105 protein-coding genes and 2 pseudogenes (1 of these 107 running past the window's edge) are annotated in these 115,343 nt (G+C 62.8%); 53 read left to right on the plus strand and 54 right to left on the minus strand.

Going from position 1 to position 115,343, the window contains the following annotated elements; genetic code table 11:
- Positions 1-874 carry the 5' portion of an ABC transporter substrate-binding protein gene (locus tag V1273_RS25755; protein ID WP_334411325.1) on the minus strand. Its footprint begins 491 nt before the window's first position, so only the first 874 of its 1,365 coding nucleotides appear in the window; the start codon lies at positions 872-874; its stop codon lies off the left edge, out of view.
- 155 nt (positions 875-1,029) lie between these two features.
- On the opposite strand from V1273_RS25755, the gene V1273_RS25760 reads away from it, so the two are divergent.
- The 11 genes from V1273_RS25760 (at position 1,030) to V1273_RS25810 (ending at position 12,469) form a co-directional block, all read left to right on the plus strand.
- Complete coding sequence (locus V1273_RS25760) at positions 1,030-1,788, plus strand: FadR/GntR family transcriptional regulator (protein ID WP_334411326.1); 759 nt, start codon at positions 1,030-1,032, stop codon at positions 1,786-1,788.
- Between the two features lie 80 nt (positions 1,789-1,868).
- Entirely contained in the window at positions 1,869-2,942 is a 1,074-nt protein-coding gene (locus tag V1273_RS25765; protein WP_334411327.1) for an LLM class flavin-dependent oxidoreductase, read from the plus strand.
- A gap of 84 nt (positions 2,943-3,026) precedes the next feature.
- Positions 3,027-4,004 (plus strand): NADPH:quinone oxidoreductase family protein, encoded by a 978-nt coding sequence (locus V1273_RS25770; protein WP_334411328.1) that lies wholly within the window; start codon positions 3,027-3,029, stop codon positions 4,002-4,004.
- 26 nt (positions 4,005-4,030) lie between these two features.
- Positions 4,031-4,615, plus strand: coding sequence for a DUF2889 domain-containing protein (locus tag V1273_RS25775; protein ID WP_334364055.1), 585 nt, complete (start codon positions 4,031-4,033; stop codon positions 4,613-4,615).
- 291 nt (positions 4,616-4,906) lie between these two features.
- The gene (locus tag V1273_RS25780; protein WP_334411329.1) at positions 4,907-5,215 is read left to right on the plus strand and encodes a helix-turn-helix domain-containing protein; all 309 of its coding nucleotides are present in this window, start codon (positions 4,907-4,909) and stop codon (positions 5,213-5,215) included.
- Positions 5,215-7,230, plus strand: a complete 2,016-nt coding sequence (gene hyfB, locus V1273_RS25785) for a hydrogenase 4 subunit B (protein ID WP_334364057.1) — start codon at positions 5,215-5,217, stop codon at positions 7,228-7,230. Before V1273_RS25780 ends, hyfB begins: the two co-directional genes overlap by 1 nt.
- Complete coding sequence (locus tag V1273_RS25790) at positions 7,221-8,177, plus strand: respiratory chain complex I subunit 1 family protein (RefSeq protein WP_334364058.1); 957 nt, start codon at positions 7,221-7,223, stop codon at positions 8,175-8,177. Before hyfB ends, V1273_RS25790 begins: the two co-directional genes overlap by 10 nt.
- A gap of 5 nt (positions 8,178-8,182) precedes the next feature.
- The gene (locus V1273_RS25795; RefSeq protein WP_334368975.1) at positions 8,183-8,845 is read left to right on the plus strand and encodes a hydrogenase-4 component E; all 663 of its coding nucleotides are present in this window, start codon (positions 8,183-8,185) and stop codon (positions 8,843-8,845) included.
- The gene (locus V1273_RS25800; RefSeq protein WP_334364059.1) at positions 8,842-10,293 is read left to right on the plus strand and encodes a hydrogenase 4 subunit F; all 1,452 of its coding nucleotides are present in this window, start codon (positions 8,842-8,844) and stop codon (positions 10,291-10,293) included. Before V1273_RS25795 ends, V1273_RS25800 begins: the two co-directional genes overlap by 4 nt.
- Before the next feature lie 14 nt (positions 10,294-10,307).
- Entirely contained in the window at positions 10,308-11,819 is a 1,512-nt protein-coding gene (locus tag V1273_RS25805) for a hydrogenase large subunit (RefSeq protein WP_334364060.1), read from the plus strand.
- A 116-nt stretch (positions 11,820-11,935) separates the two neighbouring features.
- Entirely contained in the window at positions 11,936-12,469 is a 534-nt protein-coding gene (locus tag V1273_RS25810) for an NADH-quinone oxidoreductase subunit B family protein (protein WP_334364061.1), read from the plus strand.
- Positions 12,470-12,475: 6 nt separating this feature from the next.
- On the opposite strand, the gene V1273_RS25815 is transcribed toward V1273_RS25810, so the two are convergent.
- A complete protein-coding gene (locus V1273_RS25815; protein ID WP_334411330.1) occupies positions 12,476-12,790 on the minus strand; it encodes a helix-turn-helix domain-containing protein in 315 nt (104 codons plus the stop codon).
- Positions 12,791-12,972: 182 nt separating this feature from the next.
- Between V1273_RS25815 and V1273_RS25820 the strand changes: the two genes are divergently transcribed.
- From V1273_RS25820 to V1273_RS25855, 8 genes are all read left to right on the plus strand, one after another.
- Complete coding sequence (locus V1273_RS25820) at positions 12,973-13,719, plus strand: class I SAM-dependent methyltransferase (protein ID WP_334411331.1); 747 nt, start codon at positions 12,973-12,975, stop codon at positions 13,717-13,719.
- Positions 13,720-13,975: 256 nt separating this feature from the next.
- The gene (locus tag V1273_RS25825) at positions 13,976-14,230 is read left to right on the plus strand and encodes a hypothetical protein (RefSeq protein WP_334364064.1); all 255 of its coding nucleotides are present in this window, start codon (positions 13,976-13,978) and stop codon (positions 14,228-14,230) included.
- A 349-nt stretch (positions 14,231-14,579) separates the two neighbouring features.
- Positions 14,580-15,518 carry an ABC transporter permease gene (locus V1273_RS25830; protein WP_334411332.1) on the plus strand — a complete coding sequence of 313 codons (939 nt, stop codon included), beginning with the start codon at positions 14,580-14,582 and terminating at the stop codon, positions 15,516-15,518.
- A complete protein-coding gene (locus V1273_RS25835; protein ID WP_334411333.1) occupies positions 15,515-16,402 on the plus strand; it encodes an ABC transporter permease in 888 nt (295 codons plus the stop codon). The genes V1273_RS25830 and V1273_RS25835 overlap by 4 nt, the downstream gene beginning before the upstream one ends.
- Positions 16,399-17,967, plus strand: a complete 1,569-nt coding sequence (locus V1273_RS25840) for an ABC transporter substrate-binding protein (RefSeq protein ID WP_334411334.1) — start codon at positions 16,399-16,401, stop codon at positions 17,965-17,967. Before V1273_RS25835 ends, V1273_RS25840 begins: the two co-directional genes overlap by 4 nt.
- Positions 17,968-17,982: 15 nt before the next feature.
- Entirely contained in the window at positions 17,983-19,554 is a 1,572-nt protein-coding gene (locus V1273_RS25845) for an ABC transporter substrate-binding protein (protein ID WP_334411335.1), read from the plus strand.
- Positions 19,554-20,534, plus strand: coding sequence for an ABC transporter ATP-binding protein (locus V1273_RS25850; RefSeq protein WP_334381149.1), 981 nt, complete (start codon positions 19,554-19,556; stop codon positions 20,532-20,534). Before V1273_RS25845 ends, V1273_RS25850 begins: the two co-directional genes overlap by 1 nt.
- On the plus strand, positions 20,531-21,610 hold the full coding sequence (locus V1273_RS25855) for an ABC transporter ATP-binding protein (protein WP_334381148.1): 1,080 nt from the start codon (positions 20,531-20,533) through the stop codon (positions 21,608-21,610). The genes V1273_RS25850 and V1273_RS25855 overlap by 4 nt, the downstream gene beginning before the upstream one ends.
- A gap of 88 nt (positions 21,611-21,698) precedes the next feature.
- Here the strand turns inward: V1273_RS25855 and uxuA are convergent, their stop codons facing one another.
- The 6 genes and pseudogenes from uxuA to V1273_RS25885 form a co-directional block, all read right to left on the minus strand.
- Complete coding sequence (gene uxuA, locus V1273_RS25860; protein WP_334384171.1) at positions 21,699-22,889, minus strand: mannonate dehydratase; 1,191 nt, start codon at positions 22,887-22,889, stop codon at positions 21,699-21,701.
- Positions 22,890-22,920: 31 nt separating this feature from the next.
- Positions 22,921-23,967: an L-idonate 5-dehydrogenase gene (locus V1273_RS25865; RefSeq protein ID WP_334411336.1), complete on the minus strand. Its 1,047-nt coding sequence runs from the start codon at positions 23,965-23,967 to the stop codon at positions 22,921-22,923.
- On the minus strand, positions 23,964-25,370 hold the full coding sequence (locus V1273_RS25870) for a TRAP transporter large permease (protein WP_334411338.1): 1,407 nt from the start codon (positions 25,368-25,370) through the stop codon (positions 23,964-23,966). Before V1273_RS25870 ends, V1273_RS25865 begins: the two co-directional genes overlap by 4 nt.
- A 4-nt stretch (positions 25,371-25,374) precedes the next feature.
- Positions 25,375-25,953 (minus strand): TRAP transporter small permease, encoded by a 579-nt coding sequence (locus tag V1273_RS25875; RefSeq protein ID WP_334411339.1) that lies wholly within the window; start codon positions 25,951-25,953, stop codon positions 25,375-25,377.
- Between the two features lie 86 nt (positions 25,954-26,039).
- A complete protein-coding gene (locus V1273_RS25880; RefSeq protein WP_442894168.1) occupies positions 26,040-26,948 on the minus strand; it encodes a sialic acid TRAP transporter substrate-binding protein SiaP in 909 nt (302 codons plus the stop codon).
- Between the two features lie 151 nt (positions 26,949-27,099).
- A pseudogene (locus tag V1273_RS25885) lies at positions 27,100-27,838 on the minus strand (FadR/GntR family transcriptional regulator).
- A 122-nt stretch (positions 27,839-27,960) separates the two neighbouring features.
- On the opposite strand from V1273_RS25885, the gene V1273_RS25890 reads away from it, so the two are divergent.
- Positions 27,961-29,481 (plus strand): mannitol dehydrogenase family protein, encoded by a 1,521-nt coding sequence (locus V1273_RS25890; RefSeq protein WP_334411341.1) that lies wholly within the window; start codon positions 27,961-27,963, stop codon positions 29,479-29,481.
- A gap of 48 nt (positions 29,482-29,529) precedes the next feature.
- On the opposite strand, the gene V1273_RS25895 is transcribed toward V1273_RS25890, so the two are convergent.
- Positions 29,530-30,381 carry an alpha/beta hydrolase gene (locus tag V1273_RS25895; protein ID WP_334381145.1) on the minus strand — a complete coding sequence of 284 codons (852 nt, stop codon included), beginning with the start codon at positions 30,379-30,381 and terminating at the stop codon, positions 29,530-29,532.
- A 164-nt stretch (positions 30,382-30,545) separates the two neighbouring features.
- On the opposite strand from V1273_RS25895, the gene kynU reads away from it, so the two are divergent.
- On the plus strand, positions 30,546-31,739 hold the full coding sequence (gene kynU / locus V1273_RS25900; RefSeq protein ID WP_334381144.1) for a kynureninase: 1,194 nt from the start codon (positions 30,546-30,548) through the stop codon (positions 31,737-31,739).
- On the plus strand, positions 31,736-32,575 hold the full coding sequence (gene kynA, locus V1273_RS25905) for a tryptophan 2,3-dioxygenase (RefSeq protein ID WP_334364077.1): 840 nt from the start codon (positions 31,736-31,738) through the stop codon (positions 32,573-32,575). The genes kynU and kynA overlap by 4 nt, the downstream gene beginning before the upstream one ends.
- Positions 32,576-32,597: 22 nt before the next feature.
- Here kynA and V1273_RS25910 read toward each other — a convergent pair whose 3' ends face one another.
- The 4 genes from V1273_RS25910 to V1273_RS25925 all read right to left on the minus strand — a co-directional run bounded on the left by V1273_RS25910 (position 32,598) and on the right by V1273_RS25925 (position 36,924).
- Positions 32,598-33,056, minus strand: coding sequence for a RidA family protein (locus V1273_RS25910; RefSeq protein ID WP_442893659.1), 459 nt, complete (start codon positions 33,054-33,056; stop codon positions 32,598-32,600).
- Between the two features lie 25 nt (positions 33,057-33,081).
- On the minus strand, positions 33,082-34,779 hold the full coding sequence (locus tag V1273_RS25915) for a benzoate-CoA ligase family protein (protein ID WP_334364078.1): 1,698 nt from the start codon (positions 34,777-34,779) through the stop codon (positions 33,082-33,084).
- Positions 34,780-34,950: 171 nt separating this feature from the next.
- Entirely contained in the window at positions 34,951-36,441 is a 1,491-nt protein-coding gene (locus V1273_RS25920) for a flavin-containing monooxygenase (RefSeq protein ID WP_334364079.1), read from the minus strand.
- A gap of 33 nt (positions 36,442-36,474) precedes the next feature.
- Entirely contained in the window at positions 36,475-36,924 is a 450-nt protein-coding gene (locus V1273_RS25925; RefSeq protein WP_334364080.1) for a cupin domain-containing protein, read from the minus strand.
- A 258-nt stretch (positions 36,925-37,182) separates the two neighbouring features.
- Between V1273_RS25925 and V1273_RS25930 the strand changes: the two genes are divergently transcribed.
- Positions 37,183-38,199, plus strand: a complete 1,017-nt coding sequence (locus V1273_RS25930) for an AraC family transcriptional regulator (protein WP_334411342.1) — start codon at positions 37,183-37,185, stop codon at positions 38,197-38,199.
- Between the two features lie 42 nt (positions 38,200-38,241).
- Here the strand turns inward: V1273_RS25930 and V1273_RS25935 are convergent, their stop codons facing one another.
- Positions 38,242-38,736, minus strand: coding sequence for a MarR family winged helix-turn-helix transcriptional regulator (locus V1273_RS25935; protein WP_028347469.1), 495 nt, complete (start codon positions 38,734-38,736; stop codon positions 38,242-38,244).
- Between the two features lie 214 nt (positions 38,737-38,950).
- Between V1273_RS25935 and V1273_RS25940 the strand changes: the two genes are divergently transcribed.
- Together V1273_RS25940 and V1273_RS25945 are read left to right on the plus strand one after the other, a co-directional pair.
- Positions 38,951-40,126 (plus strand): ABC transporter substrate-binding protein, encoded by a 1,176-nt coding sequence (locus V1273_RS25940; protein ID WP_334411343.1) that lies wholly within the window; start codon positions 38,951-38,953, stop codon positions 40,124-40,126.
- 21 nt (positions 40,127-40,147) lie between these two features.
- Positions 40,148-40,603: a cupin domain-containing protein gene (locus tag V1273_RS25945; RefSeq protein ID WP_334364083.1), complete on the plus strand. Its 456-nt coding sequence runs from the start codon at positions 40,148-40,150 to the stop codon at positions 40,601-40,603.
- A 1-nt stretch (position 40,604) separates the two neighbouring features.
- Here V1273_RS25945 and V1273_RS25950 read toward each other — a convergent pair whose 3' ends face one another.
- The 5 genes from V1273_RS25950 to V1273_RS25970 form a co-directional block, all read right to left on the minus strand.
- On the minus strand, positions 40,605-41,858 hold the full coding sequence (locus V1273_RS25950) for a flavin-dependent oxidoreductase (protein ID WP_334381137.1): 1,254 nt from the start codon (positions 41,856-41,858) through the stop codon (positions 40,605-40,607).
- A gap of 76 nt (positions 41,859-41,934) precedes the next feature.
- Entirely contained in the window at positions 41,935-44,283 is a 2,349-nt protein-coding gene (locus tag V1273_RS25955) for a bifunctional salicylyl-CoA 5-hydroxylase/oxidoreductase (protein WP_334411345.1), read from the minus strand.
- 201 nt (positions 44,284-44,484) lie between these two features.
- Positions 44,485-45,321 (minus strand): enoyl-CoA hydratase family protein, encoded by an 837-nt coding sequence (locus V1273_RS25960; RefSeq protein WP_334364086.1) that lies wholly within the window; start codon positions 45,319-45,321, stop codon positions 44,485-44,487.
- A gap of 33 nt (positions 45,322-45,354) precedes the next feature.
- Positions 45,355-46,116 carry an SDR family NAD(P)-dependent oxidoreductase gene (locus tag V1273_RS25965; RefSeq protein ID WP_334411346.1) on the minus strand — a complete coding sequence of 254 codons (762 nt, stop codon included), beginning with the start codon at positions 46,114-46,116 and terminating at the stop codon, positions 45,355-45,357.
- Between the two features lie 265 nt (positions 46,117-46,381).
- Positions 46,382-47,566 carry a CaiB/BaiF CoA transferase family protein gene (locus tag V1273_RS25970; protein ID WP_334411347.1) on the minus strand — a complete coding sequence of 395 codons (1,185 nt, stop codon included), beginning with the start codon at positions 47,564-47,566 and terminating at the stop codon, positions 46,382-46,384.
- 110 nt (positions 47,567-47,676) lie between these two features.
- Here V1273_RS25970 and V1273_RS25975 point away from each other — a divergent pair, with 110 nt between their 5' ends.
- From V1273_RS25975 to V1273_RS25990, 4 genes are all read left to right on the plus strand, one after another.
- Positions 47,677-48,606, plus strand: a complete 930-nt coding sequence (locus tag V1273_RS25975) for a dihydrodipicolinate synthase family protein (RefSeq protein WP_334411349.1) — start codon at positions 47,677-47,679, stop codon at positions 48,604-48,606.
- Positions 48,607-48,726: 120 nt separating this feature from the next.
- Positions 48,727-49,752 (plus strand): YihY/virulence factor BrkB family protein, encoded by a 1,026-nt coding sequence (locus V1273_RS25980; RefSeq protein ID WP_334411350.1) that lies wholly within the window; start codon positions 48,727-48,729, stop codon positions 49,750-49,752.
- Positions 49,753-49,988: 236 nt separating this feature from the next.
- Positions 49,989-50,684, plus strand: a complete 696-nt coding sequence (locus V1273_RS25985; RefSeq protein WP_334364091.1) for a DUF3750 domain-containing protein — start codon at positions 49,989-49,991, stop codon at positions 50,682-50,684.
- A 90-nt stretch (positions 50,685-50,774) separates the two neighbouring features.
- Entirely contained in the window at positions 50,775-50,966 is a 192-nt protein-coding gene (locus V1273_RS25990; RefSeq protein WP_334364092.1) for a hypothetical protein, read from the plus strand.
- 24 nt (positions 50,967-50,990) lie between these two features.
- Here V1273_RS25990 and V1273_RS25995 read toward each other — a convergent pair whose 3' ends face one another.
- The 3 genes from V1273_RS25995 to V1273_RS26005 are packed head-to-tail and all read right to left on the minus strand — an operon-like array spanning position 50,991 to position 54,160.
- On the minus strand, positions 50,991-51,671 hold the full coding sequence (locus tag V1273_RS25995; protein ID WP_334364093.1) for an endonuclease/exonuclease/phosphatase family protein: 681 nt from the start codon (positions 51,669-51,671) through the stop codon (positions 50,991-50,993).
- Positions 51,671-53,920 carry a VTT domain-containing protein gene (locus V1273_RS26000; protein ID WP_334411351.1) on the minus strand — a complete coding sequence of 750 codons (2,250 nt, stop codon included), beginning with the start codon at positions 53,918-53,920 and terminating at the stop codon, positions 51,671-51,673. The genes V1273_RS25995 and V1273_RS26000 overlap by 1 nt, the downstream gene beginning before the upstream one ends.
- Positions 53,921-53,932: 12 nt before the next feature.
- Positions 53,933-54,160 carry a hypothetical protein gene (locus tag V1273_RS26005; RefSeq protein ID WP_334364095.1) on the minus strand — a complete coding sequence of 76 codons (228 nt, stop codon included), beginning with the start codon at positions 54,158-54,160 and terminating at the stop codon, positions 53,933-53,935.
- A gap of 770 nt (positions 54,161-54,930) precedes the next feature.
- On the opposite strand from V1273_RS26005, the gene V1273_RS26010 reads away from it, so the two are divergent.
- A complete protein-coding gene (locus V1273_RS26010) occupies positions 54,931-55,713 on the plus strand; it encodes a response regulator transcription factor (RefSeq protein ID WP_334364096.1) in 783 nt (260 codons plus the stop codon).
- A gap of 175 nt (positions 55,714-55,888) precedes the next feature.
- On the plus strand, positions 55,889-57,085 hold the full coding sequence (locus tag V1273_RS26015) for an acetyl-CoA C-acyltransferase (protein ID WP_334364097.1): 1,197 nt from the start codon (positions 55,889-55,891) through the stop codon (positions 57,083-57,085).
- 63 nt (positions 57,086-57,148) lie between these two features.
- On the opposite strand, the gene V1273_RS26020 is transcribed toward V1273_RS26015, so the two are convergent.
- Positions 57,149-58,054 carry an RNA polymerase factor sigma-32 gene (locus tag V1273_RS26020; protein ID WP_334364098.1) on the minus strand — a complete coding sequence of 302 codons (906 nt, stop codon included), beginning with the start codon at positions 58,052-58,054 and terminating at the stop codon, positions 57,149-57,151.
- Positions 58,055-58,484: 430 nt separating this feature from the next.
- On the opposite strand from V1273_RS26020, the gene V1273_RS26025 reads away from it, so the two are divergent.
- Positions 58,485-58,778: a hypothetical protein gene (locus V1273_RS26025; RefSeq protein ID WP_057843297.1), complete on the plus strand. Its 294-nt coding sequence runs from the start codon at positions 58,485-58,487 to the stop codon at positions 58,776-58,778.
- A gap of 11 nt (positions 58,779-58,789) precedes the next feature.
- Here the strand turns inward: V1273_RS26025 and V1273_RS26030 are convergent, their stop codons facing one another.
- Both V1273_RS26030 and V1273_RS26035 read right to left on the minus strand, forming a co-directional pair.
- Positions 58,790-60,154: a sensor histidine kinase gene (locus V1273_RS26030; protein ID WP_334411352.1), complete on the minus strand. Its 1,365-nt coding sequence runs from the start codon at positions 60,152-60,154 to the stop codon at positions 58,790-58,792.
- A 78-nt stretch (positions 60,155-60,232) separates the two neighbouring features.
- On the minus strand, positions 60,233-60,910 hold the full coding sequence (locus tag V1273_RS26035) for a response regulator transcription factor (protein ID WP_334364100.1): 678 nt from the start codon (positions 60,908-60,910) through the stop codon (positions 60,233-60,235).
- Between the two features lie 427 nt (positions 60,911-61,337).
- Between V1273_RS26035 and V1273_RS26040 the strand changes: the two genes are divergently transcribed.
- Together V1273_RS26040 and V1273_RS26045 are read left to right on the plus strand one after the other, a co-directional pair.
- Entirely contained in the window at positions 61,338-61,562 is a 225-nt protein-coding gene (locus tag V1273_RS26040; protein ID WP_334364101.1) for a hypothetical protein, read from the plus strand.
- 269 nt (positions 61,563-61,831) lie between these two features.
- Positions 61,832-62,266, plus strand: coding sequence for a hypothetical protein (locus tag V1273_RS26045; RefSeq protein WP_334364102.1), 435 nt, complete (start codon positions 61,832-61,834; stop codon positions 62,264-62,266).
- Between the two features lie 57 nt (positions 62,267-62,323).
- Here V1273_RS26045 and V1273_RS26050 read toward each other — a convergent pair whose 3' ends face one another.
- On the minus strand, positions 62,324-63,127 hold the full coding sequence (locus V1273_RS26050) for a hypothetical protein (RefSeq protein WP_334411354.1): 804 nt from the start codon (positions 63,125-63,127) through the stop codon (positions 62,324-62,326).
- A gap of 85 nt (positions 63,128-63,212) precedes the next feature.
- On the opposite strand from V1273_RS26050, the gene V1273_RS26055 reads away from it, so the two are divergent.
- A complete protein-coding gene (locus V1273_RS26055) occupies positions 63,213-64,391 on the plus strand; it encodes an efflux RND transporter periplasmic adaptor subunit (RefSeq protein ID WP_334411355.1) in 1,179 nt (392 codons plus the stop codon).
- The gene (locus V1273_RS26060; RefSeq protein WP_334411356.1) at positions 64,388-67,498 is read left to right on the plus strand and encodes an efflux RND transporter permease subunit; all 3,111 of its coding nucleotides are present in this window, start codon (positions 64,388-64,390) and stop codon (positions 67,496-67,498) included. The genes V1273_RS26055 and V1273_RS26060 overlap by 4 nt, the downstream gene beginning before the upstream one ends.
- A gap of 46 nt (positions 67,499-67,544) precedes the next feature.
- On the opposite strand, the gene V1273_RS26065 is transcribed toward V1273_RS26060, so the two are convergent.
- Positions 67,545-69,845, minus strand: coding sequence for an MHYT domain-containing protein (locus tag V1273_RS26065; RefSeq protein WP_334411357.1), 2,301 nt, complete (start codon positions 69,843-69,845; stop codon positions 67,545-67,547).
- 429 nt (positions 69,846-70,274) lie between these two features.
- Complete coding sequence (locus V1273_RS26070) at positions 70,275-71,474, minus strand: adenylate/guanylate cyclase domain-containing protein (RefSeq protein WP_334381115.1); 1,200 nt, start codon at positions 71,472-71,474, stop codon at positions 70,275-70,277.
- 672 nt (positions 71,475-72,146) lie between these two features.
- On the opposite strand from V1273_RS26070, the gene V1273_RS26075 reads away from it, so the two are divergent.
- Entirely contained in the window at positions 72,147-73,607 is a 1,461-nt protein-coding gene (locus V1273_RS26075) for a DUF294 nucleotidyltransferase-like domain-containing protein (protein WP_334411358.1), read from the plus strand.
- Between the two features lie 26 nt (positions 73,608-73,633).
- Here the strand turns inward: V1273_RS26075 and V1273_RS26080 are convergent, their stop codons facing one another.
- The 5 genes from V1273_RS26080 to V1273_RS26100 form a co-directional block, all read right to left on the minus strand.
- The gene (locus tag V1273_RS26080; protein ID WP_334411359.1) at positions 73,634-76,054 is read right to left on the minus strand and encodes an ATP-binding protein; all 2,421 of its coding nucleotides are present in this window, start codon (positions 76,052-76,054) and stop codon (positions 73,634-73,636) included.
- A 361-nt stretch (positions 76,055-76,415) separates the two neighbouring features.
- Complete coding sequence (locus tag V1273_RS26085) at positions 76,416-76,670, minus strand: hypothetical protein (RefSeq protein ID WP_334364110.1); 255 nt, start codon at positions 76,668-76,670, stop codon at positions 76,416-76,418.
- A gap of 66 nt (positions 76,671-76,736) precedes the next feature.
- Complete coding sequence (locus tag V1273_RS26090) at positions 76,737-78,842, minus strand: 3'-5' exonuclease (protein WP_334381112.1); 2,106 nt, start codon at positions 78,840-78,842, stop codon at positions 76,737-76,739.
- A 20-nt stretch (positions 78,843-78,862) separates the two neighbouring features.
- Entirely contained in the window at positions 78,863-79,237 is a 375-nt protein-coding gene (locus tag V1273_RS26095; RefSeq protein ID WP_334364112.1) for a response regulator transcription factor, read from the minus strand.
- 208 nt (positions 79,238-79,445) lie between these two features.
- A complete protein-coding gene (locus tag V1273_RS26100; RefSeq protein ID WP_334364113.1) occupies positions 79,446-79,580 on the minus strand; it encodes a hypothetical protein in 135 nt (44 codons plus the stop codon).
- A gap of 510 nt (positions 79,581-80,090) precedes the next feature.
- On the opposite strand from V1273_RS26100, the gene V1273_RS26105 reads away from it, so the two are divergent.
- A complete protein-coding gene (locus V1273_RS26105) occupies positions 80,091-80,225 on the plus strand; it encodes a hypothetical protein (RefSeq protein ID WP_334381111.1) in 135 nt (44 codons plus the stop codon).
- A 31-nt stretch (positions 80,226-80,256) separates the two neighbouring features.
- On the opposite strand, the gene V1273_RS26110 is transcribed toward V1273_RS26105, so the two are convergent.
- The 5 genes from V1273_RS26110 to V1273_RS26130 form a co-directional block, all read right to left on the minus strand.
- Entirely contained in the window at positions 80,257-80,484 is a 228-nt protein-coding gene (locus V1273_RS26110; protein WP_334411360.1) for a hypothetical protein, read from the minus strand.
- Between the two features lie 11 nt (positions 80,485-80,495).
- Complete coding sequence (locus tag V1273_RS26115) at positions 80,496-81,350, minus strand: carbohydrate ABC transporter permease (RefSeq protein ID WP_334411361.1); 855 nt, start codon at positions 81,348-81,350, stop codon at positions 80,496-80,498.
- The gene (locus tag V1273_RS26120) at positions 81,350-82,285 is read right to left on the minus strand and encodes a carbohydrate ABC transporter permease (protein WP_334411362.1); all 936 of its coding nucleotides are present in this window, start codon (positions 82,283-82,285) and stop codon (positions 81,350-81,352) included. Before V1273_RS26120 ends, V1273_RS26115 begins: the two co-directional genes overlap by 1 nt.
- Positions 82,282-83,310 (minus strand): ABC transporter ATP-binding protein, encoded by a 1,029-nt coding sequence (locus V1273_RS26125; RefSeq protein WP_334381107.1) that lies wholly within the window; start codon positions 83,308-83,310, stop codon positions 82,282-82,284. Before V1273_RS26125 ends, V1273_RS26120 begins: the two co-directional genes overlap by 4 nt.
- A gap of 81 nt (positions 83,311-83,391) precedes the next feature.
- Positions 83,392-84,735: an extracellular solute-binding protein gene (locus tag V1273_RS26130; RefSeq protein ID WP_334411363.1), complete on the minus strand. Its 1,344-nt coding sequence runs from the start codon at positions 84,733-84,735 to the stop codon at positions 83,392-83,394.
- An 854-nt stretch (positions 84,736-85,589) separates the two neighbouring features.
- Between V1273_RS26130 and V1273_RS26135 the strand changes: the two genes are divergently transcribed.
- From V1273_RS26135 to V1273_RS26155, 5 genes are all read left to right on the plus strand, one after another.
- Positions 85,590-86,591, plus strand: coding sequence for an ABC transporter ATP-binding protein (locus V1273_RS26135; protein ID WP_334411364.1), 1,002 nt, complete (start codon positions 85,590-85,592; stop codon positions 86,589-86,591).
- A 152-nt stretch (positions 86,592-86,743) separates the two neighbouring features.
- Positions 86,744-87,685 (plus strand): ABC transporter ATP-binding protein, encoded by a 942-nt coding sequence (locus V1273_RS26140; RefSeq protein ID WP_442894169.1) that lies wholly within the window; start codon positions 86,744-86,746, stop codon positions 87,683-87,685.
- An 88-nt stretch (positions 87,686-87,773) separates the two neighbouring features.
- Entirely contained in the window at positions 87,774-89,387 is a 1,614-nt protein-coding gene (locus V1273_RS26145; protein ID WP_334411365.1) for an ABC transporter substrate-binding protein, read from the plus strand.
- 83 nt (positions 89,388-89,470) lie between these two features.
- Complete coding sequence (locus tag V1273_RS26150) at positions 89,471-90,442, plus strand: ABC transporter permease (RefSeq protein ID WP_334364122.1); 972 nt, start codon at positions 89,471-89,473, stop codon at positions 90,440-90,442.
- Between the two features lie 22 nt (positions 90,443-90,464).
- Positions 90,465-91,367 (plus strand): ABC transporter permease, encoded by a 903-nt coding sequence (locus V1273_RS26155; RefSeq protein ID WP_334364123.1) that lies wholly within the window; start codon positions 90,465-90,467, stop codon positions 91,365-91,367.
- Positions 91,368-91,542: 175 nt separating this feature from the next.
- On the opposite strand, the gene V1273_RS26160 is transcribed toward V1273_RS26155, so the two are convergent.
- From V1273_RS26160 to V1273_RS26205, 10 genes are all read right to left on the minus strand, one after another.
- On the minus strand, positions 91,543-91,968 hold the full coding sequence (locus V1273_RS26160) for a FixH family protein (RefSeq protein ID WP_334364124.1): 426 nt from the start codon (positions 91,966-91,968) through the stop codon (positions 91,543-91,545).
- On the minus strand, positions 91,965-92,894 hold the full coding sequence (locus V1273_RS26165; protein WP_334364125.1) for a branched-chain amino acid ABC transporter permease: 930 nt from the start codon (positions 92,892-92,894) through the stop codon (positions 91,965-91,967). Before V1273_RS26165 ends, V1273_RS26160 begins: the two co-directional genes overlap by 4 nt.
- Positions 92,895-92,897: 3 nt before the next feature.
- Positions 92,898-93,788 (minus strand): branched-chain amino acid ABC transporter permease, encoded by an 891-nt coding sequence (locus tag V1273_RS26170; RefSeq protein ID WP_334364126.1) that lies wholly within the window; start codon positions 93,786-93,788, stop codon positions 92,898-92,900.
- 19 nt (positions 93,789-93,807) lie between these two features.
- Positions 93,808-94,527: an ABC transporter ATP-binding protein gene (locus V1273_RS26175; RefSeq protein WP_334411366.1), complete on the minus strand. Its 720-nt coding sequence runs from the start codon at positions 94,525-94,527 to the stop codon at positions 93,808-93,810.
- Positions 94,528-94,536: 9 nt separating this feature from the next.
- Positions 94,537-95,277, minus strand: coding sequence for an ABC transporter ATP-binding protein (locus V1273_RS26180; protein ID WP_334364128.1), 741 nt, complete (start codon positions 95,275-95,277; stop codon positions 94,537-94,539).
- Positions 95,270-96,181 carry a branched-chain amino acid ABC transporter permease gene (locus V1273_RS26185; protein WP_334381098.1) on the minus strand — a complete coding sequence of 304 codons (912 nt, stop codon included), beginning with the start codon at positions 96,179-96,181 and terminating at the stop codon, positions 95,270-95,272. The genes V1273_RS26180 and V1273_RS26185 overlap by 8 nt, the downstream gene beginning before the upstream one ends.
- Before the next feature lie 11 nt (positions 96,182-96,192).
- Positions 96,193-97,086, minus strand: a complete 894-nt coding sequence (locus tag V1273_RS26190; RefSeq protein ID WP_334381097.1) for a branched-chain amino acid ABC transporter permease — start codon at positions 97,084-97,086, stop codon at positions 96,193-96,195.
- 77 nt (positions 97,087-97,163) lie between these two features.
- Entirely contained in the window at positions 97,164-98,360 is a 1,197-nt protein-coding gene (locus V1273_RS26195) for an ABC transporter substrate-binding protein (RefSeq protein ID WP_334381096.1), read from the minus strand.
- A gap of 305 nt (positions 98,361-98,665) precedes the next feature.
- A complete protein-coding gene (locus V1273_RS26200; protein WP_334411368.1) occupies positions 98,666-99,400 on the minus strand; it encodes a nitroreductase in 735 nt (244 codons plus the stop codon).
- A gap of 9 nt (positions 99,401-99,409) precedes the next feature.
- Complete coding sequence (locus V1273_RS26205) at positions 99,410-101,080, minus strand: AMP-binding protein (protein WP_334411369.1); 1,671 nt, start codon at positions 101,078-101,080, stop codon at positions 99,410-99,412.
- 210 nt (positions 101,081-101,290) lie between these two features.
- On the opposite strand from V1273_RS26205, the gene V1273_RS26210 reads away from it, so the two are divergent.
- The 7 genes from V1273_RS26210 (at position 101,291) to V1273_RS26240 (ending at position 108,659) form a co-directional block, all read left to right on the plus strand.
- The gene (locus tag V1273_RS26210; RefSeq protein ID WP_334381094.1) at positions 101,291-102,061 is read left to right on the plus strand and encodes a TetR/AcrR family transcriptional regulator; all 771 of its coding nucleotides are present in this window, start codon (positions 101,291-101,293) and stop codon (positions 102,059-102,061) included.
- Between the two features lie 211 nt (positions 102,062-102,272).
- Positions 102,273-104,006, plus strand: coding sequence for an acyl-CoA synthetase (locus V1273_RS26215; RefSeq protein WP_334411370.1), 1,734 nt, complete (start codon positions 102,273-102,275; stop codon positions 104,004-104,006).
- A 148-nt stretch (positions 104,007-104,154) separates the two neighbouring features.
- Positions 104,155-105,429 carry an ABC transporter substrate-binding protein gene (locus tag V1273_RS26220; protein WP_334364136.1) on the plus strand — a complete coding sequence of 425 codons (1,275 nt, stop codon included), beginning with the start codon at positions 104,155-104,157 and terminating at the stop codon, positions 105,427-105,429.
- Positions 105,430-105,474: 45 nt separating this feature from the next.
- On the plus strand, positions 105,475-106,371 hold the full coding sequence (locus V1273_RS26225) for a branched-chain amino acid ABC transporter permease (RefSeq protein ID WP_334411371.1): 897 nt from the start codon (positions 105,475-105,477) through the stop codon (positions 106,369-106,371).
- Positions 106,368-107,297, plus strand: a complete 930-nt coding sequence (locus V1273_RS26230; RefSeq protein ID WP_334381089.1) for a branched-chain amino acid ABC transporter permease — start codon at positions 106,368-106,370, stop codon at positions 107,295-107,297. Before V1273_RS26225 ends, V1273_RS26230 begins: the two co-directional genes overlap by 4 nt.
- Complete coding sequence (locus V1273_RS26235; RefSeq protein ID WP_334411372.1) at positions 107,294-108,025, plus strand: ABC transporter ATP-binding protein; 732 nt, start codon at positions 107,294-107,296, stop codon at positions 108,023-108,025. The genes V1273_RS26230 and V1273_RS26235 overlap by 4 nt, the downstream gene beginning before the upstream one ends.
- Positions 108,012-108,659, plus strand: a complete 648-nt coding sequence (locus V1273_RS26240) for an ABC transporter ATP-binding protein (protein ID WP_334411373.1) — start codon at positions 108,012-108,014, stop codon at positions 108,657-108,659. The genes V1273_RS26235 and V1273_RS26240 overlap by 14 nt, the downstream gene beginning before the upstream one ends.
- A gap of 217 nt (positions 108,660-108,876) precedes the next feature.
- Here V1273_RS26240 and V1273_RS26245 read toward each other — a convergent pair whose 3' ends face one another.
- On the minus strand, positions 108,877-109,344 hold the full coding sequence (locus V1273_RS26245) for a metallophosphoesterase family protein (RefSeq protein WP_334411374.1): 468 nt from the start codon (positions 109,342-109,344) through the stop codon (positions 108,877-108,879).
- 346 nt (positions 109,345-109,690) lie between these two features.
- Here V1273_RS26245 and V1273_RS26250 point away from each other — a divergent pair, with 346 nt between their 5' ends.
- The gene (locus tag V1273_RS26250) at positions 109,691-110,551 is read left to right on the plus strand and encodes an alpha/beta hydrolase (RefSeq protein WP_334411375.1); all 861 of its coding nucleotides are present in this window, start codon (positions 109,691-109,693) and stop codon (positions 110,549-110,551) included.
- A gap of 7 nt (positions 110,552-110,558) precedes the next feature.
- Here the strand turns inward: V1273_RS26250 and V1273_RS26255 are convergent, their stop codons facing one another.
- The 5 genes and pseudogenes from V1273_RS26255 to V1273_RS26275 form a co-directional block, all read right to left on the minus strand.
- Positions 110,559-110,930, minus strand: a complete 372-nt coding sequence (locus tag V1273_RS26255; protein WP_334411376.1) for a Rieske (2Fe-2S) protein — start codon at positions 110,928-110,930, stop codon at positions 110,559-110,561.
- Complete coding sequence (locus V1273_RS26260; protein ID WP_334411377.1) at positions 110,920-111,624, minus strand: ABC transporter ATP-binding protein; 705 nt, start codon at positions 111,622-111,624, stop codon at positions 110,920-110,922. Before V1273_RS26260 ends, V1273_RS26255 begins: the two co-directional genes overlap by 11 nt.
- Entirely contained in the window at positions 111,617-112,201 is a 585-nt protein-coding gene (locus V1273_RS34120) for an AAA family ATPase (RefSeq protein ID WP_442894170.1), read from the minus strand. The genes V1273_RS26260 and V1273_RS34120 overlap by 8 nt, the downstream gene beginning before the upstream one ends.
- Positions 112,202-112,235: 34 nt before the next feature.
- A pseudogene (locus V1273_RS34125) lies at positions 112,236-112,610 on the minus strand (transporter substrate-binding domain-containing protein); the annotation flags it as partial.
- A complete protein-coding gene (locus V1273_RS26275) occupies positions 112,607-113,590 on the minus strand; it encodes an N-carbamoyl-D-amino-acid hydrolase (protein WP_334381082.1) in 984 nt (327 codons plus the stop codon). The pseudogene V1273_RS34125 and the gene V1273_RS26275, both read right to left, overlap by 4 nt.
- 150 nt (positions 113,591-113,740) lie before the next feature.
- Between V1273_RS26275 and V1273_RS26280 the strand changes: the two genes are divergently transcribed.
- The gene (locus V1273_RS26280; RefSeq protein WP_334364147.1) at positions 113,741-114,640 is read left to right on the plus strand and encodes a LysR family transcriptional regulator; all 900 of its coding nucleotides are present in this window, start codon (positions 113,741-113,743) and stop codon (positions 114,638-114,640) included.
- An 82-nt stretch (positions 114,641-114,722) separates the two neighbouring features.
- A complete protein-coding gene (locus V1273_RS26285) occupies positions 114,723-115,223 on the plus strand; it encodes a nucleoside deaminase (protein WP_334364148.1) in 501 nt (166 codons plus the stop codon).
- Positions 115,224-115,343: the final 120 nt, after the last annotated feature.

Below are 115,343 nucleotides of genomic sequence, written 5' to 3' on the forward strand. Positions count from 1 at the left end.
GCGTAATCCAGGCGCTGGAATGAATGAAGATGTTGGAGCGGCCGGTCATGTGGGATTGCCGCGCCTGATCCTCGGTATAGGTGAGTACGCCCTTCGGCGCATAGTTCTTCAGAAGGTTCGCGTAATATTCAATGGCCTTGATCGCCTCCGGCGAGTTCAGCGTCGGCATGATGTCGGCAGGCGGCTTGCGGAAGATGTTGCCGCCAAAACCTTGGATATAGGGCGGCAGGCACCAGTGATGGAGCTGGAAGCTGACGATGCCGTTGACGTTCTCGGTGCCGTTGATCTCGGCGCAGACCTGCTGCAATTCGGCAAAGGTCTTCGGAACCTTGAGGCCCTTTTTCTCCATCAGGTCCATGCGCGACAGGCCCATCACCATGGCCCCGCCTTCCCAGGAATAGCCGTAGGTGGCGCCCTTGGCGTCGCGGTACGGCACCTGCGCGCCCTCGACGAAATCCTTCGGATTCCATTCCGCCGGCGTCAGATTTGGATCAATGGTGAATTCGTCGAGATTGGCGAGCAAGCCGGCCGCCACCCAGCGCGCGGCCAGGATGAAGGTGACGTTGACGAAATCGAACGCCGAGCCGCCCGATGACAATTCGAGATTGGCCTGCTGGTTGTAGACTGGAAACGCCGAGAGTTGCAGATCAACCTTCATGCCGGTCTGCGCCTCGAACTCCGGGATGTAGTTCTGCAGCAGCGTGAAAAAGCGGTGCTGAAAGGACGCGCCGCGCAGCGTGACGCCGGCAAACGGTTTTGTTTGTGCAATGGCCGGCAGCGGAAATGCGGCCGCGCCGAGGGTGGCGGCGCCGGCCTGAAGCAGCGCTCGGCGGTTGAAGCCCGCGGATTTATGGCTCGAATTCTTCTTGGTCATGGCACCCTCCCTGACAGTCTTTTGGGATAATATGACCGACATAAAATTTTCTGTCAAAAGGAGGCTTCTCTCACATACACTATTTTTACGACATGAATTGACATCGCATCGCAATAAAGCAGACAATATTATTTCAAGGCTTGAGGGTCCACGATTTGCCCAGGGACGTCGAACTCCGTCAGTCCAACACCCACGTCGCGCGGGAAATCGCCAAGCTCATCGTCTCCGGCGCGTGGCAGGAGGGAAGCACGCTGCCGCGCGAGATCGAGCTCGCGTCGCAATTCAGCGTCAGCCGCACCTCGATCCGGGAATCGCTGTCCATCCTCAAGGCAAAGGGCTTGATTGCAGCGCGGCAGAAGGCCGGCACCCATGTCCGCGAGCGGATCAACTGGAACATGCTGGATGCAGAGCTTCTGGAATGGACATGGGCGCTGCGTCCGACGGAAGAGTTCGCCCGCCAACTCACTCAGGTGCGCCGGATCGTCGAACCTGAGGCTTGCGCGATCTGCGCCGAGCGCGGCTCGGACGCCGACCTCGCCCGGATCGAACGGGCTTACCGGGAGATGGACGCCGCCGGGATGGACAGCCGCGCCTATTCCGAGCCTGATCTGCGCTTCCACCGCGGCATCCTGACGGCGACCGGCAACGACTTTCTGGTCGCCTTCGGCGCCACCGTCGAGGCGGCGCTGCGGATGTCGTTCGATCTCTCGACGCTGAACCCTGGCGCGCCGCGCAAGAGCCTGCCCTATCACCGCGTCATCCTCGACGAGATCTGGGCGCGCAATCCCGACGGCGCGCGGCGTGCGATGCATCGCCTGATGGACCTGACCGAGCGCAACATTACCTCGGCACTGTCACGCCGGCATGGCGAAGCGCTGGCGGCAGCGGATGCCAGCCGTGAACACGACGCGTAACGGAACGACCCTAAACGCTTGCTTTCCCTTGGCCTTGCGCGTTTCATTCCGGTCAAACATCAGCGACCGGGGAAACGTCCATGCCCGCAAGAATTATCGGAATGATCGGCACCCAGCCGGAGGGCGTCGCGGTTCATCTGATCAAGGGACAGATATCGCGGCAGTGGGTGATCGACTTCACCCGGCTGCATGAGCAGTGGAACTATGATTCCGTTCTTGTTGGTTATTACGCCTCCGCCGCCGAAGGATTTGCGATTGCGCTCTATGCGGCCGATCACACCGAGCGGATCAAGTTCCTGATCGCACACCGGCCGGGCTCGGTGGCCCCCGCACTGGCCGCGCGGCAGGTCGCAACCTTCGACCAGCTCACGCAGGGCCGGATGGCGCTGCATATCATCGCCGGCACCAGCGATGCGGATCAGGCGAGCGAAGGCGACTTCCTGCCCAAGAATGACCGCTATCGCCGCGCCGGCGAATATCTGGAGGTGATGCAAAAACTCTGGACCAGCGACAGCCCGATCGATCACAGGGGCGAGTTCTACCGCGTCGAGGGCGGTTTCTCCGATATCAAGCCCTACCAGCAGCCCTTCCCTCCGCTGTTTTTCGGCGGCTCGTCGGGGGGCGCGCTGGAGATGGGCGCCAAACATTGCGACGTGTTCGCGATTTTCGGCGAGCCGCTGAAGGAAACGCGGGAACGGGTGCAGGATTTCCGCCGCCGAGCAGGCGCCTTTGGGCGCAGCATCGGCTTCAACATGTCGCTGCGGCCGATCATGGCGGACAGCGAAGGCGCGGCGTGGGACAAGGCGAACGCGCTGCTGGAGGATGTCGAGCGCAAGACCGGTGCCGCGCCGCAGCCGACCAATCATTCCGCCGAACGCCTGCTCGGCTACGCCGCGCGTGGCGACGTCCATGACGAGCGGCTATGGATGGGGATCGCACGCGCCACCGGCGCGCCCGGCAATACGTCATGCCTGGTTGGAACGCCCGAGCAGATCGCGGCAGCAATGCTGGAATATTACCGGCTCGGCATTCAGTCCTTCCTGCTGCGCGGTTTCGAGAATCCGCACGACACGATGGCGATCGGCCGCGACTTGATTCCACTCATCAAGCAAGGGGCGCTGGCGATCGACCGGCAGGCCGAAGCAGCCGAATAGAGTTCACCTCGAGTATCCACAGGCACCTCAAGACACCGGCGCAAGGTCCTGGGACATGAAGAGAAAACGTATGAAAGAATTTGCATGAAGGCGGTCGTTGTCGAGAACTACAATTCGATCGACGGTATTTCGATCAAGGAGATCGATACGCCCGGCCTCGCCGCGGGCGAAGTCCGCGTCAGGATCGGCGCCGCGGCAGTCGGCTTCGTCGATGGCTTGAAGGTGCAGGGCCTTTATCAGACCAAGGACCCGCTGCCGTTCGTGCCGGGAACGGAGTTTGCCGGAACGGTCGATGCCGTCGCCGACAATATCGGCGCGTTCAAGCCGGGTATGCCGGTGATCGGCATGGCCCGTTCCGGCGCGCTCGCCGAATATATCTCGGTGCCGTCTGCGGCGCTCCAGCACCTGCCGCCACAAGTTCCGTTCGAGGCTGGCGCGTCGTTTCAAGCCAACTATCTGACCGGGCTCTACGCGCTGGATGCCCGCGCGGCGCTGCGCGAAGGCGAGATATTGCTGGTGCTGGGTGCCGCCGGCGGCGTCGGCATCGCGGCCGTCCAGATCGGCAGACTGATGGGCGCGCGGGTGATCGCCGCGGCCTCAACGCCGGAAAAGCGCGACTTCGCGGTTCGTCACGGCGCCGATCAGACCATCGACTACACCCTGGCGGATTGGCGGGAGACGCTGAAGGGACTGACCGGCGGGCATGGCCCGGATGTCATTTTCGATCCCGTAGGCGGCGAAGTATCGCTGCAGGCGTTCCGCTCGATCGCCTGGCGCGGGCGGCACCTCGTCGTCGGATTCGCCTCCGGCACCATTCCAGCGCTGGCGTTCAACCTGCCGCTGCTCAAGGGCGGCGCGCTGCTCGGCGTCGACCTCGCCCAGATCCAGAAGCGCGAGCCGGAAACTCACGCCCGCCTGATGGCGCAGTTGTTCGACTGGCTGGCATCGGGAAAATTGCAGCCCGTGGTCGGCAAGATCGTGCCGTTCGAGAATTTCCGCGAGGCGTTCAAGACCATGCAGTCGCGATCGGCGCTCGGCAAGATGATCGTCAAGTTCGACTGAAGCGACGCATCGAAGCAGGATACGGAATGATGTCTCTGGAAAACGGCAAGCCATCGCGTCGCCTGATGCACACGCGATCGGTCGAATGCGAAGGCTTTCTGCGGAACGACGGGCTCTGGGAAGTCGAGGCCTGGCTGCGCGACACAAAACCCTTCGTCCAGCGCGCCGATCGTTTCCGCGGCGAACTGAAGCCGGGCGATCCCGTCCACGATATCGGCCTGCGGCTCGCGATCGACGAGGACATGACCATCCGCGAGGCAGAAGCGATGATGCGCGCCACGCCCTATCCGACCTGTCTCGAGGTCGAGCCGATCTTGCAGCGCCTGATCGGCGAGCGCATCGGCCCCGGCTGGCGCGAAACGGTGCGGCGCAAGATCAGCCGGCTGGAAACCTGCACGCATCTGGCGGAACTGCTGGGCCCCGCCGTGACCACGCTGTATCAGACCATGTCCTACGGCAAGAATCCGGAAGGCCGCGACACGCTGGAGAACCAGCAGAACTCCGGCAAGCGCCCATTCTTCATCGGCGGCTGCCACTCCTGGCGCACCGACGGCCCCGTCGTCGCGGCGATGTTTCCGCAGTTCGCGACCAAGCCGGCGGCGCAGGATTGAGCGCCTGACGGTTCTCCCTTGAATCAGCCTCCGTGTCCCGGACGCGGTACAGCCCAGGCGATGCGAAGCATCGTCCGGTAGCGCTGCTCCGAAGACGCGGGACCTAACGGGCCGAGCATGGACCCCGGATCAGCCCCACGCCGCCAAGAAGCGGCGCGCTGCGGCTTCGTCCTCGAACACACCCCTCAGAATAGATATCTGAGATATCACTTATTGACATCTGAACATCAATAATTAGGATGCAGGAATGACGTCCATAATTGGCCCGAGCCTTGCCGGCGAGGCAGACTGATGATCACTGCGGCTCAATTGCGGGCTGCCAGGGTGCTTCTCGGCATCGATCAGCGTCGGCTCGCGGCACTATCGGGGCTTTCGGTGCCGACCATCCAGCGCATGGAAGCAAGTGAGACCATGGTTCGGGGCAATGTCGATTCGCTGGTGAAGCTGATCACCGCGCTCGAGGGCGCCGGCATAGAATTGATCGATGCCGGGGCGAGCAGCGCCGACGGCGGGCGCGGCGTGCGGCTGAAGGCCGATTACGGATCTTCCAACGCGCGACCGGAAAACAAGGCATCGAGCGGAGCGAGGTCGCGCAAATAATGTCGGCCGTCGCTCTGCAAATGGTCTGTGTCGCCGGGTTGCTTGGGCTGGCCATGCTGGCGATCGCGCTGAGCCGCTCGAAGACCGCCACGGCCGTCATCTACGGCGCGACACTGGCGGTATCCGCGATTGCACTGACCGGCGCGTTACGCAGCCTGCTCGGCGGCGCCACGGACGCCACCACCCTCACTTTGCCGGTGGGCTTGCCATGGCTTGGCGCGCATTTTCGTCTCGACGCATTGGCGTCGTTCTTCCTCATCGTCGTCAATCTGGGCGGGGCATCGGCAAGTCTCTATGGCCTCGGTTACGGCCATCATGACCCCGCGCCGCATCGCGTACTGCCGTTCTTTCCCGCCTTTCTGGCCGGCATGAATCTCGTGGTGCTGGCCGACGACGCATTTTCCTATTTGCTGTGCTGGGAATTCATGTCGCTGGCGTCCTGGGCGCTGGTGATGGCGCATCATCGCGAACCGGGCAACGCGAAAGCCGGCTACGTCTATCTCGTGATGGCGAGTTTCGGCACGCTCGCCTTGCTGCTGGCGTTCGGCCTGCTGGCAGGGCCTGCCGGAGACTATGGATTCGCGGCCATTCGCGCCGCGCAGCACACGCCCTATGCGGCGACCCTGGTGCTGATCCTGATGCTGCTCGGCGCCGGTTCGAAGGCCGGCCTGGTGCCGCTGCATGTCTGGCTGCCGCTCGCCCATCCCGCGGCCCCGAGCCATGTTTCGGCGCTGATGAGCGGCGTCATGACCAAGGTCGCGATCTACGGCTTCATTCGCGTCATGTTCGATCTGCAGGGACAGCCGACATGGCCGGCCAGCGCGGTCGTGCTGTTCCTCGGCAGCATCACCGCCGTCATGGGCATTCTTTACGCCATGATGGAAAAGGATCTGAAGCGCCTCCTGGCCTACAGCACCATCGAAAATGTCGGCATCGTCTTCGTCAGCCTCGGCCTGGCGATGGCGTTCGAGGCCAATGGCATGAAGCTCGCCGCCGCGCTCGCCTTCACGGCTGCCCTGTTTCACGTGCTCAACCACTCCTTCTTCAAGAGCCTGCTGTTCTTCGGCGCCGGCGCCGTTCTGACTGCGACGGGCGAGCGCGACATGGACAAACTGGGCGGCCTCATTCACCGCATGCCGTTCACGAGCTTCGTCGTTCTCGTCGGCTGCGTTGCGATCTCGGCGCTTCCGCCGTTCAACGGCTTCGTGTCCGAATGGCTGATCTTCCAGGCGGTGCTGCAAAGCCCGGAGTTGGCGCAATGGGCGCTGAAGATCATGGTGCCCGCGGTCGGCGCGATGCTCGCGCTGGCGGCGGCGCTGGCGGCGGCCTGTTTCGTCAAGGCTTATGGCGTGACCTTTCTCGGTCGCCCCCGCGGCCCGGCGGCAAAGACCGCTGGTGAGGTCGATCGGTTCTCGCTCGCGGCCATGTTCATCCTCGCCGCGCTTTGTCTATTGGCCGGAATCCTGCCGGGACTGGCAATCGACGCCCTTGCACCCGTCGCCACCCAAATTGTCGGCAGCCGCATGCCGGCGCAGGCCAGTCAACCCTGGCTTTCAATCGTGCCGATCGCGGAGGGCCGCAGCTCGTACAATGGATTGCTGGTGATGGTGTTCATCACGGCAACCGCCTCGTTGGCGGTCTATTTCATTCACCGCTTCGCCTCGCGCGCGCTGCGACGGGGGCCGGCCTGGGGATGCGGTTTCTCCGACGCGACACCCGCCGCGCAATATTCAGGCGTCAGCTTTGCGCAACCGATCCGCCGGGTGTTCGGCACGCTGGTCTTCCACGCCCGCGATCACGTCACAATGCCGCCGCCGGGAGATATCGGGCCGGCGCGGCTCAGGATCGAATTGCATGACCTGGTCTGGAGCGGAATGTATGCGCCGATTGCGGATGCCGTCGGCTTCTTGTCCACGCGGCTCAACCGCCTGCAGTTCCTGACCATCCGGCGATATCTCAGCCTGGTCTTTGCCACCCTCGTCACATTGCTGCTGGTGCTCGCGATATGGTCGTGATCTCCGACATCATCGTGCAAGGTGTGCAGATGCTGCTCGTGCTGCTGCTCGCCCCGCTCCTGACCGGCTATGTGCGCAAGATCAAGGCCCGGCTGGTACGCCGCCAGGGCCCTTCCGTCTTTCAGCCATACCGCGACCTGCTGCGGCTGATGCGCAAGGAGGTGGTGCTCGCCGACAACGCGTCGTGGCTGTTCCGCGTCACGCCCTACATCACCTTCGCCGCGATCTGGGTGGCCGCTGCGCTGGTCCCGACCTTCGCGACCGGACTGCTGTTCAACTGGACCGCCGATCTGATCGCCATTGTCGCGCTATTGGGGAGCGCGCGCTTCTTCCTGGCACTCGCCGGAATGGACGTCGGCACCAGTTTTGGCGGCATCGGCTCGAGCCGCGAAGTCATGATCGCCGCGCTTGCCGAGCCCGCGATGCTGCTGATCGTGTTTTGCCTCGCGCTCGTCGCCGGCTCGACCCAGCTTTCGACGGTCGCGCATTTCCTGGCGTCGACCTACGTGGGCTTGCGGGTGTCGCTCGGCATGGCGCTGGTCGCACTGTTCATGGTGGCGATCGCGGAGAACGCGCGCATTCCAGTCGACAATCCGGCGACGCACCTCGAACTCACCATGGTGCACGAGGCGATGATCCTGGAATATTCAGGGCGCCATCTGGCGATGATCGAGCTCGGCGCGTTCCTCAAACTGCTGCTCTATGTCTCGCTGATCGCCTGCGTATTCTTCCCCTGGCAGATCGCGCTGTACGGCAGCGGAGCGCTGTCCTACACGATCGGCACCGGCGCCTACATCGTCAAGCTCGCGCTGGCCGGCTTCCTGCTCGCGCTGTTCGAGACCGCGACCGCAAAGATGCGGGTGTTTCGTGTTCCGCAGTTCCTCGGCGCGGCGCTCATGCTGGGCTTGCTCGGCACCCTGCTCCTGTTCGTCTCGAGGAGTTTCTGATGCAGATGCACAGCCTCGCCTTCGACGTTTCGCACACGCTGGCCGGCGGACTGGTGCTGATCAGCCTGATGATGCTGTATCAGGACCGTCTCTATTCGCTGCTCAACGTTTTCGCGCTCCACGCTTTGGTGCTGTCGCTCTCGGTCGCCTGGCAGGCCTTCATTCAGGATGCGCCCCATCTCTACGTCACCGCGTTCATCGCCTTGGTGTTCAAGGCGATCATCATTCCGGTGGCGCTGCACCGCATCGTCAAGCAGCTCGGAATTCACCGCGACATCGAGTCCGCCGTCGGAATCGGCCCGACCATGCTGGCCGGGATGGGCCTGGTCGCGCTCTCGCTGGTTCTGATGCTGCGGGTGACGAGCGACGCCGACCCGCTGGCGCGCGAGGATCTCGCCTTTGCCTTGTCGGTGGTGCTGCTTGGGCTGCTGGTCATGGTGACGCGCCGCAACGCGGTCAGCCAGGTTGTCGGCTTCATGTCGCTCGAGAACGGACTGGTGCTGGCGGCGACCGGGGCCAAGGGAATGCCGCTGGTGGTCGAGATCAGCGTCGCCTTCTCGATCCTGATCGCGTTCATCGTGGTCGGCATCTTCCTGTTCCGAATCCGCGAGCGCTTCGATTCGGTCGATGTCTCCGCGCTCGACGACTTCCGGGGCGAACGCCGATGACCTTGCCTTTCTTCGACCCGGTCACAGCGGTTCTGCTGATACCGATCTCTTCGGCGGCGCTGCTGGCTGCGCTGCCCGGCTACCGGCTGACGGCGCGGCTGAACGTGCTGGCCAGCCTCGCGACTTTCCTGTCTGCGCTCTGCCTGTTCGTGATGGAACGTTCTTCCCCCGGACCGTACGTGCTGATCGACGATCTGAACATCGTCTTCATCGTGCTCAACACCTTCGTCGGATTCACCACCAGCATCTTCAGCGCGAGCTATATCGCGCATGAACTCGAAACCGGACGGCTGACGCCGGCCTACCTGCGCTTCTACCACGCCATGTATCAGATCATGATGTTCGGCATGAATCTCGCGTTCGTGTCGAACAATATCGGCCTGATGTGGGTGGCGGTCGAACTCGCGACGCTGACGACGGTGCTGATGGTCGGCATCTACCGTACCCATGCGGCGCTCGAAGCCGCCTGGAAGTATTTCATCCTCGGCAGCGTCGGAATTGCGCTCGCTTTGTTCGGCACCATCCTGGTCTACATGGCGGCGCGCCCGGTCATGGGCGAAGGCCAGGACGGCATGGTCTGGACGCTGCTGGTCGAGCGCGCCGCGAACTTCGACGCGGCCCTGCTCAACGTCGCGTTCGTGTTCCTGTTTCTCGGCTACGGCACCAAGGTCGGCCTCGCGCCGCTGCATGCCTGGCTGCCCGATGCGCATGCCGAGGGGCCGACGCCGATATCGGCGGTGTTGTCGGGCCTGCTCCTGAACGTCGCGCTCTACGCGCTGCTGCGCTTCAAGATACTGCTCGCCGCCAACCCGGCGTCGATCGCGCCCGGTCCGCTGATGGTGACGATGGGCCTGGTCTCGCTGATCTTCGCGGCGTTCATGCTGTACCGGCGGCGCGATATCAAACGCCTGTTCGCCTACTCCTCGATCGAACACATGGGCATCATCGTGTTTGCGTTCGGCATGGGCGGCCCGCTCGCCAATTTCGCCGGGCTTCTGCACATGGTGATGCATAGCCTGACCAAGTCGGCGATCTTCTATGCCGTCGGACACATATCGCAAATCAAGGGCACGCAGCGGATATCGCGGATCCGCGGCTTGACCGTGACCCATCCGGCGCTCGGCTGGGGACTGGTGGTAGGCGTCGTCGCAATCGCGGGACTACCGCCGCTCGGCATCTTCATGAGTGAATTCCTGGTCGTGAGCTCGACCTTTGCAAGGCAGCCATTGCTTGCGATCTTGCTGGTGTTCGGGTTGCTATTGGCCTTCGGCGCCTTGACGCTGCGCTTGACCAGCGTCGCCTTCGGCGAACCGCGCGGCAGCACGGCGCCTGCCGACGCATCCTACATTCCGATGTTCGCGCATCTCGCACTGGTATTAGGCGCAGGGATTTATCTTCCCGCCCCGCTGGTGGTCTGGTTCCAGCACGTGGCCCAACTCCTTGGATAGAGGACAGGACTGACATGCCATCGCTGATCGATCTGACGCTGGAAGGCCGCAAGGTCGGGCAACACGGCCCGTGGCCGCGCGTCGTGGTCGATGCTTCGGTCTGGACGTTTGCGGCGAGCGAACTGGCGCATGGACGCTGGAGCCTGCTCGGCCTGTGGGGCGATCCCGCAACGGTTCACATGGCGATCATGGATGGTCAAACCGCTGGTATCGCGGTCATCAGCCTGGATTGCCCCAATCGTCGCTTTCCTTCCGTGGGCCGGCATCACCCGCCGGCCCGGCGGCTGGAGCGCACCATCCACGATCTGTTCGGATTGTCCGCCGAGGACTCATCAGATGCACGGCCCTGGCTCGATCACAATCGCTGGGGCGTGCGCTTCCCGTTGGGCGATCGCATCGACGCGCTGCCGAAGGCGACGCCCTATCGCTTTCTCGCCGCGGAAGGCGACGGCCTGCACCAGATTCCGGTCGGCCCGGTGCATGCCGGGATCATCGAGCCCGGACATTTCCGCTTTACCGCCAGCGGCGAGACCGTGGTCCGGCTGGAGCAGCGGCTGGGATATGTCCACAAGGGCATCGACGGCCTGATGACCGGCGCGAGCCTCGAACGCGGCGTTCGGCTCGCCGGCCGCGCCTCGGGCGACAGCACCGTCGCCTATGCCTACGCTTTTTCGCGCGCCGCCGAAGCCGCACTTGATCTCGGGGTGCCGGAGCGCGCCGTGTTGCTGCGGGCGCTGCTCGCAGAACTCGAGCGGCTCGCCAACCATCTCGGTGACATCGGCGCGATCTGCAACGACGCTTCCTTTGCGCTGATGCATGCACATTGCGGCGTGTTGCGCGAGAGCGTACTGCGCGCAGCCGGCGCGGCCTTCGGCCATCGCCTGATGCGCGACGTCATCGTGCCCGGCGGCGTGGTCCGTGATATCGGCAGTGACGGCGTGGAAGCCATCCAGGCCGCGCTGGACAATATCCGCCTGCGCTTTCCGGCGCTGGTCGAACTCTACGACAACACCGCTTCGCTGCAGGATCGCACCGTCGATACCGGCACGCTGAAAGCTTCACTGGCGAGCCAATATGCCGCCGGCGGCTATGTCGGCCGCGCCTCGGGCCGGTCGTTCGATGCGCGCCGCGCGCTAGCCTATCCGCCGTATGACAGTCTGCGCTTCGACGTTCCCGTCCTGAACGAAGGCGACGTCAACGCCCGTGTCTGGATCAGGATCCGCGAAGTCGAGCAAAGCCTGTCGCTGATCGACCAGATACTGAGCCGGCTTTCTCAGGGGGCGATACGCAAGGAAGTCCCGCTTGGAGGAGAGGTGCGCGAGGGCATGGCGATCGTGGAGGGATTCCGCGGCGACATCCTGGTCTGGCTGCGCTTGCGCAACGGCCTGATCGAGCGATGCCACATGCGCGACCCCTCATGGTTTCAATGGCCGCTGCTGGAAGCCGTGATCGAGAACAACATCGTCGCGGACTTTCCGCTCTGCAACAAGTCGTTCAACTGCTCCTATTCGGGCCACGATCTCTAAAGCATGATCCCGGAAAAGTGGGTACCGGTTTTCCGAGAGGATCATGCTCAAACAAAAAAGGATGGAGCGAGATGACTATTCGAGAAAAAGGCATCTCGCTCTAAGGACACGATGCGATGCGCAAGCTGCTTTTCGAAAGCGTGTTCCGTCAACCGCTCACCGAACCGGCACCATCGGCGGCCGATGCCGCGGTGGCGGAACTTGCGACCGCAGTTGGCCAGACGGCGCGGCGCCGGCTCGGCCGGAGCCTTTCGATACGCGAGGTCGATGCCGGATCCTGCAACGGATGCGAGTTGGAGATTCACGCGCTCAACAATGCCTATTACGACGTGGAGCGGTTCGGCCTGCGGTTCGTCGCCTCGCCGCGCCATGCCGACGTCCTGATGGTGACGGGGCCCGTGACGAAGAACATGCGCGAGGCGCTGGAGCGCACCTATCACGCGACGCCGAACCCGAAATGGGTCGTCGCGGTCGGAGATTGCGCGCGGGACGGCGGATGTTTTGCCGGCAGCTATGCGGTCATCGGCGGCGTCTCCGAAGTCGTCCCGGTCGACCTGCACATTCCGGGCTGCCCGCCTACCCCCGTAGCCATGCTGCGAGGACTGCTGGCGCTGGTCGAACAGGCGGACACGCGCACCATTACGTCATGAGGAACGCTATCGAGCCCGCTCCAGTACTTTCTTGGGTTGGCGCACGGTCTTGACCTTCATCTTCGGATTTGTGACATGTTCGCGAAGGCGCACGCCCCGCCCCCCGGTCGCGCTCGCGGCGCCCGGATTGATCAACTCGATCCCGGCGCTCTCGAGCGCGGAAACCAGTTTCATGAGGGAATCGACATTGGCGCGGATGACGCCATCGCTGGCTTCCATGCGTTGGATGGTCGGCACGGAAAGATCCGCGAGATCGGCCATCTGCCGCTGATCTATGTTCAGGAGTGCGCGCGCGGCCCTGAGTTGATTGGCGGTAATCATGGGACGGGTTCTCCGATTCCGGATGATTACGGATATACCGTCTAAATTACGGGCTCAAGCATCAATTCAGAGGTGCAGCACATCATCTGTGCCGAGGAACATTCACCCCGCCCGATTGGCATCGGGCATCTTACATGATAAGCGATGTTTCATACATCCTATTTGATGCATGGTGATGTCAGGTGCGGTTGCTGGGGCGTTATCGGGGCAGGAACGGCGCGATCGAGATCGTCGAATGCACCGCGGATGGAACACTGATCTATTTCGAGGAAGACATCAGGCAGAGTCAGGCCACGCCCGACGGCGAGAGCGTTTTCAGCTATGTCAGGCTCATGGACGAGCTCTTGCATCGCGCGACGAACATCCTCGTCCTGGGATGCGGCGGCGGGAATCTCGCGACCAGACTGGCGCGTCTCGGAAAAGAGCTGACGATCGTCGACAACAATCCGATCAGCTTCGTGATCGCCCAGCGCTATTTTGGGCTGCCGGACGGATTGCCGCTGATCGCATCCGATTTCCGGAAGTTCATTCTCGACGACGATCTGCTTTACGACGGGATCGCCATCGATGTCGGAGGTCCGGATTTTCGCTTTGACGATGAATTCGACGTCGAGACCTGCGATGCCATCCGCGCGCGGTTGACGCCCGGCGGCCGCATCGTGATGAACGTGTTGGTCGCGAACGACATCGACCCGGTACCCGATCGCATCGCCGCGCGGCTTGCCGGCGACCGGCTGGCAGCGTGGATCATCGACGAACAGGGCGTCCAGGATCGAAATGCGATCATCGCGTGCGTGCCGGAAAAGCGATTAAGCGCGCATCCGGCGCTTGCCGAGGCGATGCAAAACAGCCTCGAGCGGTGGTCGATCCGGCGAGGCAGATTGCGGGCTCGCGACCTCGGCGCGATGTATTCCGCCGCTGACAGGTAGCGCGCCGCGGCAAATCGTTGCGCGCCGGCGGGGCCGGCCGTGGGATAGGAGTCAACCGGCACTCGGTTCAAGCGCCGTCGCCACCTCGATCCTTCCGGTAGCTTTTGACTAGATGGACAGCTACAGGGTGCATGGCCGGCATCTCGAACAGCGCGTTAGATTAAATCGACTTCGCGGGCTGGCAAGCGGCTGGCCGACGTCCACGCCTGAGAGTATAAGCTAGCGCCTAGATGCCGGATCGACGGGGAGTGCCAAGATGAGCAATTACCGCGTCTCATTCTACAAAGATCTCTTGAATTCCGACGGTCACAGCTTCAAGTGCCTCCAGCGCTGGGTCGATGTACAGTCCGACGATCCCTCTCAGGCGAAGGTGCTTGCGGGGCGGCTGGTCGACAACGACCGCCTGAACGCCGATTGCATCGAGGTAATGCACCTGATGGACGGCTCTCATGAGTTCGAACGTTCATCTGGCCGTGCGTCCAGCAAGCACATCGGAAACGTCGTGCAGTAGATCGCGTTGTGAATCCCTGCGCGTGTGACCGCCGTTTATTCACCACTGGACGCATTCACACCGATTTCGCTCATCGTCGAGATGGGCGCGATGCCAAGCACGGCCGGCGCGTCAGCGAAAATCCCGTGACACGGATTTTTCGCATCGCAAGAAGTCGTCGCGCCGACGCAAAAGGACGCAGCCCGAAACGAATTGTCAGATTGAGCGTGACGCTGCGTCGGACGCATGTCACTATTCCCCGATAATCAAATGCCGCGCACGTCGGACGAAGTGCGGCTGCCAAGGGAGAGACAATAGCGTCGGCCTGGGCGCGTGAGTTCCTTTTGGCCCAACCGTCCGTTGGCGTCGCATGGGACAACAGATTGTCCATCGCCTGCTGATTTCGTTTCCCGCTTTGCTCGGGGTTCTCTTCCTCTGCTTTTGCCTGTTGCAGGTCGTTCCGGCAGATCCCGCGATGATCATTGCCGGGCCCGATGCCAAGGCTGAGACCATCGCTGCGATCCGACAGGAACTCGGTCTCGACAGATCGATCCCCGTTCAATTCTTTGAATACATCCTGCGTGTGCTGCGCGGAGATCTCGGCCGCTCCATCATTTCCAACCGAATGGTGAGCGAGGAACTGGCGATGACGATCGGGCCGACGATCGAGCTGATGCTCGGTGCGATGCTGATCGCCGTGCCGGCCGGGCTCGGGCTCGGGACGCTGGCGGCAGTCCATCGCGGCCGCCTCACCGATCGCATCATCATGGCCTGCTCGGTCGCCGGCGTGTCGATGCCGGTGTTCTTTATCGGCCTGATCCTGATCCAGTTCGTTGGATTCAAATGGGCGCTGTTGCCCTTCACCGGTCGTACCGGCCCGGTATGGGACGGCGGATTGCCGAGCCTGATCCTGCCCGCTCTGACGCTCGGCGCGGTGCTGATCGGCCCGATCGCGCGGCTGACGCGCACCGCCGTGCTCGAAGTGCTCGGTGCCGATTTCGTCCGCACGGCGCGCGCCAAGGGATTGCGTGAGCGGGTGGTGATCATTCATCACGCGCTGCGCAACGCCATGATCCCCGTCGTCACCCTGATCGGGCTGCAAGCGGCGTTCCTGCTCGGCGGCGCCGTCGTCACGGAAACCATGTTCTCATGGCCCGGCGTCGGCCGGCTTGCCGTCGGCGCCATCGTCTCCAGCGATTTTCCGACGGCGCAGGGCGCGATCATGATCCTCGCCATCGCCTTCCTGACGATCAACCTCTTGGTCGATGTGCTCTACGTCTATCTCGATCCCAGGGTGCAGCGCAGATGAGCGTCGAGGCTCTCGAGCAAGGCTTTGTCCTGGAGCGCGAAACCGGCGTATTCGCTCGCGCCGGGGTGTTGCGCCGGCTGGCGCGCGACCGCGTCGCTGCACTCGCCGGGCTGGCGCTCGCGGCTATCGTGCTGGCGGCGCTGTTTGCGCCCTGGATCGCGCCCTACGATCCCTACTTCACCGACCTCACCAAGGTGATGCTGCCTCCCGACGCCGCGCACTGGTTCGGCACCGACAATACCGGGCGCGACATCTTGAGCCGCGTCATCTTCGGAACCCGCAACACGCTGATACTCGGACTGGTCGGGGTGATCGTTGGCGGCCTGATCGGCGGCATCATGGGTATCCTCGCCACCTATTATCGCCGGCTGGACGGCTGGATCATGCGGCTGGTCGACATTATGCTGGCCTTCCCGGCAATCCTGATCGGGCTTGCAGTGGCCGCTATCTTCGGCGCCGGGCTCTCGGCTGTTGCTATTGCGCTCGTCGTTGCAACCGTACCCGCTGTCGCGCGGGAGGCGCGAGGCGCGGCGATGGGCGTGATGGGTCAGGATTTCATGGAAGCCGGCCGCGCCGTGGGCGTGTCCGACGGCGCACTGATCTGGCGCTACCTGACGCTCAATTGCATTTCGACGATCTTCGTGTTCCTGACGTTGCGCTTCGGCCAGATCATCCTGACCGGCTCGGCGCTGGGCTTCCTCGGCATGGGCGCGCAGCCGCCGATCGCCGAGCTCGGCATGATGGCAGCGCAGGGCCGCGACTTCCTGTTCATGGCGCCGCATATCGCGACGATCCCGAGCTGTGCCATCTTCGTGATCGTGCTGGCCGCCAACCTTCTGGGCGACGCATTCCGCGACGTCCTCGATCCGAGGCTGCAGACATGATCAGGTTCGTACTGGGAATGTCCTTGGCACTATGCGTCACCGGCCCGGCGACGGCCCAGACGCTCCACCTGATGAAAGGGATCGACGCGCCGCATTACGATGCGCAACGCACCACCTGGACCCCGACCTCCGACATCGTCAACATGTTCCAGGACACGCTGGTCGCGCTCGACTGGGACGGCCGCACGCCGATCCCCTATCTCGCCAAATCATGGACGATCAGCGAGGACGGCCGGACCTATACGTTCAAGCTGCGCGACGACGTGTCGTTCTGCAGCGGCAAGAAGTTTACCGCCGAGGATGTCGTCTACAGCTTCAAGCGCCTGAAGGATCCCGCGATCAAGGCCCCTTACGCGTGGCGGGCCGGCGACATCAAGGAATTGCGCGCGACCGATCCCTACACCGTCGAGTACGAGCTCAACGAGCCCTTCTCCGAGCTGCCGCTGCAGCTCACCATGTTCACCAACGTGATCCACAACAAGGAGAGCGTGGAAGCACTCGGCAAGGATTACGGCATCAAGGGCGCCGACGGCACCGGCCCTTGGTGTTTTGAGAGCTGGCAGCCGCGCACCGAAATTGTGCTCAAGCGCCATGACGTCTATCGATGGGGCCCCTCGATGTACAAGAACAAGGGGCCCGTGAAGTTCGAGAAGCTCAGCGTCAAGATCATGCCCGAGGAGTCCAGCCGCGTTGCGGCGATGATGGCCGGGCAGTTCGACATCACCAATCAATTCCCGCCGCAGTTCATCGCCCAAGCCAAGTCTGCACCGATGCTGAACGTGACGGAAGCGAAGCCGAATTTCCAATTGCTCTATTTCGGCTTCAAGACGACGCGGCCCATGGTGGAAGACCGACGGGTGCGCGAAGCGATGAGCATCGCCATCAACCGCGTCGAGATCGCCAAGGGCGTGCTGCTCGGCAACGCCGAACCGGCCTTCACTATTGTCGATCCGGACGCGCTCGATCACGACCCCACCACCAAGGGCATCGTGAAAGAGGATATCGAGCGCGCCAAGGCGCTGCTCGATGAGGCCGGCTGGAAAATCGGCAGCGATGGCGTCCGCGAGAAGGACGGCGTCAAGCTGCAACCGAAGGTCTACTACACCCAGGCCGGCAACACGCCGCGCATTGCCGAGGCGATCCAGGGCTACCTGCGCCGCATCGGCATACAGTGGCAGCTGCAGCCCTGGGATTCGACCATTGCATCCGCGAAGATGGCGGAGCAGGACTACGAAATCTGGTCGGTGACGGTGCCTTATCTGTCGGCCGGCGATCTCATGAACATCTACTTCGATTCCAGGAACATCCCGACGCCCAACCGGATGAACTGGAAAGACGCCGAGACCGATGAATGGCTGAAGCATGGCCGCTCGGCGCTGACGGACACCGACCGGGCCAAATACTACGCGCTGGTGCAGCAGAAGGTGATGCGCGAGCACCTCTGGATGCCGGTGCTCAATATCAACATGTATCAGGTGGCCAACAAGAAGATCACCGATGCCAGGCCGCACATGCTCTACCAGAACACTTTCTATAAGGGCTTGGACGTGTCGCGGCAGAAATAACAGGGAGGGAACACGATGCGCAGCATTTTGACAGGCGCTGTGGCGCTGCTGGGCATGGCCGGAATGTGCTCGACGGCCGAGGCGCAGACCTTGCGGGTGATGAAGTCACTGGATGCGCCGCACTACGACGGCCAGCGCACCACCTGGTCGCCGACGTCGGATATCGTCAACATGTTCCAGGATACGCTGGTGGCGCTCGACTGGGACGGCAAGACGACGATCCCCTACCTCGCGAAATCGTGGACGATCAGCGAGGACGGCAAGACCTACGTCTTCAAGCTGCGCGATGACGTGACGTTCTGCAGCGGCAAGAAGTTCACCGCCGCCGATGTCGTCTACACGTTCAAGCGATTGAAGGATCCGGAAACCAAAGCGCCCTATGCCTGGCGCGCCGGCGACATCAAGGAAGTGCGCGCGCCCGATCCCTATACTGTCGAATATGAGCTCAACGAGCCCTACTCCGAACTGCTGCTGCAGCTCACCATGTACACCAATGCGATCCACAATCAAGAGAGCGTGGAGACGCTCGGCAAGGACTACGGCATCAAGGGAATCGACGGCACCGGTCCCTGGTGTTTCGAGAGCTGGCAGCCGCGCACGGAAATCGTGCTGAAGCGCCACGACGCCTACAAATGGGGCCCGTCGATGTATCAGAACAAGGGCCCGGTGAAGTTCGAGAAACTCAGCATCAAGATCGTGCCGGAGGACGCCAGCCGCGTCGCCGCCATCATGGGCGGACAGTTCGACCTCACCCATCAGGTCCCGCTGCAATTCATCGAGCAGGTCAAGGCCGCGCCTAATCTGACCGTTCAGGAAGCCAAGCCCAACTTCCAGCTCATGTATTACGGTTACAAGATCACCCGCCCTATGGTCGCCGACAAGCGCGTGCGCGAGGCCATGAACATTGCGATCAACCGCGCCGAGATCGTCAAGGGCATCATGCTGGGCAATGCCGAGCCGGCATTCACCTACGTCGATCCGAAGGCGCTCGATTTCGCCGAGAAGACCAAAAACGTCATCAAGGAAGACGTCGAACGCGCCAAGAAGCTTCTGGACGAGGCCGGCTGGAAAGTCGCCGCCGACGGCATCCGCGAGAAGGACGGCATGAAGCTCGCACCCCGTGTGCTGTTCCCGCAGGTCACCTACTTCCCGCGCGTTTCTGAGGCGATTCAAGGCTACATGCGCAAGATCGGCATCGACTGGAAGATCGTCGGTTTCGACTCCACGATCGCGCCTGCCGAGATGGGCAAGCAGGACTTCGAGCTGTGGACCGTCACCGTGCCCTATCTGTCTGCAGGCGAGTTGATGAACATCTATTTCAACTCCAAGAACATCCCGACGCCCAACCGCATGAACTGGAAAGACGACGAGACCGACGAGTGGCTGCGCGCCGGCCGCGCCGCGCTCACCGACGCAGAGCGTGCGCTCAACTACGCGCGCGTGCAGGAGAAGGTAACGAACGAGCATCTGCTGATGCCCGTGATGAACGTCGCCATGTATACGACCAGTTCGAAGAAGCTGAAGGACGTGCGGCCGCACATGCTCTATCAAAACACCTTCTACAAGGGTCTGGATTACTCGTTCTGATGGATAATCTTCTCGAGGTTCGCGGCCTGAAAACCCACTTCGCGACGGACCGCGGGCTGTTCCGCGCCGTCGACGGCATCAGCTTCAGCGTTCCGCGCGGACGCACCATCGGCCTTGTCGGCGAATCCGGCTGCGGCAAGAGCGTGACCTCGCTTTCGGTGATGGGCCTGGTGCCGAGCCCGCCGGGCAAGGTCGAGGCCGAGGCGGTGCTGTTCGGCAATCGCGACGTGCTAAAGCTCACAGCCGACGAGCGGCGCAGGCTGCGCGGCGGCAAGATGTCGATGATTTTTCAGGAACCGATGACCTCGCTCAATCCGGTCCACACCGTGGGACAGCAAATTGTCGAGGCAATCCTTGCCCATACCGCGATGTCGCCGCGCGCGGCGCGGGCGCGCGCAATCGAGATGCTCGAATTGGTGCGGATTCCGTCAGCGGCGCAGCGCATCGACGACTTTCCGCACAACATGTCGGGCGGCATGCGGCAGCGAGTCATGATCGCGATGGCGCTCTCCTGCGAGCCGGCGCTGCTGATCGCCGACGAGCCGACCACGGCGCTCGACGTCACCATCCAGGCGCAAATTCTTGACCTGTTGAGCGACCTGCAGCGGCGGCTCGGCATGGCGATCCTGATCATCACCCACGATCTCGGCGTCATCGCCGAGGTCGCCGACAAGGTGCTGGTGATGTATGCGGGGCGAATCGTCGAGAGCGCCGACGTGAACGACCTGTTCGCCGACCCGCAGCATCCTTACACCATCGGCCTGCTCGGTTCGATTCCGCGCATCGATATCGACCGCAAGCGGCTCGCCACCATCGAGGGCACGGTGCCCAGCCCCAACAACCAGCCGGCGGGCTGCCGCTTTGCGCCGCGCTGCCCGTTTGCGGACCAGCGCTGCCGGCTTGATCCGCCACCGCTGCGCGACATCGCGCCCGGTCACCAGGTCGCGTGCTGGAAAGCCCCGGTCGAGGTGACATCATGAGCGACGCCCCCGTCTTGCAGGTCGACGGCCTGGTCAAGCATTTTGCGGTCACCCGCGGGCTGATCCGCCGCAAGACCATCGGGCTCGTGCGCGCCGTCGAAGATGTCAGCTTCGAGATCGCCCGCGGCGAGACGCTCGCGCTGGTCGGCGAATCCGGCTGCGGCAAGTCAACCACCGGACGGCTGATCCTGCGTTTGATGGACCCGACCGCCGGCTCGGTACGCTTCAAGGGCAAGGAAATCGCCGATCTCGACAAGAATGCGCTGCGCCGGATGCGGCGGCATATGCAGATCATTTTCCAAGATCCCTACGCCTCGCTCAATCCGCGCATGACGGTCGGCGAAATCCTGGCCGAGCCGCTGCGCGTTCACGAAATCGGCGACGACGCATCGCGCGAGGCACGCGGCCGCGAGCTGCTGGACATCGTCGGCCTGCTGCCCGAACATGCCAGCCGCTATCCGCACCAGTTCTCGGGCGGGCAACGCCAGCGCATCGGCATCGCCCGCGCGCTCGCCGCCAATCCCGATTTGATCGTCTGCGACGAGCCGGTGTCGGCGCTGGACGTCTCGATCCAGGCGCAGATCGTCAACCTCCTGCAGAATCTGCAGCAGCGTTTTGGCCTCTCCTATCTGTTCATCGCCCATGATCTTGCCGTGGTGAAGCACATCAGCGACCGCGTCGCCGTGATGTATTTGGGCAAGCTGGTCGAGATATCAGACAAGAAGTCGCTCTACGACCGGCCGTTGCACCCGTATACCCAGGCGCTACTGGCGGCGATCCCGAAGCCCGATCCCGCGCTCCGCACCAAGCGCGTGATGCTGCAGGGCGACGTGCCGAGCCCGTTCAAGCCGCCGAGCGGCTGCCGCTTCCATACCCGCTGCCCGCATGCGCAGGCGCGCTGCTCGGCCGAGGAGCCGGAGCTGCGCGAGGCGGCACCCGGCCATCGCGTCGCCTGTCATTTTTTCGAGACGCTGCCCGCCCCGACCATCCTCGCGCGCGCCGGCCTTGCCAATGGAAAGTTCGCCGCACGGCTGGCGGCCTTCGAGGCGGCGAAGACGGCACGGACATCGGCCTGAGCCAGAGTGGTGTAAGGGCCCAGACACAAAATTGCGAAAACAACCCCATGCAAAGTAGAATGGGGCCCCTCTCGGGGCACTTCCCGCCCTAGCCGGCGTGTTCAATGGCGCGGATAGCACCGCGCAACTCGGCTAGGCCGCGCAGGCGGCCGATCGCGGTGTAGCCGGGATTGGTGCGCTTGGTCGCGGCGAGATCGTCGAGCATGCGGTGGCCGTGATCGGGCCGGAACACGATCTGATTTTCCGGCGAGCGCGTTCGGTTCTCCGCCAGCAAAGCCTTCAACACCGCGATCATGTCGACGTCGCCATCCAGATGATCGGACTCGCAGAACGACAGGCCGTCGGCTTCCCGCTTGGTCGCCCGCAGATGGGCAAAGCCGATCCGCGGCGCGAAGCGTTTGGCCATCGCGGGCAGATCGTTCTCCGGGCGCACGCCGAGCGAGCCGGTGCAGAAGCAGATGCCGTTGGCCTTGGATGGCACCGCGTCGAACAGCGCCTGATAGTCCTCCACCGATGAGGCGATGCGCGGCAGGCCGAACAGCGGGCGCGGCGGATCGTCCGGATGCAGCGTCAACGTTACCCCGACCTGCTCCGCCACCGGCGCGACGCGCGCGAGAAATTCGCTTAAGTGCTGACGCAGCACTTTGGAATCGATGCCGCGGTATTGCTGCAGGCGGTCGCGGAATTGCGGAATGGTCAGGGGATCGGTGGTGGATCCCGGCAGCGCGCTGGCAATGTTGGTGATGAGGACGTCGATATCGGCCTGCGTCATCGCTTCATAGACCTGCTTCGCGCGGCGCTGCGCGGCCTCGGAATATTCAGCAGGCGCTTCCGGGCGCTGCAGGATGTGCAGGTCGAACGCCGCGAACCGGTCCTGGTCGAAGCGCATCGCCTTGGCGCCGTTCGGCAGTTCCCATTCGAGATCGGTGCGGCACCAGTCCACGACCGGCATGAAATTGTAGCAGATGATCTTGATACCGGCGGCAGCGACCGCCTCCATGCTCGCGATCCACGCCTCGATCGAGCGCGTCGCCTTGCCCCCCAACCGCTTCACGTCATCAGGAATCGGGATCGATTCCACCACCGACCAAGTCAGTGGCGAGCGGCCCGGTTGCGAGTTCTCGATCAGGTTCTTCCGCTCCTCAATGGCTGAGCGCGTCCAGGCCTCGCCGATCGGAACCTGATGCAGCGCCGTTACCACGTCGGTCGCGCCGGCCTGACGGATATCGTCGAGCGATACGGGATCGTTGGGTCCGTACCACCGCCATCCCTGCAGCATCATGCGGAAGCTCCTGAAGTGAGAACGGCCATCAAGCGGTCAGCACGACCTTGACGCTCTGCGAGCGGTCGAGCGCGAGCCGCACCGCATCAGGCGCGACCGCGAGCGGGCGTTGCGCCGTCACCAGCGAAAGCACGTCCACGCTGCCGTCGGCGATCAGTTCGACCGCCGTGAAGAATTCCGTCCCGAAGCGGAACGAGCCGCGAAGGTCGATCTCCTTGGCCATCACCGCGTTCGCCGGCACCGAAATCTGTCCGCCCGGCAGGTTGCCGACCTGAACCACAACGCCGCCGCGCCTGACCGCACCGATCGCGCTGGCCAAGCCCGCCGCGGTGCCCGAGACTTCGAACGCGACATCGAACGGCTGCGCGGCAGCCTGCGCTTTCAGGGCCTCTTCGCCGCCGGAGATATCGACGACATGATTGGCCCCCAATCTCGTGGCGAACGCCAACGGCGCCGCCGCGATATCGACGACGGTTGTCTCTGCAATCCCGGCGCGCTGCGCCGCCAGCATGGTCAGGAGACCGATCGGGCCGGCGCCGAACAGCACTGCGCGCTTGCCGGTCACGTCCCCGGCGCGGGCGACCGCATGCAGGCAGACTGCGAGCGGCTCGGCGAGCGCTGCCGCCTGATAGGTCACGTGGTCCGGAATCTTCACGCACTGCGCCGGGTTGGCATCGAAGTAAGACGCAAAGCCGCCCTGCATATGCGGGGTCTTCGAGGCCGATCCCATGAAGAAGATGTTTTCGCAGAGATTGGGCCGGTTCTCGCGGCACGGCTTGCAATGGCCGCACCAGCGCGACGGGTTGACCGCGACGCGATCGCCGACCTTCACGCCCGGCGCCGAACCTGCGATTTCGACCACCTCACCCGCAATCTCATGGCCGAGCACCAGCGGCGAGGTCACGACAAAGTCGCCGGTGCGGGCATGGCGGTAATAATGCATGTCCGAGCCGCAAATGCCGCCGGCGCCGAAACGAATGCGCACCATGCCGGAGGGAAGCGGATCGAGCGGCCGCTCGATCATACGCAGATCTTCCGGGCCGAACAGCGTTGCAGCCAAAGCCATCGATGTCATTTTGAGAGTCCCATGTATTTAGGCAGCCAGAGCGTCAGCTCCGGGACGTAGGTGATGGCGACGAGCGCCAACAGGAGCGGCACCAGCCACGGCAGGATCGCCATGGTGGTGCGCTCGACGGACAATTTCGCCACGCGGGCCAGCACGAACAGCACCATGCCGAGCGGCGGGTGCAACAGACCGATCATCAGGTTCAGCGTCATGATCAGGCCGAAATGAATGGGATCGATGCCCAATTTCAGAACGATCGGCAAAAGGATCGGCACCAGAATGGTGATGGCGGCGATGGTGTCGATGAAGCAGCCGACGAACAGGATCAGGATGTTCGCCAGCAGCAGGAACACCCACTTGTTCTGGGTGATGCCGAGCATCGCATCCGTCAGCGTCTGCGCCGCCTGCGACACCGTCAAGAGCCATGCAAAGATCGACGCCGCGGTCACGATGAACAGCACGGATGCCGTGGTCTCGATGGTATCGAACGTCGCCTTGGCAACGGTCTGCAGCGTCATCGAGCGGTAACGCACGAGCCCGAGGAACAGCGACCAGATCACGGCGGCGACTGCGGCTTCGGTTGGCGTAAACCAGCCGAGCGTCATGCCGCCGATCAGGATCACCGGCGCCATCAGCGCCATCACAGCGGAGAAATCGAAATACCAGTCGAGCGCCAGCAGCGCCACGAGACCGATTCCGACAGCCATGTTCACCGAGAGCCCGGCGACGACCAGCAGCCAAACGACCACCGGGAACGCCAGCACGATGAGGATTTCGATCGCGGCCGAGCCGAGTTGCGGCCAGGAGAACGGCGTATCGCTGCCCCAGCCGTTCTTGTGGGCGAAATAGGCCACGGTCGCCATCATGGCCAACGTCATGAACACGCCCGGAATCACGCCGCCCAGAAACAGCGCGCCGATCGAGACGTTCGCCATCATGCCGTAGATCACGAATGGCAGCGACGGCGGAATGATCGGGCCGAGCGTGGCGGACGCCGCGGTCACGCCGACCGCGAACTCGGTCGAGTAGCCGTGATCCTTCATCGCCTTGATCTCGATGGTGCCGAGCCCTGCGGCGTCCGCAATCGCGGTGCCGGACATCCCGGAAAAGATCACGGAGCCGACGATATTGACATGCCCGAGGCCGCCGCGCATCCAGCCCACTAGCGCGACCGCGAATTTGTAGATGCGCCCCGTAACGCCCGCGATGTTCATGAGGTTGCCGGCCAGGATGAAGAACGGCACCGCGAGCAGCGGAAAGCTTTCGACACCGGCAATCATGCGCTGCGCCAGCGTGACATCCGGCGTGATGCCGGTGACGAGAATGTAGACCAGCGACGACACTGCCATCGAGAGCGCGACCGGCAGGCCGACCAGCATCAGCAGCAGAAATCCCCCAAGCAGCAGCAGCATGGCGTCAGCCTTCCGTTCCGTCGAATGCGCCGGGTCGCTCCAGGATGGAATAACCGCGCCGCCAGTTCTCGACCGCGATCTGGATCGAGCGCGCGAACATCAGCACGAAGCCGAGCAGCACGGCGTAATACACAAATCCCTTTTGAAACTTGATCGTGGTCATCCGCTCGTCGCCGATGATCTGGATGAACTGCCAGACCAACTTGATCGCATAGCCGAAGAACGCGATCCGGATCACGTCGATGACCGTCGAGAGCGCGCGCGCCGGCAGATGCGGCAGATAGCGAAACAGCAGATCGACCTGGATGTGCCGCGACAGCCGCACGCACATCGCCGAGCCGATAAAGACCACGCCGATCAGGCAATAGGTCGCGATCTCCTCGGTCCAGGCGTAACTGTCGTTGAGCACGTAGCGGGTGAAGAATTGCAGAAACACGGACAGCGCCATGATCCAGAAGATCGCGAGCGCCAGCCAGTCCTCGGCGGCGTATTGGCCGAGATCGGCGCCCTTGGGGACCTCGTCCTCAAACGTATGGGCGATCTCGTCCGCCGTGATCTGCTTGTGCACTTCAACCATCGACAAGCGCCCTCCCCGAGCTGGCGTATTCGAGGCTTCCGCCGTGCCTGCCGCCGAAAAGTCGGGGCAAGCACGGACGAAGGCCTGGCCGTTTACTTCACCGCCTGGATGCGATCCCAGTCGGACTTGCGGTAGTCGAAGGTCTCGAACTTCGTGGTCTTGATCACGGTGTCGCGGAACTCGTCCTTGTTGACCTCGGTGACCGTCAGCCCCTTCTGCTTGAAGAAGTCGACCAACTTGGCCTCGTTGGCCTTGATCTCGGCCGTAGCCTTTGCCGCCGCTTCCTGGGCGACGTCGGTGAAGATTTTGCGGTCTTCTTCCGAGAGCTTCTTCCAGAGCGCGCCGGCAACAACCGTATTGAGGTGATCGACAATGTGACCAGTCAGCACGATGTGCTTCTGCACCTCGTAGAACTTCTTGGCCTCGATCGTGGTAAGCGGATTTTCCTGGGCTTCCACGGTGCCGTTCTGCAGGGCGAGATAGACCTCGGCAAAGGCGATCGGCGCGGTGTTGGCGCCGCAGGCGCGCGGCATCGCGAGATAGGCCGGCACGTCAGGCACACGCATCTTGAGGCCCTTCATGTCGGCGCAAGCCTTGATCGGCTTGTTCGAAGAGGTGTGACGCACGCCGTAATAGGTCACCGCCACGATGTGATGGCCGCTCTTGTCCTCGTAGCCCTTGGCGAGTTCCTTGAAGACGTCGCTCTTAGTGTAGGCCAGGAGATGATCGGCATCGCGGAAGGTGTAGGGATAATAAGTCACGCCGATCGGGGGAAAGCTCTTGGCCGCAAAGCTCGAGCCGGAAATGATGATGTCGACGGAGCCAAGCGCAAGCCCCTGGTTGATGTCGGTTTCCTTGCCGAGCTGCGAAGCCGGATAGACGTCGATCTGGTAGCGCCCGTTGGTCCGCTTGTTGATCTCGCCCGCGGCCCAGACGGACGCGGTGTGGAACGGCTCCGACGTTTCGTAAACGTGGGCCCATTTCAGTTTGGTCTGCGCCATGCCCGAGGTGGTCGCGGCCAGCAGCGCCGCAGCAGACGCCGCGAATGCAATCGTCAATTTCTTCAACACGTGAATTTCCTCCGTCGTTACAATTTGCTTTTGTTACCCAACCGGACCGACATTCTCGCCGAACCGTTCGAATTCTCGTCGTTCAGCCGCTGCTTGCGCTGATGCGTGAGGCGGACGAAGCTTCCGCTCCGAAATTTTGCGCAAAGCGGGCCTGCGAACGCGCCAAGTGCTCGCGCATCGCCACGCGGGCGGCATCGGAATCGTGCGCCGCGATGGCATCGCGGATCGCGCGGTGCTCGGCCAGCGCCGCATTCCAGGATTCCGGATTTTCGAAATAATGCGCGAGCTTGGCGAAGTAGGGATTGAGCCGCTGGTCGAACAGCTCGCCGACCACGCGGACCAGCACGGCGTTGTCGAGACAGCCGGCGACCGCGACATGAAACGCGCGGTCATGGATCATCGAGGCCTCGCCGGGATGCTGCACGGTGGCCATCGCCTCCAGCGAAGCGTCGATGCGCGCGATATCTTCGGCTGCCGCCACCCGCGCCGCCTGTTCGGCGATCGCGCCTTCGAGGAATTCGCGGGCGCGTAAGAGTTCGAACGGGCCTTCGATCTCGGCCGCCAAGGGCAAAGGCGGTGCGAGCGCCGCCGGCTCACTGACATATATTCGCGGAGCCCACGCGAATCCGAACCCTGCCCTCGACTTCCAGAGCAATCAGGGCTTCGCGCACCGTCGGCCGCGACACTTTCAACTGTTCGGCAAGATCGCGTTCGGTCGGAAGCCGGCTGCCCACGCGGTATTCGCCGCTGTCGATCAAGGCGCGAAGCTGATCGGCAACCTGGCGATAAAGGCGTCGTGCTTCCACGGCTTCGAGCGGCACGCTCGGCTCTCCCTGACGATCCCCCGAAGTGAATCGAATTTTTCTTGCTTGGTCGGGATAAGGCCAATAAATCGGGACATTGGCCTTACCAATTGACCAAAGATTGATAGATCGAGCCTTCCATGTCAAGCGACACGGCGAAAATCCCGGTTTTCAGCCCGAAAGACGGCAATTTCCGCCTTTCGAACGCCAGCCTTCCTCGGCTTCCCGGCCACATCCGGCAACCGGCATATGACCGCTCGCTGATCTCACCAGGCATCGTTCATCTCGGAATTGGCGCGTTCCACCGGGCCCACCAGGCCGTGGTGATCGACGACCTCCTGGCAGGCGGCGCTATGGATTGGGGAATCATCGGAGCCAGCTTGCGCAGCCCGGCGACACGCGATGCCCTCGCCCCGCAGGACGGCCTTTACACGCTGGCCGTTCGCTCCGGCGCGGGCATCGATCACCGCATCATCGGCTCGGTGCTCGCTGTCGACGTCGCCACCGAGAAACCCGACCAGTTGATCGCGCGCCTGGCCAACCCGGCCACGCGTATCGTCTCGCTGACGGTTACCGAGAAGGGCTATTGCCATACGCCGCAGACCGGCGATTTGGACGAGCGTCATCCCGATATCGTTCATGACCTGCAGAATCCGGGCACGCCGCGTTCGGCCATCGGATACCTGGTGGCCGCGCTCGCGCGCAGGCGGATCGCGGGCGAAGCCCCCTTCACTGTTCTTTCCTGTGACAATCTCTCCGCCAATGGCCAAACAGTTGAACGGATCGTGACGCAGTTCGCCGCCTTGCGATCGCGCAATCTCGCGAAATGGATTGAAGCCGAGGTGGCCTTCCCTTCGACCATGGTGGACCGGATCGTGCCGGAGACCACGGAGCTCGACCGGGCGGAGATTTCTTCAGCGCTCGGCATGATCGACGCATGGCCCATTATCACAGAACCGTTCACGCAATGGATCGTTGAAGACCGTTTTCCGGCCGGACGGCCGGACTTTGCGGCTGCGGGCGTGCAACTGGTCTCGGATGTAACGCCGTTCGAACATATGAAGCTGCGGCTGCTCAATGCCAGCCACTCGGCGCTCGCCTATCTCGGATATCTCGCAGGCTTTGAGACCATCGCCGCAACCATGGCCGACCATCGCTTTGTGGCGTTTGTCCGACAGGTGATGCAAGACGCCGCGCCGACGCTGGCGATGCCTGCAGGAACTGATCTGGCAGCCTATAGCGCATCGCTGCTGCAGCGCTTCTCCAATCCCGCCCTGCATCACCGCACCTGGCAGATTGCGATGGACGGATCGCAGAAGCTGCCGCAACGGCTGCTCGCGACCATGCAGGACCGGCTGCGGCTGGGGCTGCCGATCGATACCCACGCGCTCGCGGTGGCCGGCTGGATGCGTTACGTCACCGGTACCGACGAGCGAGGCCGCGCCATCGACGTGCGCGATCCCCTCGCGCGAGAGTTGGCTGATATCGCCGAGCGTGCCGGTCCGGTCGCAGAGCGGCTTGCTCCCGCGCTGTTGGAGGTAAGCTCCATCTTCGGCACGCTCGGGAACGATCCCCGCATGCGCAGCGCCGTCACCGGGGCGCTCGCAAAACTTTACGCACTCGGTGCACGTCAGGCCGTACAGACGTTTCAAGCAGCATGATTGGCAGGTCAGAGCCACCGGATGGCAAGGCCACACCGCGACCGCCGTTCATTTCACAAATTCAGCAGGCTGCGGCGACAACAAGGCCCTGGTGAGTTGGTGACAGGGATCGGCGAGCCCATCGATGACATCGAAATGATGCCGGCCGGGTTCTTCGATCACGCAGGTTTTCGCACCCAGCCCGGTCCAGATGTTGGCGAGGAGCGCGTTCTGGCGGACGAATTCCGGGCGCTCGGCGCTGCCTACCCAGCATGTTAGGCGCGCACTCGGCATCGGCTCCAGCAATGCGGGGCTTTCCACGAGCGCCTCGGCCTCGTCGATCCGAAGGTCCGTGTTCATGGCGGCCTTCATCAGCGGACGAAGGTCATGAACGCCGGAAATGGAGACGGTGTGGCTGATGCGAGCCCTGACATCGTCCGGGAGCGGCGACGTCGCCGAGATCATGCGTGTCACCAGATGCCCGCCGGCGGAATGGCCCGCCAGAAAAAGCGGACCTTCGACCATCGCGGCAGCGCGCTCGACGGCCGCGGCAATCTCGCGCGTGATCTCGCAGATGCGCACGGCCGGGCATAGCGTGTAAGAGGGCATCGCCACCGCATAGCCGCTTTCAACCGATCCACGCGCGAGATGCGACCAAAAGCTCTTGTCGAGCGCCTTCCAGAATCCGCCATGGACGAAGACGACCAGGCCCTTTGGCCGGCCCTCCGGTTCAAAGAGATCGAAGCGGTTTCGTGCGCGCTCGCCATAGCCGACGTCGAGCATCGCGCGGCCGCTGTCTTGAAGTGCGTCGCGATAGGCCTGTGCGGGCTGCACCCACGCCGCCGGCCAGCGTTCGCCGCCCGGAATGTTCGGAGCATTCGCATAGGCGTCGTTCCAGTCGGAAATCTGATGAAAAATCACGCGGTTCGGCTTCCATTCGATCTTGTGGGCCGGGCCGATGTCCGATCGATGCCCGCAGGCAACCAGTCTATACTAGGAAGCGCATCTTCCGCCCCATAAATTTCAAGCTTGAAATAATTGATATCAGCGCGAATAATTCCAGGGGGCGCGGGCCAGGGAATGACATGACCGATTTCACGCGAACAAAATCCCTGTTCGCCATCCCGGATGGCGTGATCTATCTGGACGGCAATTCGCTCGGTCCCCTGCCCGTTGCAGCCGCCGATCGCGTCGGCCGCATGATGTCGGATGAATGGGGCAAGCACCTTATCAAGGGCTGGAACGTCGCCGGGTGGATGACGCAGCCGCGGCGTGTCGGCGACCGCATCGGCCGGTTGATCGGCGCTGCCGACGGGACAGTTGTGGTGGGCGATACGCTGTCGATCAAAGTCTACCAGGCGCTGGCCTCGGCGCTCGAACTCAATCCGTCGCGGCGCGTGATCTTGTCGGACACCGGCAACTTTCCTTCCGATCTCTACATTGCCAGCGGTCTGCTTGAAACGCTCGGCCGTGGCTACGAGTTGAAAGTCGTGGCCCCCGAAGACGTCGAAGGCGCCATCGACGAGACGGTCGCGGTGCTGATGCTGACCGAGGTCGACTATCGCACCGGCCGGCTGCACGACATGAGCGCGCTGACGCGCAGGGCGCATGCCGCCGGCGCCTTGACGGTCTGGGATCTGGCGCATTCCGCGGGCGCGATTCCGGTCGACTTGGAAGGAACCGAAGCCGATTTCGCCGTCGGCTGCACCTACAAATATCTCAATGCCGGTCCTGGCGCGCCAGCCTTCATCTATGTTGCGCCGAAGCACGCCGATACGGCGCGGCCAGCGCTTTCCGGTTGGATGGGTCATCATGCGCCCTTTGCCTTTGACCTCGACTATCGGGCCGGGCCGGGCATTGAGCGAATGCGAGTGGGTACGCCTCCGATCATTGCGATGGCCGCGCTCGACGCCGCCCTCGACGTCTGGGACGGCGTCAGCATGACCGACGTGCGCGATGCATCGATCGCGCTCGCCGACCTGTTCATCCGCGAAGTCGAACGACGTTGTCCCGAGCTGACGCTGGCTTCGCCGCGGAACGGAAAGCGGCGCGGCAGCCAGGTTTCATTTCGTCACCCGGATGGCTACGCGATCATGCAGGCGCTGATCGCGCGCGACGTGATAGGCGACTTCCGCGCGCCGGACATGATGCGCTTCGGCTTTACGCCGCTCTACATCGGAGAAGCCGAGGTTCGCGCGGCAGTCGACGTCCTCGCCGACGTCTTGACCAATCGCCGCTGGGATACCGCGGACTATCGCAAAAAGGCGCTCGTTACATGACTGGCAAGCCCGACGACTCCTCGCATGAGGCAGCCCAGATGTCGTTCGACGGGCGCATGTCCTACAGCGATTATCTGCATCTGGAACGCGTTCTGGACGCGCAAGAGCCGCTCTCGGACGCGCATGACGAACTGCTGTTCATCATCCAGCACCAGACTTCCGAACTCTGGATGAAGCTGGCCATCCACGAAATCCGTTCCGCCATCAAGGCGATCCGCCACGACCAGTTGCATCCTGCCTTCAAGATGCTGTCGCGCGTCGCCCGGATCTTCGAGCAGCTCAATACCGCCTGGGACGTGTTGCGGACGATGACACCCAGCGAATACACCGAGTTTCGCGATCAGCTCGGGCAGTCCTCGGGTTTTCAGTCGTACCAGTACCGCGCGATCGAGTTTCTCGCCGGCAATCGCAATTTGGCGCTGCTTGGCCCGCATGCCCACCGCGCCGACATCATGGCCAAGCTCGAGGAAATTCTCGCTGAGCCGGGCCTCTATGACGAGGCGTTGCTGCTGCTGGCGCGCAATGGTTTCGACATCGGCGAAGACGCGCGCCGAACCGACTGGCGCGTCACGCGCACGCCAAACGACGAGGTTTTGAAGGCCTGGAAGACTATCTATGCGTCGCCAGCGAAACACTGGATGCTCTACGAGCTTGCGGAAAAGCTGGTCGATTTCGAAGACTATTTCCGCCGCTGGCGCTTCAACCACGTCACGACCGTCGAACGCATCATCGGCCTGAAGCGCGGGACCGGCGGCACGTCGGGCGTCTTCTACTTGCGCAAGATGCTCGAAGTCGAACTTTTTCCGGAACTCTGGAGGCTGAGAACAGAGCTTTAAGACGACACCCGATAAGAAGGTTTCAGCGCGGCACCACCGCCGTCGCTTCGATCTCGACGCGGGCTTCCTTCTCGACCAGGCGCACTACCTGCACCAGCGCCATCGCCGGATAGTGCGCGCCGAAAATCTCGCGGTAGACGCGGCCGAGTTCTTTCAGGCTCGCGAGATACTCCTCGATGTCGACGACATACCAGGTCAGGCGCACCAGATGCTCAGGTCCGGCGCCGCCCTCGGCTAGAATCTCGGCGATGTTGGATAGCGTCTGGCGCACCTGCGCGACGAAATCGGGCTCCAGGCGGCCCTGCGTATCCCAGCCGATCACGCCGCCGGTCACCACGAGCCGGCCGTCGGCCGCTATGCCGTTGGCGTAGCCTTTCGGCATCGGCCAGCCGCTCGGCTGCAGCACTTGCGGGCCCGGCGGCGAGGTGTCGGTCGTGGGATGAGGCACCACGCTCAGTGTGGGGCCTTTGGGGGCGGTCACCGGCTTTTCTCCATCAGGTTAGAAATTATTCCGCGGCAACGCTTGGCGACGCCGGGCCGGCCGCAGCCATCTGCCTCAGCGCAAAGCGCCTCAGCTTGCCGGTCTCGGTCTTCGGCAGTTGCGCGACATATTCGATCGCACGCGGATATTTATAGGGTGCAATCGTCTGCTTGACGTGATCCTGCAAGGCCTGCGTCAGCGCAGCGTCGGCAGCAGCGCCGCCGGCCAGAACCACGTAAGCCTTGACGATCATGCCCCGCGCCTCGTCGGGCGCGCCGACCACGCCGCATTCGGCGACGGCGGGATGCGACAGCAGCGCCGCTTCGACCTCGGGGCCTGCGATGTTGTAGCCGGAGGAGACGATCATGTCGTCCGAGCGGGCGACAAAGGACAATCGGCCATTCGCGTCGCGGACAAAGGTATCGCCCGTCAGATTCCAGCCGTCGCGCACATAGTTCGACTGCCTTGCGTCGGCGAGATAGCGGCAGCCGGTCGGCCCGCGCACCGCGAGCTTGCCGATGGTGCCGGGCGGCAATTCGTTCATGTCGTCGTCGACGATTTTTGCCTCGTAGCCCGTCACGGGATGTCCAGTCGTCCCTGCCACCGCATCGCCGATCCGGTTAGTAATGAAAATGTGCAGCAATTCCGTGGAGCCGATGCCGTCAAGGATGGTCTTGCCGGTCTTGCGGGTCCAGCCTTCGAACACCGGCGCCGGCAATGTCTCGCCGGCGGAAACCGCCAGCCGCAGCGACGACAGGTCGGCGCCATTATCCATCGCCGCCATCATCGCGCGATACGCGGTCGGCGAGGTGAAGCAGATCGTCGCCTTGTAGGTCTCGATGATCTTGACCATCTCGGGCGGCGACGCGTTTTCCAATAGCGTCGCCGTTGCGCCGAAGCGCAGGGGGAAGATTGCCAGCCCTCCGAGCCCGAAGGTAAAGGCCAGCGGCGGCGAGCCGACGAAAACGTCGTCCTCTGTAACGTTGAGCACTTCCCTGGCATAGCCGTCCGCAATGATCATGAGGTCGCGATGGAAATGCATCGTCGCCTTCGGCTCGCCCGTCGTGCCCGAGGTAAATCCCAGCAGGGCGACGTCGTCGCGCCCTGTCTTCACCGCGTTGAACCGGACCGGCTTGTTCAGCGCAACCCTGTCGAGCTCGGCATCGTGGTTCGACGTGCCGTCGAAATTCACCACCTGCTTCAGGAAGCGGCTGGTCTTCGCGCACGCGACCAGTTCATCGGCGATGCGGCTGTCGGTCAGCGCCAGCGCAATCTCCGCCTTGTCGACGATCTTGCTCAATTCACCGGCGCGCAGCATCGGCATGGTGTTGACGACGACGGCGCCTGCTTTTGTGGCCGCGAGCCACGCCGCGACCAACGCCGGGTTGTTGCCGGAGCGGATCAGGACGCGGTTGCCGGGCTTGACGCCGTAGTTCTCCACCAGCGCATGCGCGAGGCGGTTGGACCAGTCAGCCAGTTCCTTGTAGGTGCGCTGGCGGCCGTTGCCGATCAGTGCGATCCGATCGCCCCAGCCCTCTTCGACGATCCGATCGGTCAGTTCGACTGCGGCGTTGAGATATTCGGGATACTGAAATTCCGGCCGATCGAGCAGCAGATCCGGCCATTGCTCTGATGGCGGCAGATTTCGCCGCGTAAAATCGTCGACGTGCCCCGACGGGCCGAGAGACCCGCCAAGGGATCGGATGGGAGTGCTACCTGACATTTTTAATCTCCCCTCGCTTCCATCCATGAAAGGCTCGAGATCAATATCGAGGACGCCCGGCAACGCCGTCTCACAAATCATTTTAGGCTTAAAACAATTTTTCGCAAGGGTGGAATCAAGGGTGGAATCGTGTATTCCCACCTTCAGGGATCAGCGGCGCCGGGAACCCCCTCAGGCGGCCCGGTAGTCCGGCGCCAAGGCGAGGAAGCGGCCGTAGGCGGCGGCATCGGGCGGGGTAAACTTCTCCACCAGCGGATTGCGCCTTCGTCCGGATACGCCGATGTCGGCGAGCAATTCGTCAAAATGCTTGAAGTGATAGGGCGCGACGCACAGCCCGCCATAGACGCCGGCGGCCGGCCGCTCGACGCGCTTGAAACGCAGCATCATCTCGATGTTGTCGCGCATTTCCTTGGGCGTCGGCTGACGGACGAGCTGGCCGTCGGCATAGCGCACGAGCCAGTTCGCGGCGAGGTCTGCGCACAGCACTGTGCAGAAGCTGGAGTTGAAGCCGACGAATCCCATTTCGGGCAGGTCCGGGTTGGCAATCAGCCGATAGAGCCGATACTGCCCGTCGGGATCGACCAGTCTGTCCCGGTAAGCCTGCGGCAGGAACGGCACACCCAGTTTGTAGCCGATCGCGAGCACGGCCACGTCGGCCTGGACGCGCTGCCCGCCGGTCATCACGATCGTATTGCCATCATAGCGCTCAAAACTGCCTCTGATAGCCTTGATGCGCTTGTCCGCGACCATCGCAAAGAATCCCGGCGTCGCGATCGGCACCGAGCAGTTGACGCCGTCTTCGATCCGCTCTTTCGGCACCATGTCGCATTTGCCGAGCTTGAGTTGAATTTTCAGAAGGCTCTCCAGCCCGCGCCAGTTGGCCCAGACGAGCGGCTTTGCCACCGCATGCGCGAACTGTGACATCGCGCCGATGCCCCAGCTCCGGAACATCTCCTCCTGCGCGCGGATGTAGAGAATGCGTTTGAAATTGACCAAGCCGCCGATGAAATAGGGAATCCGCCACACCGGCTCGCGGTACACCAGCGTCACTTCGGCCGCCCCGGAATTGACCGCGTTGACGGCGATATCGGTCGCCGACTTCGAGCCGCCGAGCACGACGATCCTGCGGCCTTTGGCAATCGCCGGGTCGTTGTATTGCGAGGAGTGCAGAATGCGCCCGCCCTGCGCCTTGAAGGCGTCTTCGCCCGGCAGGCTGAGCGTCTGCGGCTCATTGAACTGCCCGGTGCATACCGCGACGAAATCGAAGTCTTCATGACTGACGCCGCCGTCCGGCCCACGCAGATCGAGCCGCCAGCCCGGCGCTGAGTCGGGCCGACGATCCATTTGCACCACGGTCGTGTTGAAGCGGATCGCGCCGAGGAGATCGTTGTCCTTTGCGTATTCGGTCAGGTAGGCGTGGACCTGCGGACCTTTCGGCCATTCCGGATAAGAATCCGGCATCGCCTTGTCGGTGTAGCGGTATAAATCCTTCGGGCTCTGTGTTTGCACCTCGGGATAGGACCGCGCCGGTTCCCAGACGCCGCCAAGATCGCCGCTGCGCTCGACGAGCGTGATCTGATGTCCGCGCGCGGCGAAGGCTTTTGCGGCCGCAAGTCCGGATACGCCGGCGCCAATGACGCAGACTTTCTTTCGGCTGACCATGACGACGTCTCCAACAGGGATGAGTTCAGGGAGCTATTCGTTGGCCTCGGGCGGCAAGAAGTTCACTTCATGCTGCGCCGAGATCCGGACCACCTCTTCGGGGTCGGTCAGATTGTGAAGCTGGTTGAACAGCGCTTCGAGCTTCTGCATCGGCGACACCCAGAACAGCGCGCGGGCCGGCTTGTCTGATTTGTTGAAGTAGCCATGCGGGATGCCGCGTGGCATCCGAACCAGGTCGCCGGCCTTGGCCTGCACCCAGACGCCGTCGAGCTTGAGATCGAGAACGCCCTCCTGCACCAGGATGAATTCATCCTGAGTCGGGTGAACGTGCACCGGCACGAATTGTCCGGGCTCGCTATTGGTCTCGAAGGCAAAGGTTGAATCGGTCACGGCCTTGGGGAAGTAGACCTGACCGAGAATATTCCAGGTCTTGCCGCCGTAGCCGGTGCCGTTCTTGGTGATGCCTTTTTCGAGCGCGGCCATGTCGCCCTCCTCTGTCGCGGTTGGTGTGGTTGCGATGTCCGAAAAATAGTTCGTGCAGGCTGGATCGAGCCGAAGCGGCCGTCTAGCCGGAAAACGAATCCGCCCGAACCCATCGCGGATTTTTGGATTGCTGCGGCGCGATACGGTCGGCGGTCGCCGCGGCTGCCCGCAGATCAGGCACCACGGCCGAGGAAATCGCCTTTCCAAGCACGGCTCCCACAGATATTATAGGCTTCAAATAATGCAGAGGGCCGGGCCGTGGAGACGGGCACGAGCATTGTCAGGCATGACCCGACCGTCCGGCTGGCGGCGTTCAACCGCGTTTCGACCGACAGCGTCGATGCTGCCGCCGACGCGATTGGACGCATATTCTGCCCGCATGAGCTAAAGCCCGCCCGCGCCTCATCCGAATTTTTCGCGCTGCATAACTGTGCGATCTCTGGCGGATTTTCCATCAACTACGTCGCCTATGGCGGGTCGGTGTTGATCGACCCCGGCTGCCTCGAGCGTTTCTTCCTGTTGCAAATTCCCGTACACGGCTCGGCACGGATCCAGACGGCCTCGTGCGACATCGCAACCGCTCCCGGCGCCAGCGCCTCGCTGTTGTCGCCGACGATCCCGACGCGAATGACTTGGCAGAGCAATTGCGCCCAGATCATTCTGCTGGTCGACCGCCGCCTGATAGAGCAACGGGCCGCGGCATTATCGGGGCGGCCGGCAGGCGCGGTCGAGTTCGAGCCCGCGGTCGACCTCTCCTCCGCAGCCGGCCGCGCGCTTCAGTCGCAGATTTTGGAGTTCGTCGATCTTGCCGAGCACCTCGGACCGCGAAGGCCACTTTCGCCGATAACAGCAGCCAGTATACGCGAGACGTTGTTGGGTGCTTTGCTCCACGGCCAGCATCACAGCGCCAGCGACGCGATCGACCGGTTTGGCGGACGGGCCGAAACGCTGCCACAATCGTTGCGACGGGCGCGCGAGTTCTTATACGCGCACGCGGACGAGCCGCTCGATCTCGAGCAGCTTTCCGCAGCCGCCGGCACGGGTATCCGTGCGCTGCAGCTCGGCTTCCGGCGGCATTTCGGCACATCGATTTCCGAGATGCTGCGCGACATCCGCCTTGCGCACCTCAACGTCAGGCTGGCCGTCGCCTCCCCTAACGACAGCGTCACCGATATCGCATTCGAGCTGGGATTTACCCATCTGAGCCGTATGGCGAGCGCCTATCGGATCAAGTTCGGTGAAACGCCCTCCGCGACCCTGCGCGGAATGAACTAGCGTCCAGCGAGTTGCTCAACGGATCCTCCGCGGCGTCGGATATCAGTCGCCCCGCGCTCTCGCGGATTTCTGCGCCGAAGTTTTGGTCTTGGCCAAGAGGCGCATCAGCTCGCGGACGTCCTTCGGTGTCAGGTCTCCAAAAATATCGGCGATCCATAACTCGTGTTCCGCCGCCATTTTGCGGAATTCGGCACGACCGGCCTTGGTCAGGCGGATCACCTGCACGCGGCGATCGACCTCCGAGGTGCGGCGGTCGAGATGCCCGGATTCGACCAGGCGCTCGACGAGGCCAGTGACGTTGCCATTCGAAACCATCATCCGCTTGGAGACATCGGACAGCGTCATGCCCTCCGGCACCTTGTCGAGCTGGGCCATCAGGTCGAACCGCGGCAGCGTGACGTCGAAGCGCTCGCGCAAGCGGCTGCGTACCTCGCCCTCGATCAAGGTCGTGCAGGTCAGGAGGCGAAGCCACAGCCTGAGTTCGTCGCCATGATGCTCCGGGAGTTCGACGGCCTTGGTCTCTGAATCGAGAGTCATGATCCTATCTTGTCTGCGTTTTAACTTTCGGCGAGCTCGAACAGAGCTCAGCTTGGGATCATTGCCCAGATTTCTTTAAGTTTCAAGCAATTGGCGCATGGCTTGCATGGAGGCGTTGCGCTTGCGGGTGCCGTCGCCGTCAGAATAAGCTGCACCCCGAGCATTTGATGTAGCGCAGGTTTTGGCTGCAGGGCCGCCGAACGGAGGATTAATCATGAAGCAGTCGTTGAAACTGACAGGGCTTGCCCTTTTGCTGGGGTTTGCCTCCGCTCCGGCCGCAGCGCAGGAGAAGATCAAGATCGGCGTGATCACGACCTTGTCCGGCCCGGCGGCCGTACTCGGCCAGCAATCCCGCGACGGCTTCCAGCTCGCAGTCAAGGAGCTCGGCGGCAAGATGGCTGGCAAGGACGTCGAGGTGATCGTCGTCGACGACGAACTCAAGCCCGATGGCGCCGTGACCAAAGCCAAGGGCCTGCTCGAGCGCGAGACGGTGGATTTCGTCGTCGGGCCGATCTTCTCCAACATCCTGCAGGCCATTCACCGGCCAGTGACGGGGAACAAGACGTTCCTGATCAGCCCGAACGCGGGGCCGTCGAGCTATGCCGGCAAGGAGTGCAGCCCGTTCTTCTACGTGACATCGTACCAGAACGACCAGGTTCACGAGATCCTCGGCAAGGTCGCCCAGGACCGCGGCTACAAGCGCATGTACGTGCTGGTGCCGAACTATCAGGCCGGCAAGGATTCGGCGGCCGGATTCAAGCTCGACTACAAGGGCGAGATCGTCGAGGAGAGCTATACACCGCTCGGCACGCTGGATTTCCAGGTCGAACTGACCAAGATCGCCTCCTCCAAGGTCGATGCGCTGTTCACCTTCATGCCGGGCGGCATGGGTGTCGGCCTCGTCAAGCAGTACCGGCAGGCCGGCCTCGCCGACAAGATCCCGGTGCTGTCGGCGTTCACGGTCGACGAATCGACCCTGCCCGCGCAGCAGGATGCCGCCGTCGGCATGTTCGGCGGCGCCAACTGGGCGCCGAACATGGACAATCCCCACAGCAAAAAATTCGTCGCTGCTTACGAGGCTGCCTATAACAGCGTGCCCGGCACCTACGCCATGCAGGGCTATGATACGGCCATGCTGATCGACAGCGCGGTGAAGGCGGTGAAGGGCGATCTGAAGAACAAGGACGCTGTCTCGGCAGCGCTGAAGAGGGCCGAGTTCACTTCGCTGCGCGGCGACTTCAAGTTCAACGTCAACGGCTATCCGATCCAGAATTTCTATCTGACCAAGGTCGCCAAGCGTCCGGACGGCAAATTCCAGACCGAGATCGTCGAGAAGGTGTTTTCCAACTACGGCGATCGCTATGCCAAGGATTGCACGGCCGCGAAATAACAATCGAGAGGGAGCGACACTATGAAGACTGAAATCGCCGGCATCACCCGCGCCAACGAGGGAATCCAGGGAATTTCCTGGAGCATTCTCGGTCAGACCTATGTGCCGAAGAGCGTCACCGAGCATTCCTTCTCCTGGCATGCGACGTTGCCGCCCGAGACTTTTGTGCCGCCGCACATCCATCCCGATCAGGACGAGTATCTCTATATCCTGGAAGGGCAGCTCGACTTCTTCCTCGACGGCGCCGAAACGCAGGCGACACCCGGCGATCTGGTTCGCCTGCCGATGGGCAAGCCGCACGGCATCTTCAACAAGTCAGGACGGACCGCGAAGACGCTGTTCTGGGTCTCGCCGACACGGCGGCTCTACGACCTGTTCTGGGCGATCCACAACATGAAGGAGCAGAAGCCGGACGCGGTGGTGGCGCTGGCGGCCGAGCACAACATCCACTTCCTGCCGCCGCCTCCGGGGGCGTGAGTTACGCCCGCACCGCCGCGAGCCCGACCTGCGGCGCGGCGAAGCCGGCCTTCGACGCATAGCCGCGCACGATCGCTTCGCGCTGGGCGTGGCTCAACACCTTTTCGATATCGGTAAAGCCGTCCGGCGCCAGTTGCTCGACGGCGTCGATCACGCCCTCGGGGCCGCCGCGGCGGTTCGCGCGCACGATCTCCGCCGTCATCGGCAGGCGCTTCTTCTCATAGGCAACCAGCGCCTGGCGCGGATGTTCGGCGCGCGCCAGTTCATCGGCCAGTGCCCGCGCGTCGAGGATCGCTTGCGAGGCGCCATTCGATCCGACTGGATACATCGGATGCGCGGCGTCGCCGAGCAGCGTCACCCGGCCCCAGGTCCAGTACGGCAAGGGATCGCGGTCGCAGCACGGATATTCGTAAAATTCCGGCGTCGCCGAGATCAGGCTACGCACGTCGACATATGGCACCTTGAAGCGCTCGACATGCGGCATCAGCTCCTCGCGCTTGCCGGGCCGCGACCAATCCTCGCGGCGCGGCGGCGGCGAATTGCCGTCACCGATCTTCACCAGCACCGCCCAGTTGGTCAGCCGGCTCGATGGACTTGAGCCTTCCGCAATCGGATAGACCACGACCTTGGCATTCAAGCCGCCGGCCACGATCATCGAGCGGCCGGTCAGGAACGCCGGCCAGTCGCGCGCGCCGCGCCACAGCATCAAGCCGTTCCAGCACGGCGGTCCCTCATCCGGAAACAGCATCTCGCGCACGCGCGAATGAATGCCGTCGGCGCCGACCAAAATATCGCCGCGCGCGGTTTCGACGTGGGAGCCGGTGCGGTCGAAGAAGTGCGCGACCACGCCGCCTTCATGCTGGGCAAACGCGCCGAGGCGGCAACCGGTGTGGATCGCCTCGTTGCCGAGCCGTTCCTCGACGGCGCGATGAATCACGCTTTGCAGGCGGCCGCGGTGGACCGAGAATTGCGGCACGTCGTGTCCGGCATCGAGGCCGCGCGGTTCGCGCCAGACCTCCTGGCCGTGGCGGCTGAGATAGTACAGTTGATCGGTACGAACAGCGGTAGCGTCGAGCCGGTCCAACAGGCCGAGGGCGGTTAGTTCTCTGATCGCATGCGGCAGTGTGTTGATGCCGACGCCGAGTTCGCGGATGGTGTCGGACTGCTCGAACACTTCGCAATCGATGCCGCGGGCGCGCAGCATCAGCGCGGTGGTAAGGCCTCCGATGCCGCCTCCGACGATGATCGCCTTCATGCGCGTAACTCCACTCTATTCTTCGACCTCTCCCCGCTGGCGCCGGGCGAGAGAGCGATAGAGCCTGCCATTCGGCCTATTCGGCCGCAAGCGGCTTTGTCGCCTCGGCCTTCAGCTCGGCGCGGGTTTTCGGTTTAGCCTTAACCTTGAGGTCCTCGAAATCCTGCCGGTCGCGTACGCTGTTGCGGAAAATCTGTTCCTTGCCGGGCAGATATTGCGGCGGACAGGCAATGTCGGCGCCATACCAGGCCGCAGCCCGCATCGTGAAGAACGGATCGACCAGATGCGGCCGGGCGAGCGCGACGAGATCGGCGCGACCGGCGGCCAGAATCGTGTTCACCTGGTCTGCGGTGGTGATGTTCCCGACGCACATGGTCGCGACGCGGGCCTCGTTCCGGACCTGATCGGAGAACGGCGTCTGGAACATCCGGCCATAGATCGGCTGCGCGTCGCGCACGGTCTGGCCCGTCGAGACATCGACGAGATCGACGCCGGCTTCGGCGAACGCGCGCGCGATCGCGACCGCGTCATCGCCGGTGATTCCGCCCGCGGCCCAGTCGGTCGCCGAGATGCGAACCGACATCGGCTTGTGCGCCGGCCACGCCGCGCGCATCGCCTCGAACACCTCCAGCGGATAGCGCAGCCGGTTGGCGAGCGTGCCGCCATATTCGTCGGTCCGTTGATTGGTCAGCGGCGAGATGAAGCTCGCCAGCAGATAGCCATGGGCGCAGTGCAGCTCCAGCATGTCAAAACCGCAGGCCACGCCGCGCAACGTGGCCGCCACGAACTCTTCCTTGACCCGGCCCATCGCGGCGCGATCCATTTCGCGCGGCACCTGGCTGTCGGGGAAGTAAGGCAATGGTGACGCCGAGATCGTATCCCAGCCGCCCTCTTCCAGCGGCCGGTCCATCCCCTCCCACATCAATTTGGTTGCGCCCTTGCGGCCGGCATGACCGAGCTGCAGGCAGATCTTGGCGGCCGAATTGGCGTGGACGAAATCGACGATCCGCGTCCAGGCGGCCTGCTGCTCGTCGTTCCACAGACCGGTGCAGCCGGGCGTGATGCGGGCGTCGCGGCCGACGCAGGTCATCTCGGTGAAGATCAATCCCGCGCCGCCGATCGCGCGCGAGCCGTAATGCACCAGATGGAAATCGCCGGGCACGCCGTCCTTCGCCGAATACATGCACATCGGCGACACCACCGCGCGGTTCCTCACTTCCATCTCGCGCAGCCTGAGCGGCTGGAACATCGGCGCCGCCGGCTTGTCGAGGTCGACATCGAATCCTTTGGCGCGAACCTGCTTCGCAAACGCCTTGTCGACCTCGCGGACGAACTCCGGCGCGCGCAGCGTGAGGTTATCGTAGGTGATCGCCTTGGCGCGGGTCATGACGCCGAACGCGAACTGCACGGGATCGAAATCCCAGAAGCGGTCGACGTGCTCGAACCAGACCAGCGACACGTCGGCGGCGTGCTGGATCTTCTCGACCTCCTCGCGCCGCCCCTGCTCGTAGGTCTGCAACGCGGCGTCGACGGTCGGCGCCTGCGCCATGGCGTCGGCGAGTGCAATCGCGTCTTCCATCGCGAGCTTGGTGCCGGAGCCGATCGAGAAATGCGCGGTCGCCTTGGCGTCGCCGAGCAGTACCATGTTGTCCTTGATCCAGCGCTGGCTGCGGATCATCGGAAAATTGCGCCACATCGAGCGGTTGATCAGCAGCGGATGGCCGTCGAGGAACCAGCCGAAGATTTCGGCCATGCGATCGGCGGACTCACGTTCGCTGAGGCCTTCGAGGCCGGCGCGGTGGAAGGTTTCGGCGTCGGTCTCGAAGATCCACGTCGAGCGGCCGGCTTCATACTGATAGGCGTGCGCGATGAACGGGCCCCACTCTGTCTCCTGGAAGATGAAGGTGAAGGCGTCGAGCGGCCGGGTCGAGCCCATCCATGCGAATTTGTTGGAGCGCAGGTCGGTCTGCGGCTGAAAATGCTCGATGTGCTTGTCGCGGAAGCGGCTGTTGATGCCGTCGGCGAGCACGATGAGATCGGTGTCGGCGAAACGGGCTTCGTCGTCGATATCGGTTTCGAACAGCAATGTGACTCCGAGTTCGCGGGCACGCTCCTGCAGGATCAACAGCAGCGTGCGACGCGAGCAGCCGCAAAAGCCGTTGCCGCCGACGCGGTGGACGGTGCCGCGGAAATGCACGGCGATGTCGTCCCAATAGGCGAATTCCTGAGTGATGCGGCGGTAGCTCGGCGGATCGTATTTTTCGAAATTGTCCAGCGTGGCGTCGGAGAACACGACGCCGAAGCCGAAGGTATCGTCGGCGCGGTTGCGCTCATAGACGGTGATCTCGGCCTGCGGCCGCTGTTTCTTCAAGAGGATCGCGGCATAGAGACCGGCCGGTCCGCCGCCGATTATCGCGATCTTCATCTACCGCCTCCGAAACAGGCTGTCGGGCTAGTTCCAAATTACTTTAAGCCTAAAGTAATTTCGGAGCAAGCCCCTGTTACCACCTCTCCGCCCTCATCCTGAGGAGCGGCCTTTAGGCCGCGTCTCGAAGGATGGGCCACGGGGCTGCATGGTTCGAGACGGCGCTAACGCGCCTCCTCACCATGAGGGGATGAATGGGCCTCAATTCCCCTGAAACACCGGGGTTCGCTTGTTCGAGAACGCCTCGAACGCCCTCGCGAAATCTTCCGTGGTCATGCAGAGCGCTTGCGCCACCGCCTCGGCCTCGATCGCTTCCTCCACCGACATTGCCCATTCCATCGCCAGCATACGCTTGGTCATGGTGTTGGCGAAGGTGGGTCCTTCCGAAATCTGCTTGGCCAGAAGCTGCGCCTGCGGCAGCACCGCGTCCGGCGTAACGATGCGGCTGAAGAAGCCCCAGCGCTCGCCCTCCTCCGCGGTCATGAAGCGGCCGGTGTAGAGCAGTTCCGACGCCCGTGATTGCCCGATGATGCGCGGCAGGATCGCGCAGGCGCCCATGTCGCAACCGGCGAGCCCGACCTTGTTGAACAGGAAGGCGACCTTGGCGCCGGTGGCGGCCAGGCGCAGATCCGAGGCCATGGCCATGATCGCGCCCGCGCCGGCGCAGATGCCCTCGACGGCGGCAACGATCGGCTGCGGGCAGGCCCGCATCGCTTTCACCAGGTCGCCGGTCATGCGGGTAAAGGCGGTCAGTCCCTTGGTGTCCATCTGGATCAAGGGGCCGATGATCTCGAACACGTCGCCGCCGGACGAGAAGTTGCCGCCCGCGCCTGTGACGACGATGGTTTTGACTTCGTCATCCATCGCGCAGGCGCGGAAGAAATCGGTGAGCTCGCGGTAGCTTTCGAAGGTCAGCGGATTCTTTCGCTCAGGACGATTGAGCGTCACCGTGGCGACGCGATCCACGACCGCCAGCACAAAATGTTTCGGCGAATAGTCGGCCAGCGGCAGCGTGACGGGGTTGGCAGGCTTGCTCATGGGATCTCCCTGAATTGCATTGTCGTTGACCGCTTAGACCTCGCCACCGGCAACCGCGATGGCCTGTCCAGTGATGGCGCCTGCGCCCTCGCCACAGAGCCAGAGCACGGTATCAGCCACTTCCGACGGCGCGACGAGACGTCCCTGCGGATTGTGCTTTGACAACTCCGCGATCGCCTGCTCGCGGCTGCGGCCGGTCTTCTTGATGATGTTGTCGATCGAGCCTTCCAGCAGATCGGTCTCGGTGAAGCCGGGACACACGGCATTCACGGTAACGCCGCTCTTGGCCGTCTCCAGCGCCAGCGAACGGACAAGGCCGATCACCGCGTGTTTCGCCGCGCTGTAGGCGCTGACATAAGCGTAGCCCTTGAGGCCCGCGGTGGAAGCCACCGCAACGATCCGGCCGCGGCGGCGCTCGATCATTCCCGGCAATACGGTTTGCGTGGCGTGGACCACGCCCATGAAATTGACGTCCATCATCCGCTGGAACAGCGCCGCATCGGAGCGGCCGAACGGCGCGGACTCCGCCGCGCCGGCATTGGCGATGAGGATGTCGATCGGCTGCCGCGCGGCGGCTTCCGCAACGGCCGCCTTGACGGAAGCCTGGTCGGCGACATCAGCGACGGCTGCAAACTGCGCTGCGCCGGACGCGACCGCTTCATCCAATGTCGCGGGATTGCGCCCGAGCACCGTTACCGTTGCACCAGCTTTCGACAGCGCCGCCGATATCGCAAGACCGATGCCCCGGCCGCCGCCGGTGACGAGCGCATGGGAGGAACGCGACAATTGGGACATCGGTCAAACCTCCAGGATCAGGGTCCAGCATATATTTTAAACTTCAAGCTTTTGCAAGGAAGGGGCGCGCATTCGTTGCGGCGGTCCGGTTGTCCCTGCGAACGCAGGGACCCATACTCCGCGGCGGAAATTATTTGGGTGCGCTGGTCGACGGCTTTCTTCAACAACGCAAGCCGGTGGTTATGGGTCCCTGCGTTCGCTGGGACGACGATGGATGATGGGCACGTCGTTGACGCTCCTTTGCCAACCCTACGGCAGCTAAGCGCTATATAATCCCGTCTCTTCGCAGCGTTGCAATCGCGTCCGCGTCGTAGCCGATGTCGGCCAGCACGCGATCGGTGTGCTCGCCGAGCGTCGGCGGGCGCGTGACGATTTCGCCTGGGGTCTCCGAAAGCCGCACCGCGGCGCGCGCCACTGGCGCGGGGTTCGGCAAGCCGGGATAATCGACATCCTGCATGAAACCAGTGGCGCGGATGTGCGGATGCTCCAGCGCCTGTTGCGGGCTCAGCACGGGACCTGCCGGAATCATCGCTTGGCCAAGCGTATCGACGGCTTCCTGCGTGGTGCGCTCGGCACACCAGCGCGCCATTCGCTCACTGATGATGGGACCGTGATCGCCGCGCTTGATGTCGTCGGCGAAGCGGGGATCGCTGAGCCAATGATCCTCGCCCATCAATCTGGCCCAGCGGATGAACAGCGGATGGCCGGTGACCTGGCACAGCACCCAGCCGTCCCTGGTGCGGTAGACGTCGGCGGGCGCCGCGGTCTGGCCGAGATTGCCCGTGGGCACGCGGTTGGCTGATATCACCGCCTGCTCGATCAGCATTGCGTTGGTGAAAGACAGCGCGGTCGCGAGCAGCGCGCCCTCGACGATCTGCCCGCGCCCGGACTTAGCCCGCTCGATCAGCGCGGCGAGCGTGCCGAAGGCGCAATGCAGCGCGGTGCCGAAGTCGACCCAGTTCACCGCGGCCCGGTACGGCGGATCGCCCTTGCCCGTCATGAAGACCGCGCCCGACATCACTTGGCCAACGCCGTCAAAGCCGACGCGATCCGACCATGGTCCCGGCCCGCCGAAAGCGGTCGCGGTCGTCAGGATGATGTCCGGCTTGATCGCCTTCAGCGAGTCATAGTCGAGCTTCATCGCGCGCAGCGTCTGCGGCGGCAGGTTGGCGACGACGACGTCTGATGTCGCAACCAGTCGGCGCATCACCTCCTGGCCTTGCGGCTTCATCGGATCGAGCGTGATGCATTTCTTGTTGCGGTTGACCTGCAGGAACAACGCGCCCTCGCCGCCTTCGCCGACCGGCGCCACGAAACGGTCCTCGCTGCCGTCGCGCTTTTCCACCCGGATGACTTCCGCACCGAACTCCGCCAGCAATGTCGCGCAATACGGCCCCGCGATATAGCGCCCGAAATCGAGGACACGAATGCCCTCCAGAACTCCCCCCATCGGTCTTTTTCCTTGTCTGACTGCTCTATTGTCACGAGCCTTCTATCATGTTGATGAATGAATGGGACGGCCATACAATCACTGATCCCTTTCGAACGGAACATCCCTAAATGACCCCGACTGCACAACGGCCCTATCGCGGTGTTTTCCCCGTCGCTCCGACCATCTTCGACGATCAGGGGGAGCTCGATCTCGAAGGCCAGCGGCGCTGCATCGATTTCATGATCGACGCCGGCTCGAACGGCCTGTGCATTCTGGCCAATTTCTCCGAGCAGTTCGTCCTCACCGATGCCGAGCGCGAAAAGGTGATGGTCGCGGTGCTGGAGCACGTCGCCGGCCGCGTGCCGGTGATCGTGACGACGACGCATTTCGGTTCGCGCATCTGCGCCGAACGCAGCCGCCAGGCCCAGGACGCGGGCGCGGCGATGGTAATGATCATGCCGCCGTACCACGGCGCCACGTTCCGCGTGCCGGAAAAGGCTATTTTCGAGTTCTATCGCACCGTCTCCGACGCCATCGACATTCCCATCATGATCCAGGATGCGCCCGTTGCCGGGACGCCGCTTTCGGTCGGCCTGCTGGCGCGCATGGCGCGGGAAATTCCGAATATCCGCTATTTCAAGATCGAGGTGCCGATGGCTGCGGCGAAGCTTCGCGAGCTGATCGCGGCCGGCGGCGACCACATCGAAGGTCCCTGGGACGGCGAGGAAGCGATCACGCTGATGGCCGATCTCGATGCCGGCGCAACCGGCGCCATGACGGGGGGCGGCTACCCTGATGGCATTCGGCAGATCATCGATCCCTATCTCGCAGGCCGACGCGAGGAAGCGATGGCAGCCTATGCGCGCTGGCTGCCGCTGATCAATTACGAGAACCGCCAGTGCGGTTTGCAGGCCGCCAAGATACTGATGAAGGAAGGCGGCGTGATCGGTTCGGACGCGGTTCGTCATCCCTTGCAAAGGGTTCACCCGGCGGCGCGCGCTGGTCTCATCGAAATCGCCCGCCAACTCGATCCCGTGGTGTTGCGCTGGGGGCGGTAGATCGCCACCGTCAGCCGGCACCGCTCTTCGGCACTGTATAGCCGCCTGCTCATCACGACTTGATCTAGGAACGTCGCCGCTTCCTGCGCATTGAGGCGTAGAGACGCGGGACGGTTCGTCATGAGCCATGTGAGTTACAGGCACGACACGAAGCCTGAGCCAGCCAACGGACAGCCGGATGCTTCGGGAGCTCCAGGCGATCGGGGCCGCGGCCGCCGTGCGGTGTCTCCGTGGCAAATTCCCTGGAGAGGGTGGAAGGATATCCTGATCAGGACCTATCAGCAGGTCGGCGAAGACCGGCTGCTCGCCGTTGCCGCAGGCGTCGTCTTCTATGGCCTGCTTGCCCTTTTCCCGGCGATCACCGCCCTCGTCTCGTCCTACGCGCTGTTCGCCAAGGCAAGCACGATCAACGATCACATGACGATGCTTGCGGGCATCCTGCCAGAGGGCGCGCTCGGCATCGTCAGAGATCAGGTCAATCGCGTACTGGCCAAGGGCGAGGTCACGCTGGGGCTGGCGTTTCTGTTCTCTTTCCTGCTTGCCGTATGGAGCGCCAATGGCGGCATCAAGGCTATCATCGATGCGCTCAATGTGGTCTATGACGAGGACGAGAAGCGCGGCTTCTTCAAGCTCAATGCGGTTTCCCTCGCACTCACCTTTGGCGGACTGGTGGCGGTGCTTCTCACCATCGGTTCCGTGGTCGCGCTTCCGATCGTTCTGTCCACGATCGGGCTCGGAGCCGTCACCGATGCGCTGTTTCGATTCGGACGCTGGCCTGTCCTGGTCCTGATGATGCTGTTTGGCCTCGCGGTGCTCTACCGGTTCGGACCAAGCCGCCGCTCGCCGCAATGGCGCTGGCTGAGCGTCGGCAGCGTGGTTGCAACGCTGGCATGGCTTGCGGGATCGGCCTTGCTGTCGTTCTACCTTTCCAATTATGCAAACTACGACGCGACGTACGGCTCGCTCGGGGCCGCGATCGGCTTGATGATGTGGATGTGGATGTCCACGATCGTCGTGTTGCTCGGTGCCGAACTCAATGCGGAGATCGAGCATCAGACCGCAGCCGACAGCACGGAGGGCGGAAACAAGCCGTTGGGCCAGCGTGGGGCGAAGATGGCCGACACGGTCGGAGAAGCGAAATCATAGGCGCAGAAGCGCAATGTTCCCGTTTTTCTAGAACAGGCTGGGATGTCTTGGCTCGCTGTTATTTTCGGCTGCAGTGACCGTCGGCCTGCTTTTTGCGTTCTGCGTTTTTGATCGCTAAAATTGCGCAGCGCTGAACTGGAAATCAGAGTTGAAGCCATTACATCAAGTGCCCGCTCACATTGATTCCCGCCGTGAAGAAATACCTCGTCATTTTCCTTCTGCTCATGCTCGTTCCCATGGCTGTTTCCGCCGTGAAATACCTGCTCGGCGACAGGCGCGCGAACTGGCAAACGGCGGACCGTTCAAGCGCCGGGCTTCTTGCCAAAGCTTCCGAACACACCGATGCCGTGATCAGGGTGTTCGCGGCACGAACCGTACGCTGGCGCGGGATATTCGCGGTTCACACCTGGATCGTCGTGAAGGAGCGCGGGGCCAGCCGTTACAGCCGCTACGATTACACGGCCTGGGGTGAACCGATCCGGATCGACGGATTCCAGGCCGACGGGCGCTGGTTTGGCGAGATTCCCGAAACGGTCGTCAGCCTCGATGGTCCGAAAGCGGAAGCGCTGATTCCCAAAATCCGCTCGGTCATCGAGACTTACAAGTTTCGGGCCAATGGAGATTACAGCGCCTGGCCGGGTCCGAACTCCAACACGTTCATCCAGGCGATACTGGATGCCGTTCCGGAGCTTGAAGCGGTGTTGCCGCCGACGGCGATCGGCAAGGATTATCCTTACCATGGCAATTGGGCCGGCTTCACGCCGTCGCGGACCGGCGTGTTTGCTTCGCTCGGAGGTTATCTTGGGCTGACGATCGGATGGATCGAAGGCATCGAACTCAATTTTTTCGGAGGCGTTCTCGGCTTCGACATCCGCCGCCCCGCATTGAAACTGCCGGGTGTCGGCCGGCTCGGGCTGCCGCTTGGCCCGTGACTCAATATTTGTCACTGGACGAGATGGGATTGATTTCAGTCGATAGGGAACCTTCGTTTCGGTCAAACGTCGAAAATCGGGAGGACCGACATGACCGACGAACAGACCTTTGCATCATTGCTCGGCGAGGCCGCGATGGCGGTTTGGGGCGACATGCCCCGGGACATTCAGGAGGCGCTGTTCGAAACCGCGATGCGCAACCGCTCCGAGTTGCGTCACGATCTGGCCGTGCTGCTGCATGAGCGCCACCCCAGAACGCAGCACCCGGCCAAACCCGACTGAGCAAACCCACCTGACGTCACACCTCTATTCCGGAAACGCAACATCCGCGATGACGGGAAGATGGTCCGAATAGGAGCGCGCCTTGCGATCGGTCCAGGCCGAACGGATCACGAGATCGGGCGAGGCGTAGATTCGGTCGAGCCGCATCATCGGCAGGCGCGCTGGAAATGTCCGTAACCGCGTTCGGACCGGGCAAATCCGCGCCAGCACGCCCCGCACCGATTTCACCCAGAACCAGTCATTGAAATCGCCGAGCACGAGCGTCCGCGTCGGCTGCACCAGCTCGGCCAGGGCATGCGCCTGGGCGTGCCTTTCATGGATGCTGAGGCCGAGATGTGTGGCGATGACCCTCACCTCGCCATGATCAGACAAAATGCGTGCGGCAATGGCCCTGCGGGGCTCCCGCTCCTGATACGAGACGTCGGAAATTTTCGGGGGCTCGGCGAACGGCCAGCGACTCAACAGCACCTGTCCGTAGTCGCCGTCCTCGGTGACGATCGATCGCGCATCGACGCTGTGGTCGCCGACGGCTTTCGCCAGAAGGGCAAAGGGATCGTCGGTTCTCCCACGCGAATCGACCTCCTGCAGGGCCACGATATCAGGCGACCAGCGGCGAATGACGGAACAGACGCCATCCAAATCAAACCCGGGATTGAGGTGGAAGATGCCGTGAACGTTCCACGTCATGATGCGAACCGTAGCCATCACGTTCTTCGCCCCGCCAGCCAGGTCACCAGGAACTGCACGCCAAGGCACAGTGCGATCCAGGCGAGGATCGCCAGCGCCAGCAGCAGCACATTGATCCAGGAGGCGTTTCGCGCCAGATCCGCGATCTGCGCGCCGAGCGCGGCCATGACTGCGATTCCCGGCGCCATGCCGAGCACCGTGCCAAGCATAAAATCGCGCAGGCTCAATTTGCTGGCGCCCGCCACCACGTTTACGATCGAGAACGGAGCGATCGGCACCATCCGGATCATGGCGACTGCCACAATCCCCCTGCCGATGATGCGGCTCTGAACCCGGGCGGCCCGTCGCCCGAGCAGCCGCTGCAAGCGCGCCTGGCCCAGCACGCGGCCGATCGAGAACAGCGTGAGCGCGCTGAGCAGCACGCCGGCGCTCGCGCTCAAGAAACCCATCCACGGCCCGAGAGCAGCCGATGTTGCGGCGATCAGTACCAGCACCGGAAAAACCACCAGCCCGCCGACGACGAAGGCGGCGATCGCAAACAGCGGCGCGAATTGCGACCGTGCGGGGTGCGAGATGATCGAGGAGACGAAGCCGACATCGGCGAAATCGCGCAGCGATGTGTACTGCCAGGCCAGCGCCAGGCCGGCGAGCGCCGCAGCGAGGCCGGATACGGCCAAAATGGTTCTTGCCGTCCACATGCGATTGGCGGCGCGGTCGAGGTGAAGCGGTTCCCTGGGATCGGCTACGGGCTGCACCATCACCGCCACGCCGCCGACCGACGCGGCCGGATCGATCGGCTGCAACGATTTCGGGACGTCGTCCTCCGCCAGGCGGTCGAGAAATCCGAACAGGTCGGCTTCGTGGCGTTCGATTTCGCGTTCATCGACGCCGCAGAAATGCCCGATCAGACTACGGCGAAGCCAGGCGAGATATTCACAATGCGCGTCGGAAGTGGCCTCGAAGGCCAGGTCGCATTCGGTGTCCGCCCCCATCGAACGATTGTTGAGGTTGGCCGATCCCACGCGCAGGACGCGATCGTCGACGATCATCACCTTGCTGTGCACCATGACCGCGGCCGCCTGCTCGGCATCGCGCGTCGATGGATAGACAAAGCGGACCCGGTCCATGACGCCTGCCGACACGAACCGGGCGATAAATCCGCCGCGCCCGCTCTGCATGGCCTGCGATTCGAACCAGGACGAATGCATCTTCGGCATGACGATCAGGACGCGAAGCTGCGGCACGTCCAGCAACCGCTGCGCCAGGAGGCGCGCGATGTCGGTGGCGCTGGTGAACTGGTTTTCGATATAGATGAAGCGGTCGGCCGCATTGATGGACGCTTCGAACAGCCGCGCGACTTCGTTCACGCCGCCACTGCGTGCGGTGGCTATCTCGGTCCGGGCGATGCCCACCGTCATTCCCCGGCACTGCACCGGGACCGAGGCCGGCCAGCGCTCGCCCCTGGTCGCTGCGGGTCTTTCGACCGTGCAGCCGGCGGCGTGCCACCTGTTCTCCGCCACTTCCGTCAGACTGGCCGCAGCTTCGCCATCCACCATGCACTGCACGTCGTGAAACGGCGGATAGGGTTTGCCGTCGGGATCGGTACGAAGCGGATGATGCGCCTCATGCGCACTGGTGTCCCAGCGCCGGATCGTCAGGTCGAGACCGCCGACGAAGCCAAGCGCACCGTCAATGACGGCGATCTTCTGATGCTGCGCTGAGCCTAAGGGAAGGCTGGAGTCGAAACAAAAGCGCAGCCGGTCCGACGCGTGCGCAGTGAACTTGGCGGCCGAATTCCACTCCCGCTCCGCGGCATAGAGGGCCGGGAAATTCCAGATAAGAATGTTGATCCGCAGATCGGGCTTCGCCTTTAGCAGCGCTTTCAGAAACGCACCGAGCTCTTGCGGATAGCCGTCGTCGGCGTACCCGGAGGGCCCGACAAACCGGGTCTGGCTGTGGATGTCCCAGCCGATGATGTACACCTGCCGGGTTGCGAGCAGCAGCGCTTCCCGCAAAGCGGCGAAATATGCGGCCGCATCATTGAGGATTGTCAGCCGCCCTGCCTTGCACCTTCTCCAGACGGTTTCGCCAGGAATGAGGATGGATGAGCTTTGCAGCAGACGGCACCTCGGCAACAGGATGAGAAAACCGTTCGGGATCACGAACGAATGTTCGCCCGACGCCAATCCAACGATCTGCAGCCGCGGCAGTTCCAGCCAGGCGGAACTTGCCTCCGTCCCGCCGTCTTCGGCGCGCCGTTGAATCACCAGACACGCGCGTTAGCGACGATTTCTCTTATCGGAGATATCCGGGGTCGTAGTGTTCCGGCCCGTGTTGGAGACGCTTTCTTCCTCAACCACCGGTTCGATGTAGGTGCTGTGCAGCGAGATCGGCGACTTGAAGCCGTCGAACATGATGCGGACAGTGCTGCGATAGCGGCCGGAGCCGATGGTCACCCCTTCCCGGCCGGCGAACTTTGGGCATCGCGCCGCCCCGAGTGCGCTCATCCTGACGCGTGTCCGTTCAGGCAACGGAGTCCGGTGATCGGGTGGCTGTTTGGGCAATCGCATCCTTGGGCCAAGCGCCTTCGCCGGTTCATCTATCCGCCGGAGAGGAAATACGTTCGGTCTCGAATGCATGGCGAGAAATCCACCGGCGCACCATGCGCCGGCAGTCGATGATTGCCGGCCGCAAGCCGAGCAATACCCCGGCTGGGCCGGCATCTCGCGCTATTGCGGAGGCCGGCTTGGTCAGAATGACGCCACACGTTCGCCAACAACATGCACGCATGCGATCAGTCGCGGCATCTTGCGATATTCAACCATCGACACAGGCTGTGCTTTGGAGATTTGAAAATGCAGATGAGGCCGGGACGACGGCCCGACGTCGCCGGGTCGAGCCTAGGCGACTTTGGTAGGAAGGCCTTGCGGCTGCGCACCGCCGCAGACATGCGCGAGGCCGACAACGATACCATCGTACCTGCTTCGTCAGGGCAGGCGTACGTATCGAAAGATATATCAGCCAGGTTGCGAGGTACGGCTTTTTGCAGTCGAGGAATGAGAAAACACGCTTTAATGACCAGTTCTTGACGACATTCGGTCACATTCGGGCCGCTTGGCATCCCCCGTTAACGAGGGTAAAGTTTCTTTCGAACAATTAAGATACAGAGTGAACTAATTCACAGTAACTATGAGCGGTTCTGAAGGAATCTAGTATTAAAATCCGGGGGCGCGTTATGTCAGTCCCACGCAAGAAGACTGTATTTATTGTAGACGCAATGGCCTTTCGACGAGCTCGAGCAGAGAGCTTCTTAAGTTCCTGGGCCAGCAACGAACAGGTCGAACTGATTTCGCTCGATCCCGATGAGGCGCACAGAAGGCTTATCGAGCGGAGCGAATGCGAGATGCTGATTTACAGCGTCGGCACCTCCTCTCCCCACGAGGTCTTCACCGAGATACAGGTGTTGCATACCCTTCGCCGGGAAGCGGCACTCGCCATCATCTCCGACGATGAACATCCCGCCACCGTTGTCGCGGCGATCCGTTGCGGAGCCCGGGGCTACTTCAGCAATTCCATGGCACCCGAGCTTGCGTTGCACGCCCTTTCATTCGTCCTCCATGGCGGCACCTACTTTCCGGCGACCGCCATACTGGCCAGCCAGACCTTCAGCCCGCCGGAGCCTGAACAACAGACGCAGGCGCCCCCTCTCGGGCCAGAGGACGGTCCTTACGACCAGCAAGGGCCCCTCTTCGACGGTAAGGCGGTAAGCGTGCAGCGCGACCATGGCCTAAACGGCGCGCGGAACGCGCCCGAGTTTACCGAGCGGCAGTGCGCGGTGCTCGCTTGCCTCTGCCAAGGCGATCCCAACAAGGTGATCGGTCGCAAGCTCGGCATGACCGAAACGACGGTGAAAGTCCATGTCCGCGAAATCATGCGCAAGCTGGGCGTGAGCAACCGGACCCAAGTCGCGATCGCCGGGGCGCGCGTCTCCTTCGACAGTCCCGTCGCACTGATTACTCCGGATTCAGCCATGACGGTCAGGTCATCCATATCTCACTAGCGATTGATTTTCGGCATTGCGCCGGTTGCCATTTCATCGCTCCTGCCGGAACTCGCGGCAATTTCTCGATCTGTCGGCCAGCGCATCCTCGCTACGGGAAGCGGCGGCATCCTATTGCAATGCCACAATATATGATTATCGTCATATAACAGCGATCGAACAGAAGGACCCCGCAATGGCCGCAAGCCCCGATCCCGTCGTCATCCTTTCCGCCGCCCGCACGCCGCTTGGCCGGTTCATGGGCGAATTGTCCCCCTTCAGCGCGCACAGGCTCGGCGCTCACGTGATCGGCGCGGCGCTGGAACGGGCGAAACTCGCGCCGGAGCGGATTGAGGAGGTGTTCATGGGCAACGTGCTGCCGGCCGGACAGGGCCAGGCGCCGGCACGCCAAGCTGCGCGCGGCGCCGGACTGCCTGACGCCACCGGCGCCACCACGGTCAACAAGGTGTGCGGCTCCGGCATGAAGGCGACGATGCTGGCGCACGATATCATCAATGCCGGTTCGGCCTCGATCGTGCTATCCGGCGGCATGGAGAGCATGTCGAACGCGCCCTATCTGCTGGCCAAGGCGCGCGGCGGCTATCGCGCCGGGCATGACCGGATCATCGATCACATGATGATGGACGGGCTGGAAGACGCCTACGAGACCGGCCGCTCGATGGGCGACTTCGGCGAGGCTACCGCGGAGGCCTATCAGTTCACCCGCAAGGACCAGGACGCCTACGCGATGGAGACCTTGACCCGCGCCCGCAAGGCGGTCGAGGGCGGCGCGTTCAGGGCCGAGATCGCGCCGATCACATTGTCCGAGAAGGCGGGTCCGCGCGTCATCGCCAATGACGAGCATCCGCTCAAGGTGGATCCGGCCAAGATTCCCGGATTGAAGCCCGCGTTCCGCAGTAACGGCACCATCACGCCGGCCGCCTCTTCCGCGAATGCCGACGGCGCCGCCGCGCTGGTTCTGGCCAAGCGCTCGCTCGCCGATCGCGACGGGCTACCAGTGCTCGCCGAAATCAAGGGTCACGCGACCCACAGCCAGGAGCCGCAATGGTTCACCACCGCGCCGATCCCGGCGATCCGCAAGCTGCTCGACAAGGTCGGCTGGACCGTCTCCGACGTCGACCTGTTCGAGATCAACGAAGCGTTCGCGGTGGTGGCGATGGCGGCGCAGAAGGATCTCGGCATCGCGAGAGAAAAACTCAACGTCAATGGAGGCGCCTGCGCGCTAGGCCACCCGATCGGCGCCACCGGCGCGCGTCTGATCGTGACGCTGCTGCATGCGCTGGAAGCGCGGAACTTAAAGCGCGGTGTCGCTGCGCTCTGCATCGGCGGCGGAGAAGCGACCGCGATCGCCGTCGAGCGCGCCGCGCGCTGATCGGGCCGTCGGAAGGACTGCGAGCGGCGCGAAGGGTGTCGCTCGCCGTTTTCGGGGCCACCTTCAAGCTGCCAGGGCGGCATGTCTCAAGCGCCTTGTCGCCGCACGCCTGACCTTTTCGAAGGCCAAAGCTTCGATCTGCCGCACGCGCTCGCCGGAAATCGACAGTTCACGCCCGAGCTCTTCCAGGCTCGGCGGATCCTCGCGAAGCCGCCGGGCCTCGAACACGCGGCGCTCCCGCACCGTCAGCACATCAAGGGCCGAATGGAGCGCCCTCGCCCGTTGCCCGCCCTCATCCTGTTCGGCGATCATCGCCTCCGCGTTCGGCGAAGGGTCGACCAGCCTCGCTTCCCATTCGGTAGGCCCGTCTTCATCGACGGATGCATTCAGGGAAAGGTCGCCCGTCAGACGGCTGCTTATCTCGATCACATCGCGAACGGGGACCGCGAGCTCCCGCGCGACGGCCTCGGCCACCTCCGGCGTAAGGCCCGTCCTGTCGCCTCCGAACTTGCGCATGGCGCGCCTGAGGCCAAAGAACAGCTTCCGTTGAGCTGCCGTCGTCCCGATCTTGACCAGCGAGCGCGACCGCAGAATGTAATCGTGGATCGCGGCCTTGATCCACCACAAGGCGTAGGTGGAGAACCTGGCACCACGGCCCGGCTCGAAATGCGAGGCCGCGATGACAAGGCCGAGATTGGCTTCCCCGATCAGATCGGCAAGCGGAAGGTCGTATCGCTGGTAGCGGCGCGCGACCTTGGCCGCGAGCCGGAGATGGCTGGTGACGAGCGCATCGGTAGCGCTTCGGTCTCGGTGCTGCTGCCAGCGCCGGGCAAGCTGCTGCTCGTGCGTCGGTTCAAGCAGAGCGTATCGCTTGATGAGTGCGGCATATTCATCCACGATATCTCGCGATCTGTCTCCAGTCAGCGGCTCGCGCCTGTCTGACAGTATCGTCGTGCTGTGGGCGTTCATGGGTGGCTCCAATCCATCGGGTCCGGCAGAGAGACCCTAGGGGACGGCACCGCGATGCCGCCATTAAATTGGAATTGAGGAATCTAAATTCGCCGTTAGCGTCCGTGCCGCTCTGGTCTCGATTTCAAAATCGCACGATTTCGCTCGAGGCTCGCGAAACCTCGATCGGTGAGCATTCGCGCGCTCGTGCGAATTTCAAACGACCGCTTCCCTGCAAGCGCTTTGCACGACAGCTCAAGACCAGTTGAGCTTTGTAAAAGGCAATTTAGTGGGACGCGGTCGCGCCCGCCCTACATCTCCGTCATGCATCCGCTGCCTGGATGCAGCCTCAAGCGAGCAGTTCGCATCGAAAAGAACACGCGCCCGTTGCGGCATGTGACCGCGCATGCGCGTCCAGCGAACTGCCGCGTAGATGATACGGAGAAAGACAATGACCTCGATCAAGACCATCGCTGTCGCAGGATTGCTGTCCATGATGGCGGCAGCGCCTGCCTTCGCGCAAGAAGCCATCCAGGAGCCGGGCAGTTTTGCATTTTTCTATCCCAATCTGGACGTGCTGAATGGCGGTGCACCCACGCCGGCCTACCGGATGGAAGGGCTGCCGCCCTCGGTGATGCAAGCCTATAACGAAAGGGAAAGCGGCATGGCCGGCCCCAGCGTCTGGCAGCATCGGCGTGTACACCACGCATCCCGCGCCGAGCATGATGACCGCCGGCATGGGTGACGTTGGCGGACCTATGTCCGGCCACCTTGCTCATCGGGGCAAACGATCTCCACCCGGCCTCCCGGGCCGGCGTGGATGATCAGGCGAAAGCCGTGCAGCTTCACGATTGCCGAGACCAGGTTGAGTCCAAGGCCGATGCCCGGCGTGTTACGAATCTTGTCCGAGCGATAGAACCGGCGCAACACGGCTTCGTGCTCCAGCGCGCTGATCCCCGGACCCGTATCTGTCACACGCAAGATGGTTTCGCCCTCACCGCGCAGCAGCGCAAGCTCGACCCTGCCGCTCCGGGGCGTGAACTTGATGGCATTGTCGACGAGATTGGCCACCGCCTCCAGCAGCAGGTCGCGATCGCCGCGTACGGAGAATTTGTCGGCTATGTTCACGCTCAGCGCGATCTGCTTGTCTTCGGCGATCGGCTCGTACATGTCGCAGACCTCGCGCAGCATGTCGCCGAGCGCAACGTCGCCGAAGGCGGACGAGCGGCGGCTGTTCTCGATCTCGGCGAGCCGCAACAGCGCCGTGACGATCGACAGCGACTGGTCGATGCCGGCGATGGCCTTGTCGACAACTTCCTGGAGTTGCTCCAGGGTCGTCGCGTTGGTACGGCCGCGCTCGAGCGTCAGACGAGCGCGCGTCAGCGGCGTTCGCAAATCGTGGGCGATGTCGTTGCCGACGCCGGCCAGCGCGTTGATCGTGGTCTCCAGCTCATCGAGCATGCCGTTGACGATGGCGGCGAGCCGCGAGAACGGTTCATCGACGTTCTTGTGCGGCAGCCGCTCGCGTAGATCTCCGGCGATGATGCGCTGGACCCGGAAGTTGACCTCCTCGACCCGCCTGCGGGCACGCGCGCTCAGCCAGGCGCCGGCCAACAACCAGAGACAGAACGCAGGCAACAGGCCAAGCGCCAGCGCCGCTCCGACGACCCTGAAGACTTCCGCCGTTTCGTCGACGTTTCGCCCGACCACCAATATGTCGCCGTTCTCGAGGCGCCGCGCGACGGTTCTGACGGATGTCGCACCGGCTTCCTTGTCATCAAGGCGCACCAGCGGCATGCTCCGCGCCGGTGCCCCGATGTCGAGCCCGTCCGGCAGGGCTGCGACGTTGCCGGCCAGCCGATCCCCGTTCGCGTCGAACACGCCGGAGAACTGAACGCCGCGGGAATCCTGCCCGAGATGATCATTGAGCGCACCGATCAGACGCTCGCGCGGCAATCCGGCAAAGAAGCCGATCTGCGTCGTGATCATGCGATCGGATCGCGCGATCAAATAATCGTCGATCCTGAAGTAGATGAAACCGAACAAAACCGTGACGAAGATCGCGAACAGGCCCGCCAGGATCGTGGTCCAGTGAAACGTCTTCGAGCGAATGAACTGCAACTGAAGCTTCCCGGCCTGCCGTTCGATCACCTTGCCGGCCCAACGGCGCGGGCGCCCGGCAAGGCCGCCAAAAGTCAGTCAAGGCACGGCACGAAGAATGAATCCTGCGCCGCGGACATTTTGAATCATCGGGGCGTCGTCCGGACCGTCGACCTTGTGCCGCACGCGGCCCATATGAACGTCGACCAGGTTGGTGGCGGGGACGAACTTGTAATTCCAGACCTCTTCGAGCAGCATCGCGCGCGTCAAGAGTTGGTCGCTCCGCCGCATCATGTATTCGAGCAGGCGAAACTCGCGCGGCAAGAGATCAATCCTGCGCTCGCCGCGTTTTGCCGTCCGCTCGATCAGGTCGAGCTCGAGTTGCCCCACCCGCAAGTTGGTTTCCCGCGTTTCCGGCGGGCGGCGCAGCAACGCCTCTATGCGCGCGACGAGTTCGACGATCGCAAACGGCTTGGTGAGATAGTCGTCACCCCCCATCCGCAATCCGCGCACGCGGTCATCGACCGCGCCAAGTGCGCTCAGCACCAGCACCGGCGTGCGCACCTGATCTTTCCGCAAGGACTCGATGACGGTGAGGCCATCCATTCCCGGCAGCAGGCGGTCGACGATCATGGCGTCCGGACGCAGGTCGCGCGCCTTGGCAAGGCCATCGAGCCCGTCGGGCGACCATTCCACCTCGAAGCCACGATCGGCCAGTTCGGCCGTGATTTCCCCCGCCGTCTCGCCGTCGTCTTCTATGAGGAGAACCTTCGTCATCTGATCGATCCGATTGCTATCAAGATACCCTCTCGACGCCAGGTGGCAATGATACGCCGGGCAGCCAATAATGCCATGGCGACGCGCACAAGTCTCACGGTTCAGGGGAGCCAGACAGCGCCGCGATCCCTACAATATCCTGCAGGCGCCATCCGCCAGGCGGCCATTCCGCCGCCTCGGTACAAGCACGGCGGGCCCGCCCGAAACAGTTAGCCGCCGGCGGCCCGTTGCGCCAATAAATAGCAATTTAATGAATCGGCGGGCCTGCATTGCCCGATCAGCCGGCACGATGTCGGACAGGTGAGCCCCACGTCACCTTCACGTCGAGTTGAGAGCGCGTGAAGCGATATTCGCTTTGGACGACGGCAGGCCAGCCGCACGTCACAGGAAGAAGCCGGCCTGGCTTCCCCACCTATGGAGAACACCCATGCGCAACCTGAAACTTCTGTCGGCTGTGTTACTCACCACAGCCACCTTCGCCACTCCGGTACTGGCCGCCAACACGCGGCATGTCGTAACCGATGCCAATGGCCGCGTGATGTCGACGATGCATCGCGACGCAGGCGATAGCTGCGTCCGCGCTCCGCGCGTCGGCGCCTATGCCACGGCACCGTGGACCAACCCGCCTTGCGAACCCAACACCGGTTACTGATCCGCTCGCGTTACGACCCAACAACATGCCGGGCTGGCGGAATATCCCGCCGGCCCGTCTTCTTTTGCCCGCACGCCAACGTGTTCTCCTTTGACGCATAGCTGCGGCTGCTCCAGTTCGTGAATGCCAAGGCGGCGAAGACTAACGCCGAATTTAATGGATGCCCTGTGCATCGCACCTACCTGTCACTCATCCGACGTTTCGCTCGCGCGGTCCGTTGAAGTTCGCGCGTCACGGCGCCGAGCATCTGACTGAAAAGGAGTCTCACGATGAAACGAATGCTCACGATACTGGCAACGGCTCTTCTCGCTTCGAGTCTGGTGGTGGGCGCGGCCGAGGCCCGCGGTGGCGGTGGCGGCCACGGCGGAGGTTTTGGTGGCGGCTTCGGTGGCGGCGGCCATATGGGCGGTGGCTTCGGTGGCGGTGGCCACATGGGCGGCTTTGGCGGCGGAGGCCACATCGGAGGCTTTGGCGGTGGGGCCCATATCGGCGGCGTAGGCGTCGGCGAACATGTGGGAGGCATCGGCGGTGACCACATCGGCGGCGACCACATCGGTGCGCACGGTTTCGGACTCCACCAGCACGTCGTGCATCGCTTCGACAGGTACGGGCCGGGATACGGCTACGGGTACTACGGTTATCCCGATTGCTACGACTGGTACTACCGGCACCCCTACAGCCCCTTGCCGCTGAGCTGTAGCTGAACCCGCAGCGCAAGCTGCGCGCAGGCTGTCGGTTCGGAGGACGTTTTCCTGGTTTCTTCAAACGTCCTCCGGACCGATCCCCCAATAGCCCAAAGATATCGCGTGGACTTCGCGCCACGCGTTGTCGTGTCGGTTGAACGGTACTGGAGACCACATGAAACGCTTCCTGATGATCACGGCAGCCTCTGCCTTGCTGTGCGGCCCGGCCTTTGCGCAGCAGGCCGCGGTGATGCCGATACCTTCGCTCTCGGCCACGTCGCCGCTCGGCATGGTGCCAAGCGCGCCAGTCGGCGGCACCGGCATCCCCTTGGGCGCAACGGAAATCGCCTCACCCGGCGTGAGTCCCGCGCCGGCCGACCAGACCGGCACAATCGGCAGCACCGTGTGCTCGACGATCGGCACGGCACCGTCGACGATGTTCGGATCGGCTGCGACCTTCGACGGCGGCGGCGTGGCGGTCGGGACGGTCACACCGCAGAGCACGATGTCCGCGATGCCGATGGCGGGAGCGCCAAATTCGTCAGGAATGTCGTCATCGGGTATTCCGCCGACATCGGCCCTGATCGACACCTCGGGTACATCGAGCATGTGCGGCGCAGGCTCGGGCAATCTTGCAGCGTCATCGACGCCGATGTCTCCGGTGGCGCCGGGCGGCGTGGCGCGCACTGGCATTCCGATGGGCTCGACCGAGCTCGGCAATCTTGGGATTAGCTCCGCCGCGATGGTGCCAACCATCACCGTCGGACCCACCATCAGCACCATCGCGCCGACGGTCCCGACGGTGCCCGCCGTCACGCTGCCGACACCGAACACGACGGCCGTCGCCGCGTCCACCGACGCCATCACAGGGATACCGAACATCACAGGGGCGCCGAACACGATACCAGGCCTATCAACCGCCGCCACGATGTTCCGTTGAGCGGAAACCCACGCGCGAGAAGCAGCCATGAAAATGAAATTTGCAATACCTGCAGTCCTTTTCGGTGCCGTCGCCGCCGGCGGCCTGCTCTATTTCACGCACGCCGACGTGTTCAAAGCCGCTGTCGCGGCCGCGCCGCCACCTCCGGTTCCGGTCGTGGCCGGCGTGGTCGCGCAGCATGACGTACCGATCTACCAGAACGGCGTCGGCACCGTGATCGCGTACAACACCGATGTCGTGCGTGCGCAGATCCAGGGCCAGCTCATCAGCATCAACTTCACCGAAGGGCAGACCGTCCATGCCGGCGACCTGCTCGCGCAAATCGATCCGCGTCCCTATCAGGCCCAGATCGACCAGTTTGAGGGCAATCTGGAGCGCGATCAGGCCCAGCTCACCAATGCCCGCGCCAATCTCGCGCGTTACAACCAACTCGGCGACAAGGGCTGGGCCACGCCGCAACTGATCGAAACCCAGAAGGCGCAGGTCGGCCAGCTCGAGGCCGCGATCAAGACCGACCAGGCGCTGATCGAGGCGGCCAAGGTGCAACTTAGCTACACGCGGCTGACTTCGCCGATCGACGGCGTGGTCGGCATTCGCCAGATCGACGTCGGCAACATCATCAGCCCGACGACGGCCAACGGCCTCGTCGTCGTGACCCAGCTCGATCCCATCTCGCTGATCTTCACGCTGCCGGAAGGCGTGCTGCCGCAGATCCTCAAACAGCAGCAAGCGACCAAGACGCCGCTTCCGGTCCTCGCCTATAATCAGGATGACACCCTGCAGCTAGGCCGGGGCGAGCTCGCGCTGGTCAACAACGAGATCCTGCAGACGACCGGCTCTATCCAGCTCAAGGCAACCTTTCCCAACAAATCTCGTGAGCTGTGGCCGGGTGAGTTGGTGAATGCGCGGCTGCTGATCACGACCCGGCACAACGGGCTGACCGTCCCCGCTTCGGTCGTGCAGCAGGGTCCGAACGGCGCCTATGCCTATGTCATCAAGCCCGACAGCACGGTAGCGATGCGCCCCGTCAAGGTCGCACAGATCACCGACGGCGAGGCGCTGATCGATTCCGGCCTGAAAGCCGGCGAGCAGGTCGTCGTCGACGGACAATACCGGCTGCAGCCGGGCACACATGTCACGCCGCTGCACGGCGAAGCAGCCGAGGAAGCAGCGGCACAGCAAGCACAACAGGCGACGATCCCATGAACATATCCGCGCCCTTCATCCACCGGCCGATCGCAACGGCGCTCCTGCTGGTCGGCCTTCTGGTCGGCGGCCTCATCGCCTACCCGCTGCTGCCGGTCGCGGCGTTGCCGAACGTCAATTATCCGACGCTGCAGGTGACGGCGCAGTTGCCGGGTGCGGATCCGCAGACCATGGCGGCGTCGGTAGCGACGCCGCTCGAACTCCAGTTCGGGCAGATTCCGGGTCTTCTCCAGATGACGTCGGCGAGCGCCCTCGGCTTCACCCAGATCACGCTACAGTTCGATCTGAACCGCCAGATCGACGGAACGGTCAGCGACACGCTGTCGGCGATCAACGCCGCAAGTCCGTTTCTACCGCCGGGCATCCCCTACCCGCCCACCATCCGCAAGGTCAATCCGGCGGACACGCCAATCCTGGTGCTCGGTCTCACATCGGACAGCCTGCCGCTGACCACAGTGGATGCGTACGCGGAAAACATTCTGCTGCAGAAGATATCGCAGATTCCGGGCGTCGGCCTCGTCGGCATCGGCGGCCAGCAGAAGCCCGCCGTGCGCGTGCAGCTCGATCCGCAGGCGCTTGCCGCGCGCGGCATCAATCTCGAGGACGTCCGCACGGCGCTCGGCCAAGCCAATGTCGATTTGCCGAAAGGCACGCTCAACAGCCCACGCCAGACCTATACGCTGAACACCAACGATCAGCTCTTGAAGGCGGAGGACTACGCCAATCTCGTGATCGCCTACCGGAACGGCTCGCCGGTCCGAATCCGCGACGTCGGTCGCGCCGTCAGCGCGCCGGAAAACGACCTGATCGCCGGCTGGTACAACAACCGGCGCGCGGTCATCCTGGCGATCCAGCGCCAGCCCGGTGCCAACGTCATCGACACCGTCGAGCGGATCAAGGCAGAGATGCCGGTGCTGCAGGCCTCGATCCCGCCCGCGATCAAGGTCAACGTCATCTCCGACCGCACCGATACGGTCCGCGCATCCATCCACGACGTTCAGTTCACGCTGATGCTGACGGTTGCGCTGGTGGTGATGGTGATATTCATCTTCCTGAGAAACTTCTGGGCGACGGTCATCCCGGCGGTCACCGTTCCATTGTCGCTGATCGGCACGCTCGCTGTCCTCTACGAGCTCGGCTACAGCCTCGACAACCTGTCGCTGATGGCGCTGTCGATCGCCGTCGGCTTCGTGGTCGACGACGCCGTGGTCGTGATCGAGAACATCGTGCGGCACATGGAAGGTGGCGCCACGCCATTCGAGGCGGCGCTGAAGGGCGCCGGCGAGATCGGATTCACCATCATGTCGATCACGCTGTCACTGATCGCGGTCTTCATTCCGCTGTTCCTGATGGGCGGATATGTCGGGCTGCTGTTCCGCGAATTTGCCGTCACCGTCAGCGTCGCCCTGGTGCTGTCGCTCCTGATCTCGCTGACCTTGACGCCGATGATGTGCGCGCGGCTGCTCAAGCCGGAAAACAGGACGCATGGACGGTTGTTCCGCATCCTCGAAGGTGGCTTCAGTTCACTACTCGGAGCCTACGAGGCCGGTCTCAAGATCGTGCTTCGTCACCGCTTCATCACCCTGTTGACGATGTTTGCGACCATCGGGCTGACCGGCTATCTCTACGTCGTCATTCCCAAAGGCTTCTTTCCGCAGCAGGACACCGGGCTGATCATCGGTCTATCCGAAGCCGCGCAGGATATTTCCTATTCTGCGATGACCGAGCGCCAGCAGGCGCTGCTCAATGCCATCACGCGGGATCCGGCCGTCGCATCCGTCGGCTCGGCGATCGGCGCCGGCGGCGGCAACACCACGGTCAACAATGGCCGCATCTATATTGCGCTCAAGCCCTACAAGCAGCGCGATAGCATGGAAACGGTGCTCGCCCGCCTGCGTGCCAACCTGGCCAAGATTCAGGGCATCACGCTCTATATGCAGGCCGCGCAGGACATCACCATCGGCGGACGCGTCTCGAAAACCCAGTATCAGTACACGCTGGGCGATGCCGATCCCGGTGAGCTGAATCACTGGGCTGCGCTGTTCCTCGACAGGATCAAGAAGATCCCCGGCATCACCGACGTCGCGACCGACCAGCTCAATTCCGGCCCCCTGCTCGACATCTCCATCAAGCGCGAGGTGGCTTCGAGCTACGGCATCCTGCCCTTCACCATCGACAACACGCTCGATGACGCCTTTGGCCAGCGCATCGTATCGACAATGTACACGACCCTGAACCAGTACCACGTGATCATGGAGGTCAATCCGAAATTCCAGTACTCGCCCGAGGCGTTGACTGGAATCTATGTCAAATCCTCAGCCGGCCAAGAGGTGCCGCTATCGACGCTGGTCGACAGTGTGGTCAAGGTCGCCCCGCTCGTGGTCAATCACCAGGGACAGTTTCCGTCGGTGACGATCTCCTTCAACCTGCTCCCCGGCACGGCGATCGGCCAGGCGACAAGCGCCATCCAGAATATCGAGAAGCAGCTCGGCAAACCGCTTTCGCTGCAGACCAGCTTCCAGGGCAACGCACAGGCGTTCGGCGATTCCCTATCGACAACGCCGATCCTGATCGTGGCGGCGCTGTTCGTGATCTATCTTATCCTCGGCATCTTGTATGAGAGCCTGATCCATCCCATTACCATCATCTCGACGCTGCCGTCGGCGGGGCTCGGAGCACTATTGTTGTTGATGGCGGTTCACCTCGATCTCAGCGTAATCGCGATCGTCGGCATCATCCTGCTGATCGGCATCGTCAAGAAGAACGGCATCATGCTGGTCGATTTCGCCCTGCATGTCGGCCAACAGGAGCGATTGTCGGCGGAAGACGCCATCTATCGCGCCTGCGTCATGCGATTCCGGCCGATCCTCATGACCACGATGGCAGCCATGCTTGCTGGCGTTCCCATGATGCTCGGCACCGGCGCGGGCTCCGAGATACGTCAGCCGCTTGGCTACGCCATCGTCGGAGGACTGGCCGTGTCGCAGCTTCTCACGCTGTATACGACGCCGGTGGTCTACATCTACCTCGACAAGCTGCAGGGCTGGCTGTTCGGCAAGAAGAAGCCGGCGATCGAGGACGGCGCCAAGCCGATGCCGGCCGAGTGACGGGAGTTCCGGCCGTTCACTGAGACGCGATGAGAACGATCAACTGTCAGGCCCTCTTCGGGTGTAAGGTCACAACCGAGCGCGAAGCTGCCTGTGCGCTCATCACCTCCTCGATGGCGGCCAGCAGCGCCGCCTGGTCGAACGGCTTTGAGATGCGCGGCAAGTGAGGCTGCGTCGAGCCGAGCAGTTCGGCATATCCTGTGCAGAGCACCACGGGCGTGCCGGGACGCTCGGCGGCCACTGCCTCGGCAAGCAGCAACCCGTTCATCCCCGGCATGGCGTAGTCGGTCACCACGATGTCAATCTTCGGCATTCGGCGCAGAAGCTGGACTGCCTCCTCGCCGGAGCGCGCCTCGATCACGGCGTGGCCGAGATCGTCGAGCATCGCAGCGACACTGTCGAGGACGAGAAGATCATCGTCGACGACCAGCACGGAAAGGGGGCGGCTGCCGCGGGGCGCGGAACGCGACGGCTCCGCCGCATGGGGCACCGGCAGCTTTTCGTCCTGAGAGGCGGGCAGCCAGATCTCGGCCGTGGTCCCTTCGCCGATGCGGCTCTTCAGCCGCAACACGCCTCCGGACTGTTCGGCCAACCCTTTCACCATCGAGAGGCCGAGGCCGGTTCCCTTACCGACGCCCTTGGTCGTAAAGAACGGCTCCTGCGCATGCTTGAGCGTCTCCTCGTCCATGCCGCATCCGGTGTCGCTCACCGAGAGCGCGACGTATCGTCCCTCGGCAAGGCCATCGATGGCATACTCTTCGCGGGCAGCGATGCTGATGACCCCGCCACTGGCCGCGATCGCATCGCGCGCATTGACGGCGAGGTTGAGGATCGCGAGCTCGAGCTGGTTGGCATCGACCTTCACCTTCGAAAGCTCGATCGGAAAACGAGTCTCGACCCGGATGGCTGGATCAAACTTCAGGAGAGCCGCCATTCCGCGCACCAGCTCCGGGACATCCACGACGACGGGCTTGAGGTCCTGCTTGCGTGCGAACGCCAGCATGCGCTGGGTCAGCGAGGCGCCGCGCAGCGCACCTTGAATCGCGTTATCGAGCAGCCGGTGAATCCGGGGATCTTCCGGCTGGAGGCGCTTCTTCGCCAGTTCGAGGCTGCCCAGGATCACGGCGAGTATGTTGTTGAAGTCGTGGGCGACGCCGCCGGTAAGCTGTCCGACAGTCTCCATCTTCTGCGATATCACGAGCGCATCGCGCGTGCGCTCCAGCGCTTCCTGGGCTCGGCGCCGCTCCGTCACATCGCGCACGATCTTGGCGAAACCGATTGCCTCGCCACGCTCGTTTTGCACCACGCGTATCGTCTCCTCGGCCCAGAAGCGGCTGCCATCCTTGCGAACGCGCCAGCCCTCGCCTTCTGACTTGCCTTCCCGCTTTGCGTCGTGAAGCTCGGCATCAGGAACTCCGGACGCGCGGTCTTCCTCGGTGTGAAGGATGGCGTAGTGGGTACCTATGATCTCGTCGCCGTAGCCGATCAGCCGGCGCGCGCCGAGATTCCAGTTCGCCACCCGCCCTTCGGGGTCGAGCATGAAGATGGCGTGGTCGGCCACCCCCTCCACCAGCAGGCGAAACTTCTCCTCGCTTCGCCTGAGTGCCTCGGCTTCGCGATCGGCACGTTCTGCCGAGGCGCGGTCGTACACGGCCGCGGCGAGCCCGATGACGAGGACGATGATCGTGGTGCCGGCGACCAGGAACGCGAGCGGCGCTTGCCCAACCGCGCCGTGGACTGCGCGGCCAAGAATGGCATCCGTGGCAACGAAGGAGGAGCCCCGCATGGCCGCGTAGTGCATCCCGGAGATCGCCAGGCCCATGATGGCGCCCGCCGATATGCGCTCGAGCACGCTCGTCGTGCGAAAGGCGAGCCACAGCGCAATGATGGACGCGCCGATCGCAATGGCGATGGAAAGCACAACCCAGAGGGGATCGTAGTGGATCGAAGCCGCCATCCGCATGGCCCCCATGCCGGTGTAATGCATGCCGGAGATCGCAAGCCCCATTCCGATGCCGGAAATGATGAGCGCGTTCGACCGCTGACTAACGACGACGAACGCGGCTGCAGCGACCAAAATGGGAAGGGCAAGCGAGAGGAGCGTGAGGAGCGGATCGTAGGAAATTTCGACGCCGGGCAGGCTGAACGCCAGCATGGCGACGAAATGCATGGACCAGATGCCGCCACCCATGGCGACGGCTGCAGCCCCAAGCCAGCCCAGGCTGGCGGAACCGGAGGCAGCTCGCATGCGAGTCGCGAGATCCAGTGCCGTGTAGGAAGAAAGCGCGGCGATCAGGACTGACAGCGCGACAAGAACGGGGTCATGGGTGCCTGGATGGTGATGCATTCCGTTGATGTCGCAAGGGAAGCATCTCAATAGCACCGTTCTTGCAGCCGTGCATTGTTCCCGCGCCGAATGGCAATTGAGGGTGCCGAACTCGGCGGAGCGCCTGCCCGGGACCGGAGGGATCGAACTTCCGAACGGCGGAATCGAAATCCGCCAAATTATCCAATGATTTCAAGGCGTTTTTGGAAAAAAAGCTCAAGACGGCCGTAGCCTTTCAATAGCGTGGCAGCCGTTTCCAAATAGAAGCAGTCTCCACAGAGGATCGGTCCCGGCAACATCAGGGAGCGACTGCGCTGAATGGCCTGCGCGCGAATCAATGACTCTAGACCTATGGCTCTAGCAACCGCCGCGGCCGACATTCGCTGACAATGGCCGTTTGACGAGTTGGTGCCCCGTGGGGCGGCCTGGCACCTGGCGATGGATCGTCGTTCAGCCGTGATACGCAAACAGCTCGATTGGGTCGTTGAAGCCGCGCACCGGATATTCCCCGACGCGTTCGAGATCGAAATCGTTTTCGACGAAATCAGCGAACGCGCGGGATAGCAGCACGGTTTTTCCCAACTGTTTGGTGAGGGCTTCGAGACGCGAAGCCATGTTGACCGCAGGACCGATGACCGTGAAGTCGAGCCGGCTGCGCGACCCGATATTGCCGTACATGACATCACCGACGTGGACGCCGATGCCGTAATTCAGCGGCTCACGACCGGTTTCGCCGTTTTTTTCGTTGAGGGCAAGCATGGCCTGACGGGCTTCAGCCACGGCATGCAGCAGATTTGCACAGGCCGATGGCTGGCTCAGCGGAAAAATGGCAAGCAGGCCGTCGCCGATGAATTTCAGTATTTCCCCGCCGTGTCTGGCAATCGGCTCCGACATCGCATCGAAATAGCCGTTCAGGAGATCAATAACGTCATCGCGCGGCCAGTTGTCGGAGATCCTGGTGAAATCACGCAGATCGCAGATCATGATGGCAGCGCGTACCGTCGTCCCGCTGCCCCGCCTGGTGGCGCCGGCTAGAATGAGCTCGCTGGCATGCGACCCGACATAGGTTTCGAGCAGCGTTCGCGCCAACCGGTTCTTGACACGGATTTCGCTGACCAGCGCCAGAACCGGCAACAGTTCTAACAGGCTGGCGATATGCGCATCGTCGAAACCTCCTGGCCGGTCGGTTGCAAAGGTCACGATATGCCGCTTACCGAGCGTATGATACAGCGGCCACGCCACATAATCAGTCAGGCCTTTCGCCCGCATCTCGTCAAAGACGGCATGCTTGCGGCCCAGTGACGGGTCCCGTTCGAGATTTTCGCGCACCTCGGAGGCACCGTCATGGACTTCGTTGGCGGGACTGCCGATGTATTCGGATCGCTCCCTGACGTCGTAGTCGACCCTCGCAATCTCCGCCTCGCGCATCCCGTCGGCCCACATGATCCGTGCGCCAAGCCATTGCGGATGGTGGATCAGGATATGAAGCGACGCCCGCTTGACCGGTATGCCTGCTCGCTGGAGCCGGATACACAGCTCAGCGAAAATATTGTCAATGAAGCGCTCATCACGCGTGCCGTTTGTCAGCCAGTGCAAGACGTCCCGGTCAGAACACGCGGTAACGGGATCGATTTTTGGCGGCGCGTTCATATCTTGCTCCTGAGCAGTGACCTGGATCGACGGTACAGGATATGTCGTGTCCTCGCGCGACCTCGTCAACGGAGCCCGCCGCAATCTGCTTGTGCGCATCGGGTTGCCGGCGAGTTGTCGCGTATCCGGCGCGAGAGGGCGCCGCGGTCGTGCCGGGCTTGCGCTTTGAGCCCTAACTGGAGCTGGAGGGATCGAACCTCAGAATGGCGGAATCAAAATCCGCTTGATTATTCAACGATCTCAAAGCGCATTTGGAAGAAATTCAAAAAATGCGCCCTAGCAATTTCAATAGCTTGGCACTCGTTTCCAAATGGGAGAAGCAGTCCTTCGTTGGGCAACTCAGCTCCAAGAATGATCATCAAGATCTCTGGTCGCTCAGGCCAAGCTCCTTTCCGGGCACGCGTCCAGACATCAAGACGCGGGTCCCTAATGCTTCCTGCGGAACACGCTGCTTCGAAGTAAACAAGGTAGTGACGAGCCCTCGCATGTTAGGTGGGCTTCCAGAGCCGCTGGCACGCCACCCAGAATAAAACTACGAACTCTTATGTGGTTGAAATTGCGATATAATCCAGACTGCAGCCGGAGGCCATAAGCGCGTACCGCGTAGCGGTAGGTTCAAATCGTGGCCTGATGATCGTGCAGGGGCATGTGGGTCCGCGGAGCAAACCACCATTGAGTACGCAAACCGAGATTTTCCGGCGCCTCGTACGCGACCATATGCGACCGCCGCCTGTTCGTGTTGCACCGGGCACGACGGTGGGCGAGGTCGTAAGCCTGATGACGGCGACGCCCGCGTCCTGTGCCGTCGTCATCGATGCTGCGGGCCGCCCCAGGGGCATCGTGACGGAACAGGACGTCGTGCGCCGGATCGCGTGGCGTACGGAGCCCGATCAAGGCGTCGAGTCGGTGATGACGGCGCCGGTAGTCGTGACGGGGGCCGACGACTACCTTTTCCAGGCCGTCGCCTTGATGCGCCGTAGCAAGCTTCGGCATGTCCCCGTCGTGGACTGGAGCGGAGCGATGATCGGCATGCTCGCCTTGGACGAAGCGCTCGCCTCTTTGTCGAGCGAGAGCATGTCGCTCATCGAGCAGCTCACGCACGAGGAGAGCGTCGAGGGCCTGCACCTCATAAGGAAGGCACAGGCCCAGCTTGCCAGCGCACTGTTGGACAACAACGTTTCGGCGCCGGAGGTGCAGTCGCTGCTCACGGAAATCAACAACGATATCCACCGGCGTGTCTTGAGGCTGGTCGAAGCGGCGATGCGCGACGACGGCTGGGGGGAGCCTCCTGCGCGGTTCGCTCTCATTATCATGGGGTCGGGCGGGCGCGGCGAAAACTTTCTGGCGCCCGACCAGGACAACGGCTTCATCCTCGCTGACGACGTCGTCGGCCAGGGCAAGCGTGCGGACGCATATTTTCTGGAGCTTGCCGAGCGCATGACGCGGATGCTTGACGCGGTCGGTTTTCGCCTCTGCGTCGGCGATGTCATGGCCACCAATCCCGTCTGGCGCAAGCGCCTGTCGGATTGGCGCCGGCAGATCGACAACTGGATCAGGCGGCGCGAGTCCGAGATGCTGTTGAACTGCGATATCTTCTTCGATTTCCGTCATGCGTTCGGCGATCCCGCACTCTCAAGCGAGCTCCGCGCCCACGTCACCGCAGTAACGTCGGAGTCCCCTCAGTTCCTCCGACACCTGTTCGCCATCGAAGCCGAGCACAAGGTGGCACTCGGCTGGTTCGGACGCTTGCGCAAGGAGTACCATGGGGAGTATCGGCAGGGTGTGGTGAACCTGAAGCTTCGTGGAACGCTTCCGCTCGTGGAAGGTACGCGGCTGCTTGCGCTTAAAGCCGGCATTCCGGCCACGTCGACTCTCACCCGGCTTGACTGCCTCAAGGAGAAGGGAGCCATCAGCGCTGGAGACCATGAGGATCTTGCCGACGCCTTCAGGCATATGACCCGTCTCTTGCTGCGCCAGCAGCTGAAGGACTTCAAGGCCGGGCGCAAGATCACCAACTATGTCCCTGTGGCTGATCTCTCACAACGCGAAAACAAACATCTCGTGGCGTCTTTCCGCGCCATCGAAAACCTGCGTGCAACACTGAATATGGAATTCGCGGAACGCTCGCTCTAGCTGGCGAGCAACTCGCCACGTTGCGGTCAAGTGACTTCGCGAGCGGCCGTGGCCGGGTGGGAGAGCTCGGCCGAAGAGGCGGCCGAAGGGATGCGGACGAAAAAAGTCGCACCCTTGCCGAGTTCGCTCTCGACCCAGATGGTGCCCCCGAAGCGCTCAAGGATATGCAAACTGATCGGCAGCCCCAGACCGGTGCCCTGCGGCTTGCCGATCAATGTGTCGCCCGCCTGGCGGAACCGCTCGAAAATCTTCTTGTGATCCTCCCTGGCGATGCCGACACCATTGTCATGCACGCTGATCAGGACGGACCCCGCTTCTTCTGCTCGCCCCACAATGGTTATCAAACCATTGTCCTTGTCGCAGAACTTGACCGCATTCGAAATCAGATTGACGAGCACTTGCGTGATCCGATCGGCGTCAACGAGAATCCTCGGCAGATCCTCGGCCACGCGGCACTCAAGCTTGATGCGGGGGTTCTTGGCGAACAGGCCGGCCGTTGCGGCGAGCGCGTTGTCGATCACCTTCCTTGGCTCGATCCTAGCCAGTTGCCAGTCCGTCTGGCCCGCCTGCATCTTGGCGAGATCGAGGATGTCGTTGACAAGCCTGGTCAGCCGCTCGGTTTCCTGAACGATAGTACCGAGAAACATCTTGCGCTGCTCGACGGGAATGTCCGGATTGTCGTGCACGATCTCACTGAAGGAGCGGATCGAGGTGAGCGGTGTCCTGAACTCATGGCTGATCGTCGAGACGAAGTCGTCTTTCATCTTGTCGAGCTCCTTGAGCCGCTCGTTAGCGGCCCTGAGCTCGGCCGTCGCCGCCTCGAGCTGCTGCGACTTCTCCTCCAGTTGACGGCTGTAGACAACGAGTTGAGAAGCCTCATCGAGGATCTGCATGACCTCATCGATGTCGTGCATCTCCTCCCTCAACACTGAGGCGATCATAATCCGCGCGGAGGCCGCGCCAATGGCGCCGGCGAGTTGCCGCTCCGCGTAATGCACGATGTCCGCGTCCGCCGCATGCGCATCGTCGAGCCGGCGCTCTCGGTCGCGCTCGAAGCGCTGGAAGGCTTGATCCGTCAAGGTCTCACCGATGAAGCGATTGGAGAGGCGACGGAGGTCGCCAATAGTGGCCCTGCCGCGCCAAATGCGCGCGCCCTCGGACGGCTGCTTGAAGATGTCCACGAACTGTACGGCCTGGCTGCGCTCGATCATGGTCTGCGTCGTCATAAGCGATACAGCGGCATAAAGTCCGATATTGATCACCATGGTCCAGAACAGGGCGTGCGCGATGGGATCGAGGCCGGAAAGCCCGAGCAACGCATAGGGACTGAACAGTGCAAGCCCCCATGGGCCGTCCTGCACGAAGCTCTCCGAGATCCACCCCGATCGTGCGAACGAAGGCAGCAGCAGGGTGTAGATCCACACCAGGAACCCGGCGCTCATTCCAGCCATAGCGCCGAGGCGGGTCGCTCCCTTCCACAGGATGCCGCCGAGGATAGCGGGCGCGAACTGTGCGGCAGCGACGAATGACATCAGCCCGATGGAGACGAGCGCGTAGGATTCGCCGATCAACCGGACATACGCATAGCCGAGCAGGATCACGAAGATGATGGCGCTGCGGCGGATGGCGAGCATGAGGCCAGACAGATCCTTGCGCTCCGAGAGATGCAGTCGGCCGAAGCGCAACAGCAGGGGCATGACGAGATCGTTCGACACCATGGTGGCCAGGGCAATGGTTTCGACAATGATCATGCCCGTTGCCGCGGAGAGGCCGCCGATGAATGCGAACAACGCGATGGTCCAAAAATGCTCGGCCATCGGCACGGTCAACACGAAGGTGTCGGTATCGACCGTATTTCCGGGAAAGTGGAGGAGCCCGCCAAAAGCGATCGGCAAGACGAAAATGTTGATGAGCAACATGTAGACCGGGAACAGCCAGATGGCCTTCTTGATGTGGCGCTCATCCACATTCTCGACCACCAGCACCTGAAACTGGCGCGGCAGCAAGACAATGGCTGCCATCGAGACCAGCGTCAGCGAAATCCAGCTCGTGTACCCGCCGGCTGCCTCGAGCGTAAAGAGACGCGCGAGGGCTGGGTCGGTGGCCGCGCGCGAGAACACTTCGCCGAAGCCGCCATAGATGCCGAAGGTGACGAATAGCCCAACCGCCAGGAAAGCGAACAGCTTGACCACCGACTCGAAGGCAATCGCCGCCACCATGCCTTCATGACGCTCGCTGGCGTCGATGTGCCGCGTGCCAAACAGGATGGCAAATGCGGCCATGATCACCGCGACGTAGAGCGCTGTGTCCTGCAGGACCGGAGTCGAGCCAAGCTTGGCCGGCATCACGATGTCCGGGTAGTGCTGGAGCACGGCGAAGCTCGTCGAGATCGCCTTCAGCTGCAGCGAGATGTACGGCATGATGCCGACGACCGCGATGATGGTCACCAGTCCGCCCAGAAAGGAACTCTTGCCATAGCGCGAGGCAACGAAGTCGGCGATCGAGGTAATGCGATTGACCCTTGCTGATGCGTATGATCTTGCGGATCAGAAACCAGCCAAGGATGAAGGTCAGCGTCGGGCCAAGATAGATGGGCAGGAAACTGACGCCGGAGGACGCGGCCCGTCCGACGCTGCCGTAGAAGGTCCAGGCTGTGGCGTACACGGCAATGGACAGCGCAAAGATGTAGGGGCTCGCGATAATGCTCCGACCCTGGTCCGCGCGGCGGTCGCCATAGTAGGCGATGGCGAACAGGATCGAGAGATACAGGAAGGAGACCGTGACTATGACGTACCCGCCCAGCATGGCTCAGGCTCGCGGTCTGCGGTTGGGACCCTGGTCGGAATTCGGGCCAGGCTCGCTTTCGGCAATCTCCTCGTCGGGGTCCGGCCGCTCGACGATCAAGCCCGTGAGGGCGATCAGCGACGCCCATGATAAAAATAAATAGAGGTAAAGCGACGGTATCCCGCCCACTAAGGTGGCCTTGTCGAAGGCGCCGATCAGCGGCGGTGTGAGCAGAAGCAAACCGAACAGGAACAAGCCGATCAAGCGCTCGCCGGTCAATCCTCGCCTTGGCATGGTATCACCTCGATGTGCGCTTCGCTGCGTCCTTGCCGCGACAGCGCGGAATCATATGAGTTGCGCCTGCTGACGGCGATGCTCCATCATCCGGCTGGAAATCCTGGCAGCCTGACCGAGCGTCTCGATCCCGCGGGCTCTCAACAGATCCAGGAGCTTTACGAAGATCGCGGCCGTGGTCATGGCGTCGCCGATTGCGGTGTGCCTGCGAATGACCTCGACACCCAGTCGTTCAGCAGTGGCAGTCAGCGAAAAATCGGACACATCCGGCTGCAGATACACGGACAGAAGCAGAGCATCGAGCACCGGGTTGTCAAATTTGACGCCTGCCTGCTCGGCCCCGTTCTCGAGGAATTTCATGTCGAAGGCGGCGTTGTAAGCGACGAGCACGGATTCACCGATGAAGGACTTGAATTGCGGCAAGACGACTTGTGCTGGGGGCTTGTCGCGTACCATGTCGGTGGTGATGCCGTGAATTCGCGTCGTGCTGGCGGGGATATCGCGACTCGGATTGACCAGTCGCTCGAACGTCTCGCCCGTCAGAATGCGGCCATTAACCACACGAACTGCTCCGATCGAGATCAGCTCATCACCCTCGTCGGGCCTTACGCCGGTGGTCTCGGTGTCGAATACGACCAGGTCGAGCTTGCGCAACGGCGTGTCCCTGATTGCCTCAGTCGGAAGAGCAAACAGGTCGAAGTCGTATAGCTCCGGCATCGGCACAACGCGGTCCCGGCGTTCCCGGGCGGGCGGCTCTACGGCCTTCCTCAGCGGCAATCTGAGGCACGTGCGCCCCTCCGGCAGCACCTGGCTCCATAGCTCGCTGCCATGCTGCTCCACGATCTCGCGGACTGTGCGGTTGCCGATCGTACCCTTCAGCGGCTCGGCCAGCCAGACTTCGATGATCGCCGAGGCGAGCGGCGCGCCGTCCCAAACCACCTCGACGTAGACGTATTTGTCTTGCACCACGGCGCCGATATCGAAGGCGGCTTTCGCCGTGTGCCTGGCAACGGCGCGGATCAGATGCTCGAGCGCCAGCACCAGCGAGTGACTGTCGGCATGAATCCAGACCGGCACGCCCACGGGCGTGACCTGGATGCCGTCGGCGTCTGCCAAATGCCTGCGGACGGCGCGGAACAGATCCAACGAGTAAATGTCGGCCAACTGCCACTGACCCGTCGCAAGGCGTTCGTAACGCTGCGCAACGTCGGTAAAGCTCCGATTGAGCGCTTCGACCTCCTTGCCAACGACGTCTTGAAAGACGCGGCGCTCGCTCGCTTCGAGCTCCCCCGCCAGCATCTCGGTCGCGGCGCGCAAGCTTGCAAGCGGCCGTCGCCATTCCATGGCGACCTCGCGCAGAAGCGCATCGCGCTGGGCCACGTTTTCGAGTTCGGCGCCGACATCGGCAAAGGTCAACACGTAGCCTGAGGCACGGCCCGAAGGTTCGCGCACCAGGCTGAGCCTCGCCTGCAGCAAAGTCGCAAGGTCGACCGACGCACAGACGAAGCGGCGCGTCGTGGAATCGAGCGTCGATTCTCCGGTGGACCGGGCTTCATCGCCGGCTGCGTCCTCTGACCGTTGCAGGAGCAGCTCAAGCGTCAATAGCACGGGCTCTCGCGTCAGCACGCCAAACAATGAGCGGGCAAGTCCAAGCGTATCGCGCGCGTTGAGTATCCGGGCGGCGGCTTGGTTGTAGAGGAGTATGCGGTGCTCGAGATTGCAGACGATCACACCTTCGGAGAGATCGAGCAGGATGGCCTCGAGCCGGCTCTTCTGTTCCTCCGCACGCCGCGTGGCAGCATCTACGGCCTCCTGTGTCTCGCCACGCGCGGCTCGGAGCGCGCCGAGTATTTTTTCGACCGCCGTTGCAAGCCCATCGAGCAAGTGGCCGCGATCGACCGCGAGCGGTCGATCGACGCGTATCTGCGACTGCATCAGCAGTTCCCGCTTCAGAGCGGCCAGAGGCTTGAGGAGCTTGACATGCAGCAGCGCCCAAGCCAGTCCAACCAAAGCGGCGACGACGGCAAATGCGATGGACATGTAAGCGCCGACCGCTCCGCCACCTTGCACCGCCTGCCACAGCGCAACGCCGGACACAGCGAAGGCGGCAAGCGCCAATGCTGCGAGGAGGATTGGTATCGCAACGGCAGCCTGCATCGCACGCCCTTGTTGCCCGGTTACTTGGCCGGCCCGATCCAAGCGGTGACCCGTTCAACGACCTCGCGCGTCGAGAACGGTTTGGTGATGTAGTCGTCGGCGCCCAGCGCCAAGCCCTTTTCGCGTTCGATGTCGCGGCCCTTGGCTGTCAGCAGGATGACACGCACCGCCCGCCACTCTGGATTGGCCCGGATGGCCTCGCACACGTCGAAACCGTTGCGCTTCGGCATCATGACGTCGAGGAGCACGAGATCCGGCCGCGCCTTGGCTATCTCCGCGAGCGCCTCCTCGCCATCGCGGGCGAGGCGAACTTCGTAGCCGGCCTTCTTCATCAGGAACTCGAGGGACAGCAGGATGTTGGCCTCGTCGTCGACCACGAGCACGCTTTGCGGCATTGCATCCTCCAGAGGTCGCCTTGCTCGACCGCGCGAGAGCGCGGCAAGCGAAAAGTGCGCTCTGCCCAATTCCGCGCCACCTACCTAGAGCATGATCCCGAAGAGCTTCCCCTCGACGTGGTCGGGGGTGGGTACCGGTTTGCCGAAAGGATCATGCTCAATCAAAAACCTGGGGGTGCGATCGCGAGTCCATCTATTCCCGTCCGCTCTAGCGCAGCAGGTACATGGCGACGACAGCCACAGCTGCTCCGATCGCAGCCCATGTGAACTTGGCACCGAGGCCTTCGATGGGATTCCACTCGAAGTAGCGCTCTTTGTTTTCTTGCCAGATATCCCTTTTCATCGGTTCCTCCGTTTTGCTCTCGCCCTCCCAAAACCTCAGCCGAGCCCCGCCCGATGACACAGCGACCCGCCGATCGTGCAGCAAGTCAAACTGCTGGCCACCAAGGTCGCGCGAACTGACTTTACATCCTCCGCCCCTTCTTGTCCTTGCCCACTCTTTTTCGAATCCTGGACATCCGGCAGGAATGCTGCGGTGCCGGGCGTGCGAGGCGGCCGCATGGCTTTGACCTTCGTTGGACCGGGCAAGTCGCACCTGCAGGAAGGCTTATTTCCACCGGTTGCTGCACCGCGAGAACGCCTGCGCCTTCGAAACGCGGGCCAGCCGTGCTTCATCTTTGGCAGAGAGCGGCTTCGACAGCCCGATCGTGTCAGGGCCGGCGCCTATGAACACCGTCATGGAGCGAGAAGAAAAATTGGCGCTCCCTGGGCATCCGTGATAAGATAATGAATTCAATGCCTTACGGGATTGTTTGGGTTGGAAATGCCTCATTGCGTTTCAAGGCGTTTTGGAATGGCCGCCCAAACTGGAACGAGGGGAAACTTCGACTCATCTTCGATGGTTAAACATTTGAATGATCAGGTGGCGTCTTTGCTGTCCTTCTCGCGCGGCCATCAGGCCATGCTGCCGATCGTGTTTTCAGATTGAGGACGGCGGTTCGCGCTCGCGGGTCGGCGCGCTAGGGTCTCGTAGCCTGATGCTCCCGCAGTTCGTCCCGACGCGTGCGGTACTCCCGTTCCAGCGCCTCGATATGACCCAGGACATTCTCCAACTCCTCGCGCGCGGAGCCGTCCCGCACCTCGCCCAGCCATTGCGCGAATTCCGAGCGCAAGGTGAAAAGAAGTTCAAGGCAGCCGTTCACTTCATGCAGTTCGCGTTCCTGATCCGACACGCTCGCGCCTGACATGTGCCACCACCCTATTTCACCGCCCCCACCGTAAAGCCGGCCACGAAGCGGTCGACGAAGAGATTGTAGATGATTGCGATGGGAACGCTTGCGATCAAGCAGGCGCCCATCATCGAGCCCCAGAAATAGACGTCGCCGCGCACCAGGAAGGTCGGCACGCCGACGCTGACAGTGTAGCTCGATGCGGAGGTGATGAAGGTGACGCCGTAGACGAATTCCTGCGTCACCAGCGTGAAAGCGAAGATAACCGCGGTCAGCACGCCCGCGAGCGAGATCGGCATCACCACCTTGAGGAACGCACCGAGCCGCGAAAGCCCGTCGATCATCGCCGCATCCTCAAGATCGCGTGGGATCGCCTTGAAGAATCCCATAAGCAGCCAGGTGCAGAACGGCACCGTGAAGCTCGGATAGACGAGTACCAAGGACCAAAGCGAATCCTGCAGGCCAAGCGTCGCGATGATGCGCGCGAACGGGATGAACAAGATGGTTGGCGGCACGAGATAGGTGAGGAAGATAGCGATGCCGAGCGTCTGCGCCCAGGGGCCGGTCATGCGCGCCAGCGCGTAGCCCGCCGGCACCGCCAGTACAAGCGTAATAAGAACGACCGCGATCCCCACCACGCCGGTATTGATCAGCCATTGCAGATACTGGGTGTCCTGAAACAGCACGGCGAGATGCTCGAGCGTCGGCGGCTCGTTGAACAGGAACGGGTTCTTGCTGACGTCGTGCAGATCGATCGTGGTCTTGAACGTCGTCATCAGCATCCAATAGAACGGAAATGCGAGGAACGTGATGAAGAAGACCAGGATGCTGGCATGGCCGCCGGCCCTGGCGATGCGCACCAGCTTGAAAGGGCGGCGCGTCATCACGTCACCTCCGAACGCCGCGCAAGCAACAGGAACACGATCGCCACCGCCATCAATACCGGGAACAGGAACAGCGACACCGCCGCACCTCCCGCAAGATCGCCGCCCTGGATGCCTGTGAAGAAGGCCCAGGTTGCGAGCACTTGGGTCTGGTCGTAGGGGCCGCCGCGGGTGAGCAAGAACACCACGATCATGTCGGTGAAGGTGAAGATGATCCCGAACAGCACGGCGACGAGCGTGATCGGCAGCAGCAGCGGGAATGTGATCTGCAAGGTGCGGCGCCAGAAACCGGCGCCGTCGACAGCGGCGGCGTCATGAATGTCCTGGGGAATCGAGGTGAGCCCTGCAAGCAGGATCACGGTGGCGAGCGGCACGATGCGCCAGATCTGCACAACGATGATCGAGGCCATGGCGAGATTGGGCTGGCCAAGCCAGATCGGCCAATCGTTCGGTCCGAGAATGCGCAAGGCCTGCCCGGTCCAGTTGATCACCGAATAGATCGAATCGTAGATCCATAACCAGCCGATTGCACCAAGCGAAATCGGAGCGACCCAAGGCAACAGGATAAGCAGGCGCACCAGCCACTTGCCGCGGAAATCGGCACACAGCGCCATCGCAAGGATATTGGCGAAAACAAGCACGAAGAATTGCGAGACGATCGTGAAGATGAGGGTGTTCTTGAGCGCAGCCCAGAACGTGTTGGATACCACCACACGGCGGAAATTCTCGAGGCCCACGAAGTTCATGCTGCGGCTGCCGACGGTGACATCGGAGACGCTGTAGAACAGCGAGAGAAAAAACGGAAAGCCGACCAGCAATACGATGTAGAGGATCGCTGGCGCGAGCATCAGCGGCCACAACAGGCGCTCGTTGTCGGCAAGCCGCGTGCGCCAGCCCGCTTTCGCAGTGAAGGCGTTAGCGGTTGCCGTCGTCATCGCCCGATCCCGTCGATGTGCCGGCCGCTGTTCCGGTCGAAGCGATGGATCTCGCGCCTGCGCACCACGAAATCGTACCACTCGCCTGCGACGACTTCGGCGCGGATGTTGTTCGGCATCTTCGAGATCACATGCGCCTCGGCCGTCCTGCCTTCGAGCACGCCGTAGACCAGCCGATCGGCGCCCAGATATTCGACGCGGGTGACGCGGAAGGGAAAGCCGATGCTGTCGTCCGAATTGCCTACCTCGCGCGGCAGAAACGCCTCCGGCCGAAAGCCGACATAGGAGGCGCCCTCCTCCACCAGATTCATCGGCGGCGAGCCGATGAAGGTGGCGACGAAGGTGTCCATCGGCTTGCCGTAAATCTCCTGCGGCGTGCCGATCTGGATCACCTTGCCCTGGTTCAGCACTGCAATGCGATCGCCGAGCCCCATGGCTTCGGCCTGATCATGGGTGACGTAAATGGTGGTGGTGGCGAGGTCGCGCTGGAACTGCTTGAGCTCGTCGCGGGCGGAATTCCGCAACTTGGCGTCGAGATTGGACAGAGGCTCGTCGAGCAGGAACACCACCGGTTCACGCACCACCGCGCGTGCGAGCGCCACGCGCTGACGTTCGCCGCCGGAGAGCTGGCGTGGCTTGCGATCGAGGAAGCGCTCGATTCCGAACATGCGCGCGGCCCATTCCACCTTCTTGCGGATCGCGTCCCTTTGCATGCCGATCGCGCGCAGCGGAAACGAGATGTTCTTCGCGACTGTGAGATGCGGATACAGCGCGTAGCTCTGGAACACCATCGCGACATTGCGCGCGCGCGGCGGCAAGTCAGTGACGACGCGGCCGTCGATGACGATGTCGCCCGCAGTCGGCTGTTCGAGTCCGGCGATGAGCCGCATCAACGTGGTCTTGCCGCAGCCGGAGGGGCCGAGCAGGACGAGGAATTCGCCTTCGCGCGCGAGGAGGTCGATGCCGTCGACCGCGCGCACCTCGTCGAAATGCTTCGATATGTGCCGTGCTTCGACCGTCGCCATGAATGCCTCTCGGCTCTCTCGCGTCGGCGTCAAACGGGGCCGGGCCGCCGCCGGGCCCCACCGATCACAATACGCGCGCGATCAGATCATCCCGCGCTCTTTCCACTTTGCCCAGATCGCTTTCATCTTGGTATCGAGCTTCTTCAAGGCGTCTTCGGGCGTCTCCGCGCCGGTCGCCGCCTCGGCGAAGGCGGTGTTGAGCAGCCAGGTCTGGTACGTGTCGGAAATGGGCGCAGTGGAGTAGCCGGGATAGCCAATGTTGGTCGCCCAATCGAGCACGTCCTCGAGCACCGCGTACTTGTCCGGCGGCACCGCCTTCTTGTCGCTGGAGATGAGCTGCTTGAGATCTGGCACGGTCTGAGGGAAGCACGGGAAGTTGTAGAACTCGCTGGCCAGGAAGGCTTCCTTGAAGTTGGCAATGTAGTCGACCAGGAATTTCTGCGCGCCTGGGATATTCTCCGCGAACTTCCAGATCACGTAGCAGTCCATCACATGCTCGAGGCCCATGCGGCGCACAGGACCCTTGGCGGCCTTGGCAACGGCGATCTTCTCGTGAATCGCCATCTTCTGATTCTCTCCGGTGCGCGTCACCGAGATGGCGTTGAGCACCAGCGAGGAGCGTCCGGCGAGCATCTGCCGGTTGTTGGAGGAGGCATCCCAAGCCAGAACTTCTGGCGTCATGCAGTCCTCAAAGAGTCCCTTAACGAAGCGCAGGGCCTCCAGCGTGTTCTTGGAATTGATGGTGAGGTTGCCGGCCTCGTCCTGCTCATGCGCGCCGAATGAATACATGATCGCGCGCATGGCCACGCCGGTGTCGATCTCGGCGGAGAGACCGATGCCGACCGGAATACGGGTCTTCTCCTTGATCTTCTTGCCGCCGACACGAATGTCGTCCCAGGTGTCCGGCTTCATGCCAATGTCACCCCAGAGATCGGTGCGGTAGTTCACCGGGTCCGGCACGTAGCTGTCGGAGAGGGCGAAGTATCTCTTGGTCTTTGGGTTGTATGTGCTCTTGATGCCGAGTTCGATCGCCTTGCCATTCGCCTTTTCGCATTCAGCATAGACGTCGTTCATGGGTACAACCTGATCCTCGAACACCGAAGGCGGCATGAGGAGCATGAAGAGGTCGTGGCCCTTCTGGGCGGATACCTCTGCTGCGGCGCGCGACTCGAGAAGAGCAAGATTAATGTTGTCGACGATCACCTCGGTGTCGTTCTTCTTGCCCCATTCCTTGGTGTAGGTGTTGTTGAACCACCGGTCGTAACCGGGGACGAAGTGGCTCCATTGCAGGATTTTCAGTGTCTTGGCGGCCCGTGCAGGCGTGACATGGAAGAACGGGCCGATAGTTGCGGCGACGCCCGCGGCAGTCGCCGTCTTGATCGCATCGCGGCGCGATAGCCCACGATGAGGCTTCTGGCGTTCCATGGATGTCCTCCCTATCGGTACGTGAGCGGACTGCCGCTCGAGACCCCTTGGCTTGGGTCATTTTCATTCCGGCGCGTCCCTCGAACGGGACGGGCCTTCAGGCAGTGCCAACCGATAATTCCGGACTTGCTCAAATTAATTACGTGTTGAGGATGCTCCTTTCGCCGGTTGCTGACAAGCAACAGCCGACCGCAGACGCACCTGCTGCGGCGCCGCAAGACACGTCTCAAGACACGTCTATTGTCTCTGATGTGGGCCGCGCCAGGCTGCCTCCACCGTGTCACGCGCCCCGCCTCGACGATCACTGTCGATCCAGATGGCGTTGCCGGTTTTGGCCGGGCCATTCGGGAATTCATTCCCCGCTGGGAGATCCCGTTTTGGAAATCCTACATTGGGCCGCATCGAGATCGACGTCCACACCGTCCGCATTATCGGCGACAGATCACGGTGGAGCAGCATCGCTGGACCTGGACCAGCCAAGGCCACTACATCGATTCCTCGCGACTCCCTGATGTCGTCCAGGTAAGGGAGCCTGACCTAACGCTGACTGATGCCGTGAAAGGGGCTGGGTAGCTCTCTGTCCGGCGGGATGCCTGCGCCGTACCGTCGCGAACGTGCTCCCGATTGGGCCGATCGTTCGCAAGTGCAAACAGTGCCCGGTCGCGAACTCGCGGCACCAGTGGTCCACCAGCCGCGCTAATGCAGCCAAGACCTTAGTCTAAATTGTCGTGGGACCACACGATTAGATTTGACTTGCGGCCGAGAGATTCGAAGAATCAAGCTGCAAATTCAAAGCGGTCAGGTCAAACGGCCGAAAGGCCATCTGTGCATCGACGGATGACGAGAGGAGCGAGGTGTCCAGGCTTCTCGAGATAGACAATTTGCAAACCTACTTCTTCTCTGCGGCAGGTGTGGTCAAGGCCGTCGACGGTATCAGCGTCCACGTCGATCAGGGCGAGACGATCGCCGTCGTGGGCGAATCCGGATGCGGCAAGTCCGTCAGCGCGCTCTCGATCCTGCGGCTTGTCGCCGATCCTCCCGGCAGAATCATCGGTGGCAGTATTCGCTTCCAGAACAGGGACCTTCTCAAGCTGAGCGACGAGGAAATCCGCGAGGTCCGAGGCAAGGAAATTGCCATGGTGTTTCAGGAGCCGATGACCTCACTCAATCCGGTCCTGACGATCGGCCGGCAGCTCACCGAGACCATGGAGCAGCACCTCAACATGACCCACGATCAGGCGATCACGCGCGCGATCGAGTTGTTGGGCATGGTGGGGATATCGGATCCGGAGCGTCGCCTGAGGCAGTACCCGCACCACTTCAGCGGCGGTATGCGCCAACGCGTGATGATCGCCATGGCGTTGTGCTGCGAGCCCAAGCTCATCATCGCCGACGAACCGACAACTGCGCTCGACGTGACGGTTCAGGCACAGATTCTCGAGCTGATGAAGGATCTGACCCAGCGTCTGGGCGTGGCGCTGATCATCATCACCCATAATCTCGGTATCGTCGCGCGCTACGCTGACAGGGTCAATGTCATGTACGCGGGCAGGATCATCGAGAGCGGGACTGCACGCGACATCTTTCATCATCCCCATCATCCCTACACGCTGGCGCTGCTGCGTTCGGTGCCGCGCATGGATCGGCCGCGCCAGGCCCGGCTTGATCCGGTGGAAGGACAGCCGCCCGACCTTTCGCGCCTCGGCGCCGGCTGCTCGTTCCACCCGCGCTGCAGCTTTGCCGTGGCGCGCTGCCCAAGCGAGTCGCCTCCGTTCGAGCGGATCGACGGCGGCGATCATCTCGCAGCATGTTGGGAGGCAGCCAAAGTAGCCGGATCGCTGACGAGGCCGTCATGACCCCCATGGAGTCAACCGGCGCGGTATGGCAGAGCGTCCAGGCGGCGGTACAGGTATCGACCGTCGTGGAAGACGTTGCGCTGGAGCATGGGCGACAATCCAAATGGCGCATCGACCTGGCGCCGGAACTGGTCACGATCCGCAACCTGAAGATGCACTTTCCGGTGACCGAGGGCGCTCTCTTCTCCAGAGAGATCGCGCACGTGAAGGCTGTCGATGGCATCAGCTTCACCATCCGCAAAGGTGAGACGCTCGGATTGGTCGGCGAGTCGGGTTGCGGCAAGACCACCACGGGCCGGTGCATCCTGCGGCTCGAGCATCCGACCGGAGGCGAGATCCTGTTCGACGGCAAGAATCTAGTCGACCTCGATCAGAGATCGATGCGGGCCTTGCGGCAGAAGATCCAGGTCATCTTTCAGGATCCTTACAGCTCCCTCAATCCGCGCATGAAGATCGGGGAGATCATTTCCGAGCCGATGAAGGTGCACCGGACCGAACCGACCAAGGCGGCGCGTGATGCGCGCGTCACGGAATTGCTCCGCCTGTGCGGCCTGGATCCCAGGTTTGCCGACCGCTACCCCCACGAGATGAGCGGCGGCCAGCGCCAGCGCGTCGGCATCGCACGCGCCCTTTCGGTTCGCCCGGAATTCATCGTCTGCGACGAGGCGATCTCGGCTTTGGACGTGTCGATTCAGGCGCAGATCGTCAATCTGCTGGAGGATCTGCGGGACCAGTTCGGACTGACCTATCTGTTCATCGCGCACGATCTCAGCATCGTTCGCCACCTCTGTCATCGCATCGCCGTCATGTATCTCGGCAAGATCGTCGAACTGGCGGATTGCGACGAGTTGTACGGCAATCCTCTGCATCCCTATACTCAGGCGCTTCTCGCGGCCGTGCCGGTGCTGGATCCTGACCTGGAGCGGATGCGCGCCCGCCGAATCGTAAAGGGCGAAGTGCCGAGCTCGATGAATCCGCCGAAGGGATGCGTGTTTCATCCGCGCTGCCCGCTTGCTATCGATAGCTGTGCGAAGAACGTCCCGGAGTTCAGAGAACTGCGGCCCGGCCACTGGGTAGCTTGTTCCGTGATCTGAAAGCCCTCGCAAGAAGGGGCGATCGGCCTGGGCAGAAGACCCGGCCCTTGAAGAACAGGAGGAATGTGTTCCAGAGGGAGGAAAGACTATGAACCCTTTAAAATATCTCAAAGCCGTGTCAATCGTGGGTGTCGGCGCGGCAGTTGCCCTCGGCTTCTCCGGGGTTCCAGCCCAGGCTGCACCGAAGCAGGGCGGGATTCTGAACTTTGTCGTGCCGGACGAGCCGCCGAGCTGGGACGGCCACCGCGAGACGACGTTCGCGCTGATCCATCCCTTTGCGCCGTTCTACAGTCTGCTCATCAAGGTCAACCCGGATAATCCGTCCTCATCGACGGACTTCGTCTGCGACCTATGCACGGAAATGCCGACCCCGACCGACGAGGGCAAGACCTACACGTTCAAGATCAAGCAGGGCGTGAAATTCCACGATGGAACGCTATTGACGGCGCACGACATCGTCGCGTCGTTCAGAAAGATCATCTTCCCGCCGGAGGGCACGACCAGCGCGCGCGTCGCCTATTTCGTCATGGTCGAGAGCGTCAGCGCGGCGGACGACCACACCGTCGTGTTCAAGCTCAAGTATCCATCGGGCGCCTTCATCCCGGCGCTCGCAACGCCGTATAACTTCATCTACTCGAAGGCAAAGCTCGAAAAGGACCTTCGCTGGTACGAGACCAACGTCATGGGATCGGGGCCATTCAAGTTCGTGGCAAGAGAGGCAGGCGCCTACGTGCGCGGCGAGCGCAACAAGGGCTACCACGTTCCCGGGCAGCCTTATCTCGACGGCTTCGAGGCGATCTTCTCCAACAAGCAGGCGGTGCAGGTGCAAGCGGTCCGCGGCGACCGGGCCGCAATCCAGTTCCGCGGCTTCCCGCCGAAAAGCCGTGACGACCTCATCGCGGCGCTCGGCAACGAGATCACGGTGCAGGAGAGTGACTGGAACTGCGTGCTCCTGTTCACCCCCAATCACAAGAAAAAGCCATTCGATGATGCCCGCGTTCGCCGCGCGCTGACGCTGGCGGTCGACCGCTGGGGCGGATCCCAGAGCCTTTCACGCATCGCGATCGTCAAGGCTGTCGGTGGTGTCGTGTTCCCCGGTCACCCGCTGGCGGCAACGAAGGCGGAGCTCGAACAGATCCCGGGCTTTTGGCGGGACATCAACAAGTCGCGTGCCGAGGCCAAGCGGCTGCTGCAGGAGGCCGGTGTCCCGGACCTGAAGTTCGTGCTGTGGAATCGCGCCGTCGATCAGCCCTACACGATCGTGGGCACCTGGCTCATCGACCAGTGGCGGCAGATCGGCGTGACGGTCGAGCAGAAGATGGAGCCGACGGGCCCATTCTACGCGCGCCTCAGGTCGGCTGAGTTCGACGTGACGGTCGACTTCAACTGCCAGTCGGTCATCAATCCGCTGCTCGACGTCGGCAAGTTCCTGTCGGAGGACATCGGCAACGAAAGCTACGGCGCATACATCGATCGCGACCTCGACAAGATCTTCGAGGCGATGAACCGCACCTCCGACGAGACCGAGCAGCGCAAGCTGATGCGGCAGTTCGAGAAGCGTGTGCTCGATGAGCAGGCACACTCGTTCGTCACGCTCTGGTGGAACCGGATCATCCCTCACCGGTCCTATGTGAAGGGCTGGAAGGTCAGTCCGAGCCACTACCTCAATCAGGATCTCGCGAACGTATGGCTCGACAAGTAGCCGTCCGGTAGGCGGCGGTTTCCCAGTCTTCTGCCTTGCCCAGGCAGTGATCGAGAAGTCCGCAAACGAGTGCAACAGGGATCATGTACCAGTACATCCTGAAGCGGCTCCTGTTGATGATTCCGACGCTGCTCGGCGCGGCGCTGCTCGTGTTCATCCTGCTACGGCTGGTACCGGGCGACGTCTGTATGCTGCGCATGACAGGTGGGGCCGGGTACGTCGATCCCAAGGCGATCGATCTCTGCCGCAGCGAGCTCGGCCTTGATCGCTCCTATGCCGTGCAGTTCCTGACCTTCATCTGGGACTTCGTCCGGTTCGACTTCGGCAAGTCGATGTGGACCGGACGCCCGATTGTGGAGGAGGTCCGACTCCGCTTCGAGCTCTCGCTGCAGATCGCGATCATGGCCACGCTCACCGCCATCCTGCTCGCGATCCCGCTCGGCACGATCTCCGCGGTCAAGCAGAACACCTGGATCGACTACGTGGTTCGGGCCTTCAGTATCGCCGGGATCGCGATGCCTTCCTTCTGGCTTGGCGTCCTGATCATCCTCGGCTTGCTGATCACCACAAAGTCGGTGTTCGGAGCTCCCTGGATGCCACCGATCAAATATGTGCCGATCTGGGTCGACCCCTTGTACAACCTGAGCATGACCATCTTCCCGGCGCTCGCCACCGGCTACCGCTACTCCGCCGTTGCGACACGCATGACGCGCTCGGCGCTGCTCGAAGTGCTGCGCGAGGACTACGTCCGCACGGCCCGCGCCAAGGGACTCGTGCATCAGCTCATCATCCGCCGGCATGCGCTTGGAAACGCGCTTTTGCCGGTGGTCACGATCATCGGCATTGAATTCGCGTTCCTGATGGGCGGACTGGTGGTCACCGAGCAGGTGTTCAACCTCAACGGTCTCGGCAAGCTATTCGTCGCTTCCGTGACCAATCAAGATTACGCCATGACCCAGGCGCTGGTCATGCTGGTGGCGACGATCTTCGTCGTCACCAACTTCGTGGTGGATATCATCTACGCGTGGCTCGACCCGCGGATCCGGTACAAATGATGGCAGGAACCAGAGATCTTGCATGACTGTCGCGACCGACCTCGGAACAAGAATCGAGCTGACGGAAGAGCTCAAGCCACAGAGCAGGCTTGCGGCCATTGCCCGGTTCGCACGCCGCAATCCGCTCGGTGCCGCCGGCGCCGCAGTGATCGTCGTCATGGTGGTAGTTGCGGCGCTTGCCGACTTGATCGCCCCTTACAACCCGGTCGCCAACGCTTTCGACCGCATGCATGAGCCGCCGAGTCTCGAGAACTGGCTCGGCACGGACCAGTTCGGACGCGACGTGTTCTCGCGCATCGTCTACGGCGCGCGCACGGCCCTGCTGGTCGGATTTGCGTCGTCGTTCGTCGGCGCCACCTTCGGCCTGGTGCTCGGCGTCGCGAGCGCCTATTTCGGCGGCAAGATCGATCTGATCTTGCAGCGCATCATCGACATCTTCATGGCGTTCCCGCTGATCATCATGGCGCTCGCCGTGATCGCAATCTTCGGGACGGGTGCACAGAACGTGATCATCGCGATCACCATACCGTTCATTCCGCGCTGCGCCCGCGTCGTGCGTTCGAGTGCGCTGGCGATCCGCGAGCTCCCGTACATCGACGCTGCTCGCGCCAACGGATTTAGCCACAGCCGCATCATTCTGCGGCACATGGTTCCGAATGTCATGGCGCCGTTTCTTATCATGATCACCGCCTTCGTGGGGCAGGCAATCCTGCTTGAAGCATCGCTTTCCTATCTCGGTCTCGGCGTGCAGGAGCCGACGCCGGCCTGGGGCCTGATGCTTCAGGGCGGCGCCGAGGAATACGCTGAGAGCGCCCCCTGGATAGCCATCTTCCCGGGCATCGCCATCAGTCTTGCGGTGTTCGGCTTCAGCCTCTTCGGTGATGCGCTGCGCGACGAGCTCGATCCCAGGCTGCGATCGCAGTAAAATAGGGGTTACGTCTCTGAGCCGCGCAGTGCGCGGCGACGCGCCCAACCCACTACCGGGGAGCGCTGTTTTGCTTTCGCCATGCAGCTTAATCATCGGCGGGCCAGACTGTCGATCCTAACTTGCTAGTCTAGTGGACTGAAATCAGCTCAAAAGCCGTCAGCCGAGAGCGCCCTCAATGCCTGTGGCGGCCCGGGGACGGTTTGACGTCAGTGACTTCTGCCTCTTCGAAGCGCAACATCGCGATCACGCGGTCGCGCACGGCGCCGCGCAGATCGATCTGCACTGCCCAGTCGCCGTGCATCTCGAGCTTGAGGCGGGCCTGATAAGCGCCCTTCTCCGCCTGCTCGGTCGCTTTCACGGGGCGCACGTTGTGCATGCCGGGCATCGAGGGCATGTCCGCTCCAACGGATACGGTCAGCCCCGAGAGCGGTTCGCCGGAGCGCGCGTTCGCAAGCTTGATGGTGCAGTCGTACTCCAGCACCTGCCCGGCCGAGACGCAGGTCACGACGGCCTTGGCGCGCACCTGGCCGTGCGCGGCTTGCGGATAACCGGCCATCAGGGCCGCCACGGCAGCAAGCATGCAAACGATCGTTCTCATCGCGGTCCTCGTCTGGTTCGGGTCGATCCGGATAACGTGTTCCGGAACAATCGGCCAACTCCGTGCACCAGTCGCTCATCAAGCAGGCCGCGTGGACGAACGATCAGCAGCAACGCAACCAGACCGCCGAAAATGATCATGCGGTATCCCGCAAACAGTCGCACCGATTCGAGGAGACCGACGTCGATGAAGACCCCGAGCAACGGCCCGAGCGCAGTGCCGAGCCCGCCGATCAGACCATAGGCAAGGGAATGCACCCCGAGCATGACATCGAAGGTTCGCGGCTCCACATAGGTGGTCAGATGGGCATAGAGGCCGCCGCCGATCGCGGCGAGCGCGCCGGCCATGCCAGCTGCGAGTACCTTGTAGCGGGCGACCGCAATCCCCTGCAGCGAGGCAAGCGTCGCATCCTCACCGATCATGCGGAAGATGACACCAAGCCGCGAGCGTTCGAGCAGCATGAAGCCTCCGAGCGTGATCGCCAGCACCGCATAGATCAGCATCATGAAATCGAAGGGTTCGATGTTGTGATCGAAGATATAGCGGATATTGCGAAAGCCCTCGGTGCCATTGGGCCCGACCGGTTCGCCGTCGATCTCAATCTGATAACGCACCAGCTCGAACAGGATTCGCACCATCTCGGCGAACGCAAGCGTCGCGATCGAGAACTGAAGTCCACGAAGCCGCAACGTCGGGACCCCGAGCGACACGGCGCAAGCTGCGCCCGCCGCTGCGCCCCAGGCAATGCCCAGCGGAAGCGGCCATCCCCACATCGCGGTAGCCACGCCGGCCGAATACGCGCCGATCGCAAAGAACGCCTGCTGGCCGAAGGAGATTTCGCCGGTGAGCAGCAGCAGATAGGCCGACAGCGCGACGAACGAGATGACGCCGATGTTGGACAATACGCTGACCAGATAATCGTCCATCGGTCACACCCTGTGCGACAACTCGACGTCGGCCGTGCGGCCGAGCAGGCCGCCCGGACGCGCCACAAGGAAAGCGAACAGCACGAAATAGGCAAACAAATCGCGCACCTGCGGCCCGAACAGCCAGTGGCTGTGCACCTCGACCACGCCGAGCAGCAGTCCGCCGAGCAGCGCGCCGGGTATCGATCCGAGGCCGCCGATCATCATCGCGATCAGGCCCTTGAGAGTTGCCCACATGCCGAACATCGGCGTCACCTGCTGATCCACCGCCAGCACCAGAAAGCCGGCCACGCCGCCGATGGCTGATGCCGCGGCGAACGCCAGCATGACCGAGCGCTTGACGTCGACGCCGACAAGGTTCGCCGCAATCGGGTTGGCGATCACCGCGCGCAGGCCAAGGCCGAAGCGCGTGCGATAGAGCGCGAGCTGCACGACAGCGGCGAGCAGGAGCGCGCCCGCCAGCATGATCAGGTGGTCGGGGCGAACGAGCAATGGACCGATCTCGAGCGCGAGACCGGTCGCAAGCGGCGGAAACGGGTAGGTGTGACGCGGCAGGACCAGAACCGCCGCCTGCTCCAGTTGCATCCAGATCGCAAAACTCGACACCATCGAGGCGATCCCGGCACCGGCCTTCATCGGTGCGAAGCAGAGCCGCTCCACGTAGATGCCGGAGATCACCGCTCCGGCGACAACGCCGGCGGCGACCACGAGCAGCCCGGCGCCAAAGTCCAGATAGAGCACGGTACCGAAATAGGCGCCGATCATGACGGTGGGCCCGTAGGACAGGTTGAGACGCCGCATGACGCCGAAGATAACGGTGAAGCCGAGCGCGAGCAGCCCGTATGACGAGCCGATCATCACGCCGTCGATCGTATTCTGGATGAAATCGATCATCGGCTCCTGACCTGCCGGCTCATCCGGCGGCGCGGCGGGTACCGAGATAAGCCCGCTGGATCACCTCGTCCTCCGCCAGCTGACCGGGCGTGCCCCGGAAGGTGACTCGGCCCTGCTCCATCAGGAAAAACTGGTGCGCCACCTTCAGGGCCATGTGCGCATTCTGCTCCACCAGAAGAATGGTGGTGCCATCGCGATTGAGCGAGGCGACAATGTCGAAGATCTCCGCCACGATAAGGGGCGCGAGGCCGAGCGACGGCTCGTCCATCAACAGCACACGCGGGCGCGACATCAATGCGCGAGCAACCGCCAGCATCTGCTGTTCGCCGCCGGACAGCGTGCCAGCAGCCTGTTCCCTCCGCTCCTTCAGTCTCGGAAAGCGTACGTACATGCGTTCGATATCGGCGGCGATCTCGCTCTTGTCCCTGCGCTGGTATGCCCCCGCCAGCAGGTTCTCGCGCACCGACATCTCCGGGAAGACCAGCCGGTTCTCCGGCACCAGCGCGACACCGCGCGAGACAATTTTCGCGGGCGACAGACCGACCAGTTCGGTGCCTTCGAGCTTGATCGAGCCGCGGCGGGGCCTGAGAATTCCGGCGATGGTCATCATCAAGGTCGTCTTGCCGGCGCCGTTCGGTCCGAGCAGGCAGGTGATCTTCCCGCCCTCGGCCTGCAGCGACACGCCCTTGAGCGCTTCGATCTTACCGTAAGTCGTGACCAGGTCCGACACGTTCAGCATGATTTCACCTCACCGCGTGCCGAGATAGGCTTCGCGCACGGCCGCATCGTCTTGCACGGCAGCCGGCGTCCCCTCGGCGATCTTGCGGCCGAAGTTCAGAACGGCGATCCGGTCGGCGACCGACATGACCAGCTCGACGTGATGCTCGATCAACAGGACCGTGAACCCGTCATCGCGCATCTTGCGGATGCGGGCATCGAGCTGATCCACCTCCTCGGCATTCATGCCCGCCGCCGGCTCGTCGAGCAGCAGCAGGCTGGGCCTGGCGGAAATGGCGCGGGCAAATTCCAGCCGCCGCTGCTCGCCAAAGGAAAGATTGGCGGCGAGTTCGTGGCGCTTGTGCGCAAGGTCGAAGAATTCGAGCGTTCGCTCGATTTCCGCCTGCACGCCTGCGGAGCCGCCGAACCAGCGCTTGAAGAACATTTCCTGGCGCTGCAGGCGGGAATTCTGCGCGACCCAGAGGTTCTGCCAGACCGACAGTTGCCCGAATAGCCGGATATTCTGAAAGGTTCGTGCAATGCCAAGGCTCACCCGCGCATGGGACGGCAGGTCCGAGATATCGTCGCCGTTGAAGAGAATCCGGCCCGAGGTCAATGGAAGCAGGCCGGAGACCAGGTTGACGATCGTGCTCTTGCCGGAGCCGTTCGGTCCGATCAGGCCCAGGATCTCACCGCGCTTCACGGTCAGATCGATTCCGTCCACCGCGTGGACGCCGCCGAAGTATTTGGCGATGCCCTGAAGGTCAAGCACCGGAGCCCTCCTTCCCTGCGAACAGCATCCGTTTCAGGGAGGCGACGCCGCCTGCGTCGAGAAAGCCGCGCGGCCGCAGGTTCATTGCCAGCACGATCAGCGCGCCGAACAGCAGATTGCGCCAATCGCCGAGAAAGCGCAGGCCCTCGATCAGGAAGCCCTGGATGAAGATGACGGCAAGCAGCGTGCCGAACACGTTCGAAAGCCCGCCGAGGATCGGATAGGCGATGGCGAATGTCGCGAGAATAACGCCGAACTGCACATGCTCGATATGCGTCGTATAGTGCGCGAAGATGCCGCCGCCGATTCCGGCGATGACGCCGCCGATGGTCATGGCTAATACCTTCACCGCCGTGACGTTGATGCCGGAGCTGTGCGCCGCTACCTCGTCTTCGCCGACCGCGCGCATCACGGCGCCGGCGCGCGATTGATCGAGCCACCATAGGCATGCCATCACGATCGCTACCATCAGCCAGATAAACATGAGGACGTCGAAGGTGGACCAGCCATGCTCCGGGAAGTAGCGGATCTGGCGAAAACCTTCGGCGCCGTGCGGACCGATCTTCAGCTCGCCCGCCTGGATCTGGTAGGTGAAATTAAAGAAGAACAGACGCACGGCCTCGCCGAAGGCGAGCGTGGCGACCACCAGCATCAATCCTTTCACGCGCAGCGCCGGGAAGCCGACGGCGCAGGCGGTCAGGCCGGAGACAACGGCGGAAACGCCGAGCGCGGCAAACAGATGCCACTTGAAGATGACGGTGAGGATCGCCGCAACATAGGCGCCGACGGCGAAGAAGGCCGCCTGTGCCAGGCTCACCTGGCCGGTGAGCAGGACGCAATAGGCCGAGAGCCCCAGCAGCGTATGGACGCCGATGACCTGCGCAAGACCGAGATAGAAATCCATGCCTGCCTCTCTCAGTCGCGCCCGGGCGCCCTGGCGAAGATGCCTCCCGGCCGGAACACGAGGAAGGCGAACAAAAGCATCATAATGTAGAGGTCCCGTTCGGTCACACCGCGCAGGAACTGGAACAGGCTCTCCAGCCCGCCCACGATCAGACCGGCGATGATCGCCCCAGGTATGCTGCCGAGGCCGCCGATCACGGTGACAATCAGGCCCTTGACCGTGAGCGGCTGAGCCAACAGCGGCGAGAGCATGCCGATCGCCGCGCCGCTCATGGCGCCGGCAATGCCGCCCAGCATGCCGGTGACCACGAAGGTCAGGACGTTCACTTGCAAGATGCTGATGCCGCAGAGCTGCGAGGCGATCGGCTGCTGCGAGACGGCGCGCGTGGCGATGCCCAGCCTGGTCCGATAAAGCAGCAGCAGGAACAGCACCATGCAGGCGCAACCAAGCACGAAGACGAACATCAGGTCGCCGCGCAGCATGAACGGGCCGAGCCGGATGACCACGTCCGAGTACAGCGCCGGATAGGCCAGCGGCACGCCTTGGGTCGTGTGCACGATAATCTCGTCAATCAGCAACAACAGGCCGACAGTCGACATCAAGGTGGCCAGCGGATTGGCCACGGGGATGAACTTGAAGCCGATGAAATAGACGAGCGCGCCGATCACCCCGCCGCACAGCGCCGCGGCCATGAAGACGATGATGGCCGGCGCGGCGGTGAAGCCGCCGAGAAGCAACAGGCTTCCGTAGGCAGCGCCGATCGACGCTGCGGCATAGGAAAGGTTGATCTTGTGCATCACACCGAAGATGAGCGTGAAACCAATTCCAAGCAGCGCGTAGGTGGAGCCGAACAGCAACCCGTCGGCGACGGACTGCACGGCATCGATCAGATCAAGCAGGTCCACTGCGGCGCCCCCACACTACAGGGTCAAGGTTGACAGGAGGCGGCGGGCCGGTCGGCCCGCCGCCTCATTGACAGCGATCACGACGAAGGCTTGTGGAGGACTTGCCAGCTCCCGTCCTTCGCATGCACGTATAGGTATGGCTTGATCGCTTCGCGGTCGTTGGTGCGTCCGACGCTGCCGAGCAACCCTTTTGTTTCCTTCAACGCGGCCAGCCCCTGACGCATCTTGGTACGGTCGGCCTGCACGGTATCGGGCTTCGCCATGATCTTCTGGCTTTCGATCACGTCCTTTAGGATGAACATGATCTCGTAGGCCGCCGCGCTGTGCAGATCCATGCTGCCGCCTTGCTTGGAAACATTCTCCGCCGCGGCTTTCGCCTCCGGGGTGACGGGTGCAAAACTGGTCGGAATGATGATGCCCTCCGCCTGCTTGGCGCAACCCTGCAGCGTCTCGATACTGGAGGAACTGGTCAGGCCGATCAGGAGTTTCGGCTTCACGCCTTGGCGGTCCATCTCGCGCAGCACCCCGCAAGTTGTGAACGGGTGGGCGGAAATGGCGACGATCTCCGGATTGGTACGGCGCATTTCGCGTACCTGCGTCGAGAAGTTCGTGTCATTCAGCAGCCATTCGCCGGTCCCGAGCAGCTGGAAGCCGTTCTCCTCGGCCTGCTTCTTCATGACGCCGTAGGTGGCATTCGAATGCGCAAAGTCCTTTTCGACGCCGCCATAGATCGTCTTCAGATTGGGGTGCTCCCGCTTCAGCCATGCGAACAGCGATTTGTACATTTCGAGCTCGCTCGGGACGTTGCGAAACGCCCACTCGGAAATCGCAGCGAGGCCGCCCTTGGCAGCGACGTCGGCGAACACGGGAAATTGCAGCCCGCTGTCGGAGGTATCGCCTACCTTCTTCTGCAGAATGCCGAAAAGCGACTCGGCAACGTTCGAGCAGGTCGGTCCGACTGCCACAAAGGCATCCGACGAAGCGATGCGGCGGATGACGGAGATCCCCTCTTCGGCATTGCAGCGGTCATCGAGGAATTCGACCGAAAGCTTCGCTTTCGCGCCGTCGCCCAGGGTGACGCCGCCCGCCTTGTTGATCTCCTCGGCGGCCGCCTTCATGGCCGCCTCGCTGTTGACGCCGAACACGCGGACGACGCCGGATTTGGCGCCGAAGCCGGTGATCTTGACTGTACGCTCCTGCGCTAAAGCGCCGCCCGAAAGACCGGTCATCGTGCCGGCAAGCAGCGCGGCCGCCGCAACATTGACAATTCTCATGGTGCCTCCTCCTGCTGAAAAGCGGGCGGTTTTCCGCCTCCTTGTGGTTGAGAATTTGCAAAGTCGGTCCCGCGTCGCACCCCCTGTGCTTGACCGTCCGCGGACACTGGTGAGCCTGAGGAATGTCACGCCCGTTTGCAAGTCCCTTGTCTTCCAGCCCAGGCTTATGCCGTGCCGCAGCAATCGAATGGCAGGCGAGCCGGCGGCCATCCAACACGACGGGCCGGCCTGTTCGGTGGCTCCCGTTCTTGAAGCGCTGTCCAAGCTGCGCGTACTTCGTCGCGAGATTACAGATTGCTGTCGCATCATCTGAAATGGAATGTGGCGAACTCGTCCGGTGCCGCACGTTCGCTTACAAGCGAATTTTCCGGAGCTTGCGGATCGGCAAATCCAAGCGCCATGCCCGAGAGAATGACCTGATCGCCCGGAATCGAAAGTTCGTCATGCACGATCGAACCGTATTCGCACCACGACTGCTGCGGACAGGTTTCGAGGCCGTGCGCCCTCGCGAGGATCATGACGTTCTGCATGAACATTCCACAATCGAGCCAGGAGCCGAGGAGAAGAAAGCGGTCCATGGCAAAGAACAATCCGACGGGGGCGCCGAAGAATTCGAAATTCCTCAGCATCACGCGTTTGCGGCCCTCCCGGTCATCCCGCGTCAAGCCATGCAGCCTATAGAGATCAAACCCGATGCGCCGCCGGCGGGATAGATAGGGCTCCTTTAGCGGCGACGGCATATAGGCATACTCGTCGGAACGAGCACCGACATGTACTGCTGCGAGAACGCTCCGGGAAAGCCGATCGCGAGCGGCCTCCATTGCAACGTAGACTTTCCAGGGCTGGATGTTGGTACCGGACGGGGAGCGCGCCGCATCAGCCAGGATCGTTCGTACCGTCTCCAGGGGCACCGGCGTCGGGAGAAAGTTGCGCACAGACCGACGTCCGGTGACAGTCTCTCTCACCGTCAACTGTCGACGTTGACCCGCATCCCGCATCGCACTGATACTCTCGGTGTTCAGGTGCATGGCGTTCTTCATTACTTCGGATCAGCGCCGCTTCATTGCCGCAAGCTCGTCACGCTGCTTCTGCCTCAACACGAAGCGCTGCACCTTGCCGCTCGGCGTCTTTGGCAGCAACTCGACGAAGTGGATGTTTCGCGGATAGGCATGCGCCGCGTAGCCGACCTTCACCCACTGCTGAAGATCTTGAACGATGTCCGTCGAGGGCTTCACGTCCGAGCGAAGAACCACGAATGCTTCGAGAACCTCGCCGCGAATATCGTCCGGCACCGCAATCACGGCGCACTCGCGTACCACAGGGTGAGTGGCCAACACGGATTCGACCTCAAAGGGGCCAATCCGATACCCGGCCATGATGATCACGTCATCGTCCCGCGACGAGAAGTGAAAATAGCCGCCCTCATCCTTCCAGCCGACGTCGCCGGTCAAATACCAGCGCCCTGCCCCGGCAAACTTTTCGGCGCTTTTTTCCGGATCGTTCAGATATCCCGTGAACCAGGCCAGAGGGCTGCGCGGCACTTCAACGGCAACCCTGCCAAGCTCTCCATCCGGAGCGGGAGCATCCTCATGCTGCTGCAAAACGAGAACTGCCCAACCCGGCATGGGCATTCCCATTGACCCGTCCTTGAGCGGTCTCTTCAAAGCGGGATGGTGGTGGTTGTTGATGAGCATGCCAGCCTCGGTCTGTCCGTAATGGTCATGAACGGGCACACCCAACGCACCGACAGCCCACTCGTTGACCTCTGGCGTAAGCGGTTCTCCCGCGCTCGAAGCACAGCGGAGTTGCAGGGTGCGTGGCGCGGCGACTGGGGTGGCGCGCAACGATCGATAGACGGTCGGAGCTGCAGCAAAGTTCGTTACTTTGTAGCGAGACAGAACTTCGTATGTAGCTTCAGCGTCGAATCCGCCTTGCAGAAGGAGGCTCGGGATGCCCGTCGTGAACGAGGCAAGCACGCCGAAGTACAAGCCGTAGGCCCAGCCTGGATCGGCGGCGCACCAGAAAAAGTCGTCGGAGCGCAGGCCGAGCCCTAACTCGGCGTAAGCCTGAAAGCCGGCGAGCGCCTTGATCGGCACCACCACGCCCTTAGGACGACCGGTCGTACCCGACGTATAGATGTGGATGAGCGGCGCATCGCCGCCGAGAGAGGCGGCTGGCCATCCGGGGGGCTTGGCGGCAAGGAGTTCTGCGAAACGGAGCGCAGCGGGCGGAACGAGGTGCTCTGGAGCCGTGGTAATGATCTGCCATGATGCATCAGCGGGAATTTCGGCGCTGGGCGCCAGTTTGGCCTGTTGGTTCTCATCGCACACGACGACTTTCGCGGCACTCCCCGCCAATCGCAGCGCAATGGCAGAAGGCGCAAAAGCCGTAAACAACGGCACGTGAACAGCTCCGAGGCGCCAGATCGCCATAAGCGTTACGAGATACTCGATGCTCTTCCCCATCAACGTGGCCACCCGATCGCCGGGAGATACGCCGAGATCTGCCAATCCTGAGGCCAGACGCTCAGAAGCGGTGCGCAGGTCGCCGTAGGTGAGGTCCGCAGCGTCCAAGTCGGCGCCCACCACGCGATAGGCGAGAGCGCTCGGGGGGTGGCGATCACAAAGAAGGTAGGCTGCGCTCGCGCGCTCGTCGCTGTAGCGCGAAACGAGCTCGCGAACGCGGTCGAATAGATCCTGGCTTTGCGTTGTCGTTGGCAACGATGCCTCCCCTGAGCGCGCCCTTACACACAATCTCGATGGCGACTGCCGCGGCTTAGGGTCGGGTAACGGACGGTGAGAATTTGCATTCTACCAGAATTATCGTTTCCTTCACCTAATGTTCTAGTTACACGGCGACCATTATTGATTTCATATTTTCATCAAAACTAGAATTGTAATTCTACCATGTCAAGTGGCAAGATGCGTCACTTGCTGCGGATTGCCAAATTCGGTCTTCGAAATGGGAAATTGCGACTCGGGCTCGAACAAGCCAATGATTCTGCGCGTAATCATCGTGTGCCTGATGGAGAAGTGATGGCTCGCACTCGCCCAATCAAGCAGGCCGACAGCGCTCGTTTGCGTGCGCCGTCGCCCGAAAGGCGCGCTGCCATCCTTCGGGCTGCCCGCAACCTAGTGGCCGACGTTGGCTTCCGCGACGCGCAAATGGCTGCGGTGGCCGAAGCAGCCGGTATCGCGCTTGGAACGCTGTACCGTTACTTCTCCTCGAAAGCAGAGCTGATGATCGAGGTGGTGGGCTATGTTTCCCAGCGCGAGGTTGACGCGGCGGCGGGCGTGGCCATGGGCGATGGAAGCGCTGCCGAGCGGCTCGCCTTGTCTGCCTGGACGTTTGCAAGTCGTGCCTTGCGGGGTCGCAAACTTGCCCATGCCCTGGTGGCTGAGCCGGTGGAGCCCGAGATCGAAGCGGCGCGTCTCAAGTATCGAAAGAAGCTCGCGAGAGTCTTCGAAACGGTTATCGAGCAGGGCATCCGGGACAAGGATTTTCCCTTGCAGGACGTTCATGCCGCAGCATCGTGCATCGTCGGTTCCTTGTTTGAAGGATTGGTCGGTCCACTTGCCTCAGACAACCTCACAACCGATCGCGAGCGGCACGACCACGCTGTCGCCATAGTGGGCTTCTGCTTGAGGGGCGTGGCAGGACGAAACGAGACCTTCACGCCACCTCTGCGTGAGGTAGTGTAGCCAGGGCGATGCCGGCAGCATCTGGATCGGCATCATCAACGGCTTGCTCAAGCTGGTCCGCCTTGCCAAGACGCCGCCAGCGATCAACAATGACGCCTTGCCGGCAATGGGGACGCGGTTTGGTATATGCTCGGCGCCCTCGTCTAAGAACCGGATCGGACGGCGCGCGCCGACGCTTCGCCACAGCTCGGGCGCCGCGGGAGGAGCAGCGATGGTACGATCACCGCAAGGCAAGCGTGCGGCACGGCCGAAGCGAACGATCCTCAGGCCCACACGCAGGACGCGTGCGGCGAAGTCCAATCGGCGGTCGCACGACGGGGCCGGCAACGGCGTGTTTTCTGGTCTCGGCCGCAGCGAAGCAAACTTCGCCCCGCTCACGCCCGTTTCGTTCCTGCCGCGCTCGGCCGAGATCTATCCGGATCGGGTCGCGGTAATCCACGGCGAGCGGCGGTACAGCTATCGCCAGTTCTATGAGCGCGCCCGTCGCCTCGCATCGGCGCTTGCGGGCGCCGGTGTCAAGCGCGGCGATACCGTCTCGGTCATGCTGCCGAACGTACCGGCGATGCTCGAAGCGCATTATGGCGTGCCGATGCTCGGCGCGGTGCTGAACGCCATCAACACCCGTCTCGAGGCCGCAACGATCGCCTATATTCTCCAGCATGCCGAGGCGAAGGTATTGATCACCGACCGCGAGTTCGCGGCGCAGGTTGGTCCTGCGCTTGCGACGCTGAAAAAGCGACCGCTGGTGATCGACGTTGACGACGAGCTCTATACCGGGCCCGGCGAGCGGCTCGGCAAGGTCGAATACGAGGCGTTCATCGCCACGGGCGATCCGAACTTCGCCTGGAGTGCGCCGGCCGACGAGAGCAGTGCGATCGCGCTCAATTACACGTCCGGCACCACCGGCAACCCGAAGGGCGTCGTCTATCATCACCGCGGCACTTTCCTCGAGTCTGTTGGCAACATCATGGCTTGGCCGATGCCTCCGAAGCCGGTCTATCTCTGGACGCTGCCGATGTTCCACTGCAACGGCTGGTGTTTTCCTTGGTCGGTGGTGGCGATGAGCGGCACGCATGTGTGCCTGCGCAAGGTCGATCCGGCGCTGATCTTCCCGATGATCGTCGAGAACGGCGTAACGCACATGTGTGGCGCGCCGACGGTGCTGACGATGCTGACGTCGGCGCCGGCCGAGCAACTTCGCCGATTCAACCATGTGGTGGAAATCCAGACCGGCGGTTCGCCGCCGCCGGCCAAGGTGATCGAAGCGATGGAGCAACTCGGCTTCCGCGTCACGCACATCTACGGCATGACAGAGCTGCAGGGTCCTTCGACCTATTGCGCGCCGCAGGATGACTGGTCGGTGCTGCCGCTCGCAGAACGCGCCGGCTTCGTCGCGCGCCAGGGCGTCCGCTATCCCGTGGTCGAGGGGCAGATGGTGGCCGATACCAGGACGATGAAGCCGGTGCCCCGCGACGGCCGGTCGATCGGCGAGATCATGGTTCGCGGCAACACGGTGATGCTCGGCTACCTGAAGGAGCCGAAGGCGACGTTCGACGCCTTCCGCGGCGGCTGGATGCACACCGGCGACCTCGCGGTCGAGCATCCGAACGGCTACGTGGAGATCAAGGATCGCGCGAAGGACATCATCATCTCGGGCGGCGAGAACATCTCCAGCGTCGAAGTCGAGATCGCACTCTACAAGCACCCGGCGGTGCAGCTCGCCGCCGTCGTCGCGCGGCCGGATTCGAAATGGGGCGAGACGCCCTGCGCCTTCGTGCAGCTCAAGCCCGGCACTCAGGCGACCGAGGACGAGATCATCGCCTTCTGCCGCGACAGGCTCGCGCACTTCAAGGCGCCGAAGTCGGTGGTGTTCGGGCCGCTGCCGACGACTGCAACCGGCAAGGTGCAGAAATTCACGCTGCGGGAGCGCGTGCGAAGCCTATAAGAAGCAGTGGAGGACATGGTCTTTCCACTCGCCAAGGTCTTCTGGCCCCGGATCGGGGTAGCAACTCAGATGAGATACCGCAGCCTTACAAGGGACCGTCAGGTCCATGGGTCCAATCAGACCGACAACGAGGAGGAGGAGGAAACAAATGCGACCATTATCGAGCTTCGGGTTGCGCGCGGCCTTGGCCGCGTTCGTCTTTCTGCTGGCGGCGCCGGCTTCGCTGGCGCAACAGCCCATCAAGGTCGGCATCGTGACATTCCTGTCCGGTCCGGCCGCTGGTCCGTTCGGGATTCCCGCCCGCAACGCGGCCGAGCTGACGGCCGAGTTGCTCAACGCAGGCACCGTACCCGCACCCTATACCCAAAAGGGCTTCGGCGGAACGCCGATCGAGCTCGTCATCATCGACGAGGCGGGTGGCCCGCAGAAGCAGGTGGCCGAGTATCGCAATCTCGTGCCAAGAGTCGACATCGTGATCGGCTATATCTCGAGCGGCGATTGCCTTGCGATTGCGCCCGTTGCCGAGGAGCAGAAGAAGCTCACCGTCCTGTTCGACTGCGGCACGCCGCGCATCTTCGAGGACGCAAGCTACAAACATGTATTCCGCACCGGTCCGACCGGCACGATGGATAACGTGTCCGTTGCGCTTTATCTGGTGGAGCGCACCCCCAACGTAAAGTCGATTGCAGGCCTCAATCAGAACTATGCCTGGGGTCAGGACTCCTGGGCGGACTTCGAGAACGCCATGAAGACCCTCAAGCCTGGCATCGAGGTGAAGACCTCGCAGATGCCGAAGCTTTTTGCGGGTCAGTTCGGCGCCGAAATCACCACGCTTCTCGGTAGTGGGGCGGAGGTGATCCATTCCAGCATGTGGGGCGGCGATCTTGAGGGCCTCGTGCTGCAGGGCGCACCGCGTGGCCTGTTCGAGAAGCACAAGGTGGTCCTGTCAGCCGGCGAACCGGCCATCAACAGGCTGGGCACGCGGATTCCGGACGGAACCATTCTGGGGGCGCGTGGTCCGTTCGGGCCGTTCGCACCGGACACTGATCTCGCGCGCTGGCTGAAGACCACCTACCAGGACCGCTACCACGTTCCGCCGAACTATGCGTCCTTCAAGATGACGCAGGCTATCCTCGGCGTGAAGGCGGCCTACGAGAAGGCCAAGGGCAGCGGCAATGGGGCACCCGACCAGGACAAGATCATCGCTGCGCTCGAGAACCTGGCCTTCGAAGGCCCCGGTGGGCCGGTGAAGATGGCGCTCGGCAAGGGCCACCAGGCGATCATGGATGCCGCTGTCGGCACGACCAAGGTCGAGGGCGGTGAGCTCAAGATCGTGGATGTCGCACGCTATTCCGCGGACAAGGTGAATCCACCCGACGGCGTGAAAAGCGAAGCCTGGATCAAGTCTGGCCTCAAGAAATAGCAATCAGGGACGGCAGCTCTGCAGGCTGCCGCCGCTTCGCTTCCAATGAGCACCATCCTGCCTGTTGCCTTCGACGGCATCGCCTACGCATCCTGGCTGTTCCTGATCTCAGCCGGGCTGACGCTGATCTATGGCGTCATGCGCATCCTCAACGTGGCCCACGGCAGCCTCTACGCCCTGGGCGCCTATGCGGCCTGCTCGCTTGCCGGCGCATGGCTCGGTGGCGGACTGCCGGCGGCCGGCAGCTTCGCCATGCTGCTGCTCGCGGCCGTCCTCGTCGGCTCCCTCGTCGGTCCGCTGATCGAGCGTGGCCTGCTGCAGTGGATGTACGGAAAGGACGAGGTGGTGCTGGTCCTGATCACCTATGCTGTCTTCCTGATCATGGAGGACGTGATCAAGCTGGTGTGGGGCGTGGACTCGCTGCTGCTGCCCGAGCCCTACGCGTTGCCCGGAAATTTTCAGCTCGGCGGCCTGCCTTACCCCGTCTACAACGTACTGCTGATCGCATTGGCGCTGGCGACCGGGCTCGCCGTTGCCGGGGCGCTCTATCGCACACGCCAGGGCAAGGTGCTGCTCGCCGTCATCCACGACCGTGAGATGAGCATGGCCATGGGCATCAACGTGAGCCGGGTCTATCTCGCCACCTTCGCCATCGGTGCGACGCTGGCGGCGCTCGGCGGAGCATTCACAGCGCCGACGATAGCCGTGACGCCCGGCATCGGCGTGGAGGTGATCGTGCTCGCCTTCGCGGTGGTGGTGATCGGCGGTCTCGGCAGTCTCGGCGGAGCGGCGCTCGGCGCGCTTCTGGTCGGCCTCGTCCGCTCGGCCGCGGTGCACTACTGGCCGGAGGCCGAGCTGTTCTCGATCTACGCGGTGATGGCCATGGTGCTCATTGCGCGCCCGAAGGGACTGTTCGCGGCGCAGGAGGCGCGCAAGATATGAAGGCTGCAATCGTCGCAATCGCTTCTCTCGTCGCGCTGACAGCGTTGGCTCTGCTCTCGCCGCAATGGCTGGTGTTCATGGCCATGCTGGCGCTCGCCAAAGGCGTGGTGGTGCTTGGGCTTCTTGTGCTGATGCGCACCGGGCTCGTGTCGTTTGGGCAGGGGCTGTACTTCGGTATCGGCGCCTATGCGGCTGCGCTGCTCTCGCATCATCTGCATGTTGCCGATGCGGCCGTGATGCTGCTCGCTGGCGCCGCTACCGCTGGGTTGGTAGCCGCTCTGCTGGGACTGCTGCTCGCTGGGTATCGCGACATCTTCTTTGCCATGCTGTCGCTGGCATTTTCGATGATCCTGTACGGCGTGCTGGTGAAGAGCGCCGCGCTCGGCAGCACGGACGGGTTCAACCTGCATGCGCGCACATTTTTCGGAGTTGCCTTGGCGCCCGGCGTGGAGCGGCGTGTGTTTCTCATTGCCGGCGCGGTCTGTGCAGTGGTTGTGGCGCTATTGGTGCACAGGCTGCTGGGCGGACACTGGGGACGGTTGGCCACCGGCGTGCGCGACAACGAGCTGCGGGTGGCCTATCTCGGCGCCTCGCCCTACCGCGTGGTGTACGTCAACTACCTGATCGCGGGTGCCATGGCGGGCCTGGGCGGCGCCCTCGCGGCACTCGCGGTCGGCCATGTCGATCCCGAGATGACGTATTGGACGACCTCAGGCGAGTTCGTGTTCATCGCCATCCTGGGCGGCATCCAGAGCATTCTGGCACCGTTCATGGCGGCCACCATCTTCGAGGCTCTGCGCACGATCGCCAGCCAGTACGCGCCCAACGTGTGGCAGATGTCGCTCGGCCTTGCCATGCTGGCCATCATCATGTTCCTGCCGGCCGGCCTATGGACGCTCGCCGAGCGGCGGCGGAGGTCCGCATGAGTGCGGTGCTGACTGCAGAAGGGTTGCAGAAGAGCTTCGGCGCCGTGCGGGCGGCAGCCGATATCAGCCTGACGTTCGATCCCGACACCGTCGTCAGCCTGATCGGTGCCAACGGCGCCGGCAAGACGACCTTTCTCAATATGGTGACTGGCTACCTCAGGCCCGACAGCGGGCAAATCCTGTTCGGCGAACGCGACATCGTGGGCCTCAGCCCGCGCCAGATCACCAAGCTCGGCATCTCACGCTCGTTTCAGATACCGCAGCTCTTCAATTCGCTGAGCGTTCGCGAGAATCTGCTGGTCGCCGAGAGTATCGCCGCGACTGACAATCCGCAGGCTGCGACCGATGAGGCGCTGGCGCAGTTCGAACTCGCTCCCTATGCTGCGCAGAAGGCCGGCCTGTTGCCCGAAGGAATCCGCAAGCTGCTCGACGTTTCCATGGCGCTGTCCAGCCGCTCCAAGCTGCTCCTGCTCGACGAGCCGACGAGCGGCGTCTCCGCCGACGAGAAGTTCGCCATCATGGACGTCGTGATGAGCGCGGCGCATGTCGCCGGGGTGACGGTGATCTTCGTCGAACACGATATGGACATCGTGGCGCGATTTGCGGGGCGCGTGGTGGCGTTCTACGACGGCAGCATCATCGCGGACGGATCGCCCGACACCGTGCTGCGCGCAGAGAACGTGCGCCGCTACGTGATCGGCGAGGAGATACCCCATGCTGCGGCTTGAGGGTGTCTCCGTGTCAATCGGGGCGGTGGCGATTCTGCGCGGCGTCGATCTCGAGGTCAGCGCAGGGCAATTCGCCGGCCTGATCGGGCGCAATGGCGCAGGAAAGACCACCCTGTTGCGCACCATCATGGGGCTGCAGGCGCCAGCGTCCGGACGGCTCGACTTCGAGAGCCGGGAGCTGGCGGACTTGCCAACCTACCGTCGCGCAGGGCTCGGCATCGGCTACATGCCGGAGGACCGGCGGCTTGTGCCGGACCTGTCGGCGGAGGAGAATATCCTGCTGCCTGCCTGGGCCGCGGACGCGGACGACGCAAAGGTGCAACTCGCGCAAATCTACAACACCATCCCGGAGCTGACGACCTTGCGCGCGCGCAAGGCCTTGCAGCTCTCGGGCGGCCAGCAGAAGCTGGTGGCCTTGGGTCGGGCGATGATGGCGGGGCGCAAGCTTCTCTTGCTCGATGAGCCGTTCGAGGGCGTGGCGCCGGTGCTGGCCCGGCGTCTGGCCGAGGTGATCGCGGGGCTGCGCAAATCCGGATTGTCGGTGATCCTCGCCGAATCCAGCATGACGCACGCGCATGGCCTGCTCGATCGCGTGTTCACCATTGACCGCGGATCGGTAGGCGTGAGGAGTTGAAGAGGAACGCGCATGCCGGCAATGCGAGCGGCGCCACAGCCATCGATCGCCGCCGCACGCGACGGCGCACGCGAAGATCAACTCCCCGGCAGTCGACTCGTGCGGGCGCGGTCGAAAAACTCCAGCGAAATCAACTGGGTCTAGCCGATCTGGTCCAGTCCGGTCTGGAATATCCTAGAGAGGACACTGCTCCGTGCTCCGTCGAGCCTCGCCCACATCACTCGGCGCGGCTAAGGTCGTGAATGACCGGTCGGAGGTCGCTTGCGGTTAGCTCCAAAGTAGCCAGTGTGATAGGCAGCTTGAAACGCCGTGGCCCGGCGCTTCCAGGATTCAGATAAAGCACACCGTCAATCGTTTGGACCCGCGGTCGGTGCGAGTGGCCGGAAACGACCACGTCAACTCCGCAAACTGCTGGATCGATCTGCAGTTGCTGAAGGTCGTGCACAATATAGAAGGACCGCTCCCCGAGCCGTACCACCTGAGTGTCGGGATAAAGTTTCGCCCAGTCGCTGGTATCGATGTTTCCTCTAATCGCAGTGACAGGCGCAATCCGACGGAGTTTGACGAGAACGTCCACGCGACCAATATCGCCAGCGTGGATGATATGCGCCACCCCGGCAAGCTCTTGCTCCGCCTCGGGCCGCAGGAGCCCGTGGGTGTCCGAGATGATTCCAATTCTCAGCACTGCGCAGTATCCCTCGATGCGCGCCCGAACGGCGTGCATTGGCCGTCGCAAGATTTTTCTTGATCTCCCGGTGCGCACGTCGTGCACACGCTACCTTCTAACCAATTGAAAAACCTAAACCCTCCCTCCAATCCATCATGGGCGCGACGGAGAATTTCCAGTCTAAATCATTCATCTCATGAAGCAATATCCGGGCCCTCTGCCAGCACCCAAGATGTAGTCAGCGTGCAATCGCGCTTCTTCGGGTCCTTGTCGTCATCTTGCCGAACCGGCGCTATTTTTCTCACGTTCATCGGCTGCTGATCTAAAGTGGTTACGAAGTCGTTTTCCAGAGGAGCAACTCGCGGTGACTAACATCTTGGCAACGAAAGACTGGCCTATCGATCCCCGGTCGAACTGGGCTGCGCTTTCCCAAGCCGAACGCGACGCCGCCTACGACAACAATGCCGCGGTAAAGAACAGCGCAGCGCTGATCGCCGAAAGAAACCAGATGTCCGAAACGCTGCGCGCCAGCCGCAAGTCCTTTCTTGATGTGCCCTATGGTGACCGCGAAAGGACAAAGATCGATCTTTATCCGACCACCGACAAGACAGCACCCTGCCTGGTTTTCTTGCATGGCGGTTACTGGCAGCGCAATTCGCGCGAAGTCTTTGCCATGCTGGTCGAAGGCGTCGCAGCCCATGGCTGGTCGGTTGCCATTCCCGGATATTCGCTGGCGCCCGACGTTTCGTTGACGGACATCGTAGCGGAGATATCCCAGTCGCTCGATTGGTTGGCCAAAAACGGAGAGGCGCACGACATCTCCGGGCCCGTCGTGCTTTCGGGCTGGTCGGCTGGCGCCCATCTCGTCGCAATGGCACTTGATCACCCGCGCGTCGCCGCAGGACTGGCGATTTCCGGCGTGTACGATCTTGGGCCCATCCGCGATACTGGCCTTAACAATGCGCTGAAGCTAACCAGCGCGGAAGTCGCGGCATTATCGCCGCTTCGCCTGCCCGCCGTCCACAAGCGCCTCGACATCGCCTATGGGACGGCCGAACTACCGGCGCTGGTTTTCGATTCAATCAAGCTTCATGAAATGCGCATCGCCGCTGGCGGGCCCGGCAAGCTCTTCCCGATCGAAGGCGCGGACCATTTCAGCATCCTCGCAGAACTGCGACGCCCCGACGGCGCGCTTGTCGATATCGCCCGCAAGCTCGTCCTATAGCCCTTGCCTAGATTATTGGCGCCTTGATCGCGCCTGCGTCCATCCAGACCTGGTCGTCCCTGATCTGGACCGGGTATAGCCGCATCGGCCGGCTCGGCCAGCCGTAGGAAATCCGGCCATTACGGAGATCGAACGAAGCCGCGTGACGGGGACAGAACAAGCGCCCTCCCGACAAGTGTCCGAGACTGAGGTCGGCCTGTTCGTGCGGACACATCCGTTCGCAGGCGACCGCGCGTCCTTCGCTCCAGACCAGGATCAAATCGACGCCGGTCACGCGGACACAGACGATCGTTTCCGAAATCAGCCGGCTGAACCCGCAGACTGGCATCCATTGCCCGTCGCCTGACAATGCCGCCGTTTCGGGCCGCTCATCCGCCAAGATAGGCCTTTCGCACGTGCTCGTTCTCGATCATCTCCGCACCAGCCCCGGAAAGAACAATACGGCCGCCTTCCAGCAGGTGGGCGTGGTCGCACATCTCGAGCGCCGCAAACGCGTTCTGCTCCACCAGCAGGACCGTCGTTCCGGCATCGCGGATGCCGCGGATGATCGCAAAAGTTCGCTCGACGATGTTGGGCGCGAGCCCAAGGGAAGGCTCGTCGAACATGATCAGGCGTGGACGTGACATCAGCGCCCGGCCGATCGCCAGCATCTGCTGCTCCCCGCCTGACAAGGTGCCGGCGGCTTGTCGCTTGCGGTCGGCCAGGCGCGGAAATTCGGCATAGATCCGATCGCGGTCTGCCGCGATTTCGGCAGCACTGCTGCGCAGATAGGCCCCCATGTCGAGATTTTCCTCGACCGTCATGTGCGGAAATACCCGCCGTCCTTCCGGACAATGCGCGATCCCGCTCGCCACCACGCGCGGCGGCTTGGCGCCCGCGATGTCCTTGCCCTCGAACAGAATCGAACCCGAGCGCGGCGCAACGAGCCCGGAGATCGCACGCAGCGTGGTGCTCTTGCCGGCGCCGTTGGCGCCGATCAGGGCGACGAGTTGACCGGCCTTGACCTCCAGCGAAATGCCTCGCAGCGCGGTGACCCCGCCATAGCCGCACACCATGTCGAGAATCTCAAGCACGTGTCGCTCCCTGCCCGAGATAGGCCTCGATGACGGCCGGATCGTTCCGGATCACGTCCGGCGGACCTTCGGCGATGATACGGCCGTAGTTCAGCACCACGATTCTATCAGAGACGCTCATCACCATCGGCATATCGTGCTCGACCAGCAGGATGGTGGCGCCGTGATCCCTGATACTGCGGACCAACTGCACGAATGTATCGGTTTCCGAGGCATTCATGCCGGAGACCGGCTCATCGAGCAGCAGCATCGAGGGCTCGGCGGCCAGCGCCAACGCCACGCCGACAAGCCGCTGCTCGCCATAAGACAGCGACCCTGCCCTGATAGCCGATAGCGAACGGTTCTCCGACGACGCGGTATTTTCCCGGTTCCTGTCGCTGGACGTAGGGCAGCGTCTCGCTGCCCTGCACGGCGGCATCGATGCGACCTTGCTTGAGCTGGTTGCGGACATCGATGCTGTTTTCGCCCGGAACATATTGCACGGCGGGGTTTCCGCTGGCTTCGCAGTTCTGCTTGCTCCACTTCTCGATCTCGATCGGGAAACTGGTGCTTCGCGTCGTTCCGACCTTCTTGCCACAGAGATCGATGGCTGACTTCACCGCGCTGTCAGCCAGAACGAAGAACTGCGGGCCTGTAGTCAGGTAGTCGACGAAATCAGCCGTCTCGCGGCGTGAACTCCGATCCGAAATGCCGCTGATGATGAAATCGGCGCGCTTGGTCTGTAACGAGGGGATCAGTTCGGCGAACGGCGTTTCGCTCCATATGATCTTCACATTCAGCCGTTTCGCGAGCTCGTTGGCGAGATCGATGTCGAGCCCAACGAACTGGTTGGTCGAGGGATCGCGATACTCCATCGGCGCGTAGGTCGAATTGACCGTGAGCCGCAATGCGCCCGCCTGCTTGATCGCATCAGGCAGTTCGACGGCGTTCGCCGTCGCAACAGCAGTCAGCGCAGCAAGACCGGCGGAGCTCGAGATGCGTTTCATATCAGCTCCCTCGTTGGCGCCGCGACCGGCTGCCTGACGTCCGGCTCGACGACACCGGCGCGCTCCGTGATGACAGCATATTGCTCCGGCCGCCGATGGGCGGCGAAATTGAACATCTTGTCCTTGCCTTGGCGGCAGAGATCGAGGTCGAGGTCGGCGACAAGAACTTCATCCGCGAGCGTCTGCGCTTCGGCGACTATTCGGCCATCAGGGTCCACGATGCAGGAGCCGCCGATCAGTCCGGAGCCGTCCTCGTCGCCCGCCTTGGCGACCGCGATTGCCCAGGTCGCGTTCATGTAGGCATTGGCTTGAGTTACGAGCGTCGAATGAAAGGTGCGAAGCACAGCGTCTTCCGTAACCCCGCCGTTTGGATCGTAAGCCGCAGAATTGTAGCCGACGCAGACCAGTTCGACGCCCTGCAGGCCCAGAACCCGCCATGCTTCCGGCCAGCGGCGATCGTTACAGATCATCATGCCCACGATGGCGTGGCACCAGCCGGGTCCCGCCCGAAAAGCGGGAAATCCCAAATTGCCATATTCAAAATATCGCTTTTCAAGCTGCTGGTAGCGCGCGCCGGCACGCACCTCGACCGAGCCGGGCAAGTGCACCTTGCGATAGCGACCGAGAACTTCGCCGTCGCTGTCGACGAGGATCGAACAGTTGTACCGCCGCCCTTCCGAAGTCAGTTCGGCGTAACCGACATAGAAGCCGACACCAAGCGTCCGCGCGCGATCGAACAACGGCTGCACCGCCGGATTCGGCATGCCGTGCTCGTAATATTGATCGAGCGCCCCGCCCTCGATTAGCCATCGCGGGAAGAAAGTCGTGAATGCCAACTCGGGAAACACCACCAGCTTCGCGCCAAGCGCGGCAGCCTGATCGAGGAGCTTTAACATCCGATCGAGCGTGCGCTCTCGCGTATCAGCCTTTTGCGTCGGCCCCATCTGAGCGGCGGCGGCGCGAAGAACACGGACCAACATTGCCTCCAATCTATGCGGATTGCTGCCTCATTAGGCGGATGATCTCAACCGAACTGCGCGCAACAACGCACGCTATTACGCAAACACACGACGCCAATGGCAATCACTCGTGCTATGATATTTTCGCCCAGACTATAATCGGCAGTTATTATGAACTTGCGCCAACTCGAGATCCTGCGTGCAGTCATTCGCCACCGGACGACAGTCGCGGCAGCGGATGATCTGGCATTGTCGCAGCCGGCGATCAGCAACGCGCTGAAAGCCATGGAAGCGCAAGCGGGGTTCGCGTTGTTCGAGCGTGTCAACAACCGCCTGTTCCCAACCACCGAGGCGATGGCGCTGTACAAGGAAAGCGAGGCGATCTTCGCGCTGCATGCAAAACTCGAGAACCGCGTGCGTGACTTAAGGGAGTCTCGCTCGGGGCATCTCTCGATCGTGGCGACGCCGCCCGTCGCCTACAGCATCATTCCACCCGCTATGTCAGGATTCCTGCACCGTCGCCCGCAGACGCGGATGTTCTTCGATGTCCGGCGCTACGAAGGAATCATCGAGGGCGTGCTGAGCAGGGTTGCGGAACTGGGCTTCGCCCTCGGTCTGTCGCCCCACCCGGGCATTGCGCACGAGGTGGTTCACTCGGGCGAAATGGTCTGCGTCTTGCCACCGAAACATCCGCTTGCCGAACGGCCGGTCATTTCCGCCGCCGACCTCGTCGGCTTACCCTTCATCGGGCTGGAGCGCGGCACGCGTTTGGGCGAAGCCGTGCGCGAGAGTTTCGCGCAAGCCGGCGCACCGTTTCAGCCGACCGTCGAGGTGCGATACTGCAACACGGCCTGCGTGCTCGCGGTCGCCGGGGTGGGCGCTGCGGTCGTCGACCCGTTTTCGCCGAGCCAAGGCGGCAGCCACGATCTCATCGTCCGGCCTTTTGCGCCCAAAACACACGCGGTGGCCTACATGCTATGGTCGGAAGCAGAACCGCTATCACGTCTGGCCAAGGCATTTCTGGACGAAGTCCGGCAGGCGAGCCTGCTTTTGGGCCGGGAAGGTTCCTGACTGTGTCCACGAGGTCCGCGCCAGCGAAGCCGACCTCACTGAAATCGGGCGGCATATGGCCGGACATTGATGGTGAGGCCCCATGGTCGATGTTTCAACGCTGAGTCCCCCGGAACTCGATGAGCATTTCCTGCGGCTGTCATTCGCGGTTGCCCGCCGCGCCATCAGCCACGGCAACCACCCCTTCGGGGCGGTTCTGGTCGATCAGGGCCGTAACGTCCTGATCGAGACCGAGAATGGTTACATGCCGTCGCATGACGGCACCGCGCATGCCGAACGGCTACTGGCAACGCAGGCCTGTACCACAGTCGCGCCTGATATCCTGGGCAACGCCACGCTCTACTCGTCGGCCGAACCTTGCGCGATGTGCGCTGGCGCGATCTACTGGGCAGGCATCGGCCGCGTCGTCTACGGCTTGAGCGAACTTCGGCTGCGCCGTCTGACAGGCAACCACCCGGAAAATCCGACCCTCGATCTTCCCTGCCGTGAAGTATTCGGCAGCGGCCAGCGCGCGACCGAGGTGGTTGGGCCATTGCTGGAAGACGAGGCCGCCGCGGTGCATGACGGCGTCTGGGACAAGTAGCCGCGCTCGGGCAGCAATTCTGCAACATGTGGATCGGCGCTATCGCTGGGAGCGCGACGGGCGTCTGCTCCCGCGAAGCAATCCGGAATCGCGCGTCGCCCGTTTGCCGAAGAGTTATGC

Source organism: Bradyrhizobium sp. AZCC 1721 (assembly GCF_036924715.1).
Classification (GTDB): Bacteria; Pseudomonadota; Alphaproteobacteria; order Rhizobiales; family Xanthobacteraceae; genus Bradyrhizobium.

What these genes read in the sequence shown, in the direction of transcription:
- V1273_RS25765 (WP_334411327.1), top strand. Translation starts at nt 1,869, where the DNA reads ATGCCCGCAAGAATTATCGGAATGATCGGCACCCAGCCGGAGGGCGTC.
- V1273_RS25770 (WP_334411328.1), top strand. Translation starts at nt 3,027, where the DNA reads ATGAAGGCGGTCGTTGTCGAGAACTACAATTCGATCGACGGTATTTCG.
- V1273_RS25775 (WP_334364055.1), top strand. Translation starts at nt 4,031, where the DNA reads ATGATGTCTCTGGAAAACGGCAAGCCATCGCGTCGCCTGATGCACACG.
- V1273_RS25780 (WP_334411329.1), top strand. Translation starts at nt 4,907, where the DNA reads ATGATCACTGCGGCTCAATTGCGGGCTGCCAGGGTGCTTCTCGGCATC.
- hyfB (WP_334364057.1), top strand. Translation starts at nt 5,215, where the DNA reads ATGTCGGCCGTCGCTCTGCAAATGGTCTGTGTCGCCGGGTTGCTTGGG.
- V1273_RS25790 (WP_334364058.1), top strand. Translation starts at nt 7,221, where the DNA reads ATGGTCGTGATCTCCGACATCATCGTGCAAGGTGTGCAGATGCTGCTC.
- V1273_RS25795 (WP_334368975.1), top strand. Translation starts at nt 8,183, where the DNA reads ATGCACAGCCTCGCCTTCGACGTTTCGCACACGCTGGCCGGCGGACTG.
- V1273_RS25800 (WP_334364059.1), top strand. Translation starts at nt 8,842, where the DNA reads ATGACCTTGCCTTTCTTCGACCCGGTCACAGCGGTTCTGCTGATACCG.
- V1273_RS25805 (WP_334364060.1), top strand. Translation starts at nt 10,308, where the DNA reads ATGCCATCGCTGATCGATCTGACGCTGGAAGGCCGCAAGGTCGGGCAA.
- V1273_RS25810 (WP_334364061.1), top strand. Translation starts at nt 11,936, where the DNA reads ATGCGCAAGCTGCTTTTCGAAAGCGTGTTCCGTCAACCGCTCACCGAA.
- V1273_RS25815 (WP_334411330.1), bottom strand. Translation starts at nt 12,790, where the DNA reads ATGATTACCGCCAATCAACTCAGGGCCGCGCGCGCACTCCTGAACATA.
- V1273_RS25825 (WP_334364064.1), top strand. Translation starts at nt 13,976, where the DNA reads ATGAGCAATTACCGCGTCTCATTCTACAAAGATCTCTTGAATTCCGAC.
- V1273_RS25830 (WP_334411332.1), top strand. Translation starts at nt 14,580, where the DNA reads ATGGGACAACAGATTGTCCATCGCCTGCTGATTTCGTTTCCCGCTTTG.
- V1273_RS25835 (WP_334411333.1), top strand. Translation starts at nt 15,515, where the DNA reads ATGAGCGTCGAGGCTCTCGAGCAAGGCTTTGTCCTGGAGCGCGAAACC.
- V1273_RS25840 (WP_334411334.1), top strand. Translation starts at nt 16,399, where the DNA reads ATGATCAGGTTCGTACTGGGAATGTCCTTGGCACTATGCGTCACCGGC.
- V1273_RS25845 (WP_334411335.1), top strand. Translation starts at nt 17,983, where the DNA reads ATGCGCAGCATTTTGACAGGCGCTGTGGCGCTGCTGGGCATGGCCGGA.
- V1273_RS25850 (WP_334381149.1), top strand. Translation starts at nt 19,554, where the DNA reads ATGGATAATCTTCTCGAGGTTCGCGGCCTGAAAACCCACTTCGCGACG.
- V1273_RS25855 (WP_334381148.1), top strand. Translation starts at nt 20,531, where the DNA reads ATGAGCGACGCCCCCGTCTTGCAGGTCGACGGCCTGGTCAAGCATTTT.
- uxuA (WP_334384171.1), bottom strand. Translation starts at nt 22,889, where the DNA reads ATGCTGCAGGGATGGCGGTGGTACGGACCCAACGATCCCGTATCGCTC.
- V1273_RS25865 (WP_334411336.1), bottom strand. Translation starts at nt 23,967, where the DNA reads ATGACATCGATGGCTTTGGCTGCAACGCTGTTCGGCCCGGAAGATCTG.
- V1273_RS25870 (WP_334411338.1), bottom strand. Translation starts at nt 25,370, where the DNA reads ATGCTGCTGCTGCTTGGGGGATTTCTGCTGCTGATGCTGGTCGGCCTG.
- V1273_RS25880 (WP_442894168.1), bottom strand. Translation starts at nt 26,948, where the DNA reads ATGGCGCAGACCAAACTGAAATGGGCCCACGTTTACGAAACGTCGGAG.
- V1273_RS25890 (WP_334411341.1), top strand. Translation starts at nt 27,961, where the DNA reads ATGTCAAGCGACACGGCGAAAATCCCGGTTTTCAGCCCGAAAGACGGC.
- kynU (WP_334381144.1), top strand. Translation starts at nt 30,546, where the DNA reads ATGACCGATTTCACGCGAACAAAATCCCTGTTCGCCATCCCGGATGGC.
- kynA (WP_334364077.1), top strand. Translation starts at nt 31,736, where the DNA reads ATGACTGGCAAGCCCGACGACTCCTCGCATGAGGCAGCCCAGATGTCG.
- V1273_RS25915 (WP_334364078.1), bottom strand. Translation starts at nt 34,779, where the DNA reads ATGTCAGGTAGCACTCCCATCCGATCCCTTGGCGGGTCTCTCGGCCCG.
- V1273_RS25920 (WP_334364079.1), bottom strand. Translation starts at nt 36,441, where the DNA reads ATGGTCAGCCGAAAGAAAGTCTGCGTCATTGGCGCCGGCGTATCCGGA.
- V1273_RS25925 (WP_334364080.1), bottom strand. Translation starts at nt 36,924, where the DNA reads ATGGCCGCGCTCGAAAAAGGCATCACCAAGAACGGCACCGGCTACGGC.
- V1273_RS25935 (WP_028347469.1), bottom strand. Translation starts at nt 38,736, where the DNA reads ATGACTCTCGATTCAGAGACCAAGGCCGTCGAACTCCCGGAGCATCAT.
- V1273_RS25940 (WP_334411343.1), top strand. Translation starts at nt 38,951, where the DNA reads ATGAAGCAGTCGTTGAAACTGACAGGGCTTGCCCTTTTGCTGGGGTTT.
- V1273_RS25945 (WP_334364083.1), top strand. Translation starts at nt 40,148, where the DNA reads ATGAAGACTGAAATCGCCGGCATCACCCGCGCCAACGAGGGAATCCAG.
- V1273_RS25950 (WP_334381137.1), bottom strand. Translation starts at nt 41,858, where the DNA reads ATGAAGGCGATCATCGTCGGAGGCGGCATCGGAGGCCTTACCACCGCG.
- V1273_RS25955 (WP_334411345.1), bottom strand. Translation starts at nt 44,283, where the DNA reads ATGAAGATCGCGATAATCGGCGGCGGACCGGCCGGTCTCTATGCCGCG.
- V1273_RS25960 (WP_334364086.1), bottom strand. Translation starts at nt 45,321, where the DNA reads ATGAGCAAGCCTGCCAACCCCGTCACGCTGCCGCTGGCCGACTATTCG.
- V1273_RS25965 (WP_334411346.1), bottom strand. Translation starts at nt 46,116, where the DNA reads ATGTCCCAATTGTCGCGTTCCTCCCATGCGCTCGTCACCGGCGGCGGC.
- V1273_RS25970 (WP_334411347.1), bottom strand. Translation starts at nt 47,566, where the DNA reads ATGGGGGGAGTTCTGGAGGGCATTCGTGTCCTCGATTTCGGGCGCTAT.
- V1273_RS25975 (WP_334411349.1), top strand. Translation starts at nt 47,677, where the DNA reads ATGACCCCGACTGCACAACGGCCCTATCGCGGTGTTTTCCCCGTCGCT.
- V1273_RS25980 (WP_334411350.1), top strand. Translation starts at nt 48,727, where the DNA reads ATGAGCCATGTGAGTTACAGGCACGACACGAAGCCTGAGCCAGCCAAC.
- V1273_RS25985 (WP_334364091.1), top strand. Translation starts at nt 49,989, where the DNA reads ATGGCTGTTTCCGCCGTGAAATACCTGCTCGGCGACAGGCGCGCGAAC.
- V1273_RS25990 (WP_334364092.1), top strand. Translation starts at nt 50,775, where the DNA reads ATGACCGACGAACAGACCTTTGCATCATTGCTCGGCGAGGCCGCGATG.
- V1273_RS25995 (WP_334364093.1), bottom strand. Translation starts at nt 51,671, where the DNA reads ATGGCTACGGTTCGCATCATGACGTGGAACGTTCACGGCATCTTCCAC.
- V1273_RS26005 (WP_334364095.1), bottom strand. Translation starts at nt 54,160, where the DNA reads ATGAGCGCACTCGGGGCGGCGCGATGCCCAAAGTTCGCCGGCCGGGAA.
- V1273_RS26010 (WP_334364096.1), top strand. Translation starts at nt 54,931, where the DNA reads ATGGCCTTTCGACGAGCTCGAGCAGAGAGCTTCTTAAGTTCCTGGGCC.
- V1273_RS26015 (WP_334364097.1), top strand. Translation starts at nt 55,889, where the DNA reads ATGGCCGCAAGCCCCGATCCCGTCGTCATCCTTTCCGCCGCCCGCACG.
- V1273_RS26020 (WP_334364098.1), bottom strand. Translation starts at nt 58,054, where the DNA reads ATGAACGCCCACAGCACGACGATACTGTCAGACAGGCGCGAGCCGCTG.
- V1273_RS26025 (WP_057843297.1), top strand. Translation starts at nt 58,485, where the DNA reads ATGACCTCGATCAAGACCATCGCTGTCGCAGGATTGCTGTCCATGATG.
- V1273_RS26035 (WP_334364100.1), bottom strand. Translation starts at nt 60,910, where the DNA reads ATGACGAAGGTTCTCCTCATAGAAGACGACGGCGAGACGGCGGGGGAA.
- V1273_RS26040 (WP_334364101.1), top strand. Translation starts at nt 61,338, where the DNA reads ATGCGCAACCTGAAACTTCTGTCGGCTGTGTTACTCACCACAGCCACC.
- V1273_RS26045 (WP_334364102.1), top strand. Translation starts at nt 61,832, where the DNA reads ATGAAACGAATGCTCACGATACTGGCAACGGCTCTTCTCGCTTCGAGT.
- V1273_RS26050 (WP_334411354.1), bottom strand. Translation starts at nt 63,127, where the DNA reads ATGTTCGGTATCCCTGTGATGGCGTCGGTGGACGCGGCGACGGCCGTC.
- V1273_RS26055 (WP_334411355.1), top strand. Translation starts at nt 63,213, where the DNA reads ATGAAAATGAAATTTGCAATACCTGCAGTCCTTTTCGGTGCCGTCGCC.
- V1273_RS26060 (WP_334411356.1), top strand. Translation starts at nt 64,388, where the DNA reads ATGAACATATCCGCGCCCTTCATCCACCGGCCGATCGCAACGGCGCTC.
- V1273_RS26065 (WP_334411357.1), bottom strand. Translation starts at nt 69,845, where the DNA reads ATGCATCACCATCCAGGCACCCATGACCCCGTTCTTGTCGCGCTGTCA.
- V1273_RS26070 (WP_334381115.1), bottom strand. Translation starts at nt 71,474, where the DNA reads ATGAACGCGCCGCCAAAAATCGATCCCGTTACCGCGTGTTCTGACCGG.
- V1273_RS26090 (WP_334381112.1), bottom strand. Translation starts at nt 78,842, where the DNA reads ATGCAGGCTGCCGTTGCGATACCAATCCTCCTCGCAGCATTGGCGCTT.
- V1273_RS26095 (WP_334364112.1), bottom strand. Translation starts at nt 79,237, where the DNA reads ATGCCGCAAAGCGTGCTCGTGGTCGACGACGAGGCCAACATCCTGCTG.
- V1273_RS26100 (WP_334364113.1), bottom strand. Translation starts at nt 79,580, where the DNA reads ATGAAAAGGGATATCTGGCAAGAAAACAAAGAGCGCTACTTCGAGTGG.
- V1273_RS26105 (WP_334381111.1), top strand. Translation starts at nt 80,091, where the DNA reads ATGGCCGCCCAAACTGGAACGAGGGGAAACTTCGACTCATCTTCGATG.
- V1273_RS26110 (WP_334411360.1), bottom strand. Translation starts at nt 80,484, where the DNA reads ATGTCAGGCGCGAGCGTGTCGGATCAGGAACGCGAACTGCATGAAGTG.
- V1273_RS26115 (WP_334411361.1), bottom strand. Translation starts at nt 81,350, where the DNA reads ATGACGCGCCGCCCTTTCAAGCTGGTGCGCATCGCCAGGGCCGGCGGC.
- V1273_RS26120 (WP_334411362.1), bottom strand. Translation starts at nt 82,285, where the DNA reads ATGACGACGGCAACCGCTAACGCCTTCACTGCGAAAGCGGGCTGGCGC.
- V1273_RS26125 (WP_334381107.1), bottom strand. Translation starts at nt 83,310, where the DNA reads ATGGCGACGGTCGAAGCACGGCACATATCGAAGCATTTCGACGAGGTG.
- V1273_RS26130 (WP_334411363.1), bottom strand. Translation starts at nt 84,735, where the DNA reads ATGGAACGCCAGAAGCCTCATCGTGGGCTATCGCGCCGCGATGCGATC.
- V1273_RS26140 (WP_442894169.1), top strand. Translation starts at nt 86,744, where the DNA reads ATGCACTTTCCGGTGACCGAGGGCGCTCTCTTCTCCAGAGAGATCGCG.
- V1273_RS26145 (WP_334411365.1), top strand. Translation starts at nt 87,774, where the DNA reads ATGAACCCTTTAAAATATCTCAAAGCCGTGTCAATCGTGGGTGTCGGC.
- V1273_RS26150 (WP_334364122.1), top strand. Translation starts at nt 89,471, where the DNA reads ATGTACCAGTACATCCTGAAGCGGCTCCTGTTGATGATTCCGACGCTG.
- V1273_RS26155 (WP_334364123.1), top strand. Translation starts at nt 90,465, where the DNA reads ATGACTGTCGCGACCGACCTCGGAACAAGAATCGAGCTGACGGAAGAG.
- V1273_RS26160 (WP_334364124.1), bottom strand. Translation starts at nt 91,968, where the DNA reads ATGAGAACGATCGTTTGCATGCTTGCTGCCGTGGCGGCCCTGATGGCC.
- V1273_RS26165 (WP_334364125.1), bottom strand. Translation starts at nt 92,894, where the DNA reads ATGGACGATTATCTGGTCAGCGTATTGTCCAACATCGGCGTCATCTCG.
- V1273_RS26170 (WP_334364126.1), bottom strand. Translation starts at nt 93,788, where the DNA reads ATGATCGATTTCATCCAGAATACGATCGACGGCGTGATGATCGGCTCG.
- V1273_RS26175 (WP_334411366.1), bottom strand. Translation starts at nt 94,527, where the DNA reads ATGCTGAACGTGTCGGACCTGGTCACGACTTACGGTAAGATCGAAGCG.
- V1273_RS26185 (WP_334381098.1), bottom strand. Translation starts at nt 96,181, where the DNA reads ATGGATTTCTATCTCGGTCTTGCGCAGGTCATCGGCGTCCATACGCTG.
- V1273_RS26195 (WP_334381096.1), bottom strand. Translation starts at nt 98,360, where the DNA reads ATGAGAATTGTCAATGTTGCGGCGGCCGCGCTGCTTGCCGGCACGATG.
- V1273_RS26200 (WP_334411368.1), bottom strand. Translation starts at nt 99,400, where the DNA reads ATGAAGAACGCCATGCACCTGAACACCGAGAGTATCAGTGCGATGCGG.
- V1273_RS26215 (WP_334411370.1), top strand. Translation starts at nt 102,273, where the DNA reads ATGGTACGATCACCGCAAGGCAAGCGTGCGGCACGGCCGAAGCGAACG.
- V1273_RS26220 (WP_334364136.1), top strand. Translation starts at nt 104,155, where the DNA reads ATGCGACCATTATCGAGCTTCGGGTTGCGCGCGGCCTTGGCCGCGTTC.
- V1273_RS26225 (WP_334411371.1), top strand. Translation starts at nt 105,475, where the DNA reads ATGAGCACCATCCTGCCTGTTGCCTTCGACGGCATCGCCTACGCATCC.
- V1273_RS26230 (WP_334381089.1), top strand. Translation starts at nt 106,368, where the DNA reads ATGAAGGCTGCAATCGTCGCAATCGCTTCTCTCGTCGCGCTGACAGCG.
- V1273_RS26235 (WP_334411372.1), top strand. Translation starts at nt 107,294, where the DNA reads ATGAGTGCGGTGCTGACTGCAGAAGGGTTGCAGAAGAGCTTCGGCGCC.
- V1273_RS26240 (WP_334411373.1), top strand. Translation starts at nt 108,012, where the DNA reads ATGCTGCGGCTTGAGGGTGTCTCCGTGTCAATCGGGGCGGTGGCGATT.
- V1273_RS26275 (WP_334381082.1), bottom strand. Translation starts at nt 113,590, where the DNA reads ATGTTGGTCCGTGTTCTTCGCGCCGCCGCCGCTCAGATGGGGCCGACG.
- V1273_RS26280 (WP_334364147.1), top strand. Translation starts at nt 113,741, where the DNA reads ATGAACTTGCGCCAACTCGAGATCCTGCGTGCAGTCATTCGCCACCGG.
- V1273_RS26285 (WP_334364148.1), top strand. Translation starts at nt 114,723, where the DNA reads ATGGTCGATGTTTCAACGCTGAGTCCCCCGGAACTCGATGAGCATTTC.